Source organism: Arthrobacter sp. SPG23, assembly GCF_000876655.1.
Lineage (GTDB): Bacteria > Actinomycetota > Actinomycetes > Actinomycetales > Micrococcaceae > Arthrobacter.
In genome coordinates, this window is record NZ_JYCN01000009.1 from 1 (window position 1) to 115,069 (window position 115,069).

Sequence of the window (115,069 nt, forward strand, 5' to 3'; positions counted from 1 at the left end):
AGGCAGAGCATGTTGTAACCACCAGATTTCCCGACCCCTAACCAGGGGTTGTGGAGCAAGGGTTACGGCGGTCATAGCGTGGGGGAAACGCCCGGTCCCATTCCGAACCCGGAAGCTAAGACCCACAGCGCCGATGGTACTGCACCCGGGAGGGTGTGGGAGAGTAGGTCACCGCCGGAACACCATTCAGGTCGAGAGCCCCAACCACACGGTTGGGGCTCTCCCACTTTAACCACCCACGCCACACCAGCACCCTCTCCCACCTAAGGCCCCCTTCCCGGGCAGCCCTCTCTCACCCCCGCGGCCCTGGCCCGGGAAACCCGGCCCGGCCACCGCCGTCGAACCCCACCACAACCGAGAGGACGTCCGCGGCCGGAATGAGCCGTTTGGGGCCTCCTCGCGTCCGGGTAAAGTTGGTGAGCATGGATAACCTCTTCAGCCACGCGTCCCCTGCGGACGAAGCACCCGACCCCGGAGATGCCCTGGACGCCGTGGTGCACACCGTGGTGGTGCCCGGACCGGTGTCCAAGGCTTTCATCGGATTCACCGAACACACCCACCTTTGGTGGCCACTTGAGGACCACAGCGTGTTCGGCGCCGGCTCGTACGTGGAGTTCGAAGAGAACTTGGTCCTGGAGACCGCTGATGACGGCCGCAGCGCGGTGTGGGGGACCATCGACGACTGGCAGCCTCCGCTGTCGTTCCATGCCAGCTGGCACCCGGGCACAACAGCGTTGTGGTCCACCGAACTCCGCGTTGCCTTTAGGGCAGTTGACGGCGGAACCGAGCTCCGCGTCGTTCATGACGGCTGGGAGGGCGCCGAAAACCCTGCCGTTACCCGTGCCGAATACGATGCCGACTGGCCCGACGTCCTGGCCCGTTTTGTCCGGTTCATGGGTGGTGCCGTTGGCTAGGGTCCGGCGGATGGCTGAGGGGGAGTGGGCTGCCCTGCGCACCGTGAGGCTTGAGATGCTGGCCGATACTCCAACGGCCTACGTTGAGTCCCTGGCGTCTGCCCAAGCGCAGACGGAGGGCCAATGGCGGAGCCGGGCGGCCGCAATGACCGCTCCGGGCAGCGCGACGTTCGTCGCTGAGCGTGGTTCCACGGCCGACTCCTTTTGCGGCCTGATGCGCGTGGTGGTGAAGCACCCCCAGCAGCCTAACCGGCCACGCCAGGCCATGCTCATCAGCGTTTATGTAGCTAGCCCCTATCGGGGCAGCGGCCTCGCAGACGAGCTGCTTGGTAAGTCGGTTGAGGCTGCAGCGGGTGAGCTGGGCGCCGGTCTGCTGCAACTGGGAGTCCACGAAGACAATGCCCGCGCGCTTGCTTTCTACGAACGCCACGGCTTCCGGGACACGGGGCGCCGGGAAGCCTATGCGCTCGATCCCGGCAAGAAAGAGATCATTATGGAGCGGGAGCTGTCACCGGAAGCGCCGGCCACCTAGAGGGGCAGGCACGGAGACGCTAACGCTGCACGGTGTCTTCCGGTGGCACGGACGTACTGGACCTGACCACAAGGTTGGTTGGGAACTCCGTATCGGTTGCGCCGCCGTCGGCTGCGTCCTCGAGCCCTGCCAGCAGGAGCCGGACCGCCAGTGCACCCTGGCCGCGGGGATCCTGGTCGAAGGTGGTCAGGCCGAAGACTTCTCCAAGTTCATGGCCGTCGATGCCGATGACGGACAGGTCGTAGGGGATCCGCAGGCCGAAGTCCCGTGCAGCGAGAATGGTTCCGATGGCCATCTCGTCGGAAGCCGCGAACACCGCGGTGGGGCGTTCAGAGGCGCCGCCGAGCAGCTGCCTGGCACTCGCGTACGCCCCTTGTATGGTGAAGTCGGCGGAGACCTGCCATTCCGGGCGGACCTGCACCCCGGCAGCTGCCATGGCTTTCTCGAAGCCGCCTTGACGCGTCCCAGGGAGCCGGAAATCCTGCTGGTAGGAGGCGTCGCCGGTCATATGGGCGATCCGGGTGTGTCCCAGCCTGATCAGGTGGTTGGTTGCGGCTTCGGCGATGCCGGGGTCGTCAATCCTGATAGTGGAGGCGCCGGGCAGCGGGCCGCCGATTCCCACGATAGGCCGGTGGATGGCAAGCAGCTGCTGTATTTCGGCTTCACTGAGTTCGAGTGATACCGCGATGACCGCGTCCACGCGTTTCCGCAGAAGAAAGTCGTTCAACACGCTGTGCCGGCGGTCGGGCCCTTCACTGACGTTGTACAGGGTCAGGTCGTACCCGGCATCGAGCAGTGTGGCCGATACCCCTTCCACCACCGAGGAGAAAAACCAGCGGTGGACGGAAGGGACAACCACGCCAACATTATGGTTCCGGCCTGAAGCCAGGCTGGAGGCGTGGTACGACAGGACAAAGCCAAGCTCGGCTGCCGCAGCCTGCGCACGTTCGCGGCTGCGGGCAGACACATTGCCTTTGCCGCTGAGCGCCCGTGACACAGTGGCGATGGAAAGGCCCGCACGCTCAGCTACGTCCTTGATGCCGGGCATATTCAGTTCTCCGTGTTCTTACCTGCGAATTTAACCTGCAGCCCGATCACCCAACAGGAAGGTTCAACCAGACCGTCTCACCTGAGCCTAGCTGATGACCGCCTTCGTGCGTTTCGGCTGACCCGGAGGAGCTGCGGAGCAGCACCTGGCCTGGCGGAAGTTCCAGGGACTCATGCCCCACATTCATGACCACGAGGGTGGTGCCGTTGAGGTACGCCAGGGATGTATCCGTGCACCAGCTCTCCAGCCACGCCAACGAACCCCGGCCAAGGTCCAGTTCCCTGCGCATCGCCAACATCCGGCGGTAGAGGTTCAAGTGCGACGTCGGCTGTCCAGCCTGCGCATCACGCGCCAGTTCGCTGAAGCTCTCCGGCTGGGGCAGCCAGGGATCCGCTCCGGACCCGAAACCGGCGTGCAGCTCGGCGGCTCGCCAGGGAAGGGGCACCCGGCAGCCGTCCCTGCCCAGCCGTTCTCCGCCAGTGCGTGCGAATGTGGGGTCCTGGCGCTGGCTGTCAGGGATATCGATCCCGTCGGGAAGGCCCAGCTCCTCACCCTGGTAGAGGTACGCCCCGCCGGGAAGCCCCAGCATGAACATGGAGGCTGCTGCGGCCCGGGTCCTGCCCAAGGCAAAGTCGGGTTGCCGGTCAAAGGCGCCGATCCCGTCGCCGTCGCGCGGTGCGGGGCCGTCATAGCCAAAGCGGGTGGCGTGGCGGACGACGTCGTGGTTGGAGAGTACCCAGGTGCTTGGCGCACCAACGGCGTCCAGCGCCAGCAGTGAGTCCGTGATCACGCCGCGCAGGCGGTGAACATTCAGGCCCGCGTGGAGGTAGGGGAAATTGAACGCCTGGTGCATTTCGTCCGGGCGCACCCACTCGGCCAGGCGGGGCAACGGATCCACATTCGCTTCGGCGCACAGGATACGGTCCTGACCGTACTCCGCCAGGATGCGTCGCCACGCCCGGTAGATATCGTGCAGCGCGGGCTGGCCGAACATGGGTGCATCGTGGCCCGGGTAGCCGTCGCAGCTGTTGCCGTCGGCCCGGCCACCCCACTCCGGCAGCCCGGGGGCTTTGACCAGGGCGTGGGCCACGTCCACGCGGAAACCGGAGACCCCACGGTCCAGCCAGAAGCGAAGCACCCGCTCGAATTCGTCGTGGACTGCCTGGTTGTCCCAGTTGAAGTCTGGCTGGGAGGTATCAAAAAGGTGGAGATACCACTGCCCGGGCCGGCCGTCCGGCTCCGTGATGCGTGTCCATGCGGGCCCGCCAAAGTGGGACTGCCAGTTGTTGGGAGGCTCTTCGCCGAAGGCTCCGCGCCCGTGCCGGAAGATGAACATGTCACGCTCCGGACTACCGGCGGGGGCTGCGAGGGCAGCCTGGAAGGCGGCATGCTGGTCCGAGCAGTGATTGGGTACAAGGTCCACGATCACCCGCAGGTCCAGGAGCGTCGCTTCCGCCATCATGGCGTCGAAGTCGGCCATGGTGCCGAAGAGCGGGTCCACGTCGCAGTAATCGCTGACGTCGTATCCGGCATCCTTCTGGGGCGAACGGTAGAACGGCGACAGCCAGACGGCATCCACACCCAGCCGGGCCAGCTGGGGAAGCTCTGCGGTTATCCCGGCAAGATCGCCGATTCCGTCCCCGTTCAGGTCCCGGAAGGACCGCGGATAGACCTGATAGATGACGGCGGACCGCCACCACCCGGAAGCTTCATCGGCAGGGTGGACCAGGGTCAGCGGTCCTGCCGCAACGGCGGGGGCTTTGGGCATTGAGTCAACGGACATGCCGGTAATCGTAGAACGGAACACCGCCAAATTGAAAACGCTTCCAATTGTGACGTGCGACTCATTGCTGCCAGTTGGACTTTGACCCCGCCCTTGAATGCAGCCATTTGCAGGCGATGATCTCCGGAGCCGCCCCGTCCTTAGTTTTGCGCCGCAGGCTACCGCCGAGTAGGGTGGCTTTCCAGCATGGGTCATTCCGTGTAGTTTGGAAGCGCTTGCAGCTGTGAGCCACATCACCGACGATGCCACAGGGCCCTAGGGGCCGACGCGTGGATGCAGGATTTTTTATGAAAGGGACACCAATGAAGGTGCAGAACACCCTCACGAGCGGGACCAGCCGCCGCGTCTTTACGGCGGGCGCGCTCTCCGTCGTGGCAGCCCTGGCGCTCAGCGCCTGCGGCGGCGCATCGGCCACCGCACCGGCCACCGCCACCGCCAAGCCGGACCTGAAGTCCGCCGGCGCAGGCACCATCACCATGTGGGTCGACGCCGAACGGTCACCGGCCCTCAAGGACATCACCGCCAAGTTCCAGGCCGATACGGGTATTGAGGTCAAACTTGTCGTCAAGGATTTCGCGGCCGTCCGCGATGACTTCATTACCCAGGTGCCCACAGGCAAGGGCCCGGACCTGATCGTTGGACCGCACGACTGGGTCGGTAAGTTCGTCCAGAACGGCGTCATTGCTCCGATCGAACTCGGCGACAAGTCCTCGGCCTTCCAGGATTCCTCCATCAAGGCCATGACCTTCAACGGCTCCGTCTATGGTGTCCCGTACGCCATCGAAAACATCGCCCTGCTGCGCAACACCGACATTGTGGCCGAGAGCGCGGCAACGCTGGATGAAGTGGTGGCCAACGGCAAGAAGGCAGTTGCGGACGGCAAAGCGAAGTTCCCGTTCCTGGTGGGCATGGATCCTAAGCAGGGCGACCCGTACCACCTCTACCCGCTGCAGGCCTCCATGGGTTCGCAGGTCTTCGGCCAGGCTGCCGACGGCGGCTACGATCCCAAACAGCTCCTCATCGGTGACGCCGCCGGCGTCGAGTTCGCCAAGAAGCTCGTGGCATGGGGCGATGCCGGTGAAAAGATCATCAACTCCAACATCACCGGTGACATTGCCAAGGAGAAGTTCCTGGCCGGCGAATCCCCGTACTTCCTGACGGGCCCCTGGAATGTTCCGGACGTGCAGAAGAAGGGCATCAAGTTTGCCGTGGACGCCCTGCCGACCGCCGGTGACAAGCCTGCCCAGCCGTTTATCGGCGTCAACGGCTTCTTCATCAGCGCCAAGAGCGCCAACGCCCTTGCCACCAACGAGTTCGTGACAAACTACCTCACCTCGGAAGCGGCGCAGGATTCCATGTACAAGGCGGGCGGCCGTCCGCCGGCGCTGAAGGCCTCCTTCGATAAGGCTGCCAGCGACCCGGTGGTGGAGGCGTTCGGCAAGATCGGTGCCACCGGCGTGCCCATGCCCGCCATTCCGGAAATGAGCGCGGTCTGGGCCGACTGGGGAGCCACTGAACTCGCCTTGATCAAGGGCCAGGGCGATCCCGCTGCCGAATGGGCCAAGATGGCTGCCAGCATCAAGGCGAAGATCGCCGGCTGACGCCTTCCGCCGGCTGACGCCTTCCGCCGGCTAGCGCCTTCAGCCGGCTAAGCCTTCCGCCGGTTCCCTCGCGCCGGCACGGGCCGGGCAGCTTCACCGCCGCCCGGCCCGTTGCCGCAGCGCCCCTCCCGCAGCGCCGCTCCTGCAGCGTCCTGCACTTTCCACGGCCCCGCTTCTTCCAAGGACCATAGACAGCCATGCCCAAAACAGACCTTTTCCAGGACGCCCCGCCGCCCCCGTCGTCGGGAGCCGGGCCTACGCCGGGAGCCGCGACATCACCGGGCGGCACTACCTCAGGCCGCAGGCCGGGGGCGCCTCACCGCAGCTCCCGCCAGGATTCCGTCAAGGGGACGGTGGCCAAGATCGTGCTCCTGGGCCTCGTTGACGCCCTGGCCGTCTATGTCCTGATGATGCTCTTCCTGAGCCAGTCCTGGGGTGCCCTGGCTGTCTCGTCCGCCGTCGTACTGGCTATTAACTGGATCTACCTCCGCAAGGGGGGATTGCCCGCAAAATACCTGGCGCCGGGCGTACTGTTCCTGCTCGTGTTCCAGGTCTTCGTGGTGCTCTTCAGCGGCTACATCGCCTTCACCAACTACGGCGACGGGCACAACAGCACCAAGGACGACGCAATCTCGGCCATCCAGTTGACCGCCCAGAAGCGTGTCCCGGACTCACCCGCCTACAAGGCCGCCGTCCTCACCAAGGGCAACGACTTCTACCTGCTGTTCACCGATCCCGACGGCAAGGCCTCGATCGGCAGCACCGGTGCGCCGCTGAAGGAAGTGCCCGACGCCGGCACGGACTCCACCGGTAAGGCCAACTCCGTTGATGGCTACCGGACGCTGAACTTCCAGGAAATCGTCGCCAACCAGCAGTCGATCCTGGCCATCACCGTACCCGTCTCGGACGACCCCGCTGACGGCACCCTGCGCACGGCAGACGGCAGCAGCGCCTACGAGTTCAAGCCGGCGCTGACCTATGACGCGGCGGCCGACACCTTCACCAACACCGACACCGGCGCCGTTTACCGCGACAACGGCAAGGGAGCCTTCGCGGACGGCAACGGCCAGACCCTCACCACGGGCTGGAAGATCGACGTCGGCATGGATAACTTCGCCCGCGCCTTCACCGATCCGAGCCTGCGCGGTCCGCTGCTGGGTGTCATCCTCTGGACCTTCACGTTTGCCGTCGCCTCAGTTGCGCTGACCTTCGCGCTAGGCCTGTTCCTGGCCATTACGTTCAACCGCGAGGACCTGCGCGGCAAGAAGGTGTACCGGATCCTGATGATCCTGCCCTACGCCTTCCCCGCATTCCTGTCGGGCCTCGTCTGGTCCGGAATCCTCAACCCGCAGTTCGGCTGGCTCAACCAGACCCTGCTGGGCGGTGCCACCATCGGCTGGCTCACGGACCCGGTCCTGGCCAAGATCAGCGTGCTGGTGGTCAACCTGTGGCTGGGCTTCCCGTACATGTTCCTGGTCTGCACCGGCGCCCTGCAGTCGCTGCCCACCGAACTCGACGAGGCTGCCCGGATGGACGGCGCCGGCCCATGGCGTGTCTTCCGCTCCATCAAACTTCCCCTGCTGCTGGTCTCGATCGCCCCGCTGCTGATCTCCTCCTTTGCCTTCAACTTCAACAACTTCAACGTGATCTTCATGCTCACCGGCGGCGGCCCGCGCTTTGCGGACACCGACCGGGACATCGGGGCCACGGACATCCTGATCACGCTCGTCTACAAAGTGGCGTTCGGGCAAGGGACGGGGCGTGACTACGGCCTCGCCAGCGCCCTGGCCATCATTATCTTCATCATCGTGGCCACCGTTTCGGCCATCAGCTTCAAGCAGACCAAAGCACTCGAGGACGTGAACTCATGAACGGGTCAACGGCACGCACCGGTACGACGGCGGCCCCCGCCGCAGGTTCACCCGCCACAGGTCCTGCCACCGCAGGCACCGTCACCGCAGCCGGCACCGACGTCCACCAGCTGAAGCAGCTGCGGCGGCGCACGTTCGGCGCCTGGTTCAAGGACAAGGGCTGGCGGCACCTGGTGGGAATAGCAGTGACCGTCTTCGCGATCTTCCCGCTTCTCTATGTGCTGTCCGCGGCGTTCAATTCCACCGGCACCCTCGTGGGCTCGAATGCACTCTTCAGCAAGCTGGACTTCGGCAACTTCACCGCCTTGTTCAACGACCCGTCCCGGCCTTTCGGCCGCTGGTTCGTGAACACCATGGTGGTGGGCGTGGTGACCTCCGCCGCAACAGTGTTCCTGGGTGCCATGGCCGCCTACGCATTTTCCCGCATGCGGTTCAAAGGGCGACGGATCGGGCTGCTGAGCCTTCTGCTGCTCCAGATGTTCCCGCAGCTGCTGGCCGTTGTGGCCATCTTCCTGCTGCTCAGCGGGATCTCCGAGGTCATTCCGGCCCTTGGGCTGGGCAGCCAGCTCGGCCTGATCATGGTGTACCTTGGCGGCGCCCTCGGGGTGAACACCTACCTCATGTACGGCTTCTTCAACACCGTGCCGCAGTCCCTGGACGAGGCGGCCAAAATTGACGGCGCCAGCCACGTGCAGATTTTCTTCGGCATCATCCTGCGCCTGGTCACGCCGATCCTCGCAGTAGTGGGGCTGCTCGCCTTCATCGGCATCTCCAGCGAATTCGTGATCGCCAGCGTGGTGCTGACCGACCCGGACAGCCAGACGCTCGCCGTCGGGCTCTACTCCTTCGTGGCCCAGCAGCGCTCGGAGAACTGGGGCGTCTTCGCGGCCGGTGCCGTGCTCGCTGCCGTCCCTGTGATGGCACTGTTCCTGTTCCTCCAGCGCTACATCGTCAGCGGCCTCACCCAGGGCTCGGTCAAAGGCTGAGCATGGCGGCTTTCCTCCCGCGCTGCCCCCTCCCGCACCACGACGGTTCACCGCTGCATGCGGCCCGGGGCGCCGGACTTGGCGATACTGCCCGCCTCCGCGTGCGGATACCCGCGGCGTGGGGGCGTGCCGCCCGGGTCTGGGTGCGGTCGGTCCAGGACGGTGAACCGCGGTACGACGCCGCCCGCAGCCTGGGGGACCTGGACGGCTGGGCATGGTGGGAGGCGGACATGACCGTCGCCAATCCCGTGGCCCGGTACCGCTTCCTGCTGGAAGTCCCGGACGAACACGACGGCGGCGAACGCGACGGCGGCATGTCCGGCAGTGGAAAAGCCGGGAGCACCCCGGGGTACTGGAGCCTCAACGCCCAGGGGCTGTTCCGCCGCGACGTCTCCGACTACGGGGATTTCCGGCTGACCACGTTCCCTGCCGCGCCGCAGTGGATGCGCAGGGGAACGATGTACCAGGTGTTTCCGGACCGCTTCGCGCGCTCGGCCGGCGCCGATTCGCATCCCGTGCCGGACTGGGCCATCCCGTCCGGCTGGGACCACACGCCCGTCGAGGGGACCGGAGCGGCCACGCCGTTCCAGTTCTACGGCGGCGACCTCACCGGGGTGGCCGAAAAACTGGACCATATCCAGGGCCTCGGCGCGGACGTCATCTACCTGACACCCTTCTTTCCGGCACGTTCCAACCATCGTTACGACGCCTCCACTTTCGACGAAGTGGATCCGCTGCTCGGCGGAAACGACGCGCTCGTGAAGTTAGTGGAAGCGGCCCATGCCCGCGGGATCAAAGTTATGGGCGACCTCACGGCCAACCATTCCGGCGACGCCCACGAGTGGTTCCGGCAGGCGCTGGCCGATCCGGTATCCGCCGAGGCCGGTTACTACTACTTCAACGCGGGGCACACGGAGTATGAAGCCTGGTACGGCGTTGCCTCCCTGCCCAAGTTCAACTGGTCTTCTGACAGGCTGAGGGACAAGTTCGTCCTGGACGATGACTCGCCGGTGGCGCGCTGGCTCAGGCCCCCGTTTAACCTGGACGGCTGGCGGATCGACGTCGGCAACATGACCGGACGGCTGGGCGCCACGGACCTCAACCGGGAGGTGGCCCGCCTGATCGCGGACCGGGTCCGGGGCATCAACCCCGACGCTGCGTTGCTGGCCGAAGCCACCAACGATGCCGCGCCGGACTTTACCGGCGAACACTGGCACGGCGCCATGACCTACGCCAACTTCACCCGCCCGCTGTGGTCCTGGCTGGCAGGGGACGCCGCGCACGTCAATTTCTTCGGCACCCCGCTGGCCGGCCCCAACCGGATGGGCGCAGAGGATTTCCTTGCCACCCACCTGGACCTGGCAGCGGCGTTCAGTTGGGATCTCCGCCTTCAGAACATGAACGCGCTGAACAGCCACGACACGGCCCGTGCAGCCACGGTGATGATCCCCGGGGGGCAGCTGCTCGGGGCAGTCATGATGTTCACCATTCCCGGTGTTCCGGTGGTCTTCGCGGGAGACGAGTTCGGCCTGAAGGGGTACAACGGCGAAGACTCCAGGACGCCGATGCCGTGGAACAACCCCGCCCGGATCGAGGCGGACCTTCGTGCCGGCTATTCGGCGCTGGCGGCCCTGCGGCGGAATCAGCCGGCGCTCACCGGGGGCGGAATCCGCTGGCTGCACGCCGACGGCGACGCGCTCGCCTATATCCGCGAGACAGCGGAGAGCGCGGTCCTTGTGTTCGTGGCCCGCGCAGCCGCCCGGGCCGATCTCGCGGCTGGCGCGCTGTCTCCGGCCCAGTTCGCCGTCCTCGGCGCAGATCCTGCCTTCTGCACCGGCCACGTCCGAACGGATGCGGGTGCCCGGAGCGCCGGCATCCGGATCAGTGCGGATGAAGCCGCGGCCGCGGTCTGGGTGCTTCCCGGGACCCGGACACCGGACTCCTCAGCTGCTCCGGACATAACTGCAGGGACGCAAGGTCCTGCCGTCTAGACTGGAGGCCGGATTCGACGGACCTGGAGGCCGCATGAGCAACATTGTGGACGAGCTCAAAACCATCCTGGAGCCCGGCAAGCTGGCCGTGGACGACATGACCTTGGCGACCTACGCCGTGGACCAGGCCCCGGTGCTCGACTACCAGCTGCCGCTGGCCGTGGTCAGGGCCGAAACCGTAGCGGACGTCCAGGCCGTGGTCAGTGCCTGCGCCAAACACAGTGTGCCCATTGTTGCGCGCGGCGCCGGTACCGGTGTGTCCGGCGGCGCCCACGCCAGCCAGGGGTGCATCGTGCTGAGCCTTGAACGGATGAACCGCATCCTTGACCTGAACCCGGATGACGAGACCGCCGTCGTCGAACCCGGCGTTATCAATGCCGACCTCAACGACGCCGCAGCGGTCCACGGGCTGATGTACGCGCCGGACCCCGCAAGCTTCCGCATATCCACCATCGGCGGCAATGTGGCCACTAACGCCGGCGGCCTGCGCTGCGCCAAGTACGGCGTTACCCGCGATTCGGTCCTGGCTCTCGACGTGGTGCTGGCCGACGGTTCCCTGATCCACACGGGGCACCAGACGTTCAAAGGCGTTGCCGGCTATGACCTGACCGGCCTGTTCGTCGGCTCGGAGGGAACACTTGGAATCGTGGTGGGGGCGACCGTGCGGCTGAAGTACCTGCCCCGCGAAGTGCACACCATCGCCGCCTTCTACCCGGACTTCCGCAGCGCCGCGGCGGGGGTCCTTGCCGTGGGGAAGGCCCGCGTGCAGCCCGCCATCATGGAACTGCTCGACGGCGGTTCGCTGCATCAGCTCGACGAGATCCATGGCTCGGACCTCAGCTCCCGGGGAGCGTCGCTCCTGCTGATCCAGACGGACGGCTTCGGGGCAGCCGCGGAGGCTGAGGTGGTCCGCGAGGTCCTTGCCGCCGGCGGAGCCACGGTGACCACCGAGGACACCGCCGAAGCCGAGCGGCTGGTGGACCTGCGGCGCAACAGCCGCGGCGTTGAAGTGGACGACGAATACCGGGTGGGGGAGGACGTGGCCGTGCCGCGCTCGCGGCTGGTGGACTACGTCGGCGAACTCGAAGCCATGGCTGTGGCCCACGGCGTGCAGCTCAAGGTCGTGGCCCACGCCGGCGACGGCAACCTGCACCCCACCTTCTGGGTGGACCGCGTGGACAACCAGGTGGACGCCGATGCGATGCAACGCCTGGGCGAGGCCCTGGACCGGTCCATCACGGTGGCCCTGGCGATGGGCGGGACCATCACGGGCGAGCACGGGATCGGCCAGTACAAGCTGCGGTGGCTGGGTCTGGAACAGCCTGAGCCTGTCCGGGAGCTGCAGCGCCGGATCAAGCACCTCTTTGATCCGGCCGGCATCCTGAATCCCGGAAAAGCGATTTAGCTAGTCGTCGGAGTCAGGGTACTCGTCGATGTCTTCGTCGCCGTACCGGGACTGCTCGGTTTCCACTTCGAGGATCTTGAGCAGTTCCGTATCGGGGTTGAGCATGATTGCTGCCTCGTCGCGGCGGTGCCGGAGGATGGAATCGATGTAGGACTGCACGGCCTCAGCCAGCGGAATGTGCCGTTCCTGCTTCTCGGACATATACCAGCGGTGTTCCAGCACTTCGTGGACAGCTTCCGCCGGCTCGAGCTTGCCTGAGAGGTCGCGCGGAATCGAACGGACAATAGGCTCGAAGATTTGGCTAACCCACAGGTGGGCGCTGTATTCCTCATCCATCTTCGGGTTGTTGTCCGCCCGGAACGAGTCCATGTCGTTGAGCAGGCGGCGGGCCTGGTTCTCCTGGGCGTCCAGTCCGGTCAGCCGCAGCAGCCGGCGCTGGTGGTGGCCCGCGTCCACCACCTTGGGCTGGAGCTGGATGGTGGAACCGTTCTGGGTGGTCTTGATCGCGTATTCCTCAACGTCAAACCCCAGCTCGTTGAGCTTCCGGATCCGGGCGGCCACACGCCAGCGTTCGCCGATTTCGAAGGATTCCTTCTCGGTGAGCTCGGTCCACAGCCGGCGGTAGCTGCCCATGATGAGTTCACTGGTGGCCACCGGGTCCACCTTTTCTTCGATCAGGCCGCCGTCCAGCAGGTCCATCAGCTCACCGGCGATGTTGACCCGGGCGATCTCGAGATCGTACTCGCGCTGGCCGGTGGAGAGGTCCGGGTACAGCTCGCCGGTCTCGGCGTCCACCAGGTAGGCGGCGAAGGCGCCGGCGTCGCGGCGGAAGAGGGTGTTGGAGAGCGAGACGTCGCCCCAGTAGAAGCCGATGAGGTGCAGCCGCACCATCAGCAGCGCCTGGGCGTCGATCAGGCGGGTGAGGGTGTCCTTGCGCAGCATCTGGGAAAAGAGTGCCCGGTAGGGCATGGAGAACTTCAGGTGCCGGGTTACCAGCACCGGATTCAGCGGCCTGCCGTCCGGGGTGGTGCGGCCGGTGATGACGGCCACCGGCTCGACGCACGGCACGTCCAGGCGCGCCAGCTTGCGGAGCATGTGGTACTCGTGGCGGGCCACGTGTTCGGAGGTTTCCTTGATGGCGATCACGGAGCCGCCCAGGTGGGCGAAGCGCACGATGTGCCGGGAGATACCGCGGGGGAGGGCCGCGAGGTACTCCGCCGGCCAGTCCTCCAGAGCGATGTGCCACGGCAGGTCCAGGAGTTCGGGATCAGCCGACGCCGCGGTGATGCTCAGGTTGCTGGAGACGCTGGAATTCTTGTCGTCGTTGGCGCTGGCCGCTTCAAACCGAGGCAGTTTGCCGATCTGGCCGTAGTCGGTGGGTTCGTCGTGCCATTGGGCGTTGCTTTCCTCGGTCATGTGCCAATTCTTCCGTACGTAGGGGCAGGCCGCCTAAACAAAGTCAGGAAACCGCGCTTAAATCACGACGGCGGCCCGTCCAGTGAGGAGGGGCCGCCGTCGGTCAGTGCTGAGGGCTAGTCGCCGAGGCGCAGGCCCGTCTTGGTGTCGAACAGGTGCACGTGTCCGGACTGCGGGCGAACGTAGATGGACTCACCCTTCATCGGGGGGCGGCGGCCGTCGACGCGTGCCACGATGTCGTGGCTCTTACCGTCCAGTGTGGTGTGGCCGTAGACGTAGGCGTCGGCGCCGAGTTCTTCGACGACGTCAACCTCAACCTGGAGGCCTTCGCCTGCGGCGACCTGCTCCAGGTCCTCCGGGCGGGAACCCAGGGTGACGGTGCGGCCGTGTGCCTCTTCGAGGACGTCGCGGGGAACCGGGTACACCGTTCCGCCGAACTGGACGCCGCCGTCGACAACGGGGAGTTCCAGAAGGTTCATGGCCGGGGAGCCGATGAAGCCGGCGACGAAGACGTTCTTGGGCTTGTCGTAGAGGTTGCGCGGGGTGTCGACCTGCATCAGCAGGCCGTCCTTCAGCACAGCCACGCGGTCACCCATGGTCATGGCCTCGACCTGGTCGTGGGTCACGTAGACGGTGGTGACGCCCAGGCGGCGGGTCAGGGACGCAATCTGCGTACGGGTCTGGACGCGGAGCTTGGCGTCGAGGTTTGAGAGCGGCTCGTCCATGAGGAAGACCTGCGGGTTACGGACGATGGCGCGGCCCATGGCAACACGCTGGCGCTGACCGCCGGAGAGTGCCTTCGGCTTGCGGTCCAGGTACGGCTCGAGGTCAAGAAGCTTGGCTGCTTCGCGGACACGCTCGGCGCGCTCTTCCTTGCTGACGCCGGCGATCTTCAGTGCGAAGCCCATGTTGTCCGCCACGGTCATGTGCGGGTACAGGGCGTAGTTCTGGAAGACCATCGCGATGTCGCGGTCCTTCGGCGGAACATCGGTGACGTCGCGGTCGCCAATGAGGATGCGGCCTGCGTTGACGTCCTCAAGGCCTGCGAGCATGCGCAGGGAGGTGGACTTGCCACAGCCGGAGGGTCCAACGAGGACCAGGAATTCGCCATCGGCGATGTCGATGTTGAGCTTGTCGACGGCGGGCTTATCGGTGCCCGGGTACAGACGTGTTGCGTTATCAAAAGTAACTGTTGCCACAGTTATCAATCCCTTCACCGGCAGGTACGTGCCGGACGATCCGTTGTGAATGGTTCATGTTTATTCAGTTGTCCACGGTTTTCCAGCCGTGTACTCCCCGGCCGAAGCCGAGGAGTATCGCGTGACGCCGCACGGTGTCTGTGCGCCACATCACAAACAGAGTATGTCAGATTTTATGCATTTGGGTGCAAATGTTACGGGCGTCACATGTGAGATTCGTAACCCGGGGCCGGCCGGCCCCCGGATTTACGCGGATTTACGGGGCTTCCCCAACAGCAAGGGTTCGTTCCCGGAGCAGCGTTTCCAGCAGTTCGGCTATGTGTACGGGGGCCTCGACGCGGAACTGAGCCTGGGTGAAGTCCAGCCCCACTTTTACGCCCACGTCGCCCGGATACAGCCGCCCCAGGGCGTCTTCGTCGGTGGTGTCGTCGCCGGCGAACACGACCGCAGTGGCATCGGTCGCCTGGCGGAGGAACGCCATTCCTTCGCCCTTGGACGCGTGGACCACGGAGGTTTCCAGCACCCGGTTGCCGTTTTTCAGGTACACGTCCGGCCGGTCCTGCAGGGCCGCGCGGGCGGCGGCGACGGCGTCCTCGGCCACGTCGTCGGCGGCCAGGCGGGTGTGGAGCACCACGCCTGCCGGCTTGTCTTCCAGCAGGGTGCCCGGCGCCTGCTCCACGATTTCCTCCAGCGTGCGCCGGACGTCTGCCAGCAGGGTCAGCTGGTCGGGGTCAAGCGTCAGTTCCGACGAACCCGGCCCCAACCAGGCTTCGGCCCCGTGGCTGCCGATGAGCAGGGTTTCCGGGGGCGGCGAAGCGACCGCCCGGAGGCTGTCCAGGGCCCGGCCCGAGATGAGTGCCGTCGTCGTCCGCGGGAGGGCGGCCAGGGCGGCGAAGGCCGCGGCGGACCGGGGGAGGGGGCGGGCGTCAGCCGCGTGGTCAACCAGCGGGGAGATTGTGCCGTCAAAATCCATGGCCACCAGGAGATGCTCGGTGGCGGCAACCTTTTTGAGTGCCGCCAGGAGTTCCGGCTGAAGCGTGAGGGGGGCTTTGCCCTGGGCTGCATCAGGTGTCATCGCGGACCACTTTCTCTTTAAGCGCTGCAAGGAAGTCGGCTGACCAGTGGTCGACGTCGTGGTCCAGGATCTGCTTCCGCATGGACCGCATGCGGCGGGCTGCCTCGGCCGGTTGCATGTTGACCGCCCTCATGATGGTGTCCTTGAGGCCGTCGATATCGTGCGGGTTCATCAGCAGCGCCTGCTTGAGCTGGTCTGCCGCGCCGGCGAATTCGCTGAGGACCAGCGCGCCGTCGTTGTTGGTGCGGGCGGTCACGTATTCCTTGGCAACGAGGTTCATGCCGTCCCGCAGTGCGGTGACCAGCATGACGTCGGCGGCCAGATAGAGGGCCACCATTTCGTCGATGGGGTAGCTGTGGTGCAGGTACCGGACGGCGGTGTTCTGCATGGTGTCGTAGGTGCCGTTGATGTGGCCCACGGTGCCTTCCACCTCTTCGCGCAGGAGGCGATACTGCTCCACCCGCTCCCGGCTGGGGCTCGCCACCTGGATCAGTGCTGCGTCCACCACGGTGACCTTGCCGTCCGCCAGGAGCTCCTCGTAGGCCTTGAGCCGGTGCCGGATGCCCTTGGTGTAGTCGAGGCGGTCCACGCCCAGGAGGATGGTCTTGGGGTTGCCAAGGTCCCGCCGGATCTGGTGTGCGCGTTCGATGATTTCGGGCTTGCGGGCCAATTCGCTGATCTGCTTGACGTCGATGGAGATAGGGAACGCCTGCGCGCGGGCAATGTGGGTGGTTTGGCCGTCAGGGCCCTTGACGTGCACCTGCTGCTGCTTGACGCTGGCGCCCAGGAAACGCCGGGCGGAACGCATGAAGTTGCCGGCATCGCTGGGGCGCTGGAAGCCCACAAGGTCGGCGCCGAGGAGGCCGTCGATAATGGCCCGGCGCCACGGAAGTTGGGCGAAGATTTCCGGCGGAGGGAAGGGAATGTGGTTGAAGAAGCCGATTTTGAGGTCCGGCCGTGCTTCGCGGAGCATCTTGGGAACCAGCTGAAGCTGGTAGTCCTGTACCCAGACGGTGGCACCGTGATCGGCGTGGCGCACGACGGCGTCGGCGAACCGCCGGTTGACCTTCCGGTACGAATCCCACCAGGTCCGGTGGAATTCCGGCGGCGCGATGACGTCGTGGTAGAGCGGCCACAGGGTGGCGTTGGAAAAGCCCTCATAGAAAAGTTCGACGTCGTCCGTGCTCAGCTGCACCGGGACCAGGTCCATGCCGCCATGGCTGAAAGGCTTGACGGTTTCATCGGGGGCGCCGTGCCAGCCCACCCATGCGCCGTCGGTTTTGGTCATCATCGGGGCGAGGGCGGTCACCAGTCCGCCGGGCGACCGCCGCCAGCCGTCCTCGCAACCCCTGTCCTCCGGGGCGCAGCGGTCTACTGGAAGGCGGTTGGACACCACCATGAAGTCATACAGCGCGTCAGCCGCGTGGCCGCCGCCGCGCGCGGGCTTCCCTTCGGCGCTTGCTTCGGATTTTTCACGGTGCGTAGTCTGCATTGGTGCCCCTTGGGTAGCTAATGGCTCGAAGTCAACCCTAGTCCGCCGGAATCTTCCGGGCTATTCATCCGTTGGGCAGGCGGACAGAAACTTGAAAGCGCAAGCTCTCAGGTTTCTCCCCTAAACTGACAAAGTTGCCACTGACGTGGTCCGCACCTGGCCGATCGACCCGAGGAACTGATGAGCGCCGCAAACGAACCCCGCAAGTCCAAAGCAGAACGCACTGCCGAGGCCCGCGAGAAAGCCCGTGAGATCCGTGAGGCGCAGCTGAAGAAGGACAAGCGCAACAAGCTCCTTATCGGTTGGGGCATCGTAGTGGCCGTTGTTGCCATCCTCGCGATCGTTGCCCTGGTGGTCAGTTCCAACATCAGGAACAACGCTCCCGTGGCGGACGAAGGCCCCACCCCGGCCAACGGAAACATCCACGGCGGTGTGACGCTGCTGGCCAACTCCGAGGTAGTGAAGTCGGACCCCGCCACCGTCAATGTGAAGGACGTCCCGACCAAGCCGGAAACGGCGCCCGCCGAAGTAAAGGCTCCCGGCGCTGAGGCGGAAGCCGGCAAGCCCGTGAAGGTGGTCGTCTACATCGACTTCATCTGCCCCGTCTGCAAGCGGTTCGAAACGACCTACAACGAGCAGTTGACCAGCCTCCGCAACGAAGGCAAGATCTCGCTGGAGTACCGCCCGCTCGGCTTCCTGGACCAGCAGTCCACCACCAACTACTCCTCCCGCGCGGCCAACGCCGCCGCCTGCGTGGTCAACGAATCCCCGGAAAAGTACTCAGACTTCCTGAATACACTCTTCGACAAGCAGCCGGCGGAAGGCAGTGCGGGCCTGTCGGACAACGACCTGAAGAAGCTGGCCACGGATGTCGGCGCCAAGAGCATCGATTCCTGTGTGGAAGAGAAGAAATACCGGCCCTATGTCAAGGTGGCCACCCAGGAAGCTGCGGCCGTCGGCGTGACCGGCACTCCGACTGCTTTCGTGGACGGCAAGCAGTGGGGCAAGGGCGACTCCGCCAAAACTGACTTGATCCCGTTCATCCAGGCCGCTATCGACGCCAAGGGCTAGCAGCCGCCTGCCGTGTAGCATTCCAGCGGCCCGGTTCCGGAACCCTCCGGAACCGGGCCGCTGCCGTTTTTACCAGCGGGGCGTCCTTGGGCTAACCTTATCTAGCACTGCATCCAGCACCGCTGTTTGCGCCTGATCCGTCAGGCAGAAACAAGCACGCCTCCTTAGCTCAGTTGGCCAGAGCACCGCTCTTGTAAAGCGGGGGTCGTCGGTTCGAATCCGACAGGGGGCTCCACGAAGCACCGCGCCTGCCTGCCGGTGTGCCCGGCTATTCGCCTCCGGACTCCGGGCCGTTTGCCTCTGGGCTGGCGCGTCCGCAGGACGGAACGTTGGCTTATGAGCCAAGAGAAAGCCGGGATCCGGCTGGTCCAGCGTCCCGAACAGCCCACCGCCGTCGTCCGGGAAAAAGTGCCCATGAACGAGCTGCCGGACTTCTTTGGCCGCGCTTACGGCGCCGTTATGGCAGCGGCCCAAAACCAGGGCGTGCAGCTGACCGGGCCGCCTTTTGGCCGGTACCTGGGCATGCCCACGGACACCGTCGACGTCGAGGCGGGCTTTCCGGTGTCGGCGCCCATCACGGCGTCAGCGGGAGTGGAGGCCGGAACCCTGCCCGCGTGCCGGGCCTTCGAAGCCACCCACGTTGGTCCTTACGACTCGCTGGTCACCACGTACAACGACATCCAGGAGCGGATGAAGGAAGAGGGATTCAGCCCGTCCGATTCCATGTGGGAGTACTACTTAAGCGACCCTGCCACGGAGCCCGATCCGGCAACATGGCGGACCGTCGTTGTATGGCCGGTGGCATAGGTCCCGGGGCAGCCTCCCGGTTCCCCGGACTAGTCCTTCTTCCCCGGACTAGTTCTCCGCATCGATCTTTTCGAGCAGGTCCTTGGCGGCCTTGGCGATTTCATCGTGGTTGTGCTGGGCAGCCCGGCTTTCCAGGGACACAACAGCGCAACGGTGGACTTTCTTGAAATCCCCAAAAGGAAAACTCACGCTGCCCTTGGTTCCCTCTGATTCGTCAGGGTCCAGGCCGAGGTGCCACGCGGAGAATTCCGAAAAGCCGTGCTTGTCGATGAAGGCATTTTCCTGGTCCGTCGAAGGTGCGTGCTCGCTCCAGTCGTCCCGGGTGTCACGGACAACCTTCCCGTCCTTCACCAGGCTGCGGGCGTGCTCCAGCGACTTCTTGTTCAGTTTCGTGGCCATGCCATACCTCCGGAGGTCTCGGATGCGGTGTGCATCAAGGCTAAATCCACGGTGTGCAGGCCGCCAGGGGCCGCCGCGTCTAAAAAGCCGCGCCAAAAAAGTAACGCCGTGGAGACTGCGGCGAAACGTGCCCACAACATGGGACGCCTACTTTGGGCCTATGACTACACGCCTGCTCACCACAATAGCCTCATGGTTCGAGGCACGGCCCGCGCCTGCAGCTGCGTCACCCGCGGACCACGGCGCCTGGGAACAGGGCAACGACGCCATCGCCGACGTCACCAGGTGGGGCTGGCTGCCGGCGCTGAGCGGCGTGGCACTTGCCGGTGACCACGCGGCCAAGGCGCACCGGGAAACGGCTGCTGCTGCCAGCGAGGTGTAACCGCCGGGCTGCGGCCCAGGAAGCATGGTTTCCGCCTACGGGCGACGCAATGTGTCGGGTTGAACACACTTTTCTTCAACTACCGGCATAATGACCTAAACTGCTTCACTGAGGTGCCTGAAATGGCGCTGCGCAGCAACGAAAGCGAACCCCCAAATGGCTACCGATTACGACGCCCCACGCAAGACAGAAGAAGAGTCTCCGGCTGAATCCCTGGAGGCCCTTCAGGCGTCCCGCGGCGGCGGAGCCCAGACTGCCGTTATCGACGTTGACGAAAACGACACGGCTGAGGGAATCGACCTTCCCGGTGCGGATCTTTCCGGCGAAGAACTCACGGTCACCGTTGTTCCCGAGCAGTCCGATGAATTCACCTGTTCCTCCTGCTTCCTGGTCCGCCACCGGTCCCAGGTTGCGCGCGAAAAGAACGGCATGAAGTACTGCCGCGACTGCGAAGGCTAGGCAGCCGCCGGCGCACCCCACAAGTTCAGAAGCACGGCATCGCAAGGCGCCGGCGGCCCGCAGGGGCTGCCGGCGCCTCGCTGTGTCACCAGGAACTGAGCCCGGGGCCGCCGTCGTTACCACGCATCACGGAACCACGCGCAACGGGCGTCCAAACGGCCCCGGAACGCTTGGATTTTCGCCGCTGAATAGCCGTCCCGTAACCTCCCGGGCGGCACGCTAACAGTTGGGCGCCGAAGGCATTTCGGCCCTCGTATTCACTTCCCGGCGCTCCTACGCTTGAGATATCTCATCACTTCCAAGGGTGGCTGAAATGAAGAAATTCCAAGTGTGGCTGGCCGCGATCCTGATGGCGGCAGGATTGGGCCTGGTGGCGCCTGCCCCGGCGTCCGCCTCGTACTGCGGACTCGTGTGGGGATCGCTGTCGAAGTCCGAGGCGGCCATGAGCACCGCGAAGGTCATCAACGTGCGGACAGGGCAGCACTACTGCTTCGACCGCCTGGTGGTTGACCTCAACGGTCCGGTGGAAGGCTACACGGTGCGGTACGTCCCCACGGTGGTGCAGGACGGTTCGGGCCTGCCCATTCCCCTGAGGGGACGGGCATTCCTGCAGATCACGGTCAATGCTCCTGCCTATGACGACAGCGGAAACTCCACGTACAAGCCGGCCGACCCGAACGAACTGACCAACGTTGGCGGCTACCAAACCTTCCGCCAAGTGGCCTGGGCCGGGAGTTTCGAAGGATATTCGAGCATGGGCCTTGGCGTCCGCGGGCGCCTTCCGTTCCGGGTATTCAGCCTGGACGGACCCGGGACCGGATCCCGCCTGGTCATTGACGTGGCCCACTACTGGTGACCTGCTGGCGTAACCTGACCGGCCCTTACTCCGGAACCACCAGGGCGGGGGTGTCCTTGCGGATGGTTTCGCCGCGGAAGAACCCGGGGCTCAGCCTGGCCATAAGCAGCATGAATACGGCGCCCAGGGCGAGGATTCCGACGCCGAGGACGAACACCAGCCCCACGCCGAAGATCTCGGATCCGCTGCCGAACTCCGGCGCCAGGCTGTCCGCGGCCGTCTGCAGGAACACCACCAGCAGCCCCAGCCCGCCCAGCAGCGGGCAGAGGAGCCGCAGCACGAAATTGCGGACGCTGCTGAAGACGGTGTTGCGGAAGTACCAGGCGCACGCGAACGCCGTCAGCCCGTAGTAGAAGCAGATCATGAGTCCCAGGGCCAGGATGGTGTCGTTGAGGACGTTTTCGCTGACCACGTGCATCACCGCGTAGAACCCCGCGGAAAGGACACCCGCTGCGACCGTCGCGAAGCCCGGCGTCGCAAACTTCTTGCTCATGTGGCTAAAGGGCTTCGGCAGGGCGCCGTAGTGTGCCATGGCCAAGAGGCTCCGGGACGGCGAGGTAAACGTGGACTGCAGCGAAGCCGCCGAGCTGGACAGAACCGCCAGCGACATCAGGATGGCGAACGGGCCCATGACGGGGGACGCCAGCGCGGTGAAGATGTTTGCGTGGTTCTCTTCGTTGTTCAGCCCGACGCCCTCGGTGCCTACGCCGGCGAACATCATGGTGGCGATGGTGACCAGGAGGTAGATACCCAGGACCACAACTGCGGTCAGGGTGCCGGCAATGCCCGCGGTCTTCTTGCCGTTGGCCGTTTCCTCGTTTACGGTCAGGCAGACATCCCAGCCCCAGTACACAAAGATGGACAGCGAAATTCCGGCGGCGATCTGGCCGAACGTTTCAATCTTCGTGACGTCGAACCATTCCCAGCTGAACGGGATGGAGGTTTCCGAGGAAGACCAGTTGGCGAAGGCCATCGCCACGAACAGTCCGAGCACCAGCAGCTGGAAACCCACCAGGCCGTACTGCACAACCTTGGTGGTGTGCAGGCCGCGGTAGCTGACCCAGACAGCCAGCGCCACAAACACGATGCAGGTGGCGACATTCAGGACCTTGTTGGCGGCCAGGTCCGCCAACTCCGGCACACCCGTGAGCTGGGCGAGGAACAGATAGAAGAAGTCCACCGCCACTGCGGCCAGGTTGGACAGTACGATGATGTTCGCGGCGAGGAGTCCCCAGCCTCCCATCCATCCCACCCACGGGCCGAACGCCTTCGTGACCCAGGTGAAGGTGGTGCCGCTGTCCGGCGAATCGGCGTTGAGCTCCCGGTAGGCCAGTGACACCAGGATCATGGGAATGAAGCCGATGAGGAATATGACGGGCAACTGCAGCCCGGCTTCGTTAACGGTGGGGCCGAGGGCACTGGTGAGCGTATAGGCCGGTGCAATGGTGGAAATGCCGAGGACGACGACGGCGAGGAGGCCCAGCTGCCCGCCCTTCAGTCCTTTTCCGGTAATGCCGTGTTGCGTGCCGGGGGCGTCGGTACCTGTTAATGCCGGGCCGGCTGCGCCGGCCGGCGAGCTGTGGCGGATGGTTTGGGTCATGTCAGGCCCTTTCTGGGTGGTCAGTTCGGTCTAGGAGGCAGCGGGTTGCTGCTGGGTGATGCAGTGGATGCCGCCGCCCCTGGCGAACAGCTCGCGGGCGTCAATGCCCACAACCCGGCGGCCGGGGTAGGCGTCGGCGAGGATGCGGAGGGCCTTTTCGTCGTTGGGATCCCCGAAGGTGCAGGCAATCACGCCGCCGTTGACCACGAGGTGGTTGATGTAGCTGTAGTCCACGAAGCCCTCGCGGTCACTGAGCGCTTCGGGAGCGGGGACCTCGATGATGTTCCACTCGCGGCCGGCTGCGTCCCGGGTAGTGGACAGGAAACTGATGATTTCGCGGCTGACCTCAAAGTCGGGGTGTGCCGTGTCCTGCTGGGAGTGGACCAGCAGTGTGCCCGGGGACGGGATGGCGGCCACAATGTCCACGTGGCCGCGGGTGCCGAACCGCTCTGAATCCCTGGTCAGGCCGCGGGGAAGCCAGATGACATGGGTGGCGCCGAGGGTGCGGGCGAGCTCTGCTTCCACCTCGGCCTTGGACAGCCCGGGGTTGCGTCCCGGATCCAGCTGCACGGTCTCGGTCACCAGCACGGTTCCCTCGCCGTCCACCTGGATGCCGCCGCCTTCATTGACGAGGGCGGAGGCAATGTGCCGGGCGCCGGACCGGCCGGCTACTTCCGCTCCGATCAGCGAGTCCTTGTCCCAGCGGGCCCAGTCCTGCCCGCCCCAGCCGTTGAAGACCCAGTCGACGGCACCGAGGCGCCCGTCGCTGTCGAGGACAAAGGTGGGGCCAATGTCCCGCATCCAGGCGTCATTCAGGTCCGCGGTGAGCACCTCGACGGCGGGACGCAGGTAGCGCGCGGCGGTCTCGACGTCGTCGGGCGTCACCACCACGGTGACCGGCTCGAACTCCACCGCGGCATTGGCGACGGCGGCCCAGACGGTCCGCGCGGCATGCGCCTCTTCGGCGGTGTCGCCGAGGGTGTAGCCGCCGGTGGGGAACGCCATCCAGATGCGTTCCTGCGGCGCCGTCTCTGCGGGCATGCGCCAGTGGCTCACGCGGTCACCTCGTGGTAGATGTGTGCTTCGCCGCCGAGCGGTTGCCCGCGCCGCACGGGTTCGGTGAGCCGGGCGTAAGTGTCCGGACGGCGGGTGGCCAGGAACGGGAACAGCGTGAGCCAGTCCCTGCGCTGGTCCAGGTCCAGGTCGGCGACGAGGACGGCGGATTCGTCGCGGGGCGCCTGGGCCAGGATCCGGCCGTAGGGGTCCGAGATGAAGGAGGAGCCGTAGAAGTTCAGCGTGCCCTCGTTACCCCACCGGTTGGGCGCCACCATGAACAGGCCGTTCGCGATGCCGTTGCCCACGATCACCTGCTGCCAGAGCGGCTGGGTGTCGAAGCCGGGGTGGTCCGGTTCGGAGCCGATGGCAGTGGGGTAGACCAGGATTTCCGCCCCGCCGAGCGAGTACAGCCGCGCGAGTTCAGGGAACCATTCGTCCCAGCAGGTGGGCATCCCCAGCCTGGCGCCGCCGAGTTCGGCGGCGGAGTGGACCTCGTAGGCATCGTCCGAGGCCGGGCCTTGGCGGAAGAACTTGTCCTCGTAGTATCCGGCGGTCACCGGGATGTGGAGCTTATGTGTGCGGGCCAGCAGCTCACCCTCGGGGGACACCAGGATCGCAGTGTTCAACCCCAGGCCGTCGTCCGAACCGTCCGGGTTCTCGGCGCGCTGGTACAGCGATGCATGCACGGCAATGCCGCGCCGCCGTGCGGCCTCGGCGGCGAACCGGAACGTGGGGCCCGTCAGCAGGTCCTCGGCGAGGTCCGAGGGGCGTGGCCGGGCGGCCCAGGAACGGGAAGTGTCGTTTTCGGGAAGCGCATCAGCCGGGTAGCGGGACAGCGTGAGCTCCGGCAGGAAGACGACGGTGGCTCCCAGCCGGGCTGCGCGTGCGATGCCGTCCTCAAGTTCTGCGCGGAGGTCCGCGGGGTCGGCATGCCAGCGGTGCTGGACTACACCGATCCTCAGGGCAGGACGGTCAGAAGGCTGCGTCCGCGCCAGGGAAGCGGGCGGTTCAAGGCAGGTGATTTCAATCATGGTGAATACTCCAGTGAGACGGTCGTCACTAAATGAATGACGTTCATTTAGTATTCACGTGAAGGGGCCCTGTGGCAAGGAAAAAATGAAGAATAATCATTTTGTTAAGCCGCCCGCGAGATTCGGTGGCGCCGTTGTGGCGGCTGGGATAGTTTCGGATTACCCGAGAAACCGCTGACACCAGGAGGATCAATGAAGGCATCACCGACGCTGACGAATAATCTGCAGGCTGTGCTCGCGGACCTGATTGAACTGCACATCCAGGGCAAGCAGGCCCACTGGAACATCGTGGGAACGAACTTCCGCGACCTCCACCTGCAGCTGGATGAAATCATCGATGCCGCCCGGAACTTCGCCGATGACATGGCGGAGCGCATGCGGGCACTCCACGCCCTGCCGGACGGCCGCAGTTCCACCGTCGCGGAGACCACCAGCCTTGCGCAGTTCCCGCAGGGGCTGATCAACACCAAGGATGCAGTCGACCGCATCGTCGCGGCGCTCGAAGCTGCTGTAGGCACCATGCGCAAGGTCCACGATGAAGTTGATGAGGAAGATCCCACGACGGCGGACCTTTTGCATGAGTTCATCTCCAAGCTCGAGCAGTATGCCTGGATGGTGGGCGCGGAGAACATGAAGGCCTCGGCCAGTGTGACCACTCCCGACAGCAAGTAAGCCCGGCAGTACAGCAGGCAGGTATGACGAAAGCCCGGCGCCGGATGATTCCGGTGCCGGGCTTTCTGTTGCACTACGGAGCGCTGGACGCGCTCCCGATATTTGTCGAGCAGGACTGAGGCGGGACGGCTTTACGTGGCTTTGGGCACTCCGCGAAGTACGACGGCGACAAAGGCTGCCGCCCCCGCCATCAGTACCAGCCCGATAAACGCCGTCACGTGGACACCCGACTCAAACGCAACCCGGGCGGCGGACGTCAGGGCGTCCGCCAGCGGTGCCGGGAGCGAGTGTGCCAGTTCCATGGCCCCCGCCAGGGTCTCGCGGGCGTGGGTGATACCGTGCCAGCCGCCGCCGGGGCCCGCAGCTGCGATGCCCTCCGGCAGGACCAGGTTCCGCTGGTAGGACGCCGTCAGGATCGAGCCGAGGACGGCCGTGCCAAGCAGCGAGCCGATCTCGTAGCCGGTCTCAGAGATGGCCGCAGCCGCCCCTGATTTCTCCGGCGGCACCGCCCCCAGGATCAGGTCGTTGGAAATCGTTTCGGCTGCTCCCACCCCGAGGGCCAGGACCAGGAGGGCGCCCAGCAAAAGCGCCGGGCCGCCGGAGTGGTCGCCGAACGCCACCATGAAGTAGCCGGTGGCGCTCAGCGAAAGGCCTCCGGCCACGACGAAGCCGGGCCGTATTTTCCGCACCAGCGGGACCACCAGCAGCCCGGCGGCCACGGTGGCAATCAGGGCAGGGATCATGGCGATTCCGGCCTCCGTGGGCCGCCGGCCCTCCAGGAGCTGGAGGTGCTGGGCCAGGAACAGGATGAAGCCATTAAAGGAAAACAGTGCCAGGACGTTGGCCGTGATGGCCGTGCTGAAAATCCTGTTTCCGAAAAGGCTGATGTCCAGCAGGGGGCTGGGCAGCCTCTTTTGGCGCCGGACGAACATGTAGCCCATCAGGAGTCCGAGGCTGATGGCCGCTGCCGGCAGCGGCCCGAAACCCTCGGTTGCCAATGCCTTGATGCCGTAGACCAGCGGAACCATTGTCAACAGGGAGAGGGCGATGCTGGCACCATCCACTGCTCCGGGCCGGGGGTCCCTGGACTCGGGAATCAGGGCCCGGCCAAGCAGCAGGATGGGCAGCATGATGGGCACGGACACGAGCAGGATTGCGCCCCACCAGTAGTGCTCCACGAGCCAGCCGCCGAAAATCGGCCCCAGCGCTGCGCCGCCCGAGAATCCTGCCGCCCACATCGCGATTGCCAGCCGCCGCCGGTTGGGGTCGGGAAAGATGTTGCGGATCAGGGACAGGGTGGAGGGCATGAGCATCGCGCCGAAAAGTCCAAGTGCTGCGCGGCCGGCGATGAGCCATTCTGCGCTGGGGGCGAAAGCCGTGGCAGCTGAGACCGCGGCAAAGCCGGTGCTGCCGATCAGCAGGAGCCGGCGCCGGCCGATCCTGTCGCCGAGGCTCCCCATGGCAATCAGGAGGCCGGCGAGGACCAGGGGGTAAGCGTCAACGATCCACAGCAGCTGAACGCCGGTGGGCGCAAGGGCAGTGGCGATGGCAGGCAGCGCGAACGTCAGCGCGGTGTTGTCCACGGCGACCAGCAGTACCGGGAACATCAAAAGCGCCAGGGCCAGCCAGTCGCGGCCCGGCTTCGCGGCGGGTGAGCGGGTGCCGGCGGCGGGGGACGTTGCGGCGACGAGGCGCTGCGCGGCCGGCGTCGAAGGTGATGACAAGTTTCCCATGAAAATAACTGTACCGTCTGGACGGTATAGTTAAGAAATGAGCCCGGACCACCGGGCATGATAGGAACCATGGCCAGAAAACCCGTAGCGCGCGAAGCTGTGCTCGATGCTTTTGAATCCCTGCTGATTGAGGTGGGCGAACGCGCCGCCACGCTGGATGCCGTGGCACGGCGTGCGGAGGTGTCCAAAGGCGGGCTCCTATACCACTTTCCGAACAAGGAGGCCATGATTTCGGCCCTGCTGGAACGGATGGATCGGCTGGTTGCGGGGGACTTGGACGCCATGGCTAAAGCTCCCGAAGGAGCCGCCGTCTACTTCATCAAGTCCTCCCTCTGGGCGGACACTCCGCTGGACCGGGCTTTTGTGGCGGCCACCCGGCTCGCCGAAGTTGCGCACAAGGAAACGCTGCACCGTTTTGCGGCCGTCCAGGGGAGCTGGCTTGGACTGTTGGCCGGGGACGTCGGCCCGGCCATGGCCAAGGCCGTGCTGTACATGGGTGACGGCCTCTACTTCAATGCCATGCTGGCCAGCGGCCCCGGCGCCGCCCCGCCCGAAATGAGCGGCGACGTCGATAGCCTGCTGGCCGCCGTCGAGCGGCTCCGCGGCTGACCGTCCCGCGAGGCCGCGGGTCTTTCTGCCGGCTCCGCCGCGACCCGGGCCGTAATGCGGCGCTGGACTGTCTGCGGAGTTTGCAGACTGGACTTCCACGTAGGACAATTAGAGCTGTGACTGTTGTCACCGCTAACTAAATATGCCTTTGATCTGCGGCGGGAGAGTTCTGCAAGTAGGTACAAGCAGGCGCCGTAGGAGCAAACCCTCCCCAGGAATCTCTCAGGCCCACGTACCGCCGCGGCAAGGCAACTCTGGAAAGCAGCAGGCTGTCCGTTCGTGCCCCAACCCGGTTGGAGGCAGCAGACCGGACACGCCATGCTCACCGACGGTGCAAGCGGAGCTGTGCGAAAGCACGGTCCTGCGGAAACTCTCAGGTCCAATACAGAGCGGGGAGGAACCCGGACCACTGCGGCGTACCCTGCGCCGCCATTAGTAATGGAGTTCCTTCGTGACGGTTAGTTCAGCCTCCACCACCTTCGTCGACCGGCATATTGGCGCCCGCCGCCAGGCCGACATCGACACCATGCTCAAGTCCGTCGGCTACGACACCGTCGAGTCGCTGGTAGACACCGCGGTTCCCAAAGACATCCGCCAGGAAGTCGCCCTGACCTTGCAGGACGCCCTGAGCGAGGTCGAAGTACTGGCCGAGCTGCGCAAGCTGGCTGGCAAGAACAAGACGGCCGTGCAGATGATCGGCCAGGGCTACTACGACACAGTGACCCCGGCGGTGATCCGCCGCAACATCCTGGAGTCCCCGGCCTGGTACACCGCCTACACCCCGTACCAGCCGGAAATCTCGCAGGGCCGCCTGGAGGCCCTCCTGAACTTCCAGACCATGGTCCAGGACCTCGTGGGCCTGCCCATCGCCAACGCCTCCCTGCTGGACGAAGCCACTGCCGTGGCCGAAGCGGTCCTCATGATGCGGCGTGCCAACAAGAACAAAGCCGCCCACGACGGCAAGACCGTCCTGGACGCCGATGTCCTGCCCCAGACCATCGCCATCGTCAAGGGCCGTGCCGAGGCCCTCGGCTTCGAAGTCGAGGTGGCGGACCTGTCCCAGGGACTTCCCGACGGCGACATCAACGGCATCGTGCTGCAGCAGCCGGGCGTTTCCGGCCGGGTGTTCGACCACGCCGCCGTCATTGCCGCCGCGAAGGAACGCGGCGCACTGGTCACCGTTGCGGCCGACCTGCTCTCGCTGACCCTGATCACCCCTCCGGGCGAGCAGGGTGCGGACATCGCCGTCGGCTCCACCCAGCGCCTGGGCGTGCCGCTGTTCTTCGGCGGCCCGCACGCCGCCTACATGGCCGTCCAGAAGGGCCTCGAGCGCTCCATGCCCGGCCGCCTGGTGGGTGTGTCCAAGGACAACGCCGGAACCCCGGCCTACCGCCTTGCCCTGCAGACCCGCGAGCAGCACATCCGCCGCGAGAAGGCCACGTCCAACATCTGCACCGCACAGGCCCTGCTGGCCATCGTTTCCTCCATGTACGCCGTCTACCACGGCCCCGACGGACTGAAGGCCATCGCCGAGGCCGTCCACAACAACGCCCGCACCCTGGCCGCGTCCCTGCAGTCCGCGGGGCTCGAGGTCCTGCACGGCAGCTTCTTCGACACCATCACCGTCCGCGTCCCGGGCAAGGCCGCTGACATCGTCGCCGCCGCCGAAGCCAAGGGCATCAACCTGCGCGGCATCGACGCAGACACCGTCGGCATTTCCACTGACGAAACCACGACGCCGGAAACCGTCGCCGCCGTGGCCGGCGTCTTTGGCGCTTCGGTTGTGGACGCCGCCGACGGCGGTTCTGACAGTGGGGCTGCCTTTGCCCTCGAGGCCGCCGTCGAGCGTTCCTCGGAGTACCTGCAGCACCCGGTGTTCAACACGCACCGCTCGGAAACGCAGCTGCTGCGCTACATCCGCAAGCTCTCGGACCGCGACCTCGCGCTGGACCGCACCATGATTCCGCTGGGCTCGTGCACCATGAAGCTGAACGCCACCGCCGAGATGGAAGCCATCTCCTGGCCGGAGTTCGCCTCTATCCACCCGTTTGCCCCGGATTCCCAGACCGAGGGCTGGCGTGAACTGATCGAGGGCCTGGAAGCGGACCTCGCCGAGATCACCGGCTACGACCAGGTCTCCATCCAGCCGAACGCCGGCTCCCAGGGCGAGCTCGCGGGCCTGCTCGCGATCCGCGGCTACCACCTGTCCCGCGGCGATGACCAGCGCAACGTCTGCCTGATCCCGGCGTCGGCGCACGGCACCAACGCCGCCTCGGCCGTCCTGGCCGGCATGAAGGTGGTGGTCGTGGCCACCGCCGCCGACGGCACGATCGACCACACCGACTTCCAGGCGAAGATCGAAGCCCACAAGGACGTCCTGTCCGCGATCATGATCACCTACCCGTCCACGCACGGCGTGTACGACGCCGACGTCCGCGAAATCTGCGACTCGGTGCACGCGGCCGGTGGGCAGGTGTACGTTGACGGCGCCAACCTGAACGCCCTGGTGGGCCTGGCGCAGCCGGGCAAGTTCGGCGGCGACGTGTCCCACCTGAACCTGCATAAAACCTTCTGCATCCCGCACGGCGGCGGCGGACCGGGCGTCGGCCCGGTGGCGGCCAAGGCCCACCTGGCGCCGTTCATGCCGGGGGATGCCAACAAGGCTGCACACGAGGACGGCCACGGCGTGGCGATCTCGGCGTCGCGCTTCGGTTCCGCCGGAGTGCTGCCGATCTCCTGGGCCTACGTGAAGCTGATGGGCGGTGCCGGCCTGACCGAGGCCACCAAGTCCGCCCTGCTGGCCGCGAACTACATCGCTTCCCGCCTGAACGAGTTCTTCCCGGTCCTGTACACCGGCGAAGGCGGACTCGTGGCGCACGAGTGCATCCTGGACCTCCGTGAACTGACGGCCAGGACCGGCGTTACCGCGGAAGACGTGGCCAAGCGCCTCATCGACTTCGGTTTCCACGCACCCACCCTGGCGTTCCCGGTTGCCGGCACGCTCATGGTGGAGCCCACCGAGTCCGAGGACCTCGTGGAGATCGACCGCTTCATTGACGCGATGATCACCATCCGCCAGGAAATCGACCAGGTGGCCAACGGCGACTTCACCGTGGACAACAGCCCGCTGCGCAACGCACCGCACACCGCTGCCGCCGTCGTCTCCTCCGACTGGAAGCGCGAGTACCCGCGTGAGCAGGCCGCCTTCCCGGTCCACCACCTCAAGCAGGACAAGTACTTCCCGCCCGTGGGCCGCATTGACGGCGCAGCCGGTGACCGCAACCTGATCTGCTCCTGCCCGCCCATCGAAGACTTCGAAAACTAAGGATTCCCCCGATGACTGAGAACTACACCGCGCTCTATGAAGAGCACAAGAAGCTCGGCGCGTCCTTCACCGATTTCGGTGGCTGGCAGATGCCCCTGAAGTATTCCTCCGAGCTGGCCGAGCACCACGCCGTCCGCAACGCCGCCGGCCTGTTCGATCTCTCCCACATGGGCGAAGTCTGGGTCACCGGCCCGGACGCCGCAGCATTCCTGGACTACGCCCTGGTGGGAAAGATCTCCGCCATGTCCGTGGGCAAGGCCAAGTACTCGCTGATCTGCCAGGACGACGGCGGCATCATCGACGACCTCATCACGTACCGTCGCCCCGCGGCTGAAGACGGCACGGACAAATTCCTGGTGGTGCCCAACGCCGGCAACGCCGTGGTGGTTGCGGCGGCCCTGGCCGAACGGGCAGCGAACTTCGACGTCGTCGTGGACGACGCTTCCGCCCGGACCTCGCTGATCGCCGTCCAGGGTCCCAAGGCCGAAGGCATCCTCCTTCGCCTGGTTCCGGCGGCCCAGCACGAGCTGGTTACCGGACTGAAGTACTACGCCGCCGTCGAAGTACCCTTCATGGTGGCCGGCAGCAGCAAGGACCTCCTGCTGGCCCGCACCGGGTACACCGGTGAGGACGGCTTCGAGATCTTCGTGGACAACGACGACGCCGCAGCCCTGTGGCAGGCCGTCGCGGCCGTCGCCGAGGAAGGCGAGCTCGTTCCCGCCGGCCTGGCATGCCGCGACTCGCTGCGCCTGGAAGCCGGCATGCCGCTCTACGGCAACGAGCTTTCCCGCGAAGGCAACCCCTTCGCAGCGGGCCTCGGCCCGGTTGTTTCGCTCGCCAAGGAAAGCGACTTCGTGGGCCGCGCGGCCCTCGAGGCACTCAAGGCCGGCGGCGCCGGCTCCACGAGCGGGCGCAAGCTGGTGGGCCTCAAGGGCCTGGGCCGGCGCGCAGGCCGGGGCCACTACCCGGTCCTCAAGGACGGCGCAGTGGTTGGCGAAGTGACCTCCGGCCAGCCGAGCCCCACGCTTGGTTACCCTGTGGCGCTCGCTTATGTCGACGTCGAACACTCCGAGGTGGGGACCGCCCTGGACATCGACCTGCGCGGCAAAGCGGAGCCCTTCGAAGTCGTCGCACTGCCTTTCTACAAGCGCCAAAAGTAACCCATAGGCCGGCTCCGGGGCCGCAGGCCCCGTCGGGGCTGACATCCTCCGCGTGCTCGGTCGCGTAGACGCCCGCTGGGCGGACGTGACGCTCCCTTAGACGCACGCTTCCGGATGCCAGCCCCGAAGGGGGCCGTCAGCTGTCGCATACCCACCCGGCAAGCTCGATCATTGGGGGTTGAGCTTGTCCAAACCCGGCCACACGCGGAGAACTCGGTCACCCCGCCTCCCGCTCGACCACAAGAGATTTTCAAACGTAAAGGAAAAAACACATGGCAAAAGTAGCCGCTGAACTTCAGTACTCCGACGAGCACGAGTGGGTGGCCCGGGAAGCCGGCAACCTGGTCTCGATCGGCATTTCCGCCGTGGCCACGGACGCCCTCGGCGACATCGTGTACGTTGACCTGCCCGAGGTCGGCGCCACTGTGACCGCGGGGGAGACCTGCGGCGAAGTCGAATCCACCAAGTCCGTTTCGGACCTGTACTCCCCGGTTACGGGCGAGGTCACGGAAACCAACTCCGCCGTCGTCGACGACCCCGCACTGATCAACAGCGATCCGTACGGTGCCGGCTGGCTCTTCAAGGTCGCCGCTGAATCCGACGGCCCGCTGCTCTCCGCCGAGGAATACGCTGCCAAGAACGGCGGCGAACTGTGAGCGGCGCAACCGCGGCCGCAGGCACAAGCACCGTCGCGTTTGAGCAGGTTGTCTCCCCGTCCTTGGATGCGGACCTGTCCGCACTGGACCCGGAGATCGCGGCGAAGATCGACGACGAGCTGGCCCGCCAGCGCACCGGCCTGGAAATGATCGCCTCGGAAAACCACACCGCCAAGGCCGTCATGCAGGCGCAGGGCTCGGTGCTGACGAACAAGTACGCCGAGGGCTACCCGGGGAAGCGCTACTACGGCGGCTGTGAGCACGTTGACGTGGTGGAGCAGCTGGCCATCGACCGGGTGAAGGGCCTGTTCGGTGCCGAGTACGCGAATGTCCAGCCGCACTCCGGTGCCCAGGCCAACGCCTCGGTGATGCACGCGCTGATCAAGCCGGGCGACACCATCATGGGCCTGAACCTGGCACATGGCGGGCACCTGACCCACGGCATGCGGATCAACTTCTCCGGCCGCCTGTACAACGTCATCCCGTACCAGGTCCGCGAAGAGGACCACCGGATCGACATGGCCGAGGTGGAGCGCCTGGCCCAGGAGCACAAGCCGCAGCTGATCGTCGCCGGCTGGTCCGCCTACGCTCGGCAGCTGGACTTTGCCGAGTTCCGCCGGATCGCCGACTCCGTGGGCGCTTACCTCATGGTGGACATGGCGCACTTCGCCGGGCTGGTCGCGGCCGGGCTGCACCCGTCACCGGTTCCGCACGCGCACGTCACCACCTCCACCACGCACAAGACCCTCGCCGGTCCGCGCGGCGGCATCATTCTCTCCAACGACGCCGACATCGCCAAGAAGATCAACTCGGCAGTGTTCCCCGGGCAGCAGGGCGGACCGCTGGAGCACGTCATCGCCGGCAAGGCCGTCGCCTTCAAGATCGCGGCGTCCCCGGAGTTCAAGGAACGCCAGGAGCGCGTCCTTGCCGGTGCCCGGATCCTGGCTGACCGCCTGGTCCAGCCGGACGTCACCGCCAAGGGGATTAACGTGATCTCCGGCGGCACCGACGTGCACCTGGTCCTGGTGGACCTGCGCAACTGCGTACTCGACGGCCAGCAGGCTGAGGACCGCCTCGCTGCCATCGACATCACCGTGAACCGCAATGCCGTTCCGTTTGATCCCCGGCCGCCGATGGTCACCTCGGGACTGCGCATCGGCACCCCGGCCCTCGCGACCCGCGGTTTCGGCGAAGCCGCCTTCGCCGAGGTTGCGGATATCATCGCTGAGGCGCTGATTGCCGACGCCGACGCGGACCTCTCCGGTCTGCGTTCACGGGTCGAGGCACTCGCCGCCGCCCACCCGCTCTACCCGTCAGTTGCCAACCTCGGCTAGAGCCCGTATTACAGAAGTACAGATCACGACGCCGGGCGGCCGCCACAAGCTGCCGCCCGGCGTCGTGCATCCGGCAGTGCGACCGCCCACCGGCGGCTGCACTGCCCTCCGGCAGGACCATCTGCCGGACCAGAGTTAGAGCTAGTGAGGAACCGACCATGGCCGTTGGAGTTTTCGATCTTTTTTCCATCGGGATTGGGCCCTCGAGTTCGCACACGGTGGGCCCGATGCGGGCCGCTGCGGTGTTCGCCGAGGAGCTGAGGGCGTCCGGGGACCTGGGCAAGGTGGCCGGGCTGCGGGTGGATTTGTATGGTTCCCTCGCCGCCACCGGGCACGGGCACGGGACCATGACGGCGATCCTGCTGGGTTTGGAGGGTTACCACCCGGAGAAGATCCTTCCCGCGGAGGTGGAGGAGCGGCTCGCGGCGATCGCCGAGACCGGGACCCTGCAGCTTGCCGGTGCCGGTGACGGAGCGGGTGTTCCGCTGCCGTACGGGGTGAAGGACATGGTGCTGCGGCCGTTGACCATCCTGCCGCGGCACACCAACGGGATGACGTTCACCGTCACGGACGCCGGCGGCGAGGTCCTGCATCAGGCGACGTTCTTCTCCGTGGGCGGCGGCTTCATTGTCCGCGAGGGCGAGGAAGAGGCGGCGCTGAAGGAACTGGACGAGTCCAAGAAGGAGCTTCCGCTGCCGTTCCGCACCGCGGCGGAGCTGCTGGGCCGCTGCCAGTCCAAGGGCCTGTCCATCGGCGATATCATGTTCGTCAACGAACGGGCGTCCCGGTCCGAGGCCGAGATCCGCGAGGGCCTGCTGCACATCTATTCGGTGATGGAGGAGTGCGTCGCGGTGTCCCTGAAGCGGGAGGGGCTGCTGCCGGGCGGGCTGAAGGTCCGCCGTCGGGCACCGGACTGGCACGAACGCCTGTTGAAGGAGAACCGCGGCCAGGACCCCGCCTACCGGGATCCGAAGTACTGGCAGGAGTGGGTGAACCTGATCGCGCTGGCGGTCAATGAGGAGAATGCTTCAGGTGGCCGGGTGGTCACTGCGCCGACGAACGGTGCTGCCGGGATCATCCCGGCGGTGCTGTATTACGCGCTGCATTTCGCTCCGGGCATGGACCGGGCCACCCGGCAGGACCGTGACGATGTGGTGGTGAAGTTCCTGCTGGCTGCCGCTGCGGTGGGGGTGCTTTACAAGGAGCAGGCCTCGATCTCGGGGGCGGAGGTGGGTTGCCAGGGCGAGGTGGGCTCGGCGTCGTCGATGGCGGCCGCGGGCCTGGCCGAGGTGATGGGCGGCACGCCTGCGCAGGTGGAGAACGCCGCGGAAATCGCGATGGAGCACAACCTGGGCTTGACGTGTGATCCGATCGGCGGGCTCGTGCAGATCCCTTGTATTGAGCGGAACGCGATCGCGGCGGCGAAGGCCATTAACGCCGCGAAGATGGCGTTGTGGGGGGACGGCACGCACCGGGTGTCCCTGGACGAGGTGATCGTGACCATGCGCGAAACCGGCAAGGACATGTCCTCCAAATACAAGGAAACCGCGATGGGCGGCCTGGCCGTCAACGTCGTGGAATGCTGAGCCCGCAGTTCAATGGCTGAGGGTACAGTGCCCGGGCCTGTCGGGACCTAGTTGTGCAGGGCCGCCCACCAGTTCAGGCTGGTGGCGAAAACCAGCCATGAGATATAGGGCAGCAGCAGGAGGCCGGCGGTTCGGCTGATGGGGCCGAAGTACAGGACGGTCACGGTCACGGCGATGATCAGGGAAATGATGATCGCAAGCCCCAGCCACATCGCAGCCGTGCCCATGACCGGATAGAGGCCGAAGAACACCGGCGTCCACAACAGGTTCAACCCCAGCTGCACCCCGTACGCCCTCAGGGCGGGGCCGGTGCGCTGTCCGCCGCGCCGCCAGACGAGCCATGCGGCCACTGCCATGGCCGTGTAGAGCACTGTCCAGGCCGGACCGAAAACCCAGTTCGGCGGGGACCACGGGGCCTTGTCCGCTGTGGCGTACCAGCCGTCCACACTGCCCAGGGTGGCGAAAGCACCCAGCCAGGCAACCAGCGCGGAGGCTCCCAGGGAAACGGCCAGACCGAGCAGCTGCGCACCCGTACTGCGGCTTCCGGGACGGGCTCCAGACCCGCCGCCAGACCCGCCGCCGTCAGCGGCGCTGGCCATGGACCGTTCGTGCGGAGCCTTCATGCTTCAACCTTTGCCAGTCCGGCACGTCGAGTCAAGCGTCAGCTCGGAGCCACGCCGGCGGTGGCGTGCGCAAGTCATCCCTGGCCAGCCCCGCTGTCTACCACTCTGGCCACCCTGCGGGTGGAGTGCCACTATGGAGCTATGACTGGGGGATATGACCGGGACTTTCTGCGGGCACGCCTTGAGCTGCCCAGTCCGTCGGCAGCAACGGTTCTACTTGATTACATCCACTTTTCCGTCCGGCTGCGCACGGCGCGCAAGCTGGCCGCCGTCGTCGGCGTTAATATTCACGGACGCGAGCTGGTGCCGCTGGCCCGCGAGGGGACCTGGCATTTCGATCCCCGGATCCCGAAGGAGCAACAGGCAGGTCCGGAGGTGTACAAGAACAACGCCTTTGACCGGGGGCACCTTGTGCGGCGCCTGGATCCGGTGTGGGGCGATGAGGCGACGGCCAGGGCAGCCAACCAGGACACCTTCGCGTTCACCAATGCCGCGCCCCAGGTCGACGACTTCAACCAGGGCAAGGAACTGTGGGTGGGGCTGGAGGACCACGTCCTCAGCCATGCGGACCTCTACGACGCCAAGCTCAGCGTGTTCACGGGGCCGGTATTGGAAGACGACGACCTGCCGTATCGCGGCGTGCAGATACCCCGGAAGTTCTGGAAGATCGCGGCCTGGACCATGGACGGAAAACTCGCTGCTGCCGGATTCCTGCTGGACCAGTCCCCGCTGTTGGGGAAGGTGGACCTCAAGAAGGCCATCCGGGAACGGCTCCTGGCCGACGAACCGCCGCCGTTGGGCCCCTACCGCACCTTCCAGGTTCCCGTGGCCCGGATCGCCGAAATGACCGGACTGAGCCTTTCCCGGCTGGAAAATGCGGACCGGCTGGCCAAGAGCCAACGTGCCCTGGGCAAGGAGCCCCTGGCCGTCCGGCTCGAGTCCCTGGAGCAGATCCGGCTCTGAGCCCGGCGGACCGCGGGGAACCATCCGGTCAGCGTCCTCCTAGGGAGGGCCGATAGACTTGTGGATTGCATGCCCGGCATGCAGCCGCAGCACCGACCGCAAAGATTGGACACCGCGCACTTGCGAGAATTTACCGCCCGCTTTGCCTCCCCCGAGGAGGTCGCCAACTGGGACAACCACGTCATTGCGAACCCGAACGGCGGAAACCTGCTTCAGTCCGAGGCCTTCGCCGAGGTCAAACAGCACTTCGGCTGGAAGCCCCTCCACCTGGTCTACGAAACCGCGGACTACACGAGCTACAACCTGGTGCTGCAGAAGTCGTTTCCTGTGCTGGGCAAGCTCTGGTACCTCATCAAGGGACCGGACGTGGCAGCGGTTGAGGACATCCCGGGCATCGCTGCGGCCAACGCCGAGTTCGTGAAGCGTGCAAGGCTTGGCGTCTTTGCCATCAAGATTGAGCCGGACATCGTCCTGTCCGATGATGCGCGGCGGGTCATCGAAGGTGCCGGCCTGCTCAAAACGCCCAACCTCCAGCCCAATGACTCCACCGCGCTGCTGGACATTGCCCCGGAAGAGAACCAGTTGCTCCGCAACCTGCACTCCAGGGGACGCAACGCTGTTCGCCGGGCCATCCGGGAGGGCGTGGAAGTCCACAACGTCGAGCCCACCGAGGAGAACTTCCGGGCCATGTACTCGCTGATGACCACCACGGTGGAAGCGAAGTCGCAGGTCAGGGTTCGCGAATACGAGTATTACCGGCAGTTCTGGACCAACTTCATCAACCGCGGCCAGGGCCGGCTCCTGTTTGTCTACGAGAACGGCGTCCCCTCAGTGGGTGCCTTTGTGATCAACTACGGCCGGAAAGGCACGTACAAGGACGGCGGCTCACTCCAGAAGCGCAGCCAGTACGGCGACTCCCACCTGGTCCAGTGGACGGCCATCAACCAGGTCAAGGAACTCGGCTGCACGGAGTACGACTTCTGCGGCACACCGCCAAGCGACAAACTCAAGGACACGTCCAACCCGTTCCACGGACTCGGCCTGTTCAAGACCAGTTTCAGCAAGACGGTCACCGACTTCGTGGGCTGCTATGACCAGGTCATCAGCCCGGTGAAATACAAAACCTGGACGGCGGCCGGCGAACGCGTCGCCCGCCAGTTGTACACCCGGCGAACAGGCAAGCAGTTCTACTAGACCCTTTGTGAAGCCCTTGAGGAGGCCGCAATGACCAAAGCACCCGACGGTCGCCGCAGGCCGCCCACGACGGCGCTGCCCCCGACCCAGCCGCTCACCGCTTCCCAGGTGCGGCAGAACGCCGCCGCCAAGCGCATGCTGCGCAGGCTGGTGCAGGGCGAAAACCCGCCCACCGCCCCGATGAGCATCGTGGACCGGCTCGCGGGCAGCCCGTATGCCAACCCCATGATCCAGGTCGGGGGAGTGGATACCTCCGCGCGCAAGACGATCGACTTCGCGCTCCATCTCGCTGAGTCCATGTTCCGTTACGGCGCCGGCGCCCTCGAAGTGGAAACCAGCATCATCGCCGTCACTGCAGCCTTGGGCCTGAAACACATCGAAGTGGACATCACCAACCAGTCGGTGGCCATCAACTATGCGCCCAAGGACCAGACCCCCATTTCCTTGCTCAGGGTGGTGCGGTCCTGGACCAACAACTATGCGGGCCTGGCACAGGTGCACCAGCTGGTTACGGACATCGTTGCCGGCGGCGTCGGCCGCGACGAGGCAGTCCGCCGGCTGGAAGAAATCATCCGCAGCTCCAAGCCGTTTCCGCGCTGGATGGTCACCGTGGCCTTCGGCGTATTCGCCGCCGTCTTCGTGGGCGTGCTGGGCGGCGGGCCCGGTGCCTCCGCCGTCGCGTTCGGTTCCAACCTGCTGGTCAGCCTGCTCGCACGGCAACTGGGCCGCTGGCGGGTGCCCGACTTCTTCACCACGGCATCATGTGCCTTCCTGGTGACGCTCATCGCCTTGCTGCTGTGGCGGTTCGGCACTCCCGTCGGGATCCAGATCGCGCCCGAGATTGTGGTGGTGGGCGGAATCCTGCTGCTCCTGCCCACAGGACGCCTCGTGTCGTCCGTGCAGGACGCCATCAACGGCTTCCCCGTCACGGCGGCCGGCCGGTTCCTGTCCACCATGCTGACCTTCGGTGCGCTGGTAACCGGAATCGCCGTGGGTTTCGTGGTCGTGGACAAGACGGGGATGGAGCCGATCAACGTCACCAAAACATTCCCTCCGGCGTATCCCTGGTGGGCTTTGATCATCATGGTTGCTATCGCAGTGGTGGCGATCGGCATCACGGAGCAGACCGCCTGGAAGCTGCTCCTGCCCACCGCGGCCGTGGGTGTGGTGGGCCATCTTGTGCTCCTCGGCACGGACCTGATGGGCATGGGTGCCAGGTTTTCCCCGGCAGTGGCGGCAGTGGTTATCGGCCTCCTGGCCCGCGTCATCGCCCTGAAGATGGGCGCCCCCCAGTTGGTGGTGGCCGTGCCTGCGGCGCTGATCCTCTTGCCGGGCCTGACTATATTCCGCTCCATGTATGTCTTGACCATCGAAGAATCCGAAATCCTGATGGGCGCAGGGGGCATGCTGAACGCCGGCGCGATCGTGCTGGGAGTTGCCGCCGGAATCGTCCTCGGCGACACCCTGGCCCGGCCGCTCACCCGCAGCCTTGCAAGCAACGAACGCCGCCGCGCGCGGCGCCGCTAGCCGGTCCCGATCTGACAGGGCCGGCCCTGACCCGCCGGATCCGGACCTGTCAGATCCGGACCTGTCAGATCTGGCCGACGGGGAGCTTCTTTTCGGCCTGGAAGTCGTCTTCGACCCGCCCCTTGGCCCAGTAGCCGGACAACGACACCTGCGCCCGCTCCAGGCCCCGCTCACGGAACAAGACCTCGCGGAGGGACTTCATGTAGCCCCGCTCGCCATGGGCGAAGACCTGAACCCGGCCGGCAGGCCACTCGGCTTCCCGCACGGCGCTCACCAGGAGATCTCCGCTTCCGGCAGGAGTGCAGTTGCGCGGCAGCCAGTTGATCTGGAGTCCGGCAGGGGCCTTGATGGGCTGCACCTCGGCGTCACTGTCCACTTCCAGGAACGCGATGCCGCGCGCTTCCGGCGACAGCGACTCGACGGCGGCGGCGATGGCCGGCAGGGCGGCCTCATCGCCGGCGAAGAGGTGCCAGTCGGCCGCGGGATCCGGGTTGTAGCCGCCTCCCGGGCCGGTGAACACCAGGCTGTCGCCGGGCCGGGCTTTCGCTGCCCAAGGGCCCGCCAGGCCCTCGTCGCCGTGAATCACGAAATCGATGGCCAGTTCGCGGGCCGCTTCGTCCACCCAGCGGACCGTGTACGTCCGCGTGTACGGCCACTGCTCGCGGGGCATCGATTCGCGGATGGCCCAAAGGTCCAGGGGGAGGGGGTATTCGATGCCCGGCTGCGGGAAAACGATCTTCACGTAGCGGTCGACGTAATCGTTGTTCACATAGCCGGCGAAGCCTTCGCCGCCGGCCACGATGCGCACCATGTGCGGAGAGAGCTCCTCGCGCCGGAGGACGGTGAGGTTCGTCTGGGGGCGCGATTTTCGGCTGGCTGACGTGGCAGCAGGAACGGAAGTCATGGAAGTAAGCCTAGGCCAGGCTGCCGAGCCGACGCCCCTTACCAACCCGGACGGGTTCGCTACATTACTGCAGTTGTTGGTCTAATTGATCAGCGCCGCTTTGCAAACCTGGGGGATACACAGCCATGCCTTTGTCCGGAATACTATTCGCGAAACGCGGCAAGGCCCTTCAGGTCACCGGTTTTTCCGCGGTTGCCGCGTTCCTCGCTGCCGCCGCCATCCTTCACCCCGGTGTCGAGTCCGCTGATGTCGACCTCAACGACGGCGGCGTGTGGGTTACGAACAAGAACCTCTCCATGACCGCCCGTCTGAACTATCCGTCGCAGGCTCTGGACGGGGGCGTCACCCCGCCGGGTACAGGCTTCGACGTGGTCCAGCACGCCGGGGAGGTCTTCATTGATAACGGCGCCACCCTGACGCCGGTGGACCCTGCAGCCATGCGGTTGGAAAGCCCCCTCGAGCTTCCTGCCGGGGTGCGGGCTTCCGCGGGGCAGGGTTCGTACGTCCTCAGCGACACAGGCTCCGGCGAGGCGTGGGTCGCTTCCGCGGGAAGCGTAGCCGGCTTCACCACGGAGTCCGAACCGGTGGTGACCGGAGCCAAAAACCTGGTTGCGATGATCGGCGCGGACGGCGCGGCCTACATCGCTGATTCCGCGGCCAGCCACGTCACACGGATAGTCGTCAACCCGGACGGAAGCCCGGGCAAAACCGAAAAGGTTGCCTTTGCCGACTTCTCGGCCGCCAAGGACCTGCAGTTGACCACCCTTGGATCCCGGCCGGTGCTCCTGGACGGGGACACGGGTACGGTGTATCTGCCCGGCGGCCGGACGGCTGTGGTGCCCGACGGCAAAGGGGCCCTTCTGCAGCATTCCGGCGCAGATAGCGGATTTGTGGCCGTGGCCACGCCCGGCGGCCTGTTCAAGCAGCCATTGAACGGTGACCCGGCCAGTTCCCAGCCGGTAGCGGACGGCGGCCTTCCGGCCAAGCCGGTGCAGCTCGACGGGTGCGTGCATTCCGCGTGGCACAAGGCGGCCTTGTATGTCCGTGACTGCGAGGACGACGCTTACGACAAGCGCTCCGGCATACCCGGGGCAGACAAGAAATCGGAACTCGTCTTCCGGGTGAACCGCAGCCTTGTAGTTCTCAACGACACTAACGGGGGCAACGTCTGGCTTGTCCAGAAGGAAATGCAGCTGGTCAACAACTGGCAAGATCTTCAGACGCCGCCGAACAAGTCGGAAGAAGAGAAGGAAGACGCCGCAGACCAAAATCCGCTGACCCAGCTTCCGGACAGGACCCAGGAAAACCGGCAACCCAACGCGCAGGATGACGAATTCGGTGTACGGCCGGGCAAGACGACGCTGTTGACGCCCCTCGACAATGATTCCGATCCGGACGGCGACATGCTGACGCTGAACGTTCTCGGGGCGGGGCCCGGCAACGGGGCGCTAACGCCGATCTATAACGGCTCGGCAATGCAGATCGCAGTTCCGGCCGGAGCATCCGGAACGTCAACGTTTGGCTATCAGGTCGAGGACGGCCGGGGGAAGAGCGCGCAGGCCAAAGTCACTGTCCGGGTGCGTCAGGCCTCTGAAAACGGACCGCCGACGCAGAAGCGGAAAACGGTCATCCTTCTGGAACAGGGTAAGTCGATCAGCCAGAACGTCCTGGCGGACTGGGCCGATCCGGACGGGGACGATCTCTTCCTGCGGTCCGCAGTTGCCGACAACGGCAGCGATCAGGTCCAGGCCCGTGCCGACGGGCTGCTGCAGTTCCAGGACATCGGCACCACGACGGGGCAGAAGACGGTCACCCTTCGGGTCTCGGACGGCCAGATCGAGGCCGAAGGCAAAATCACGGTGGATGTCCGTCCCCGAGGCACGCTCCCCCCGGTGGCCAACCCGGACCACATCAGCGTGGTCGCAGGCCAGGACGTGGTGGTCTCGCCCCTGGAAAACGACCTCGACCCGGCCGGTGCTTCGCTGCGCCTTGCGCGCGTGGACGGCCCGGCATCGGCAAGAGTGACGCCCCATTTTGACGCGGGAACGTTTGTTTTCAATGCAGCATCGGCCGGAACCTATTACGTCACCTACCAGGTGACCAACGGCCCGGCCAGCCAACTGGGCCTGGTCCGAATCGACGCCACCAATGGAGCGTCCAGCGGCGCCCCGGTCGCTGTCCGCGACGTGGCAAGGCTTCCGCAGGGCGGCCAGACCCTTGTTGACGCACTCGCCAACGACATCGACCCCGCCGGCGGAGTGATGGTGATCCAGTCGGTGACGGTCCCGCCGGGTTCACCGCTGTCTGTGGCCATCCTGGACCACAGTGTCCTGAGGGTAACCGATGCCCACGGTGCCACGTCGCCCACGACCTTTTCATATACGGTGTCCAACGGCCGGGAGACGGCAGTGGGCGAAGTGACTGTCCAGCCCGTCCCGGCGCCTGCAACCTTGCGTCCGCCGCGGGCGCTGCCCGATGAGATCACCGTGCGGGCCAATGATGTCGCCTCCATCCACGTCCTGGCGAACGATGTCCACCCGGACGGCGCGCAGCTGACGCTCAACCCCAAGCTGGCCCAGACCGTCGATGCGGCGGACGGGATGCTGGCGGTCTCGGGCGACGTACTCCGCTTCAAGGCCGGCCCTGCCCCCAAGACCGTGCACGCGATCTATGTGGTGGCGGGTCCCGATGGCCAGGAATCGTCCGCGCAGGTCACCATCCGGATCAAGGGTGGCGGGGAAGACCAGAATTCCCGTCCAGAGCCCCGGAACTTGACGGCCCGCACCATCGCCGGGAGCACCACCCGCATCCAGGTCCCGTTGGACGGCATCGACCCGGACGGAGACTCTGTTGAGCTGATCGGCCTGGACAAAGCCCCCGCCCAGGGAACGGTGGCGGTCGGGGCGACCTACCTGGAATACACGGCAGCTGCCAAGGCATCAGGGCAGGACACCTTCAGCTACGTGGTGCAGGACACTTTCGGGGTCCGGAACACCGCCACTGTCGCGGTGGGGATCGGGCTGGCCTCCGGATCCAACCAGCAGCCAGTAGCGGGTGACGACGCCGTCACGCTCCTGCCTGGCCGGAACGTGGCAGTGAACGTTCTGATGAACGACACGGACCCCGACGGCGATCCGGTCTCCTTGGTGCGGGACGGGATCGAGGCGGATGCTGCCATCGGTGCGCACACCGAGGACGGCAGGGTGCGGTTCACGACGCCGGCAGAAGCAACCGCCGTCGTCCTCCGTTACAAGATTTCAGACGGCCGGGGCGGAACGGCGACGGGCACCCTGAAGGTGAGCGTCCGTCCGGACGCGCCCCGACAGGCTCCCATCGCCCGGGACGACAGGGTGTCCTTTGCCGAGACGCTGGGCAAGACCGCTGTTGACGTTCCGGTTCTCACAAACGATGAGGATCCCGACGGCGTGACCTCCGATCTGCGGATCACGACCGGAACGGAGGAGGCCGGTGTATCGCTGCGCCCCAACGGAAGCGTCAACGTCACGCTGACGCCGAAAGCCAGGATCATTCCCTACACCGTCACCGACCCGGACGGACTCGGGTCGACCGCGTTCATCCGCGTGCCTGGAACGTCGGAGCAACGCCCCGCGCTGAAAGACAGCACGCCGCTGGAGGTGGTGAGCGGCAAGGTGTTGACTGTCGATCTGAACAGCCTCGTGCTGACCAGGAAGGACCGTGCACCCCGCATCACGGTTGATTCGCGTGTATCGGCGGTGGCTGCCAGCGGGAGCCCCCTGGTCCAGGACGCGGACACGCTATTCTTCACCTCGGCGGATGACTATGCCGGCCCGGCGTCCCTGACCTTTGAGGTGGCCGACGGCCCCGTGGACGCTCCGGACACACTGACCGCAGTTCTCACGATCAGCATCAAAGTGCTTCCCGATCCTGACCGCAACCATCCTCCGGTTTTCTCCTCGAGCAAGGCCAACGTGGTCCGGGGCGAAGAATCCGTGGTTGACTTGGCCGAACTCAGCGCTGATCCGGACGAAGCAGATCAAGGCAAGCTGAAGTTCTCCCTGGTTCCTCCCCTTCCCAACGGCGTCACCGCCACCATTGATGGAAGCTCACTCAAAGTCACCGCCGGCGGTGACTCCGCTGCCGAGGGCAGCCGCGTGGCCGTCTCGGTTGCAGACCCCCGCGGGCTCTCTTCCCAAGGGACAGTGGAGCTGCTGCCCACCCCGTCGTTGCGCCCCCTGCCGGTGGCAAACGATGACGTGGTTGCCGAGGCCCGGGCGGGTGAGAACCGGAACATAGATGTCCTCGCCAACGACGTGAACCCGTTCCCGGATAGCGGCCTCAAGCTTCTCCGTGCGGTTGTTGAGACGGGTGACGGCAGCGCCACCGTGGCCGGCGGGACCGTCGACGTCAGACCGTCCGAAACGTTCGTGGGAACCATGGTGGTCAGGTATCGGATCCAGGACAAGACCGGCGACCCCCAGCGGGAGGCCGACGGCCGGATCCGCTTGACGGTAAAGGCCAAGCCGGGGAAGCCCGGCACCCCGGTAGCGACCGAGGTCCGGGACCGGACAGTGGTCCTGAACTGGACGCCGCCACCCGCCAACGGTTCCCCGATCACCGGTTACAGGGTCACGACCACTGCGGGAGTAAACAAAGTGTGCCCGACGAACACTTGCACCATGGACGGCCTGACCAACGACGTCGAGTATGTCTTTTCCGTGGTTGCCGTGAATGGCATCGGCGACTCGCCGGCTTCCGAACCGTCAGCCCCGGCGCGCCCTGACCAGCGCCCTGAGGCTCCGCAGGCTCCGACGCTGGCATTCGGTGACAAGCAGCTCTCCATCAGCTGGTCCGCCGGCACCAGTACAGGGTCTGCAATCAGCGACTATGAACTGCAGCTGTCACCAGCTCCGCCCTCCGGCCAGACGGTCCGTTCAGCCGGCCCCGGCCTCAGCTTCACGTGGAGCGGCCTCGCCAATGGAACGTCGTACCGGGTGCAACTGCGCGCCAAGAACAAGGCTCCCGAGCCCTCGGACTGGAGCCAATTCTCTGCAGCGGAAACACCCGCTGGCGTCCCGGCTGTTCCAGCCAAGCCCACTACGACCCTTGCCACCTCCGGCGCCGCGAGTTCGGTGATCCAAGTCAACTGGTCGGCCCCGGACGGGAACGGCGACGCAGTAACCGAGTACACGGTGGTGTCCGCCCATGCAGGCTCGGCGTCCGCTACCCAGGTGGTACCCGGGAACCAGACGAGCGCCGCTTTCAGCGTGGGGAATTCGGACACCGGCTACACGTTCACCGTGGCCGCGCGGAACAAGGCGGGATACTCGGCCGCAAGCGCACGGTCGGACGCCCGCCGGGCGGTGGGCGCACCGGGCCCGGTGGGCGGGCTCAGGGCGGATCCGTTGGACAACAGTGCCCAGCTGACTTTCAGCAGCCCCGGGACCACCGGCGGAGCCGCGGCCGGGGAAACCGTGTACGAGTATCGTGTCAACGGCGGCCAGGTTGCCGGGGTCCCGGCCAGCAAGGTTATTCCAGGCCTTGCGAACAACGGCACTTACACCATCGGTGTCCGTGCTACGAACATCGTGGACGGCCAGTCATACCCGGGGCCGTTTACCGACGCCAACCCCGTGGCGCCCTTCGGGAAGCCGTTCCAGGCGATCACCGATGGGTTCCACTACGGGACGTCCCAGGTGCGGACCGTTGTGACGCCCCCGGCTGCAAACGGCCGGCCCGTGGCGGGCTTTGAATGGACAAGCCGGTATCCCGACGAGGGGCGTGACGGCCCGTCCGGTACCCTTCCTGCCGGCGGAGGTGAGATCTTTGCCGGTGACAAGCCCGACCAGAACGTCCAGGTCTTCATCACCACCCTTGACAGCGAAGGCCACCGCAGTGATGTCCTGCAGGCAGGCGGCAGGACTTACCAGAACGTGAGTTTTGCGGTCAATGGTGAATTCGGGGGACTCTGCGCCTGGACCAGCCGCGACGGAGGACCGGCCGACAACAGGGTGGACTGCCTTGCGGCGGGCGGAGATTGGATTGTCAACGGCACGCGAGTGTCCATCAACTGCTCCATTGCCGCCGCGGGCTATACGTTCCGTGGCGCTCCGGCCACCCTCTGGGCGGTCGGGAGCACATATTCCGTGGCCAGGAACCTGAGGGTGGCGGGCCAGACGTTCAGTGCCCCGGCCCAGACGTGCCCGTCGTGATGCGCGGGGAACGGGGCCGGATCAAGCTGTTGAGGACAGGCTGAAGGTCACAGCACCGGGAGTTCCCAGTCCACGGGCTCCGATCCTTGGGCCCGGAGGAGTTCGTTGGCCCTGCTGAACGGACGGGATCCAAAGAATCCGCGCGCGGCCGATAACGGGCTGGGATGGGCGCTGGCGAGCACCGGAGTGTCTCCAAGCAGCGGGCGAACGCCCTCGGCATCCTTGCCCCACAACACGGCCACGAGGGGCGCTGCCGTCCCGTCAGCAACTCGGCGCCCGGCGACGGCGGCGATTGCCGCCGTCGTGATCGGTTCCCAGCCTTTGCCCCGGTGCGATCCCGCCGCCCCTGCCCGGACCGTAAGGACACGGTTCAGCAGGAGCACGCCCTGGTCCGCCCAGCGCGTGAGGTCCCCGTGGACGCGGGCCGGAAGGCCGAGGTCCGATTCGAGTTCCTTGTAGATGTTCGCGAGGCTGCGGGGAATGGGCCTGGTGTGCCCTTCCACCGCGAAGGACAACCCGATGGGGTGGCCCGGGGTCGGGTAAGGATCCTGGCCGACGATCAGGACCTTGACCGCGGCCAGCGGCCGTTGAAAGGCACGCAAAACGTTCGACGGCGACGGCAGCACCTGGTGCCCGGCCGCCACTTCCGCGGCGAGGTAGCCCAGGACACTCCGCAATTCCGCTTCCACGGGAGCCAGCGCCGCTGCCCAGTCTGCAGCCATCAGGCGGTCCAGCGGCATCTGCGCCATCTTGGCGAAGTCAGCACCCTCGACGGCAGGCTCCAGCTCGAACAAAGCTTCAGAATCAAACACGGGTCCATTCTCGCAGTGCCGGACTCACAGGAGGCTGGCGGGGGCCGGCACCATCAGAGCCCGCGCCACCCGAGAGCACGTCACACTGCGTAAATGACAGGCGTGTTATTCGCCCGTACCATGGAATGAGACTTTGACCGGATTAAAGTGAGGGATTTTGCCGTGGCCGAACCAGTGCGCGATGACCTGTCACTTGCGGGCACCGGCAGCGAAGCCGTGTCCGGCGCGGACCCTGCAGCCGCTCCGCGTCGCGGCCCCCGGCTGAGCGAGCGGGACCAGCAGATGCTGGCCCTGGAACGGCAGTGGTGGAAGTACGCCGGGGCCAAGGAACAGGCGATTCGTGAGTTATTCGACCTCTCAGCCACCCACTACTACCAGATCCTCAACACACTGATTGACACTGAGGACGCCCTGGCCCACGACCCCATGCTCGTGAAGAGATTGCGTAGACTACGTACGTCACGCCAACGGGCACGCACGGCGCGCCGTTTGGGCTCCGACGCTTAAACGTCAGGGCCGGGCAACCAGCAAGAACCAACAAGGACATCGTTTTACCATGACCAAATACGCTCGGGATGAATTCGACAGGGTCCCTGAGGCCTCCTCGCGACAAGGTGTCCACCGTGTCGCCTCCGAGGCTTCCCGGCGCCGGCTGGGACCGATCCTCGCTGTCGGTGTCGCGGCTCTCGCCATCGGACTGGTCGCTTTCCTCTTCCTTCCCAAGCTCGGATTTGCTCCTGCCGGCAGCCCGCTGATGGCGGCAGGGTCCGCCTTGGGCAGCCCTTCGGCTTCCCCCTCCGTCGAGGTGCCGCAGGGCACCGCATCCCCTGGCGCTGAGCCCGGCGCTGAGGCGAGCGTGGCTCCTGCTGCCAGCGAGACGCCTGCCGCAGATAGCCCTTCCGCCACGGTTCCCTCCGCCGAAGCGCAGGCCATTGACAAGACCCAGGCCGTCGCCGTCTACAACGGGACCACCACCGCGGGGTTGGCCGGCCGCGTGAGCAACACCGTCGCCGGGGACGGCTGGACGCTGGGACCGGTGGGCAACTGGGGCGGAATGCCGCAGCAGTCCTCCGTGATCTACTACAGCGGGCCCGAACAGAAAGCGAACGCGGAGGCTCTGGGCGAGCTCCTGAACATCACGTCGCTGGTGGACTCTGCGGAGTTCCAGTTGCCGGTGGTTGTGGTGCTGGGCCCCGGGTTCCGGTAGGAATTTTCGGTTACGCCTGAATAACTATTAGGGGCTCGCAGGGCCGGGTCCTGCACCCGGCAAACAGCAATGGCTAAAGTGATTCCGGATGCCGCGCTGCAACGCGGACCGTCCCGTCGGCGCACAATGACGTGGGCCGAGCACAAAGCAACCGGAAAGTGTGGGCAACATGGCATTGGGAACCGTTAAATGGTTCAACGCCGAAAAAGGCTATGGCTTCATCACCGTTGACGGCCCCGGAGACGACGTCTTCGTCCACTGGTCGGCCATCGACGGCGAGGGCTACCGGGCCCTCGACGAAGGGCAGCGAGTGCAGTTCGAGATCGGCGAAGGCGAGAAGGGTCCGCAGGCAGAGAACGTCCGGCCGGCCTGATGCTACCCACCGCGGCAATGCATGCCTCAGTCATCCCCGCCCGCCCTGGCCCTGCGCGGCTGAGGTTCACCGCTGCGGTGGTTGTTGCGGCGGGAATGGCGCTCGGGCTGGCCGGCTGCTCCGGCACGTCCGGCAACGCGCGTGTTGATGCCGTCGACGCCGGCGGCGACGGCACGCTGCGGATAGGCCTGATGCTGGACAACACAGGAAAGCAGTCCTTCCTCAACTCGGCCCAGCTTGCCGCGGCCAAACTGGCGGTGCAGGAGATCAATGCCGCCGGGGGCCACAAAGGGCGGCCGGTGGAACTCCTTCCCCAAAAAGTCAGTGAGGACACCACCTCGCTGGCAAAGGAACTCGTGGCGGCCAAGGCTGATGTAGTCATCGGTCCAACTGACTCAAGCCGCGCCCCGGGGGCTATCGACGTCCTGTCGCGGGCCAAAGTGGCCGTCATCTCCCCGGCGAATGCCGCGCACGGCCTCACGCGGTACAAGAGCGGCGGATACTACTTCCGCACGTCGGCAGCAGATGTGGCCCAGGCGCCCGTGCTGGTGAAGCTGGCCAAGGACAACGGGGCCCGGACAATAGCGGTGGTCCACGAGGACGGCATGTACGGCAAGGATGTCTCCGCGGCCGTCGCCGCAGCAGCAAAGGCTGCCGGACTTGGCATTGTGGCGGACGCCGGGTTCGCCGCCGGCCAGGCACACCAGGCCGCGGCAGCCGCCAAGGCCGCAGGGCCGGACTCCGTCATCCTCGTGGCAAGGACCGGCGCGCAGGGCGCCATAGCGGAACTCAACAACGCGGGAGTGGCGGGCAGCAAACTGATCCTCAGCGACGGCGCCGTCAACCAGTACGGATCCGCTCTGGGGTCCAAGGCGCTCGAGGGTGCGCGCGGAATCCTGCCTGGCGTCTTCCCTTCGGCGCACTTCCAAGGCGAACTGGTAGCGGTTGATCCCGGGCTCAAGGACATGACGTTCGCCGCGGAAACATATGACGCCGTGAACCTGGCCGCTATTGCCGCGGCCGCTGCCCAGGACGACGCCGGGCCGTCCATCGCTGCGAAGCTGATCGCGGTCTCCGGGCAGCGCGGCACCGGGGCGGCCGAACCCTGCAGGAACTACCAGGAATGCGCCGATGCCATCAAGGCCGGCAAAGCGGCGGATTACGACGGCGAATCCGGGCCGATCGGCTTTGACTCCAACGGGGACATCACCACCGCCAACTACATGGTGTTCACGTATGCCGCAGATAACAGCGCCCGCATGAGTGGAAGCGAAACTGCAGCCCGGGCCGGCGGCTGATCGCTCCTAGCGTAGTGCGGGCCGCGGAAGGGCCTTTCACCGCAATCTCTGCTTGCACTCTCCCCGGGGGAGTGCTAATTATTGACTTAGCACTCCCACGGACTGACTGCTAAATCAACGCCCGGTTCCGGCCGGCTGCGGAGAGGGGCGGGAAGAACAGGGAGCGAAAGAAATACCTTGCTGGGGTGAGATCCCATCCGCGCGGCATACAGAGGCCGCCGGTGAAGGGTCGTCCGTCGCGGGCACCGCAGTGAAGGTTCATTCTTAACGACTGTCCCGAAAGGACTACTGCCGTTATGGCCAAGATCATTGCATTTGATGAAGAGGCACGCCGCGGTCTTGAGCGGGGCCTGAACATCCTCGCCGACGCCGTCAAGGTCACCCTCGGCCCGCGTGGACGCAACGTCGTCCTCGAAAAGAAGTGGGGCGCCCCCACGATCACCAACGATGGTGTGTCCATCGCCAAGGAGATCGAGCTGGACGATCCCTACGAGAAGATCGGCGCCGAGCTGGTTAAGGAAGTTGCCAAGAAGACGGATGACGTCGCTGGCGACGGCACCACCACGGCGACCGTGCTTGCTCAGGCCCTGGTCAAGGAAGGCCTGCGCAACGTCGCGGCCGGCGCTGATCCGCTGTCCCTGAAGCGCGGCATCGAGAAGGCTGTCGAAGCCGTCACCACCGAGCTGCTTGCCTCCGCCAAGGAAATCGAAACCAAGGAAGAGATCGCCGCCACGGCATCCATCTCCGCCGGTGACGACGAAATCGGCGCACTGATCGCTGAGGCGCTGGACAAGGTCGGCAAGGAAGGTGTCATCACCGTCGAGGAGTCCAACACCTTTGGACTTGAGCTTGAGCTCACCGAAGGCATGCGCTTCGACAAGGGCTACATCTCCGCCTACTTCGTCACCGACGCCGAGCGCCAGGAAACGGTCCTCGAAGACCCGTACATCCTGATCGTCAACTCCAAGATCTCCAACGTCAAGGAACTGGTTGCTGTCCTCGAGAAGGTCATGCAGTCCAACAAGCCGTTGCTGATCATCGCCGAAGACATCGAGGGCGAGGCCCTGGCCACCCTGATCGTCAACAAGATCCGTGGCACCTTCAAGTCCGTCGCCGTCAAGGCTCCGGGCTTCGGCGACCGCCGCAAGGCGCAGCTCGCTGACATCGCCATCCTCACCGGCGGCCAGGTCATCTCCGAGGAAGTCGGCCTCAAGCTTGAGACCGCAGGCCTCGAACTCCTGGGCAGGGCACGCAAGGTTGTTGTCACCAAGGATGAGACCACCATCGTCGAGGGTGCAGGCGACGCCGACCAGATCGCCGGCCGCGTTTCCCAGATCCGTGCCGAGATCGAGAACTCCGATTCCGACTACGACCGCGAGAAGCTGCAGGAACGCCTGGCCAAGCTGGCCGGCGGCGTTGCAGTCATCAAGGCCGGTGCCGCTACCGAAGTTGAGCTCAAGGAACGCAAGCACCGCATCGAGGACGCTGTCCGCAATGCGAAGGCTGCCGTTGAAGAAGGCATCGTTGCCGGTGGTGGCGTGGCCCTGATCCAGGCCGGCGCCAAGGCATTCGCCAACCTGCAGCTCGAAGGCGACGAAGCAACGGGCGCCAACATCGTCCGCGTTGCCATCGACGCACCGCTGAAGCAGATTGCCTTCAACGCCGGCCTCGAGCCCGGCGTTGTTGTGGACAAGGTCCGCGGCCTGCCCGCAGGTCACGGCCTGAACGCCGCAACCGGACAGTACGTTGACCTTCTGGCTGCCGGCATCAACGACCCCGTCAAGGTGACGCGCTCTGCCCTGCAGAACGCTGCCTCCATCGCGGGCCTGTTCCTCACCACCGAGGCCGTAGTGGCCGACAAGCCGGAGAAGAACGCTCCGGCCATGGGTGGCGGCGACGACATGGGCGGCATGGGCGGCATGGGCGGTTTCTAACCTGCCCGCCCGCACTAGCGCACCACAATGAAAGTGCGGCTCCCTCGCTTCGAGGGAGCCGCACTTTTGTTTATGGCAGCTAAGGCTTCGGGAACCTGATGGTGATCATTTGCGCGCCGAGGCAAGCATGTCCTCGACTTCCTTCTTGAACTCCTCCGCGGCTGCGGACGGCGTCTTGCGGTCATAGAGTACTTCGTCGGTATACCGCTTGATGACGTTCTGCACGCTCCCCGAACCGACGGGAGGGACAGGGGGCGCCTCGGCCATGTCCGGCTTGATGTCCTGGAGGAAATTGACCACTGTCGAGTCCGCGGGCTTCAGCTTCGACGTAATGGACGTCAGTACTTCAGAGTTGGCAGGGACGCCGCGGTCGGTCATCAGGATCTCTCCCGCCTCCGGGCTGTTTGCCAGGTAATTGATGAACGTTGCGGCTGCCTCAGGGTTCTTGGACCTCGAAGAGGCCGACCAGAACATTGACGGCTTGTAGTACATGCCGTTGTCCGTCGCTTTCCCGTCCGTGCTCGGTGCGCGGAGCATCTTTATGCCGCTTCCCGTGATGGTCTGCAGGGATCCGAGCTGGTTCGTCCACCACCACGCCATGCCAATCCGGTTGGTCCCAAAGAGGCTCTCCTCCAGGCCGGCACCTGCATCCTCCGTTGCGACGGTCGCCGGCGGGCTCGCCTGGGAATCGCGCTGCTTCTTCAGGCGCTCCCAGAATGACGCAGCAGTGCCGGTGTTGAAGTCCAGCTTGCCGTCCTGCGAATACAGGTTTTCGCCGTGCTGCCGAAGCCAGATGATGAGGTCGGCTTCGTTACTGCCGTAGGCGGCTCCGTAGTTCTTGCCCCCTCCTGCCTCTGTGAGTTTTGTGGCGATTTCGTTGAAGTCATCCCAAGTCCACGTGGCGTCGTCGGGCAGCGGTACATTGGCGGCCTCGAACACCTTGGTGTTTGCCATCACCACGTAGGCGTTCTTGCCGGTGCTGAGTCCGTACTGGGCGTCGTTATACCGGCCGGAGGCGAGCTGTTCCTGATCCATTTTCGAGAGGTCGATGCCGTCTTGCTTGGCCAGGTCAAGGAGTGCTCCGCGGCCCCCGTACTCAGCGATGTATTTTTGATCCATCTGGATCACGTCGGGTGCATCGTTGGCTGCGGTGGTGGTGGCCAATTTGTCCCAGTATCCGCTCCATTCGCCGGGTGCGGCCTTGATCTTGATGTTCGGATGGTCCGCTTCGAACGCGTCAATCACCTTTTGGGTCTGGGCATTGAGGTACTCGTTGCCCCACCAGGCGAAGCGCAACGTGACTTCCTTGTCCGCTCCGGAACCCGCGGATGCCCCGCAACCTGTGACAAGCAGTGCGAGGGCAGCGGCGGTGGCTCCTATCTTCAGTCGAAACCTGTTTCCGGACGAGATCTTCATTGATACACCTTCCTGTGTACAGCCGGTGGAATGATCAGGAACCGGGCTGTCCGCCCCGCGGGGCACGTGAACTGCAAGAGGATCCACACTCGAGAAAACGTTTTCTGAGTAGGGATTTTGATTCTTGCACGCACACTCCGAGCCTGTCAACGACCCGCGGTAAGCGTTTTCCAGTCATGCCCCGGGGATTGCCGGAAGCTGGAATGTCGGGCCGGTCTGGCAGGATAGTGCGGTGACGATTACTGCAGCAGCCGACGGTTCGGCTTTAGGAAATCCCGGTCCGGCCGGATGGGCCTGGTACGTGAACGATGACTGCTGGCGGGCGGGCGGCTGGCCGCACGGCACCAACAACCAGGGCGAGCTGATGGCCGTGCTGGATCTCTTCCGCTGCACCGCGCACCTTCCCGAGGAAGAGCTGCACATTCTTTGCGACAGCCAATATGTCATCAACTCGGTTACCAAGTGGATGCCGGGCTGGAAGCGCAAAGGCTGGCGGAAAGCCGACGGCAAGCCGGTCCTGAACGTGGAGATCCTGCGGGAAATCGACCAGGCACTGATTGGGCGCAGGTACCGCTTTGAGTGGGTCCGCGGCCACGCCGGGCACGATCTGAATGAGGCTGCCGACGACCGCGCGCGGGCTGCTGCCACTGCCTATCAGCAGGGCATCGCGGTGCGGTCCGGGCCGGGCTTTGTCCGAGGCGACGGGTCCTCCGCAGCCGCCGCAGCAGCCAAAGCGCCGGTGGTGCAGGAGTCCGTGCCGACAGGAACCAGCAACCAGCCGGATCTCTTCAGCGAGCCGGACCTTTTCAGCGAGCTGGATGCGGATCCGTTCGCGGCGCCGGCCGGGCGGGAAGCAGCTCCCGAGGCCATTGTTGAAGCATTGGAACGGGAGCTGCTCAGCCCCGATACCCGTGCCGATATCGGGCGGACCGGCGTGCTGCTGCACCCCGAGTTCACGGAAATCGGCAGCTCAGGGCGGCTGTGGACGCGTGATTCAATGATGATGTCGCTCGAGGAGAACCCCGGCGGTGCAGTTGACCTGGAGATGATTGGCGCCGAGCGGATCAGCGCCGAAGCGGTCCTTCTGACCTACCGCAGCAAGGGGCGGGCGGGATCCTCGCTCCGCAGTTCGCTGTGGGTTCTCGACGGGAAACGGTGGCGCCTGCGCTTCCATCAAGGAACGCCGGAGGCTTAGCCCGGTTCAGCTGAACCGCTGCGTATTGCCCTGCTCTGCCTGGGCATACGTGGCGGCCGCGGAGGCGAGGGCCGTATTGATGGAGGCGAGGGCGGCTTCGACTTTGCCCTGGGTGAGGGTCCACTCCGTGATCAGCCCTTGGAAGTTGGTGGCCGCCGACCCACGCCACGTGCCCTGCAGCTCATCGAGGCCCCTTTTCATCGCCTGGACGTCCGCGCTGATGCGGTCAACCGTGGCCTTGACGTTGGCGGATTTGAGCTGGAGCAGTTCGGTATCAACAGAGATGATGCTCATTGTTAGTGCCCTTCGACGCTGTTCGGAAGCTTGTTCAAGCTTGCGGGCGGCCCGGGTGTCCGGGGACCGCTACGTCGAGCCTAGGAAGCGGGCGGAAGGCCGCGCTACAGCTGCTGCCTATATGTGGACAACTTCGCCGCCGTCGCCGCCGTCTCGCCGGCTGTCTGCATAGTGGGCTGCCTCGTCCTGAAAGGGGAGGCTCACCACCATGGTGGCACCGCCGCCGCCGGTCGGGACCACCCGGACGGAGCCTGAATGCGATCCGACAATGGCAGCAACGATGGCGAGGCCGAGCCCGCTGCCCCCGGTTTCGCGGGTCCGCGAGGTGTCCGACCGGTAGAAACGCTCGAAGATCCGGGGTGCTTCCTCCTCAGGGATTCCGGCGCCGTGGTCGCGTACTTCTATGACGGAGGACCGCCCGCCGGCATTGTCCGTCCGCACCCCAACGGCGAGCTCTACGGGCGTCCCGGCCGGGGTGTAGCGGAGGGCGTTGCCCACCAGGTTGCCCACCACCTGGCGCAGTTTTGCCTCATCGCCCAGAACCGGCGCCGGGGACGGCGGGCCGCCGTCGAGGCCGGTCAGGGAAATGGTCCGGTCCCGGTCGCTGGCCTGGGTGTCCACGACGGCGTCGTTGGCGAGAAGCAGCAGATCCACCGGCTTCTGCTGCAGGGGGCGCTGCTCGTCCAGCCTGGCGAGGAGCAGGAGGTCCTCCACCATGGAGCCCATCCGCTTGGCCTCGCTCTCAATGCGGCCCATTGCGGTGGCCACGTCCTCTTCCCTGGTCAGCGCGCCCTGGCGGTAGAGCTCGGAGAATCCGCGGATTGTCACGAGGGGGGTGCGGAGTTCATGCGAAGCGTCAGCGGCAAAGCGGCGCATCCGCTCTTCCGATGCCATCCTGGCCGCGAAAGCGGACTCAATATGGCTCAGCATCGCGTTGAGGGAGCCGCCCAGCCGGCCCACCTCAGTGGCGGGATTCTCCACGTCCACTCGGCGGGAGAGGTCACCCGCGGCGATGGCGGCGGCGGTCCGCTCCACGCGCGCCAAGGGCCGGAAGGATCTGGACACCGTCCAGGTGGCAATGAAGAAGGCCAGCACCAGGGTCAGGAAACCCACTCCGATGACCACCAGCGAGGCGTGCTCCACGACCGAGTCCACGGGAGCCAGGGGCAGGCCGATGATGACGACGGCATTGCGCTGGTTGCCGTCCACAACGGGCAGCGCAACAACGCGCCAGTTCCGCCCGTCGGTACCCCTGACCTGGAAGGGGGCCAGGTCGAGCTTGTTGGCTTCGGCAGGGGAGAGGCTGTCGATGTCCGGGTGCGAGTCCTTGCTGCCGCCGAAGGGGAACGCGTCCTGGTCCTGGCGCAGGAGCATCAGGGAATAATCCGTGGGGATGTTCGGATTCTGCTGCAGCAACTGGCTGAAGGACTGCTGCTGCTTCACGGAATTTACGGCGACCTTGAGCTTGTCGTCAACCTGCCCCTGCAGATAGCTATGCAGGAGTGTCAGTGTGCCGGAACCGGTCACGGCGAGTGCCACCAGCATCAGCGCCATCATGATGGCCACCAGCTGGGAACGCAGTGAGGCCGACTTCCAACGGTGCAGCAAGGTCAGCGCTTCTCAGCTGTCCGCAGTACGTAGCCCACCCCGCGCTTGGTCTGGATCAGGGCCGGGGCGTCGGGGTCGATGTCCACCTTGCGCCGCAGGTACGAGATGTAGGACTCCACGATGGATGCGTCGCCATTGAAGTCGTATTCCCAGACATGGTCCAGGATCTGGGACTTGGACAGCACCCGGTTGGGGTTCAGCATCAGGTAGCGGAGGAGCTTGAACTCGGTGGGCGAGAGCTCAATGACGGTGCCGCCGCGGCGCACCTCGTGGGCGTCGTCGTCGAGCTCGAGGTCGTCCACCCGGATCACCGCGTCGTCGTCAGGCATTGGCTGGGTGCGCCGCAGCACGGCGCGGATCCGGGCCACCACCTCGTCCAGGCTGAACGGCTTGGTGACATAGTCGTCGCCGCCCACGGTGAGCCCGGTGACCTTGTCCTCGGTGTCGTCCTTCGCAGTGAGGAACAGGACAGGGAAGTGTTTGCCGGAGGCACGCAGCCGGCGGGTGACGGTGAACCCGTCCATGTCCGGCAGCATGACGTCCAACACGGCAAGGTCGGGGGCGTGGAGCTCGGCGGCGGCGAGGGCGTCGCGTCCGTTGCCGGCCGAGACGACCTCGAAGCCTGCGAACCTCAATGAGGTGGAGAGCAGCTCGCGGATGTTTGGTTCGTCATCGACGACGAGCAGCTTGGCTTCGGGACCGTTCTTTTTCATACCTCCCATGATGCTCCCAGAATCTGGGAGTTTTCTGAATGAACGTTGAGTGTCCCATGAGTGGATCCCGGCACTCGGGGTGGCGTTACTTTACTATTTTGCCCAAAGGCCTTCTTCGAGGCCGCCCGGGCCACAGAAGGGTATCCATGAACGCGCCGTTGCTCGAAAATATGGATGCCCTGGGCGATGCCGGGCCAGAACCCCACGAGTTGGCAGCATTGGCTGCGTCGGCCCTGGGCGAAGCAGCCGTCGAATTGCTGACCGCCCGTGCAGAGGCGATTGACTTCCCCATGCTCAACATGACCACCGCAGGGCTTTGGCGGATCGACGGAACGGTCCGCGCCAGCAGTTCCCGTGCCGGCAATACTGTTGGCGTCGCCCGCTTCAGCATGGTGGTCAAGGTCATCCAGTCACCACTCCTGTGGCAAGGCATTGAGCAGGTACCGGAAGCTTTCCGTGCAGCGCTCGCCGCCCGGTACCCGTGGCGCACCGAGGCGCAGGTCTATGCGTCGGGGCTCGGCGACGTCATGCCGCAGGGCGGACGCCTTCCCGCGGTCTTCAAGATTGCCGAACTGGATAGCCAGCGGACGGCAATTTGGATGGAAGATGTTGCGGACGCTGCGATGGCCGGCTGGACGGACCGGTGTTTCGCGGATGCGGCCCGGTTCCTGGGCAGGCTGTCGGGCTGCGCCGGTGCGCGGGAATGCCTCGCCGCCATCCCGGATGCAAGCACTCCCGAAGGACTCCGCTTTTTTGTGGAGGGCGTGGGCGCGAACGTCTTCATCCCCGCGATTCAGGGAGAATCCCTCTGGCGGCACCCGGTGGTGGCCGATGCTGCGGACGCGGATCTGATCGCAGGACTGCGTGGCCTTGCGGACAGGGCGTATGCGCTGGTGGAGGAAATCATCGCCCTGCCCCAGCTCCCGGCGCACGGTGACGCCAGTCCGCAAAACCTGCTGGTGGAAGTGCTCCCCGACGGGCCGGCCCCGGCGTCGTTCGCAGTCATTGACTGGGGGAGGTACGGCCTCGCCTGCAGCGGCTTTGACCTCGGCCAGTTACTGTCCGGCTGGGTCAACCAGAGCACGACTCAGCCGCGCTCCGGAGCCTGGTGGCTGCACGTGCGGACATGGCACGCTTTGTCCTGGACCAGCTGGCAGCCACCGACTGACGGGGAAGCGGGAACCCTTTTTGCGGAAAATTCGTTCGTGCCCGAAAGGGTTTCCACTGCTACCAGCCGGTACTAGAGTGAGGCCACTGAGTCCACGAGGATTCGGGACGAATCGTTCATGCGGCACCCAATGAAGGGCATTACCACCATGACGGAAATAAACGCGCCTGAGAGTACCCGTACTGCCGACCGCAGCATCCGCGACTGGGCAGACCTGGCTGAGGAAATGTGGTCCTACCTGACGGGCAAGGGCGCAGCGATCAACTATAACTTCATCGACATGACCGTGGAGGTCCCGCGGGACATCGGCCCCGACGCCCCGCGCGCTACGTGGAAGCTCAACGGCAGCCTCCGGGTGACCACCAGTGACAAAGACGCCCTGGGGTCAGACGAGAACCGGAGCTGAGCCGGACGTGAACGGATTCCGCCTCGACATGGACCTGGACTTCTCATTCACTGATGAGTCCGGAACGGTAACGCGGGGAACGGCGCGGGCCGGCGGCAGCGAGGTACGAATCGCCGTGGACGGCCTGGAATCGTTCAGTTCAAACGGCATGCCGTCGCTGGATGAGATCCGTCCGCTGGCCCAAACGCTCGCGGAACGGGGGCTCACGGTGGTGGTTGACGGTCCGGACGGCCACATCGTGAGCCTCGGCGCGGTGACAAGCCCGGCGTCGCAGCGGCTCATCACCCGCTCACCCCATATCAAGCTCGGAAAACTTGGCGCCCTGGCGCCCCTCATGAAGCGTGGACGGCGCCCGGCGCGGGGATTCTCGCTGCTGCCACCGCAGACACCGCTGCCGTTGATGCCGACCGTCAGGCGGAGCATCGTCCGCCATGTCACCACCACCCACCACACGCGGGGCAGCGGCAGGCCGCGGCTTATTTTCGTGCAGGACTCGGCCACGTGGAACGGCCAGGTGCCGCGCGAATTCACGCTCAGCAGGGAGATCGTGAGGATCGGCAGCGACGAGTCCTCGGACATCCAGCTGGCCGGCCTGGACGGGATCCATGCGGAAATAGTCCATAACGCTGATGACGAGTACGTACTGGTGCCGCACGGGCGGGTCACCGGAAGCGTCGCGCCAACCGGCGAGTCCATTCTCCGAACGGGCGCGCGGATCCAAATGGGGCAGTGGTGCCTGGCCTATTTCCGTGAGGAATTCGCCGACCACGGGCGTCCTTTCGGTGGCCGCAGCGGCGGCGAGCTGGCCTACCAGGCGCCGCAGCTGGATCCGCGGACAGGAACTACGGAAGTGGACGGATCGCGCGGGATCAGCTGACCGCCGGCCGTCCGCAGCAGTGGGAGGGCCGGCCGGACCTGCGGGTGCCGTGGATTATGTGGCCGTGGGATTCCGACCGACGTCTTTGGCGTCCATGATCCGGTACGCGTATCCCTGCTCTGCGAGGAACCGCTGGCGCTTTGCGGCGAAGTCCTGGTCGAGGGTGTCCCGGGCCACCAGCGAGTAGAACCGTGCCGCGCGGCCGTCCTGCTTGGGGCGAAGCAGGCGGCCCAGGCGCTGGGCTTCCTCCTGCCGGGAACCGAACGAGCCGGAGACCTGGATGGCCACCGAAGCCTCCGGAAGGTCAATGGAGAAGTTGGCCACCTTGGACACCACCAGGGTCTGCACCTCGCCCGTCCGGAAGGCCGCGAAGAGCTTCTGGCGTTCCTTCACCGACGTGTCACCCTTGATCACCGGTGCCTGCAGCCGCTCACCCAGCTCGTCCAGCTGGTCAATGTATTGGCCGATGACCAGCAGCTGCTCACCCCGGTGTTGCTCCACGAGTTGTTCCACCACGGCGGTCTTCGTCTCGGACGTGGCACACAGCCGGTATTTGTCCGCGTCCTCGGCCATCGCGTACGCAACGCGTTCGTCGTGTGGAAGGTCCACCCGGACTTCCACGCAGTCCGCGGGCGCGATGTAGCCCTGGGCCTCGATGTCCTTCCACGGGGCGTCGTAGCGCTTCGGGCCGATCAGGCTGAAGACTTCGCCTTCGCGGCCGTCCTCGCGAACCAGCGTTGCCGTCAGCCCCAGCCTCCGCCTCGCCTGCAGGTCCGCCGTCATCCGGAAGATGGGTGCCGGCAGCAGGTGGACCTCGTCGTAGATGATCAGGCCCCAGTCGTGGCCGTCCACCAGTTCAAGGTGGGGGTAGAGCCCGCCGCGTTTGGTGGTCAGGACCTGGTACGTCGCGATCGTGACCGGGCGGACCTCCTTGACCGAACCGGAGTACTCGCCGATCTCCTCCGCCGTCAGCGACGTCCTCTTGACCAGCTCGTCTTTCCACTGCCGGGCGGAGACGGTGTTGGTCACCAGGATCAGCGTCGTGGTGGAGCTGGTTGCCATGGCGGCCGCGCCCACCAGCGTTTTCCCTGCACCGCAGGGGAGCACGACGACGCCGCTGCCGCCGGCCCAGAAGTTCTCCGTGGCCAGTTTCTGGTACGGCCGGAGCTTCCAACCGGATTCGTTGAGCATGATGGGGTGCGGCGTGCCGTCCACGTAGCCGGCCAGGTCTTCGGCGGGCCAGCCGATCTTGAGGAGCAGCTGCTTCAGCTGCCCGCGCTGCGAGGAGTGGACCACCACGGTCTCGCCGTTGATCCGCGGACCGAGCAAGGGCTGGATTTTCTTGGCACGGGAGACTTCCTCGAGCACGGGGTAGTCGCTGGTCCGCATCACGAGGCCGTGCTGCGGGTCCTTTTCCAGCCGCAGCCGGCCGTACCGGGACATGGTTTCTTCGATGTCGATCAGCAGCGAATGCGGCACCGGGAAACGTGAATACTTCAACAGCGTGTCCAGCACGCGTTCCGCGTCCAGCCCTGCCGCACGGGCGTTCCACAGTCCCAGCGGAGTAAGGCGGTAGCTGTGCACATGTTCCGGTGCACGCTCCAGTTCGGCGAAGGCGGCGATGGCGTGCCTGGCTTCGGTCGCCTGCTCATGGTCCACCTCGAGCAGGATGGTTTTGTCGCTCTGGACGATCAGGGGCCCGTCGTTCACGGTGCCCAAGCCGTTATGCGGGAGGTACGTGGGGTGCTGGTCACTGCTGGAATTCCTCTTCCGCCTCAATGTCGATGATCCGGTGGATGGAGAGCACGCGTTCCGTTTCGCGTGCGGGGTCGAAGACCCTGACCCGTCCGCCGTTCACAGAAACCGGAACAACCGTTTCCCGGCTGGAATTCCCTTGGCTGTCCACAACGTTCATCACCACTGCCTGCCGGAGGCGGATGGCTTTTTGCAGGGTCTCGAGGCCGAGCTGCGTTGCTTCCTCCCCGCTTGTTGCCGACGGCGGGCGGTTGCCCCCGTTCCCGCTCGGAGCGTGGGGGGCGCTCTGGCTGCGAAGAATCGCAAGCTGGGCGTCGACGTCGGCCTCCGCCGGCGCCGTGCGCGGCGCGCTATACACGGGACGTCCGCTGCCCGGAACGGCCGTGGTCCGGCGGAGCCGGATCAGCGTTGACTGCGGTTCCTCGACGGCGGGCGACAAACCCAGCGCACGCAGTACCTGCGCGGTTTCCTTGGGGGCCGCATGGGAGATGAGGACCGTAGGGGCGATGCGGACCAGCCCCAGCCCGGCGGCGCTGGATTCCTTGACCAGTTCCAGCAGGGCACCTTCGTCGTCACTTTGGATGAAGCTGGCGGCCACGCCAACGCGCAGCCTCCCGTGCCGCGCCGCGGTGTCCTCCACGAGGTATTCGAGCGGCTGCGGTACAGCGGTGGCCGAGTGCTCGCGCAGGAAACCCAACAGGCTGGCGGCGTCATGGCCGGCGTCGAGGGCGCGGCGGACGGACGCCACGGAAAAGCGGTAGATGGTGGCCGGGCCCTGCCCCTCGGCATCGGCCATCACCAGCAGCTTTTCGCTCAACTCCGGCGCCAGGTAGCCCGGCGCCACGGCGGTGAGGTCAGCCTGCAGCAGGACGTGGTTGAGTGCGGCCGGCAGATGCTCTCCAAGGATGTCCAGTGCCTCATCGGGCCGTTCCGCGGCAATGGCCGAGCCCAGCTGGCTGAGTGCGCCCGATCCAATGAGGCCGAGCATTTCCGCTTCGGCCAGGACACCCCGGATCAGTGAACTGAAGCGCCGGGCCATCCGGGGCTGGGTCCATTCGGCCCGTTGAAGCACCGCCGCGGCGTCCAGTACCGGCGCCTTGCCGTCCGCTTCCTCGGCCTCAAGGGTGAGTTCGTTGAGGATCTCCAGGATGCGCTTCCGGACGACGGGCGCGTCCGGCCGCTGGGCTTCGGCTGAGAGTGCGTTGATGGTGGTGCCGGCAGCTGCCCGGTGCGGGACCTGCCCCGCTCCGGGGCCGGTGACGGGCTGGCCCACCAGCGACGGGGCGCGTTCGCTGGCCAGCCAGGCGTTCACGAGCCAGAGCCACTGCTCCTGGCGGGGCAGCGTCAGCCACTCCAGCTGTTCCGGCTGGACCCAGGCGGAACTGTCAACGTCCAGCCGGAGCAGTCCGGCCAGGGCACAGAGCTCAACCAGCAGGCCGGCCCGGTGCAGATCTATCCGCAGCGAGTCAGCCAGCCGCTTCATCTCACGCACCCCGACGCCGCCGCTCCGCAAGGTAACGAGGGGCTGCTCCCGCACGGCATACAGGAGTTCGCCGGTCAGGCGGAGGGTCTCGGCGATGGCGCCAAGGGCGGCATTGCGGCGCAACGCCGCGGTGGTCTGCCCAAGTTTCGGAGCCGGGGGAGTGAGCGTGAAGTCCTCGATCACGGCGCCGCCGCGGAGGGCGATTCCCACGCTGTGCGGCAATTCCACGTGTGCGGCGTCCAGCGGCACCAGCAGGCCCCTTGCCAGGAGCCAGTCCACAGGCCCGACGTCGGAGCCTTCGTTAAGCACCGACGCCCGCCGCTGCGCCTGCGGTACGGCGCCCATGGCCCAGTTCCCGAAGCGGGCCAGGAGGGCCGTGGTACGGTCCGGGGCTGTGGCGAGTATCTGGTTCAAGGCTTCAGGTGTGGCCGTCCAATGCTGCAGTGACAGGGCTGCTTCCATCGGGGTTGTGGCGGGATGGATCGCGGCTCCGCTGTGGTGCAGTTCGGCGACGAGCTGCACCACACGCTGGGCGAAGGCCGGCTGCAGCCGGACCAGTTCCGTATAGCTCCGGCCCAGTCCCGCCGGATAAATCCCCACAACGTCACGGAGGCTTCCCACCGGGAGGTAGAAGCGCTGGCGGGGACCGGCCGGGACGACGGCGCCGTGCGGGGGTTCTGCACGGTGCACGAGGGCCAGTTCTTCAAGTGACTGCAGGATACGTTCAATGGCGGCCAGCGACGCGCCGTGGATGACTTTCTTCAGTCCCGCGGCCGATGCGCTGTGGGCAGTGTCCGTATTGGTGCAGAGGTGGAGGGTCTCCAGGACCTGCATCTGCGGCCGGTTCAGCCGCTCCAGGGCGCGTTGCACGCTGACCCTCGCGCTGGCCCGGGCCGCGAGGGCCGCAAAGTCGGGAACGTTCGGTGAGACCAGGTCCGGCCGCGCGGAGAACAAGGCCCGCAACGAGTCGTCGCTGCGTGCCTCCAGTTCCTTGCTGAGCGCGCGAATAAGGGACATCAGTCCAACGTTACCGCCCGCCGGACTTTCCTGCCCGGCGGCGGGCGGCGACGCCGTCGATCACCAGGACGATCATGAGGAGGAAAGCCAGCGGCAGGCCGTACAGGGCCAGGGACGTCACCCACACCGGGGCGGCGCTGCCGGCAAACGCAATGGCCATGACGGCGCCCACGGCAGCCAGTGAAAGGACGGCAATAGCCGCCGCAAAGATCATCAGTGGCCGCCGGTAGCGGGAGGGTGTCATGGAAGTAACGCTAACAGCCCGGCCCCTGCCGTGCCGCAAAGCGGGAATCCTGGTCCCGGCAGGATAACCTTGAAGATACAGACCAACATGGTCCAGGCAGTCATACCCTGAACCCGCATATCAGTGCGGATGCGGTGGCCGCCGGCCGTGTCACAGGAAGTCCAGAACGAAGAAGGTTGATTACGTGCCTACCGGCAAGGTCAAGTGGTATGACAAGGAAAAAGGCTTCGGATTCCTCGCAGGTGAGGACGGCCAGGAAGTATTCCTGCCCAAATCCGCGCTGCCCGAGGGCGTAACGGAACTCAAGGCCGGCACCCGCGTGGAGTTCGGCGTTGCTGACGGGCGCAAGGGAGCCCAGGCCCTCGGCCTGCGCGTGCTGGACAAGACACCGTCCATTGCCAAGGCAAAGCGTCCCAGCGCCAAGGACCTGGCACCCCTCGTCCAGGACCTGGTGACCGTGCTGGACAACCTGTCCGGAACGCTGTCCGCCGGAAAGTACCCGGAAGGCAACAAGGCCAAGGCGATCGCCGCTGCCCTCCGTAAGGTTGCCGACGAGCTGGACGCCTAGGCATCCGCATGACTTCCCAACCTGACCAGAGCACCCCCAAACCGGCGTCAAAGCCCCGTGCCGGCGTTCCTGTGTGGCGCACCGGCAAACCGGACGCGGTGCTCGCTGCGGCCGTGGACTTTGCCCGGGCTGCTGTTGAGGGCATCGCCCCGGCCGAGCAGATCGGACAGCATCTGGGAGCCAAGAGCGAGGGGGACCGTGTTGTCACGCATCTCTTCGAATCAAGGCTGGCCGGGTACCAGGGATGGCAGTGGTACGCCGTGATCACGCGCAATTCCCGGTCCAAGGTCATCACGGTGAACGAACTTGGCCTGCTGCCTTCGGAGGACTCGATCCTGGCTCCTGAGTGGGTGCCGTGGGCTGAACGGGTGCGCCCGGAAGACGCCCAGGACGATGAATCCGATGCCGACATGATGGACGCCGGCCCGGCCGTCTCCGACGCCGGCCCGGCCCTTTCCGACGGCGACGAAGATGCCGCTTCCGATGACGACGGCGAGGTTGCCGGTTCGAATGGCGACCCCGGCGACGCCCCGGAGGACGGAACCGACTCGGCCCGCGAGGTCGACTAGCCAGTTGGAACCATGGGGGACTGAGCAACCCGGAGGCCGGCGATGATGTCTACCTTCAAGTCCCTGCACATCCTCAATTACCGCCTGTGGTTTGTGGGCGCCCTGATTTCCAACATCGGTACGTGGATGCAGCGCACGGCCCAGGACTGGCTGGTCTTCGCCCATCTGACAGACCACGACGCAGGGGCCATGGGTATCACCATGGCCCTGCAGCTGGGGCCGCAGCTCTTCCTCGCGCCCGTGGCCGGGCTGGTGGCGGACCGTTTCAACCGCCGCCACCTCCTGGTGATGACGCAGTCGGCCATGGCGCTGCTCAGCACGGGCCTCGGACTCCTGGTGGTCCTGGGCGCCGGGCAACTATGGCACGTCTACGCGTTCGCCCTGCTCCTGGGCCTGGTGTCCGCCCTTGATGCTCCCGTCAGGCAGACGTTCGTCTCGGAACTGGTGCGCGACGACTACCTGCCGAATGCGGTGGCACTCAACAGTGCCTCCTTCAATGTCGCCAGGATGATCGGGCCCGCAGTGGCCGGCGTGCTGACGGTGGCCGTCGGGCCGGGGTGGGTGTTCCTGATCAACACTGTGACGTTCCTGGCCCTCTTGTTCAGCCTGTGGAAGATACCCTCTTCATCCCTGCGCGTCCTTCCCAGGGCGGCGGCCGGCAAGGGACGTATCCGTGAGGGACTGCGCTATGTGCGGTTCCGCCCGGACATCGTAGTGGTGCTCGTGGCGGTCTTTATCGTGGGCACCCTCGGGTTGAACTTCGTCCTGTTCATCGCGGCCATGGTGGGCACGGAATTCGGTCTGGATGCCAGTGCCTTCGGGTTGATGAACTCCATCATGGCCATCGGCTCCGTGGCGGGTGCATTGCTGTCCGCCGGCCGGGCCAAGCCCCGGCTCCGGATCATTTTCGGGGCAGCCGGCGCGTTCGGCGTCACGTCCGGGCTGGCGGCCCTGGCGCCCAGCTACTTCTGGTTCGGCGTCGCTCTGGTGCCGGTGGGCCTCTTTGCCATCACGATGATGACCAGCGCCAACGGCTATGTGCAGACCACCACAGACCCGGTGATGCGCGGCCGGGTGATGGCCCTTTATATGGCCATCTTCATGGGCGGCACACCCGTCGGGGCTCCTCTGGTGGGATGGGTGGCCAACGTTGCCGGCCCCCGGTGGTCCATGTCCGTGGCTGCCGCTTCCGGGCTGCTGGCCGCACTGATCGGCATGGTGTGGATCATCCGGGCTAAGCAGCTGCGGCTCGGATTCAACCGCCGCGCCCGGGGGCTGCGCTATTTCCGGGTGGTGTCCGCGAAGTCCAACAACTCCGGCGAAGCTGAAAGCAGCGTGGGCAAAGAAGAAGGCGCCGTCCGGGACCAAAACCCGGACGACGCCGTCGAACGCTAACGCATCAGCGTTGACTGGTTACTTACTTCCGCAGTTCGCCCACGACGTAGTCGATGCTGGACAGGAGCGCGTTGACGTCGTCCGGATCGATCGCCACGAAGGTGGCGATGCGCAGCTGGTTGCGTCCCAGCTTGCGGTACGGCTCCGTGTCCACAATCCCGTTGGAGCGGAGGACCTTCGCGATGGCCGCCGCGTCGATTGAATCGTCGAAGTCGATGGTGGCAATCACGTTTGAACGGTCTTCGGCCTTGGCCACGAACGGGGTGGCGTATTCGGAGGCTTCTGCCCAGGAGTAGATGCGGCCGGCCGAGTCGGCGGTGCGCGCAGCGGCAAAATCGAGCCCGCCGCTGGCGTTGAGCCACTGCACCTGCGCGTCCAAAGTCACCAAGGTGGCCAGCGCCGGCGTGTTGTACGTCTGGTTGAGACGCGAATTGTCAATGGCGGTCTGCAGGTCCAGGAAGTCGGGGATCCACCGGCCGCTTGCCTTGATGCGCGCCGCGCGCTCCAATGCGGCGGGGGAGAAGAGGCCGAGCCACAGCCCGCCGTCGGACGCGAAGTTCTTCTGCGGCGCAAAGTAGTACACGTCAGCTTCCGACACATCGACGTCCAATCCGCCGGCAGCGGAGGTGGCATCGATCAGGACGAGCGACCCTTCATCTGCCCCGGCAACCCGCTTGACGGGGGCGGCCACACCCGTGGACGTTTCGTTCTGGGGCCAGGCGTATACGTCAATGCCCGACTCTGCCTGCGCCACGGGCCGCGTGCCGGGATCGGCCTTGATGATGGAGGATGCGTCCAGGAACGGAGCCTTGTTGGTGGCAGAGGCGAATTTGGAGCCGAACTCGCCGAAGGAGAGGTGCTGGGCCTTGCTGTCCACCAGTCCGAATGCCGCGACATCCCAGAATGCGGTGGAGCCACCCACGCCGAGGATGACTTCGTAGCCTTCAGGGGCGCGGAAGAACTCGCTGAGTCCGTTGCGGACGGACCCTACGAGGTTCTTGACCGGGGCCTGGCGGTGCGACGTGCCCAGGAGCGTGGCTGATGCGGCGGACAGTGCTTCGATCTGCTCGGGGCGGACCTTTGAAGGCCCGGCGCCGAACCGTCCGTCCTTGGGCAGGAGGTTGGCGGGGATAGTGATGCTGGTGTCGCTCACAGTGGCTCCAATTTTTCGGCGTGGACGTGGAAAAGGCCCGGCAGTGCACGGGTTCCTGCAGTGGGAATCCCCTATATTCTGCCTGACGTGCCCGCGGGGCACGGAACGGCATCCGTCATAGTCCAGTCACTGAGACATTGCAGGGGCACCTGCGTTTCCGTTGCTGTTGCGTTCTGCTTCGCTGCGGCGTCGGTTCTGTTGGGGGGATTATCCGGAGTAATTCAAAATAGGCTAAGCTGTTCCCTGACGTACGGCGGGCCGCGATGCCGGCCGGGCTCATCCCGTGAGGCCGTCCCCGGAGGTTGATCGGTGGATGCAGGCCCACGTCGCCGAGGCCAACAGGAAGGCCTCCGCGCGGTACGGTGGGACTGACGCAAGGACTGTGCTCGAGGAGCTGAGCTGGATGACGGATCTGATCGACACTACTGAGATGTATCTTCGGACAATCTTGGAGCTTGAGGAAGAGAACATCGTTGCTCTCCGCGCCCGGATTGCCGAACGGCTGCGCCACTCCGGCCCCACCGTCTCGCAGACCATCGGGCGGATGGAACGCGACGGACTGGTAGTTGTTTCGGGTGACCGCCACCTTGAGCTCACCGAAACCGGCCGGAAACGGGCCACGGAGGTCATGCGCAAGCACCGCCTCGCGGAACGGCTCCTGGCCGATGTCATCGGCCTCGACTGGGCGTACGTCCACGACGAAGCGTGCCGTTGGGAACACGTCATGAGCGAACGCGTGGAGCGGCGCATCTTCGAACTGCTGGACCACCCCACGGTTTCCCCCTATGGCAATCCCATTCCCGGCCTGGCAGCCCTCGGCGGCCAGCCCGCCCCCGCGTTCACCGACGGCGTGGTGAACCTCCTCGACGCCATGAGCGCATACGGGGCCGACTCCCGCGTCACTGTCAGCCGGCTGGCTGAGCCGATCCAGGTTGAGCCGGAGCTTCTGGTGCAGCTCGACGAAGGCGGGATCCGCCCGGGTGCAACCCTGGCGCTGGAGCGTGTGGGCGAGTACATCTCGGTGCGCGTGCCCGAGATCGAAGGCGCCTTGGAACTGCCGCCCGAAGTTGCGGCCCACGTGTTTGTTACCGTCAGCTAACCGCCCAACTCGTAGGACCACCTACAACCGGGCTGAGATGAAGATAACGGAATTATTACCGTGCTGATTAATCACCTATAGTTGAGGACTAGCGCCGATACTAAAGCGTTACCTGATCCGAAGCCGAGCTCTGCCAGCGGATCAGCGTACGAATCACCTCCTGGCAGAGGCGGGGGAACCACCATCGGCCGTTATCAAACGGTCTTGGGGTGAAGTCCGTCAGCGGCAAGCCACTTCCGACGAAGGATTCCTTAGGGACACCCCTGTGTCGGATGCCTTGCATTGGCGGGCCGGGTCTGTGATCTCTCTGACCCGAATCCGACAGCTAACTTCGCAGGCTATCCAGAGAGGATATTTTTTGACCACGCAGACCGTCAGGGGCCGCCGCAGGGCGACCGGTCCCGCTTCGGAGTACCCCGTGGCCGAAGCCGTTATGACGGTCAGGCCGCGCGATGCACACCGCGATGCCCGGCGACGCCGGAGCCTGTTCAGCCAGGTGACCGAGTTTGCTGCCGCCAGCGGCGTGGGTCAGAAAGCCGGCATTGCGCTGGCGGCCACCGGACTGGTCCTCACCGTGACCGTTCCGTCCACTGGACCGATGACATCCACGGCAGACACGGGAAACCCCGCTGCCGCGGCAGTCGCGGCGCAGCCGGAGGTCTCCGCTGCCGCCAGCGCCAAAATCGACTTCAACCGGACCACCGTAGCCACCAAGGGGGATCCCGACGGCAAGCTCAAGCAACTCCTGAGCGCGCAGTCAGCTGGAACCATCACCCGTGCGGCGTCCACCGGCAGCCTGGGGGCGCCGCTGGAACAGATGGTCACCGCTTCACCTTTCGGTTTCCGGGTCAGCCCCATCACGGGCGGAGCCGGCGAGTTCCACCGCGGCCAGGATTACGCGGCCCAGTGCGGCACCAGCGTCTTCGCTGCTGCCAGTGGAACCGTGACCTTCTCCGGCTGGCACCCCTACGGCGGCGGTAACCGCGTGGTGATCGACCACGGCAACGGCCTGGAAACCACGTACAACCACCTCTCGTCGTCCAGCGTCCAGGTAGGCCAGAAGGTCAGCCGCGGCGACGTCGTGGCGCTCAGCGGGACCACTGGAGCCTCTACCGGCTGCCACCTCCATTTCGAAGTAATGGTCAACGGCGAAGTCGTCGACCCGCTCGGCTGGCTCTGATCCAAACGATGGGTCACTCTCGCATTCCTGTGACATGCCGTGATCTGAATGTGACATTCGTTCGGAATTCCTGTACCGTTTAGAGCACGCCAACTTTTCCGAAGTTGGCGCTCTTGAGTGGATTGCCTAACTCTGCCACCGCTCAAGGTCCGTTCGCATGACATCGTCTGGCAGAGGCGGGGGAACCAATTTTGGTCTTCGCAAGAAGACCTTGGGGTTAAGTCGCAACGCTTCCCAGGAAGCCGAGCGGCCGGGTGACTCCCATCCGAATCCGACAGCTCACCTCGTAGGCATTGGGAGAGGCTACCTTCGTGTCTACACGTCACAATTCTGCGCGCCACCGTGCGCAAACGGTTCGTACGAACCCGTTGAACTCCGTGTCCAGGGCTGTTACTGCCAACGCCGGGACCGTAGGTCGCCAGGCGGCTGTCATCGCAGCTGCTTCCGGATTGATCCTCAGCGTTGGGATGCCGGCAAATGCCGCCGATACCAACCTGGGCGTTTCCGCTTCGACGGAGTCCGGCTCACAGTCAGCACAGCTGGCCGTAACTGCAGAACCCACAGCGACTGTTTCCTTCGAGCGTCCGGCAGTGACCACGATGGCAGCGCCCAAGGTTGAAACCGTTCGGGCACAGTCCACCGGTGCAGATGCCAGCGAGACCTCCACTGAAGCTGACGGAGAAGCCAAGGCAGGCAAGCTTGCCGACGCCGCTTCCTCAGCCGCAGCATCGGGCCTCGCTGCTATCGCTTACACGGGCATTGGCAGTCCGTACGTCTGGGGTGGAACCACTCCCGGCGGCTGGGACTGCTCAGGCTTTACCCAGTGGGTTTACGCGCAGGCCGGCATCAGCATCCCCCGTACCAATGCATGGACCGCCATGAAGCCCACCGCCACTCCGGCGCCGGGCGACTTGGTCATGCAAAACGGTGGCGCACATGTTGGCATCTACGTCGGCAACGGCATGATGATCAGCGCGCTGAACCCCTCGCAGGGCACCCTCCTGCACGCGGTGTCCGCCACGGGCACCTCCGCGTTCTACACGCTTCGCTAAATCACGCCGCGCTTCCCATCGCTGAAGTGCGCGTACTTCGCTAAAAAACCCTGTTCGGGCCGTTCCGGCTTACCCCCAAGATGCCGGAGCGTCCAAAAACCGCGGCCTGCCATGCAGTCTGAGGAAAACGAAAGAGAGAACTAATGACTACACGTGCCATCGCACGGCACCGCGCCGAGGTTACCAAAACCAACTCGCTTGCTGTCATTGCCAAGGCTGTCGGCGACAACGCCGGCGGCATGGGTCGCCAGGCTGCGGTTATCGCTGCTGCCTCCGGCCTGGTCCTGACGAGCGGTATCGCAGCCAACGCTGCCGACACCAACGTTCAGCGCGAAGCAACCTCTGCTTCCACCCTGGAAGTACAGTCTTCCGCTCCGGCCAACATCTCGGCTGCCTCCAGCATCGCCATCTCCTTCGAGAAGCCGGCTGTTTCCACGTCCCCGGCTCCGGTCGTTGAGGCTCCCAAGCCCGTCGTTGAGGTTCAGGAAGCTGCTCCCGCGGCCGCTCCGGTTGCCGTCGCCGAGACCGTATCCGCTCCGGCTGCTCCCGCGGCACCGGCTGCCCCCGCCGTTGCCAGCGGAAACGGCGCTTCGATCGCAGCTGCGGCTTATGCCCAGCTCGGCGTTGCCCAGGACTGCACCGCCCTTGCCACCAACGCACTTGCTGCCGTGGGCATCAACTACCACGGCTGGCCGGCAGGTTACCTGTCCCTGGGCCGCACCGTGAGTGCCGCCGAGGCACAGCCGGGCGACCTTGCTTACTACGAGAACGGCGGCATGGGCATGGCCCACATCGCCGTATACGTCGGCAATGGCCAGGCCGTGCACGGTGGCTGGAACGGTGGAACCACCGCACTTTTCAGCGTCAACGTCGGTTCCGGCCCGGTCTTCATCCGCGTCGGCGGCTAAAGCCCCGGCTAACGTTTGCCAGAAGAACCCCTGCCTCCGGGCAGGGGTTCTTCTGCGTTTCCGGCAGGTGAATTTTTGCCGACACGGACTGTATGGTATTGGCCCCGATTCGGTGATCGGGCACTTGAGTGTTTACTCTTGTGTTGTCGATCCATAGCCCGGACAAGCAGAGGGCAGCCGGCCCTCGAGCCCCTGACGGGTGCGGCCGTGAAGAGGTATGTGCATGCGCACTCTCGTTCTTAATGCTGGATATGAACCGCTGGCGGTTGTGACCTTCCGCCGGGCGCTGGTTCTTGTGCTGACCGGAAAAGCTAGCGTGGTGGCCGAAGGCGACGATCCTGTCGTCGGGCCGCAGGAAATCCTGGGCCGTCCGTCCGTGATTCTCCTGAACCGTTACATCCGGCCGCGGTACAACACCGCCACCGCCGTGAGCCGCCGGGGCGTCCTGCGCCGTGACGGCCACCGGTGCGCCTACTGCGGTAAGGCAGCACACACCATTGACCACGTCCACCCGAAATCGAGAGGCGGCGCGGACTCCTGGGAAAACCTGGTAGCCGCCTGCCTTCGGTGCAACAACGTGAAGGGCGACCACACGCCGGCCGAGATGGGCTGGAAGCTCAGGTTCGTGCCCGCGCCTCCGCACGGCACCATGTGGCAGATCAAAGAGCTGGAAAAGCCCACGCCTGCGTGGGACCCTTTCCTGCTACCCGAATCCGCCGCCTGAAGCGTCGCCTCTGCGCGGGGCCGGCCTCAATGGCTAGGCTGGCCCTGTGGAGTTTGATGCCTTGATTCTGGCCGGCGGGCGGTCGTCCCGCCTCGGTGGCGTGCCCAAATCCCAGTTGGTGTACGACGGCGCCACCCTCCTGTCGCGGTCGCTCGCGGCGGCTGCCGGCGCGGGCGCCGCCGTCGTAGTTGGCCCGGATCCCGGTGAGCTGCCGGCGGGAGTCCTGACCTGCCGGGAGGAGCCAGCCTACGCGGGCCCCGCCGCGGCCATTGCCGCAGGCCTGGAGGCTTTGGACCGTGCGCGCGGTCCGCTGAGGGCGGCGATGACGCTGGTCCTGGCCTGCGACATGCCCAAAGCGGATCAGGCGGTCGGCGCCCTGCGGACCGCCGTCGCGGACGACCGCCCCGGCCGCCCGGGGTCGGAGGGAGTAATGGCCGTCTCCCCAGACGGCCGCAAACAGCCACTCGCAGGCTTTTATGGCACGGCTGCGCTACAACGGTCCGTGGGCGAAATGGAGAAGGGCGGGGGGCTTGTGGGGGCATCAGTCTTCGCCCTCCTTGCTAGGCTTGACGTGCGGACTGTTACCGTCCCCGCCGGTGCCACGGACGACGTGGACACCTGGGACGATGCCACCGCGCTAGGGGTGTCCCGGCAGGGGTCGTGAGCCATCATTGGTGGGACCGTGCAGTGGCACCGCAACTGAATTCTGAGTTTGGAGGCAACAGTGAAAAGCCAGGACGAAACGCTGGAGGACTGGTGCCGGGCGCTGCTGCAGGCCTTCGAGCTGGAGGACGTCGAGGTGGACGTCAATGAAGTACTCGCGCTGGCAGGTGTTGCGGCCCACTCCGTTGTGCGGCCTGCGGCGCCGCTGACCACGTTCATCGCCGGCTTCGCGGCGGGTATGGCGACCGGCTCGGGGCAGGCCCCGGATGCGGTTTCCATGCAGGCCGCCCTGGGCGTGGCGCGGGCGCTTGCAATGGACTATGCAGCAGTGGATACGGCTGTCGGCGCGCCGCACACCGCGGACGTGTCCGACCCCGTCCGGACCGATCCTGCCTCCGGGCTGTCCCCCAACAGCGGGAACTCCGGCGCATGACGGCTGCGCCGCCGGACGGCGGTGACGCCGCCAGCGACGTTCCTGACTACGGGGTAACCTCCCACCGCACCGGAGCCGAGGCGCCCGGAGCTTCCGCAGACGGATCCCACGATGCCGGCCCGGCAGGGGCCGTCGATGCCGGGCACACCCATGTGGCGCACACCTGGCAGGAGGCCAGGCAGCTGTCTTTCGATTGCGCCACGCCCATCCCGCCCGGGCCGGTGCCGCTGAAGAACGCGCTGGGCCGGACCCTTGCTGCGGATATTACGGCGCTTCAGGACATGCCGCACTACGCTTCCTCCGCCATGGACGGCTGGGCGGTCAACGGGACAGGACCATGGATTTTGGCCGAACCCGGCCAGAGGCTGGCGCCGCACCAGGCAAGCCCCATCGTCACGGGCGGGCTCATGCCCCCCGGCGCGAAGGCTGTGCTCCGCAGCGAAAGCGGCGTGATGGCGACGGATGACGAAGGGCTCCCAGTGCTGGCCCTTGGCGGCGCAGCCAGGCCCGGTGAACCGAAGAACGGCCAGCATATCCGGAAAGCAGGCGAGGAAGCAGCTGCCGGTGACGTCCTGGTCAAGAGCGGTGCCGTCCTTAACCCGGCGCACCTGGCCCTCGCCGCGCTGGCGGGCCACGACTCGCTCCAGGTTCAAGGGAAACCGGTGGTCAGGATCCTGCTGACGGGCTCCGAGGTGGTCGCCGCGGGCCTGCCCGCGCCGGGCAAGGTGCGCGACACCTTTGGACCGCAGCTTGGAGCGGTGGTGGGGATGCTGGGAGGCATCTTCGCCGGGCAGGAGAAGATCGGCGACGCCTACGACGAGTGGCTTGCTGCCTTGGAAGACGACGGGCCGGAACCCGGCGGGCCGGAGGAAGGCACCGGACCCGTTCACGGCTCGGTGCTGCCGAAGGAGGCGGGGGAGGCGGCCGCGGAAGAGGCACCTGCCGACGTCGTCATCACCACCGGCGGAACCGGCCAGTCCGGGACCGACCACCTCCGCCGTGCAGTCGCGGATCTGGGCGGGCGGCTGTTGATCGACGGCATCGCAATGCGCCCGGGGCACCCGGCCGTCCTCGCTGAGCTTCCGGACGGCCGCTTCATCCTTGGCCTGCCAGGCAATCCGCTGGCCGCAATGATGGCACTTTGCACGGTGGGCGCGCCGTTGCTGGCTGCCTTGGGCCATGGAAGCCTCCCGCCGGTCAGTGAGGTGCCCTGCGGAGCGATGATCGAGGCTGATCCGGGCCGGACCCGGCTGATGCCCTTCAGGCTGTTGTACGGCATGGCATCCCCTGCGCGGCATACGGGACCCGGTATGATGCGCGGACTGGCGGCTGCCGACGGCGTCCTGGTTGTTCCGCCGCACGGCGTTCAGCTAGGGGAGCCGGTGCCCGCGTTCGCGTTGCCCTGGGGCGCTCCGATCCAGGCACCTGAATCTGCCGCCGCCAAGGCCAAGGGGGCTCCCCGCAAGCCCCCGCGGAAGCCGGCGGCTGCGGACGGGCCGGTGGACTGGAGCGCCCTGCTCGGCTAAAGCGGCCCCGGCTGGTGAAGGTGGTCCCGGCTTGCAATGATGGTCATATCCCGCACTCTAAGGAGCACATCGTGGCCCGCATGACGCAACGCCGCAAAATCCACAGGTTCGTCCTGGACGGCTCGCCCCAGTCGCTCGAATTTCCAGTGCGGCACCGGGAGGATGTCCTGGCTGTGGAGGAACCGCTGGAAATACGGCTGGATTCCCTTCCGTTTACCGTCACCATGCGCACGCCCGGCGACGATTTTGACCTCGTGGCCGGTTTCCTGGTCTCCGAGGGCATCATCTGGAACCCCGAGCAGCTCATCTCCCTGCGGTTCTGCGCGGGCGAGGACGAGAACGGCGTTCAGACCTTCAACGTCGTGGAAGCGCAGCTCAGGCCGGACGTCGTCCGCCCTGACAGGGGGCGCAACATCTTCACGTCAAGCTCGTGCGGCATCTGCGGGACTGATTCAATCGACGCCGTCCGCAAGTCGTCGCATTTCAGCCCCGCGGCGGATCCGCTGACTGTGCCCGTGGAGACCCTGTCCGGGCTCCCGGACAAACTCCGTGCGGCACAGGCCGTCTTTGACGCCACCGGGGGTGTCCATGCGGCGGGTCTCTTTAGGATCACCGACGACGGCGGCGCGGAGCTGCTGTGCCTGCGCGAGGACGTGGGACGCCACAATGCCGTGGACAAGGTGGTTGGCTGGGCGCTGCGCGAACGGAGGCTGCCGCTGGCCGGGACAGTGCTGCAGGTCTCCGGCCGGGCCTCCTTCGAACTCGTCCAGAAGGCGGCGCTCGCCGGTATTCCGGTACTCGCAGCCGTCAGCGCCCCCTCCAGCCTGGCCGTTGAACTTGCTGATGCCAGCGGCATGACGCTGGCCGGCTTCAGCCGGGGTTCCACCCTCAACGTCTATGCCGGGGACCATCGCATCACTGCTCCCGCCCCGGTGCCGGGATAGGGCAAAAGTGCTTGGCTTATTGGACCCGGCACAGTAGATTTTATCCATCGAATGGACGCGCCGATCCGCTCCTTCGGCTGAGTTCAAGGGCTTGCGCATAAGCTGAAGCCAAAGTCCGGACGCATACCGCGAACCAGCTGTCAGCTTCCATACAACAGGCATTAAAGAGGACCACATTGCACGACGACCGCCGCATCACGGAAGTCCGTCTTGACCGCTTCATGCGCGAACGCGTGGACCCCGCGGTGTACGCCCGCAGCGTCCCGCTGAACCTCAGCAGCTGGGACGTTCCGGACGAGCCTGTTTCCGTCCTGGAAGCACTGCGCCACGACTTTGTCCCGCTGGAACACGGATCGGCGTGGGGCCACCCGTGGAGCACCAAATGGCTGAGGCTGCAGGGCGAGGTGCCCGACTCGTGGGGCACCGCTCCGGATACCGCGGTGGAGATCGTGGTGGACCTCGGGTTCACCCGGGAGCTCCCGGGCTTCCAGTGCGAGGGGATCGCGTGGCGGCCGGACGGCACCATCATCAAGGCCATCTCGCCGCGGAACCAGTACATTCCACTGAAGCTCCTCGGAAGCGGGATGGCAGTGGACTTCTACGTGGAGGCAGCCGCGAATCCTGACGTTGCCCAGGGGTGGACGTTCGCGGCCATGCCTTACGGCGACAAGGCAACAGCGGGACGCGATCCGAAGTACCGGCTGGGTGCCATGGCCATCGCCGAACTCAACCAGACCGTGTGGGAACTTCAGCAGGATGTCTGGACCCTCAGCGGACTCATGCACGAGCTTCCGACGGAACTGCCGCGCCGGCACGAGATCCTGCGGGCCCTGGAACGGATGCTTGACGTCATGGATCCGGATGATGTTCCCGGCACCGCGGCGGCAGGCCGTGCAGAGCTGGCTGAAGTTCTCTCCCGTCCGGCGTATGCCTCGGCCCATCAGCTGGTTGCCACGGGTCACGCGCACATCGACTCGGCCTGGTTGTGGCCTGTGCGGGAAACCATCCGCAAGTGCGCCCGCACGTTCTCGAATGTCGTTGCCCTCATGGACGAGTTCCCCGACTTCATCTTCTCCTGCTCGTCCGCGCAGCAGTTCGCCTGGATGAAGGAGTTCTACCCGGAGCTCTTCGGCCGTATCCGCGAGAAGGTCAAGGCCGGGCAATTCGTGCCCGTGGGCGGCATGTGGGTGGAATCCGATACCAACATGCCGGGCGGCGAGGCCATGGCCCGGCAGTTCATCGAAGGCAAGAAGTTCTTCCTCGACGAGTTCGGGGTGGAGTGCCGGGAAGCCTGGCTGCCCGACTCCTTCGGCTACTCCGCCGCGTTGCCACAGATCGTCAAGGCTGCCGGCAGCAAGTGGTTCCTGACCCAGAAGATCTCCTGGAACCAGGTCAACCGGATGCCGCACCACACCTTCAACTGGGAGGGAATCGACGGCACCCGGCTGTTCACCCACTTCCCGCCCGTGGACACCTACAACTCGGAGCTAAGCGGCCGGGAACTGGCGCACGCGGAACGGAACTACCGGGACCACGGCCGCGGGACTGTCTCCCTGGTCCCGTTCGGCTACGGCGACGGCGGCGGCGGACCGACCCGGGAGATGATCGCCGCAGCCCACCGCACTGCCGACCTCGAGGGGTCCCCGAGGGTGCGGATCGGAACGGCAGCGAACTTCTTCACCCAGGCGCAGGCCGAATACACGTCCCTTCCCGTGTGGGTGGGGGAGATGTACCTGGAACTGCACCGCGGGACCTACACCAGCCAGGCGAAGACCAAACGGGGCAACCGGCGCAGCGAGCACCTGCTCCGGGAAGCCGAACTCTGGTGTGCCACGGCATCAGTCCGCACCGCCGGCGGATTCGCGTACCCGGCCGCCGAGCTGAAGCGCCTGTGGCAACTCGTCCTGCTTCAGCAGTTCCACGATATCCTGCCCGGCAGTTCCATTGCCTGGGTCCATCAGGACGCAGAGCGGAACTATGCGGCCATCTCGGATGCCCTGGAAGCCATCATTGCGGGCGCTGCACGCGCCATGCTCGGTGAGGGTAGCCGCGAGTTCCTGCTCAACGCGGCGCCGCACGAACGCAGTGGCGTGCCCGCGCTGGCTGCCGCAGAACCGGTCCGCAGCGACCACCCGGTAGCGGTCACTGAAGCCGGCGGGGGCTACATCCTGGACAACGGCGTCATCAGGGCCGTGCTGGACTCCAATGGACTCCTGACGTCACTGATCGACCACGCAAGCGGGCGCGATGCGATTGCCCCGGGCCGGTTCGGGAACCATCTGGAACTCCACCGCGATACTCCCAACGAGTGGGACGCGTGGGATATTGACGAGTTCTACCGCCGCAACGTGACCTCACTGACCGACGCGCGTTCGGTGACACTCGAGCGGGGAGGCTGGGACGCCGTCGTGGTGGTGGAGCGGCTGGCCGGATCATCCGCGATCACCCAGCGGATTTCACTGGAGGCGGGTTCCGGGTCCCTGGGCATCCTGACCTCCGTGGATTGGCAGGAACGCGAAAAGCTGCTCAAGATCGGCTTCCCCCTGGACGTGCGCGCAGACCGCTCAGCGTCGGAGACGCAGTTCGGGCATGTCTTCCGGCCCACGCACACCAACACGTCCTGGGAAGCGGCCAAGTTCGAAATCTGCGCCCACCGCTGGATCCACGTGGCGGAGCCGGGTTACGGTGTGGCGGTCACCAACGCCTCCAGCTACGGACACGATGTCACCCGCAGCGTGAGGGACGACGGCGGCACCACCACTACGGTCCGCACGTCACTGCTGCGCGCACCCAAGTACCCGGACCCCGACGCCGACCGCGGACGGCACGAGCTATTGGTCAGCATCCGGCCCGGAGCGGCCATCGCCGACGCCGTGGAGGAGGGCTACCGCACCAACCTCGCACCCCGCGTAGTCAAGGGGGCCACAGCTGTCAGCCCGCTGTTCACGGTGTTCAACCAGGGGATCGTGGTGGAGGCGGTGAAGCTGGCGGAAGACGGTTCCGGTGACGTCATTGTGCGTCTCTATGAATCTTTGGGGGAGCGCTCCGAGGGCATCGTGACGGCTAACTTCGACACCAGTGACGTGCGGGTGGTGGACCTGCTGGAACGTCCGGTGGAGGGGCAGGGCGTTGAACCGGGCCGTGATTCCGCGCAGCTGACGCTGCGCCCGTTCCAGCTGGTCACCCTGCGGTTTACCCGCTGAGACCCAGCCGCTGAGGCGCTCCGGTCTATAAATAGGCTGAGTGGGGGCGGTCCCCAACGGCCCGCCACCACTCATCCCCCCAATAGCGTTCAGTAGACGCGCGGCGCCGCACGGATTGTCCCCGTTCGCGAGCCTCGGCATCCACTTTCACACATTCATGATTCTCTCACGTTCTAATGATTTTGTGAAAGCGCTAAGCCTACTTTGCAGTAGATGACCTCCGCGCGGGCGGCTGCGCCCGTACACGGCCTATCCAGATCGTCAACAGGCCCCCCATCAGACTCAGGACGGCCAGATAATTAATGAGGGCCTTCAGCGGGCCCAGCTCGTCAGGCAACAGGGGATAGAGAGTTCCCGCCGGGAGGGCGACAAAGGCTACGGACAGCAAGCCCGCTCCCCAGCGGATTGACGCGGCCAGGTTGGACGAAGCAGCGGCTAAGGTCGCCGGCAGAAGGCTGGCCGCCACATATGCCGGGTACAGGCGGCCAGCAGCCGCATACAGTTCGATGAGTTGTGCATTGCGGGGGCTTCTGGAGGGTAGCGTGGTGAGACCCGCGACACTGCCCTCCGTATCAGCCAGGAGGAAGAGTACCAGGGTAGCCGTGGCAATCACCGCCAAAATACCAAGCCCTATCGGGCCCAGGATCAGCCGGATACTTGCGGGGGCGCCGAAGCCCCTGGCGATCCGGTAGCCGACAAGCAGAATGACGGCGAAGATCACGAAGCGCAAGATGAGGTTGGTGACGTTGGTGCCGCCGAGCAGCCGGTCGATCGCCACGTACGGGCCATCAATGCTGAGGAGGATCGCGAGGGTGGCCAGCACGAAAATGTAGAAGAGCGACCTGTTCTCACCCCTGACGGCACTTGGAATGCGGGCCACCGCGGCGGCGCCACAAATCGCCAGGGTGGACCATTGCAGGATCTCGATCATCCGAGGTTCTCCCAGATTGTCTTGGTTTGTTCGTGGTCTTGTTCCTGGCGCTTGAGGGTTTTTCCCAGTGCCTGGAGCCTTTCGCCCGCTAGCGCGGCGAGCTCGCCGTCAGTTAAAGCGTCCAGGGCCGCCTGCCTCGCTCCGGGAGGCCATCCGGCTTCCGCTTCGGTGATCATCCCGGTGGCTACCAGGCCGCCCGTCAGCCCCACCCCGGCTTCCCGGGACGTGGCGATGGCCAGTTCCGGAGTCAACCGGTTTGCGGTCAGCTGCGCGGAGTAGTTCTGCGGGGCGATCCCGGTTGCTGTGGAAACCCGGTGCCGCAGCTCGCCGTCGTCAATCGCATCCACCCAGTTCTTCACTGAGGTTGCATGCGGTGCCGGGGTCAGTGGCGGGGCGTGCTCCGGTGCATCCGTTCCACCCCTGCCCGCAGCTCCGGCGGAGCGGGCAATGACTGCTTTCAGCAGATCCATCGTGGCGATCTGGCTGACCAGCTCCGCGGCGCTGGGAAGAACGGGGCTTGCGGCCAGCTCGCTGTAGTTCTCGAAAGTGGCCAGTGCCGCTACGGGGTTGATGTTGAAGGCCCGGCTGATGCTGACAACGGTGCTTTCGGCCACTTTTCCGCGGACCAGCTGCTGCGCCAGGGTGGTCCGCTTGACCCCGGAGATTCTGCAGATGTCGGCAGTGCTCGCTTGGGGCGCGATTCCGTGGAGCCAGCGTTGGAACGCCTTGGCGGGGAGTGGCATAGATGGCTTTCTGCAGGATGGGGCGGCCGGATGTCACCGGTCGATTTTACGGCGGGGGGTATATGAACTATGCTAAATGGTCGAACCCGTTGGTCCGTACACCCCCCAAGTCCGGACCAGCGGGTTCTTCCATGCCCGGCGGGCTTCCAGGCCGTTTTGGGCCGCAGTGAGAGGATGGACTAATGACTGCAACCCTTGTTGCCAAAGACCTTTCGGGCGGTCACGACCACCGCACACTCTTCTCAAATCTTTCCCTCACAGTGGCCCCTGGCGACGTTGTGGGCGTCGTCGGCGCTAACGGCGCCGGCAAATCCACCCTGCTCCGCCTGCTCGCCGGAGTGGACCAGCCCCTGGCAGGCTCGGTAAGCCTGGCTCCGTCGGACGCCTTCGTTGGCTGGCTGCCGCAGGAACACGAACGCATCCCGGGCGAAACCGTGGCGGATTACGTGGCGCGCCGGACCGGCTGTGCCCAGGCAACGGCGGACATGGAGTCCACGGCTGAGGCCCTAGGTTCGGGCGCCCCGGGCGCCGACGACGCCTATTCCCTGGCATTCGACCGCTGGATGGCCTCCGGCGCGGCGGACCTTGACGAGCGGGTTGCACCGGTCCTGGCCGACCTGGGGCTGGACGTGGGTCCGGAGGCGCTCATGACGGGCCTGTCCGGCGGGCAGGCCGCGCGCGTGGCACTGGCCGCCCTGCTGCTGAGCCGCTTCGACGTGGTGCTCCTCGACGAGCCCACCAACGACCTGGACCTCAACGGGCTGGCCAAACTCGAGTCATTCGTGCAGGGCCTCCGCGGCGGTGTGGTCTTGGTGTCCCACGACCGTGAATTCCTGGCCCGCTGTGTCACCACCATCGTTGAACTGGACCTTGCACAGAACTCCGTTGCAGTCTATGACGGCGGCTACGAGGCATTCCTGGAGGAACGCGCCGTGGCGCGCCGCCACGCCCGTGAGCGCTACGAAGAGTACGCCTCCACCAAGGCGGACCTGGTCTCCCGGGCCAGGACGCAGCGCGAGTGGAGCTCCCAGGGTGTGCGCAACGCCATGAAGAAGAGCCCGGACAATGACAAGATCCGCCGTGCGGCCTCCACCGAATCATCGGAAAAGCAGGCCCAGAAGGTGCGGCAAATGGAATCCCGGATCGCGCGGCTCGACGAAGTCGAGGAACCCCGCAAGGAGTGGCAGCTGCAGTTCAGCATCGGCCAGGCGCCGCGGTCCAGCGCGGTGGTGGCAACCCTGCGCGATGCCGTCGTACACCAGGGCGACTTCACCCTGGGGCCGGTGAACCTGCAGCTCAACGCCGGAGAGCGGATCGGCATCACGGGCCCCAACGGGGCCGGTAAGTCGACGCTGCTCCGGCTCCTGCTGGGGACCCGGCAGCCTGATTCCGGCAATGCGGCCATGGGCGCCTCAGTGGCCGTGGGCGAGATCGACCAGGCCCGCGGCCTGCTGGCCGGGCATCTCACGCTGGGTGACGCCGTCGAGGCCGTCCTGACCGGGCTGACCCCGGCGGAAGTCCGTACCCTGCTGGCCAAATTCGGCCTCAAGGCGGACCACACCTCGCGCCCTGTCGACTCGCTGTCCCCGGGCGAGCGGACCCGCGCGGCGCTGGCGCTCCTGCAGGCGCGCGGGGTGAACCTGCTGGTCCTGGATGAGCCCACCAACCACCTGGACCTGCCCGCTATCGAGCAGCTCGAGGAAGCACTGGAAAGCTACGACGGCGCGCTGCTCCTGGTCACCCATGACCGGCGACTGCTGGAAAACGTGCGCCTGGACGTCCGCTGGAACGTCGAGGACGGTGTGGTGACCGAACAGCACGCCGGCGCAGCAACGCCGCACGGCGGCACGGACCGAGTCAACGAACGAACCACGAAAGGCCAGTCACGATGAGCATGGACCGGGTAGCGTGGAGCTCCCTTTACAACATCACGCGGGCCTCCAGCGGTTCCAAGCCGTTCTCCAAGGCCACGCTGAAGCGCGTGTTCGGCTTCGCCCGGCCGCACCGGCGCAAGCTGATCGCCTTCGTACTGCTGTCCATCGCCATGGCTGTCCTTGCCGTGGCCACCCCAGTGCTGGCCGGCCAGGTGGTGGACGCCATCATCGCCGGCGTGGGTGCCGACGTGGTGATCCGGCTGGCCGTGCTGATCGCCGTCGTGGCCGTGGCCGAGGCCGGACTGGGCCTCGTGACGCGCTGGCTGTCCTCGACCATCGGTGAGGGCGTGATCGTGGACCTGCGCACCAAGGTGTTCGACCACGTCCAGAAAATGCCGATCGCTTTCTTCACCCGAACCCGGACCGGGGCCCTGGTCAGCCGGCTGAACAACGACGTGATCGGCGCCCAGTCCGCCTTCGCCGGAACACTGTCCGGCGTGGTGAGCAACGTGGTGGCTTTGGCACTGACCCTGGTGGTGATGCTGGGCAAGTCCTGGCTGGTGACCGTGCTGGCCATGGTCCTGCTGCCGATCTTCCTCATCCCGGCCCGCCGGATGGGCTCCAAGCTGGCAGACCTGCGGCGCGAGGCGGCCGAGCACAACGCCGCCATGGGCACGCAGATGACCGAACGTTTCTCTGCCCCCGGGGCCACCCTGGTCAAGCTCTTCGGCCGCCCTGATGAAGAGTCCCGCGAATTCGCCGTCCGTGCCGGCCGCGTGCGGGACATCGGCGTGCGGACCGCCATGCTCCAGTTCACCTTCGTCACGGCGCTGACGCTCGTCTCGGCGCTGGCCCTCGCCCTGGTCTACGGGCTGGGCGGCTTCCTGGCGCTGCAAGGGCAGCTGGCCGCGGGCGACGTCGTGGTGCTGGCACTGCTTCTGACCCGCCTCTATGCGCCGCTCACCGCGCTCTCGAACGCCCGGGTGGAGATCATGAGCGCCCTGGTCAGCTTCGAGCGGGTCTTCGAGATCCTGGACCTCAAGCCCCTGATCCAGCAGAAGCCCGACGCCGTGGAGGTGCCCCCGGGACCCGTCTCGGTGGAGTTCGACGACGTCCGCTTCGCCTACCCCTCAGCGGACAAGGTGTCACTCGCTTCGCTCGAGGACGTGTCCACCCTGGATACCCGCGGCGGCGAGGAAGTGCTGCACGGCATCAGCTTCCGGGTGGAACCCGGCCAGACCGTGGCCCTGGTCGGCTCCTCCGGCGCCGGCAAGTCCACCATCGCCCAGCTGCTTTCACGGCTGTACGACGTCGATTCCGGCGCCGTGCGCCTCGGCGGCAGCCTGCCCGGCACCGGCCTGGACGTCCGTGACACCACGTTCGATTCGATGCGGGCCACGCTGGGCATGGTGACCCAGGACGGCCACCTTTTCCACGAATCCATCGCGTCCAACCTGCGGCTGGCCCGTCCGGACGCCACCGAGGAGGACATGTGGGACGTGCTGCGCAGGGCACGGCTCGAGTACATGATCCGGTCCCTGCCGGACGGCCTCAACACCGTGGTGGGGGAGCGCGGCTACCGGCTCTCCGGCGGTGAACGCCAGCGACTCACGATTGCCAGGCTCCTGATTGCCCAGCCCCGCGTCGTGATCCTGGACGAGGCCACGGCAGCCCTGGACTCCACCAATGAGGCGGCCGTGCAGGCTGCGCTGGGGGCTGCGCTCGAGGGCCGCACGGCCCTCGTCATCGCCCACCGGCTGTCCACCGTGCGCGCCGCGGACATGATCCTGGTGGTGGAGGACGGCACCATCGTGGAGCGCGGTACCCACACCGAACTGCTCGCGGCTGAAGGCCGCTATGCGGAGCTCTACCGCACGCAGTTCGCGGAAGCCAGTGCAGTGGTGGAAGAAGCCGTTCCGGAGTTCTAATCCGGCGATTAGGCGCGGACGCCCGGCGCTATGCCCGGTCCGCTGCGAGGGCGGGCAGGATGTGGTCCGTGAGCAGCGGTGCGAGGTCCGCCGGCAGGTCGCCTGCGAGGTCAAGCCAGCGGATTTCGGCTATCTCCGCGGACGGGTGCGCGCTCCAGGTGCCCGGAGCGGCGAAAACCGTTGCCTCGATGTCCGTGGCTGCCTCGTTGGCGGCGTCGGCAAGCCACACGCCCATGAGCCGGAGGTCTTCCGGCGCCACGGCGATGCCTACCTCTTCGAGGAGTTCACGCGAGGCGGCCTGGGCTGCGGTTTCGCCGGGTTCGGGTTTGCCGCCCGGGTGCATGAACTTGTCCGTGCCGCGCTTGCGGACGGTCAGCAGACGGCCGGCCTGGTCATAGACGCAGACGGCGGACACAACAATGCGGTCTTTCACGGCTCCGACCCTAGCCCATCGGCGGCTGGCCGATCCGTTTCCGGGCCCTTGGTGTGCGGCCCGTCGATGCGCGGCGCATCCGTGCCCGGGCCGAGCCGCCGCAGCACCGATTCCAGGAGCAGGTCCTTCCTGGGCCCCCGGACATCCCAGGAATAGCTGAATTCGTCGGGTCCGCGAAGGGCGTACGTCACCCGGTAGGTGTCCGGATCACACCAGTGGTTGTCCTGCCTGGCTGTTTCCCGGAAGCTCATCCGGTGGAAGGGACGCCCGTCAGGGAACGTCATGTCCATCGCATCGGGGGCATCAGCAGGGTGCAGGAGATAGTCGCGGCTTGCAGGGCCGGTGAAAGTGCCGCCGGCCGGAGCAGGCCAGCGCATGGTGCCGTCTTCGTGGAAGGCAAGGCCGCCGTCGTCGTCCTCCGCGGAAAAGCGGGCGACGCCGGTGAACGTGCCCCGCGCGCCGGAGCTGCGGTCCCACAGGGTGCGGTCCACGGACCAGCTGCCCAGCAGGTAGGACCGCAGATCAAAATCGTGATCCTGCGGCTGGAAGTTCAAGTGCCCTCGATTGGAATCGAACCAACGACACCGGCTTTAGGAGAGCCGTGCTCTATCCACTGAGCTACGAGGGCGGGCGTCCGAAGCGGTTGGCACAGGCCGTCCTGTTCGGGCACGGATACAAGCATACAAGGTGCCGGCCCGTACTACGCTCTTGGCATGACTGCAGCAACACCAGCAACTTCCTACCGGGCCGGATTCCTTCCAGAGATTGCCTCCGCGCGGGAGTATTTCGGGGCGTGGGCCAAGCTGAGCGTGTTGCAGTATTTCGTGGCTGAAGCGGCCGTGATCGCGGCGTGGGCGGGGCCCAGGCCCTATGACCGCCGGACCGGCTACATCAGCGATCTTGGTGCCATCCATTGCGCGGTCTACGAGGGCCGTGACGTGTGCTCGCCCCTGCACGCGGTGATGAATGCCTCGTTCGTGGTGCAAGGCCTGGGCATGCTGGTGGGGGCGCTGCTCCTCAGCTCTGCGCTCCTGTGCGTGGCAGCCAGGCCCGGCGTGAGGCTTGCCGTCGGTCCCGGCCACCGCGTCCCGTGGTTCACTGCCCTCGCGGCCAAGGTCCTTACCTTCACCGCGGGAACCGGGACAATCATCGTGGGTGTGGTGCCCGAAGACGCCGGATGGTTTGCCGTGCACCTGACCGGCGCCGTGATGTTCTTCCTGGGGGGAGCGCTGGCGCTGCTGATGTTGGGGTGGCTGTGGCTGCGGCAATCACCCCTGGCCTGGTTCATTCTCGCCTGCGGAGCTGTTTCCCTCGGGGCGCTGGTGATCGGCGGGCTGACTGGCATGGATGTCCCGGAACCGGGCACGCTGGAACGCTTTATGGGTTACCCCGTCACCATTGGCCTGGCCACTGCCGGGCTGGTCATCGCCCAGCGCGTTCGCCATGAACTGAAGGTGCGAAAGGCTGCGCTGGCAGCCGCCCGGGCTACTGCTTCCGCGGCTTCCGGCCAATAACGACGGCGGCGCCGCCGGCCAGCAGGCTCAGCACGAGCAGGACCCAGCCGGCAACAGTGAGGCCGGATGCGAGGGCAACCTGGCCGGCGTCGGCCGTTGGCGCGGACATCATCGAATCAATGGCGGCGTTGCCCCACAACCGCACGGCGGCGAAAAGGAGCGGGAGTACCCACAGCGCCCAGCGAAGGGGTTTGCGCGCCACGTTGGTCCCGATCAACAGCAGCCAGGTGAAGCTGAAAATCAGCGGAAACAAGGTGCCCGCCGTCTTGTGGAGGTAGTTGAGCTGGCCGCGCGCGTCGTCGTTCATGGCAGCCCTCAGCTGGTCCACGAAGGCCTGGTCAAAGCCGCCGACCAGCGAATCGGGCATGGGAAGGCCGCCGGAGAGCTGGGTGAGCTGGTTCAGCGTCAGCAAATGCAGGTACCAGAACAGGAAGAGGCTGGCCACAACGCCGGCAATGAGGATCAGGCTGCTGTTGTTCTGCGCCTTCTCCGGGCTTCGCCGGGTGGTGGGGTTGATCACCGGCGGAAGATGGTGCTGGGGAACGGACGCCTTGGCGCCGTGCTTCTTGATCCGCTGTGCTGGTGTCTTGGCCATGTGTTCATTATCGCTGGTCCAGTGCACGCTGCTGTCCTTGGATCCTGTCCTTGGCCGAAGGCCACCTATAGGCTGGACGCGTGACGGAACTGGGAAGACACAAACTTGGCAGGCACAGCGCGGCGGAACTCAACGCGGGCCTGGACGACTACCAACTGGCCGAAGCGCTGGTCAGGGAAGCAGGCATGCTGGCCCTGATGATGCGCCAGGGCGGCCTGGAAGGGCAGCAAAAAACGTCCGTTTCCGACGTTGTCACGGCCGCCGACCATGCCGCCGAAGACTATGTGCTGGAACAGCTGCGCCGCTGCCGGCCGGACGACGGCATCCTGGGGGAGGAAGGCGCCTCCGTAAAGGGGAACAGCGGCCGGACCTGGGTGATCGACCCCGTGGACGGCACCTACAACTTCCTGCACGGCTCCACGTACTGGTGCTCCGCGCTCGCCCTCAAGGACACCGCCGGCACGGTCCTGGGCGCCATTTTCCAGCCCGAAGAGGACAAGCTGTGGCTGGGCGGAACCACCCGGCCCGCGACCCTGAATGGTGAACGGCTCACGTCCTTCCAGGACGACGGCGGGGCCAGGACCCGGAAGCCGCTGGCCGAGCAAGGTGCCGCAACCTACATCCACCCGTCCTGGCTCGCGGACCCGCTGTGCGCCATGCCCTGGCATGCCGCGGCCACGGGCGCGGCGGCGCTGCGGATGTTCGGGTCAGGGTCCTGCGACCTGGGCCGGGTGGCCGACGGCGAACTGGACTGCTGGTTCCAGCACAGCTGTCCCGAATGGGACTGGCTGCCCGGCAAGGCAATCGTGATCGCCGCCGGCGGCGCCGCCGAGACCGTCCGGGTCAACGGACTCGAGTGGTTCGTCGCGGGCGGCACGACGGCGGTCCGGCAGCTCCGCGCGGCCCTTGAATCGGGCTCGGTGGAGTAGCCACGGAAGTTAGTGTCGGCCCTACCGCCTAGACTTATAGCACCATGGATATGTTGTTTGACCCGTATGCTGACGGACCGTTCAAGGCTGCCCCGCAAGCGGCAGCGCTCGCCACATCGCGCCCGGGGGCCGGCGAAGATACGGCGCGCCACTGGAACGGCGGGCCGGAATCCGAGGGGGAACGGGCACGTCCGAAGCTGCCCGGCGTGGACGAACTCCTGCGGGGCCTCAACCCCCAGCAGGAAGAAGCGGTCAAGCACACCGGCGGTGCGCTGCTCATCGTTGCCGGAGCCGGATCCGGAAAGACACGCGTGCTCAGCAACCGCATCGCGTACCTCATCGCCACGAGGAGAGCGCATCACGGCGAGATCCTGGCCATCACCTTCACCAACAAGGCCGCCGCGGAAATGCGGGAGCGCATCGAGGCGCTGGTGGGCGGCCGCGCCAAAATCATGTGGATTTCCACCTTCCACTCGTCCTGCGTGCGCATCCTCCGGCAGGAAGCCGCCAACGTCGGGCTGAAGTCCAATTTCTCCATCTATGACTCCGCGGACTCGCTCCGGCTGGTGACGCAGGTGTCCAAGAGCCTCGACCTGGATCCCAAGAAATTTGCACCCAAGGCCATCCAGCACAGGATCTCGGCGCTGAAGAACGAGCTCATCGACGCCGATTCCTACTCCTCCTCCGCCAACCACAACGATCCCTTCGAGTCTGCCGTGGCCGATGTCTTCAAGGGCTACACCCAGCGGCTGCGCCAGGCGAACGCCATGGACTTTGACGACCTCATCGCCGAAACCGTCTACATGTTCCGCGCCTTCCCTGCGCTCGCCGAATCGTACCGCCGCCGCTTCCGGCACGTGCTCGTGGACGAGTACCAGGACACCAACCACGCCCAATACGCGCTGGTCCGTGAAATTGTGGGCGAAGGTCCCGGGGCCTCCGAGCTCACCGTGGTGGGTGACTCGGACCAGTCCATCTACGCGTTCCGCGGTGCAGACATCCGCAACATTGTCGAGTTCGAAAAGGACTACCCGAACGCCCGGACCATCAAGCTGGAACAGAACTACCGTTCCACCCAGAACATCCTGAGTGCCGCCAACTCGGTGATCTCCCGCAACCCCAACCGGCCGGAGAAACGGCTCTGGACCGCCGAGGGCGAAGGCCACAAAATCATCGGCTACGTGGGCGAGAACGAACACGACGAAGCCCAGTTCATCGCCAAGGAAATCGACAGGCTGCAGGACGAGGACAACCTCCGTCCCGGCGACGTCGCCATCTTCTACCGCACCAACGCCCAGTCGCGTTCGATCGAAGACGTGCTGGTGCGCGTGGGACTGCCTTACAAGGTGGTGGGCGGCACGCGGTTCTACGAGCGCAAGGAGATCAAGGACGCCCTTGCCTACCTGCGCGTGCTGGTAAACCCCGACGACGACGTCAACCTCCGCCGGGTGCTCAACGAGCCCAAGCGCGGCATCGGCGACCGCGCCGAGGGCGCCGTGGCAGCCCTGGCCGAACGGGAACGGACCTCGTTCATGGCCGCCGCCCGCCGGGCGGACCAGGCCCCGGGCATGGCAACCCGATCGGTCAACGCAGTGCTGGGCTTCGTGAAGCTCCTGGATGACCTCGCCGAGGTGGCCAGCGGTTCCGGTGCGGCGGCCGCCCTGGAAGCCGTCCTGGAGCAGACCGGCTACCTGGCCGGGCTGCGGTCCAGTACGGATCCCCAGGATGAGTCCCGCGTGGAGAACCTCGCTGAACTGGTCGCCGTCGTGCGTGAATACGAACAGGAGAACCCCGAAGGTTCCCTGGGCGCGTTCCTGGAGCAGGTGTCCCTTGTGGCGGACGCGGACCAGATCCCGGATGCCCCGGGCGCGGACATCGACGCCGCGGTGGCGGAAGCCAAACGGCTGGGGGTCGTCACGCTCATGACCCTCCACACAGCCAAGGGGCTGGAGTTCCCGGTGGTCTTCCTCACCGGGATGGAGCACGGCCTCTTCCCGCACCAGCGTTCGGCCACGGATCCCAAGGAACTCGCCGAGGAGCGCCGGCTGGCCTACGTGGGCCTGACCCGTGCCCGGAAGCGACTTTACGTAACTCGGTCGGAAGTCCGCAGCATGTGGGGCCAGAGCCAGTACAACCCGGCCAGCCAGTTCATCGAGGAAATCCCGGCCGAACTCGTGGAATGGCGTCGTGAAGGCACCAGCCGCCAGGTCAGCGGCTGGGGGAGCGGAGCCTCCATCGGGTCCAGCCGGTACGGCGGTTCGTTCTGGGGCGCCGGCACTGCCCGCGGCCAGGCCGCCAGCCCGTCCGCCGGCTTCAACGCCGACGTGCCCGCCGCCGTCGCGAAGAACCGCGTGCAACCGCAGAAGGAAGTGGTGGCCGTCAGCGTGGGGGACAAGGTCAACCACACGAGCTTCGGCAACGGCACGGTCCTGGCCGTTGAAGGCGCCGGCGACAAGACGGTGGCCAAGGTGAAGTTCAGCGTTGGCGAAAAGCGGCTATTGCTAAGGTACGCGCCGCTGACCAAACTGGACGCATAGCGCCGCAGTTTCGCGGCGCGGAGCCGCTAAAGCCCAGAGCGAGTCCGGGGGAACCATGAAGATCCTGTTCGCCAGCCAGGCCATTGACGGCCATTTCAATCCGATGACCGGCGTTGCCGTGCGGCTAAGGGAGCGCGGCCACGAGGTCGGCTGGTACACAGGTCCTGTCTATGAGGACAAACTGCGGAAGCTCGAGGTTCAGCACTTCCCGTTTCGCCGCGCCATCGAGCACCGGGGCGACAACCTGAACGAGCTGTATCCGGAACGCGCCCGGCTCAAAGGCCCCAGGGCCATCGGATTCGACGGCGAAAAGATCTTTGCCAGCAACATCAGCAACTTCTTCGAGGACATCCGGGAGCTCCACGGCGACTTCCCTTTCGACGTGGCAGTGGTGGACAGCTCCATGTTCATCCAGCGGCTGGTTTCCCGGTTGATGAGCACGCCGGTGGTGACGTTCGTGGCGATTCCCAACATGGAAAGCGACCCCCTGGTGCCGCCGCTCTTCTTCGGTTTCAAGCCGTCCCGCAACCTGGCAGAGAAAGCCGCCCAGGCCGCGGCGGGGCTGCTGTCAGACAAGGTCATCCTCCGGCCGGCCAGCCAGAGCTACCGGCGGCAGCACGCGGCCTATGGCCAGGAGGTCCCCCGACGGGGACGGCTGACCGACGAACCGTACCGCTGCGCGGCGGCCGTCATCCAAACAGGCCCGGAGTCGCTGGACTTCCCGCGCCGGAACGTGAATCCGAAGGTCCACTACGTCGGCGCGCTCCTTCCTTACCGGGCGCCGGAGGCTGTCCATCCCGGGACGGACGGCGCCCGTTCAGCGGAGGCGGTGCCGGGCACAGACGGCGAATGGCCGCGGTCCTACCCGGCCACTCTGGTGGTGACGCAGGGAACCGTGGACAACATAGACCAGAACAAGCTGATCGTCCCTGCGCTCGACGCCGTGAAGGACATGGACGCGCTGGTGATCGTTGCCACCGGCGGCCGCGGCACCGAGGAATTGAAGGCCAGATATCCGCAGCCCAACGTCATCGTGCGCGACTACGTGGACGTCGCCAAAGTCTTCGAGTACACCGATGTGTTCATCAGCAACGGCGGTTTTGGCGGAGTGCAGCTAAGCCTGTCCAAGGGCGTTCCGCTGGTGGTGTCCGGCATCAACGAGGGCAAGAGCGACGTCAATGCCCGGGTGGAATACGCCGGCGTGGGCATCAGCCTGCGGACTGAGGCACCCAGGCCCGGCGACATAGCCCGGGCGGTGGCCGACGTCCTGGGGGATCCCGCCTGGAAGAGACGGGCGGCGCAGATGCGGGAGCAGTTTGACCAGGCGGACCCCGCCGAAGCGGCTGCCGCGGTCGTCGAAGGTGCAAGGCCTGCCGCCGGCTCCTAGCCGCTGCAGGCATAATGGAGCGCATGCGACGGACTGTACCGGGGATCCTGGCCGCCCTCATCCTGCTGGCCTGCACGTCGTGCACCATCACGCAGAAGGACCCGGACTACGTCCCGCCGCCGCCGCTTTCGGCACTGGAACAGCTCAAGCAGGCCCCCGTGGCGGACGCCACTCCGTTCTCGGCGGGCAGCGACGTGCTCAGCTTCGTCACCGCCGATCACAGCGCCGTCTGCTCGCTGACCTCGGCACGCGGCGAGCACATCAACCTGCCCTACGAGCAGAACGCCTACAGCGACGCCGCCAACAACAAGCTGGCCATCGTCCCGGTAGCGCACTGCGAACTTGCCGTTTACCCCAAAGCCGAGGCCGCGGACGTGGCGGATGATTGCGCCGGCACGGGCCTGGGCTACCTCGGCGGCACCGCGTTGCTCACGCCGGAGAAAGCTAGCTACGGCGAATGCCGCTCCGGCGTCACGCAGATGGAGGCAGAATTCGGGCCCAGGGGCAGCAAGAACGGGCCGGTTTCCCAGCTGCCCGTACTCGAAGACGGACAGAACCTCGAACGGAACGGCCTGCGATGCTCGGCCTATAACGGTGGCGTGGCCTGCGGAAACGTCTCGGCCGGTGTTGCCTTCTTCGTTTCGCGGGACCGTTACGAACTAATTTCCGCGGAGGGTGCAGACCCCTCCGCTACGCCGTCAGAGGCGCCAAAAACCCCGTAATCTAGGGGTTTTTCTACGCTCCATAGAATAGTGTCCTTACTCACATAACGGGTACTCTGGAACGGGCCGGTCCGCAGAAAGGACTAGAGTTCCGAGAGGAGCATTGCGCCGTGTGGCTCGTTTCCGAACCAGTCGCAGGGTGCGTTTATTCCGCAGCCCGGTAACCACGATTACGTGGGGTCCGGCTGTACAGAAACTACTTCGACGTAGAAGGACACTAAACCGTGGACCTGTTTGAATATCAGGCGCGCGATATGTTCGAGGCGCACGGTGTACCCGTGCTTGCTGGCATCGTGGCGCACACCCCTGAAGAAGCAAAGGCAGCTGCCGAGAAGATCGGCGGCGTAACTGTCGTCAAGGCACAGGTTAAGGTCGGTGGCCGCGGCAAGGCCGGCGGCGTTAAGGTCGCAAAGACCGCCGATGAGGCGCTGGAGCACTCCACCAACATCCTGGGCATGGACATCAAGGGCCACACGGTCAACAAGGTCATGATCGCCCAGGGCGCGGACATCGCCGAGGAATACTACTTCTCCGTCCTGCTGGACCGGGCCAACCGCAACTACCTGGCCATGTGCTCGGTTGAAGGCGGCATGGAAATCGAACAGCTCGCCGTCGAACGCCCCGACGCCCTCGCCAAGATCGCCATCGATCCCGCAGTGGGCATCGACCAGGCCAAGGCCGACGAAATCGTTGCCGCTGCCGGCTTCGCTGAGGAACTGCGCGGCAAAGTCGCCGCCGTCATCCTGAAGCTCTGGGACGTTTTCAAGAAGGAAGACGCCACCCTGGTGGAGGTCAACCCGCTGGTCAAGACCGGTGCCGGCGACATCGTCGCCCTCGACGGAAAGGTCTCGCTGGACGAGAACGCCGACTTCCGCCACCCCAAGCACGCTCACCTTGAAGACAAGGACGCTGCTGACCCGCTCGAGGCCAAGGCCAAGGCGCAGGACCTGAACTACGTCAAGCTGGACGGCGAAGTGGGCATCATCGGCAACGGCGCCGGCCTGGTCATGTCTACCCTGGACGTCGTTGCCTACGCCGGTGAAAACCACGGCAACGTCAAGCCGGCCAACTTCCTGGACATCGGCGGCGGAGCCTCCGCCGAGGTCATGGCAGCCGGCCTGGACGTCATCCTGGGCGACGAGCAGGTCAAGTCCGTGTTCGTCAACGTCTTCGGCGGAATCACCGCCTGCGACGCCGTGGCCAAGGGCATCGTCGGAGCACTGGCCGAGCTGGGCCACTCCGCGAACAAGCCGCTGGTCGTCCGCCTCGACGGCAACAACGTCGAGGAAGGCCGCCGCATCCTGGCCGAGGCCAACCACCCGCTGGTTACCCTGGCCGCCACCATGGACGAGGGCGCCGACAAGGCCGCCGAGCTCGCCAACGCAGCTAAGTAAAGGGACGCACCATGTCTATCTATCTGAACAAGGACTCCAAGGTCATCGTCCAGGGCATCACCGGCGGCGAAGGCACCAAGCACACCGCCCTGATGCTCAAGGCCGGCACCAACATTGTGGGCGGCGTCAACGCCCGCAAGGCCGGCACCACGGTCCTGCACGGCGATAACGAAATCACCGTTTTCGGCACCGTCAAGGAAGCCATGGCCGAGACCGGCGCCGACGTCTCCATCGTCTTCGTCCCCCCGGCATTCACCAAGGACGCCGTTGTTGAAGCCATCGAGGCCGGCATCGGCCTGGTCGTCGTCATCACCGAAGGCGTGCCGGTCCAGGACTCCGCCGAGTTCTGGGCACTGGCCCAGTCCAAGGTTGACGCGAACGGCAAGCAGGTCACCCGCATCATCGGGCCGAACTGCCCCGGCATCATCACCCCGGGTGAGGCCCTCGTCGGCATCACCCCGGCCAACATCACCGGCAAGGGCCCCATCGGCCTCGTCTCCAAGTCAGGCACCCTGACCTACCAGATGATGTACGAACTGCGCGACCTCGGCTTCTCCACCGCCATCGGCATCGGCGGCGACCCCGTCATCGGCACCACGCACATCGACGCCCTCGAAGCGTTCGAAGCCGACCCCGAGACCAAGGCGATCGTGATGATCGGCGAAATCGGTGGCGACGCTGAAGAGCGTGCTGCGGACTACATCAAGGCGCACGTCACCAAGCCGGTCGTCGGCTACGTGGCAGGCTTCACGGCTCCGGAAGGCAAGACCATGGGCCACGCAGGCGCCATCGTCTCCGGTTCCGCGGGCACCGCCCAGGCCAAGAAGGAAGCCCTCGAGGCTGCCGGCGTGAAGGTCGGCAAGACGCCGTCCGAAACCGCCAAGCTGCTGCGCGAGGTCTACGCAGCCCTCTAGGTCCGCCTCTTTCCAGGCAAAAGTTTCACAAAGTACGACGGCGTCCGGCCGCCTTCCCCAGGAAGGTGACCGGACGCCGTCGTACTTTTCTCTTTTAAGCTGCGGACCCTGAGCCGGGGGACCGGCCGAGCAGCTCGTCCAGTTGGTCATAGCCGGCCGCGATGCCGGTCTCCATGCCGTCAGCAAGGAATCTCGCGCGGGCCTCGACGCTCGGATACACGGACCTGCCGCTGAGTTTGGAGCGGCCGCCCGGCAGATCCTGGAACGTTGCGAATTCCAGCGTGACCACGTCCGGGTACCCCTCGTACTCAAAGGTCTGCAGCACGAAGGCGTTCTCCCGGACAGTGTGGAAGACGCCCCGGAAGGCGTGCTGGCGACCGTCCCGGCCCTCCTGCACGAAGCGGCACGTTCCGCCCGGTCGGCAGTCGAAAACGTCGATCCGAGTGCTCAATTCCCGCGGTCCGATCCACTGCCGGAAGACCTCAGGATCGGAGTGGGCTCGGAAGACAGCTGCCGCCGGGTAATCAAACTCGCGCTCGGAGTGCACGAACGGCACGTTCTCCGGGGCTACGAGCTTCAGGGGGTTGCTCATGCCGTCACCTTTCCGGCCTCCGGCCGGCCCGTGGCGGACATGTCCGTGGCGGCGCCGCTGAGGAGCTCGTCGAGCCGCTCGTAGCCCTCGGTCAACCCGCCTTCCATGCCGGACTGGGCCATGCCGTCGCGGGCCTCAAGGCTCGGATAGACAGAGTGGGCCGTCAGCCGGGTGCGTCCGCCGCCCAGATCCACGAAGGTCAGGAACTCGATGCTGACCACGTCCGGGTAGCCGTCGAATTCGAAGGTCTGGATGGCGAAGTCGTTCTCCCGGACAGTGTGGAAGACGCCGTTGAAGCCATAGCTTTCGCCGTCGGGTGCGATGTGCGTGTAGCGGTAGCTGCCGCCGGTGCGGAAGTCGTAGTGGTCCACGTCCATCTTCAACCGCCGCGGTCCAAGCCACTGGGCGACGAGTTCGGGCTCCTTATGGGCGCGGAAGACATCCGCCACGGGAAAGTCGAACTCCCGCTCGAAGTCGATGAAGGGCAGCCCCTCCGGAACGGAGACTTTCAGGGCGTTGGTCATGATGGGTCCTTTGCCTGTGCGCCGCGTGACGCGGCATTTGATTGGAGCACGGCGTCAAGGCTGCGGAACTGCCTCTCGTGGACCAGCCGGTACTGGTCGATCCAAGCGGTGAGTGCCTCCAGCCGTGCAGGGTTCAGGTGGACGGGCCGGCGCTGGGCGTCACGCGTGCGGGTGACCAGCTGTGCCTGCTCGAGGACCTGGATGTGCTTCGAGACCGCCTGTTTGGTGATCGCGAAGGGTTCCGCCAGTTCGTTTACGGTGGCCGGGCCCCGGCTGAGCCGGGAGATGATGCGGCGGCGGACCGGGTCGGCCAGGGCCAGGAAGGCCGCGTCGAGCTGTTCGTCGTCGCCGGTGTCCATGGCCTGCCAATCATCCGCCTTTAGTCAATCAATGTCTTTATCAACCTTTTGGTTGTTTAAACATACTCCCGGGATGGAGCGGATGGCAAGGGTGTCTTTCACCGGCACCTTGAACTTCGGGAATGTACTTTGTTAGTATGACAGGACAAACTAATTAGGGAGCTAAAATGCCGCTGGTACGAATTGATGTCAATCAGGGGCGCAGCCCCGAGGACCTGGGCCGGCTCAGCCGGGGGATCCACGATGCGATCCTGGCCGAGTACGGGATTCCGGAGCGCGACTATTTCCATGTCCTCACCGAACATCCCCGCGGGCAGATCTTTGCGCAGGATGCGGGACTCGGCTTTGAGCGCACGCCGGATGTGGTGATGATCCAGATCTTCACCCAGGGCGGCCGGAGCCAGGAGGCGAAGCAGTCCCTCTTTGCAGCCATTGCCGCGAGGTTGGCGGAGCTGGGGGTGGCTGGTGAGGACGTGTTCATCGGGTATGTGGAAAACACTGCCGGCGACTGGTCGTTCGGCTTCGGGCGGGCCCAGTATGTTACCGGCGAGCTGGCGGTTCCACGGAAATAGCCCCGGGATGGGCCCGTTGAGCGTGGTTCCGAGGGGGCCAATCGGTCGGGTTATGCCAAGTTGTAAGTATGTCAGTACAAACCTTTGACAGGACAATAATTCTAGGGCAAAGTAGTGGTTGTGGCCCCGCTCACGGGGGTCCGCCAGGCACCGGAGCTCTATCTGTTTAGAGGTACAGAGTTCAAACCAGAAAGGTCTGCGATTACCGTGACCCACGAACTGCTCACGATCGGGCGCATCAGCGTTGATATCTACCCGAACGACATCGGGGTTGATCTGGAGGATGTCACGTCCTTCGGAAAGTACCTCGGTGGATCACCGTCCAATGTGGCCGTCGCAGCCGCCCGGCATGGCCGCCGGACCGGAGTGATCACCCGCACCGGCGACGACGCCTTCGGAAAATACCTGCACCGGGAACTGCGCAAGTTCAACGTGGACGACACGTTCGTCACGCCGGTGAAGGAATGGCCCACGGCAGTCACGTTCTGCGCGATCAAGCCGCCGGAGGACTTCCCGCTCTACTTCTACGGACGCTTCCCTACGGCCCCGGACCTGCAGATCAAGGCCGAAGAACTGGATCTTGACGCCATCCGGGATGCACGGATCTTCTGGTCCACGGTCACCGGACTGTGCCAGGAACCCAGCCGTGACGCCCACATCAAGGCCCACGAGGCCCGCCCGCGTAAAGAGCTCAAGGAAGGCCAGTACACCATTCTTGACCTGGACTACCGCCCCATGTTCTGGGCCTCGGAAGAGGAAGCCCGGGCCCAGGTTGCCAGGATCCTGCCGCACGTCACGGTGGCCATCGGCAACGACAAGGAATGCGCCGTAGCCGTGGGCGAGGGAACCCCGGACGAGCAGGCGGACCGACTCCTGGCCGCCGGCGTCGAAATCGCCGTCGTCAAACTCGGCCCCGAAGGTGTCATGGCCAAGACCCGCACCGAGCGCGTGGTGTCCGCCCCCGTTCCGGTGGAAACCGTCAACGGCCTGGGCGCCGGGGACTCCTTCGGCGGAGCCTTCTGCCACGGACTGCTGTCCGGCTGGAGCCTTGCCGAGGTCCTCGATTACGCGAACGCCGCCGGTGCGATCGTCGCGTCCCGCCTGTCCTGTGCGGATGCCATGCCGACACCTGATGAGGTCACCTCGCTGCTGGCCGAACGCGGCCGGCTTGTTCCCGGCACCCTGATCACTAACGGGCTCGCCACCGAAGGAGCAGCACTGTGACTCTCAACGTTTCCCGTACCAGTCCGGATACCCTCCCGGCCGCTGCGGGCGTGGACGACGATCCCCGCCGTTACGCCCACCTGAGCACCATCCGCCTGGAGGATCCAGACGCTGTTGCCCGGGCCGCGAAGGCACGGCGCCGGCACCCCGGCCTCAAGTACGGCCGGCAGAACTTCATCGTGGCAGCTGACCACCCTGCCCGCGGCGCCCTCGCGGTGGGCAACGATCCTGTGGCCATGGCCGACCGCCGGCAGTTGCTGGACCGGCTGCAGATCGCCCTGGCAAACCCGGACGTGGACGGCATCCTCGCCTCCCCGGACATCATGGATGACCTGCTGCTGCTGGGCGCACTCGACGGCAAACTGGTCTTCGGCTCCATGAACCGCGGCGGGCTCACGGGCCTGGTCAACGAATTCGACGACCGCTTCACCGGCCACACGGCGGCAGCGCTGGAGGCACTGGGTGCCGACGGCGGCAAGATGCTCACGCGCATCTGCCTCGGCGACCCGGATACCGTTTCCCTGCTGGAAGCGACGGCAAAGGCGATCGACTCCCTTGCCGAACGCAAGCTGATTGCCATGGTGGAGCCGTTCCTGTCCGCCTGGCACAACGGCAGGGTCCGCAACGACCTGTCCACCGACGCCGTGATCAAGTCCGTGGCCATCGCCGAGGGCCTTGGCTCCACCAGCGCCTACACCTGGATGAAACTGCCCGTGGTGGCCGAGATGGAACGCGTCATGGCCGCCACCACCATGCCCACCGTGCTGCTGGGCGGAGACCCGGAAGGTACCCAGGACGAAGTGTTCGCCAGCTGGGAAGCCGCCCTCGCCCTCCCCGGCGTGCAGGGCCTGACGGTCGGCCGGACCCTCCTGTACCCGCAGGACGGCGACGTTGCCGGCGCCGTGGCCACCGCCGCCTCCCTTCTCCACCACACCGCATCAGCCCACACCGCAGAAGTATCGGAGTAGCCTCCCATGGGGATGAAAACTGCCACAGCAGGAACCCGCCGCATGACGGTCGCCCGGGCCGTCGTCGCATACCTTTCGAAGCAGTACACCGTTGACTCTGTCGGCGGTCTGGATTACCGCGAACGCCTGATCCCGGGAACGTTCGGCATCTTCGGACACGGCAACGTTGCCGGCATCGGCCAGGCCCTCAAGCAGTACCAGGCTGCCGACCCCACGATCATGCCGTACTACCAGGGCCGCAACGAGCAGGCGCAGGCGCACCAGGCCGTGGGCTACGCACGCCACACCCGGCGCCGCCAGACGTTCGCCATCAGCACCTCGATCGGGCCGGGCTCCTCCAACCTGCTCACCGGCGCGGCGCTGGCCACCACCAACCGGCTCCCGGTCCTGCTGCTCCCCAGCGACACCTTCGCCACGCGGGCTGCGGACCCGGTGCTGCAGCAGCTGGAACAGCCCTACGCCTACGACATCACCGTCAACGACGCCTTCCGGCCGCTGTCCAAGTTCTTCGACCGTGTCTCACGGCCCGAGCAGCTGTTCTCCGCGTTCCACCACGGCCTGCGGGTTCTGACGGATCCGGCCGAAACCGGCGCCGTCACCATCTCCCTCCCGCAGGATGTCCAGGCGGAAGCCTTCGACGTGCCCGAGGAGTTCCTGGCCGAACGCGAGTGGCGGATCCGCCGCCCGGACGCGGACGACGAGGACATCCGCCGCGCCGCCGAAGCGATCCGCGCCGCGAAGCGCCCGCTGATCATCGCCGGCGGCGGCGTCCTCTACGCCTACGCCAACGATGAACTCGCGAAGTTCGTCGAACTCACCGGCATTCCGGTGGGGAACACCCAGGCCGGCGTGGGAGTCCTGCCCTGGGACCACAAGTTCTCCCTCGGCGCGATCGGCTCCACCGGCACGACGGCGGCGAACGCCATCGCAGCGGAAGCGGACCTGATCATCGGGATCGGCACCCGCTATGAGGACTTCACCACCGCCTCCCGGACCGCGTTCCAGAACCCGGACGTGAAGTTCATCAACATCAACGTCGCCGCCATCGATGCGTACAAGCACGGCACCACGCTGCCGATCGTGGCCGATGCCCGCAAGGCCCTAGTCAAGCTGAACCAGGCGCTCGGCGGCTACCGCGTGGGCGCGGACCTGGAGCAGCAGGTCGCGGCCGAGAAGAAGCGCTGGGACGCCACCGTGGACGAAGCGTTCGACACCCGCTTCACCCCGCTGCCGGCACAGAACGAGATCATCGGCGCCACCAGCCGGGCCATGGACGCCCAGGACGTCGTCATCTGCGCCGCCGGGTCGCTGCCCGGTGACCTGCACAAGATGTGGCGCGTCCGGGACCCCTTCGGCTACCACGTGGAATACGCCTACTCCTGCATGGGCTACGAAATCCCCGGCGGGCTCGGCGTCAAGCGCGCGGCACTGGCGGAAGCGGCAAAGGGCGGTGCGCAGCGCGATGTCGTGGTCATGGTGGGGGACGGCTCCTACCTGATGATGCACACCGAACTGGTCACCGCCGTCGCCGAACGCATCAAACTGATCGTGGTCCTGATCCAGAACCACGGCTACGCCTCCATCGGCTCGCTCTCCGAATCCCTCGGTTCGCAGCGCTTCGGTACCCAGTACCGTGCCCTGGACGAGGAGCAGCACAGCTTCGACGAGGGGGACACCCTCCCGGTGGATCTGGCCCTGAACGCCGAGAGCCTCGGCGTGAAGGTGATCCGGATCGAACCGGGGGAGAAGGTCATCGCCGAACTCGAGCAGGCTATCCGGGATGCCAAGGCCGCCCCCGAACGCGGCGGACCCATCCTGATCCACGTCGAATCCGACCCCCTGCTGGACGCGCCGAGCTCCGAATCATGGTGGGACGTCCCCGTCTCCCAGGTCTCCGACCTCGAATCCACGCAGCAGGCCTTCAAGACCTACACCGACCACAAGAACCGCCAGCGCAAGCTGCTCGGCTGAATCCCCCTTCACTTAAAGCCACAGACCAAGGAAGTCCATCACCATGTCAACGACGACCGTCACCACCACCATCAATCACTTCATCAACGGGGCCGAGACCGCCGGCGAAGGCGACCGCACCCAGCCCGTCTACAACCCGGCCACCGGCGCCGTCTCCGCGGAGCTGCGGCTGGCCAACCGGGCGGACCTGGACGCCACCGTTGCCGCCGCCCGCAAAGCCGCCGACAGCTGGGGCGACATCTCCCTGGCCAAGCGCACCGCCGTGCTGTTCAAGTTCCGCGAACTCGTCGCCGCCCACGTGGACGAGCTCGCCGAGCTGATCACCGCCGAGCACGGCAAGGTCCTCTCCGACGCGAAGGGCGAGATCGGCCGCGGCCTGGAGGTCATCGAGTTCGCCTGCGGCATCCCGCAGCTGCTCAAGGGCGACTACTCGGACCAGGTCTCCACCGGCATCGACGTCTTCTCCTTCCGCGAACCGCTGGGCGTCGTCGCCGGCATCACCCCGTTCAACTTCCCGGTCATGGTGCCGCTGTGGATGGCCCCGATGGCGATTGCCACCGGCAACGCCTTCATCCTCAAGCCCTCCGAGCGCGACCCCTCCGCCTCGATGCTGCTGGCCAAGCTCTGGAAGCAGGCAGGCCTGCCCGACGGCGTCTTCCAGGTCCTGCACGGCGACAAGGAAACCGTTGACGGCCTGCTGACCCACCCGGACGTAGATGGCATCTCCTTCGTCGGCTCCACCCCGATCGCCCAGTACGTCCACGAGACCGCCACCAAGCACGGCAAGCGCGTCCAGGCCCTGGGCGGCGCGAAGAACCACGCCATCGTCATGCCCGACGCCGACCTGGACAACGCCGCAGATCACCTCGCGGCAGCCGCTTTCGGTTCCGCCGGCGAACGCTGCATGGCCATCTCGGTTGCCGTCGCCGTCGGCGATGCCGCGGAACTGCTGGTCAAGAAAGTCGAAGAGCGCGCCCTCGCCGTCAAGGTCAACAACGGCACCGCGCCCGACGCCGAAATGGGCCCGGTCATCACGCCCGCCTCCAAGGAACGCATCGTGAAGATCGTCACCGAAGCCGAGGCCGCCGGCGCCGCGATGGTGGTGGACGGCCGCGACCTGGTGGTCCCCGGCCACGAGGAAGGCTTCTGGGTCGGACCCACCGTCCTGGACCACGTCAAGACCGAAATGACCGCCTACACCGAGGAAATCTTCGGACCCGTCCTCGTGGTGGTCCGCGTGGAGGACCTGGACGCAGGCATCGCCCTGATCAACTCCAACCCCTACGGCAACGGCACCGCCATCTTCACCTCTTCCGGCGCCAACGCCCGCAAGTTCCAGCGCTCCGTGACCGTGGGCATGATCGGCATCAACGTGCCGCTGCCCGTCCCGGTGGCCTACCACTCCTTCGGCGGCTGGAAGGCCTCACTGTTCGGTGACAAGCACATCTACGGCCCCGAAGGCGTCTCCTTCTACACCCGTGGCAAAGTAGTTACCTCACGCTGGCCCGAGCCCACCCACGCCTCGGGTGCCTCGTACAACTTCCCGTCCAACTAGTACTTCCGGTCCCAAGAAGAAAGACAACGCTGTCATGACTGAGAACAAACTGATCATCGGCACGGCGCCGGATTCCTGGGGTGTCTGGTTTCCGGATGACCCCAAGCAGACGCCGTGGGAACGGTTCCTCGATGAGGTGGCCGAGTCCGGCTACAAGTGGATCGAACTCGGCCCCTACGGCTACCTGCCCGCCGACCCGGCCCGGCTGGCCGAAGAACTCAAGCAGCGCGACCTGAAAGTCACCGCCGGAACGGTCTTCACCGCCTTCCACCGCGGGCTGGACCAGTGGGAGGCCGCCTGGGAGCCGGCCCGCAAAGTTGCCGAGCTCACGGCAGCAATGGGCGGCGAGCACATCGTGGTCATCCCGGCCATGTGGCGCGACGACGTGACCGGCGAAGCGGTGGAGAGCGGACAGCTGACAGAGAAAGCCTGGAGCGACCTGTTCAGCGGCCACAACCGTCTGGGTAAGACCCTGCTGGAGGACTTCGGCCTGAAGCAGCAGTTCCACTCGCACGCCGATTCCCACGTCGGGGCCCAGGAGGACATCGAAACCCTCCTGTCCGCGACCGACCCGAAGTACCTGAACCTCTGCCTGGACACCGGCCACGCCGAATACTGCGGAGCCTCCAGCCTTGAACTCATCAAGAACTACCCGGACCGCATCGGCTACCTGCACCTGAAGCAGATCAACCCGGACATCCTCAAGAAGGTCAACGAGGAAAACATGACCTGGGCCGCGGCCAACCTGGCCGGCGTCATGACCGAGCCGCCGAACGGGCTGCCGGACCTGCGCGCCGTCATTGAAGCAGTGGAGGCACTGAACCGCCCCATCTTCGGCATCGTGGAGCAGGACATGTACCCGGTGGCCTTCGACGTCCCCATGCCGATCGCCAAGCGCACCCGCAACTACCTGCTGTCCTGCGGCTCCCGCACGGCAGTCAACTAACAGCCGCCCAGGCACCCGAAACGTAAGGAAAGAACAATGACTGAAACCCTTCGCGTCGCCGTCATCGGCGCCGGCCGCATGGGCGCGGACCACATCCAGCGCCTCAGCAAGCGCATCCACGGCGCTGAAGTTGCCGCCGTCGTCGATGTTGACCTTGCCCGTGCACAGGCAGCCATCGAGGGCATCCCGGGCGCAGTGGCCCTGGCCGATGCGGACGAGGCGCTCAACAACGGGGACGTCAACGCCGTCCTGATCGCCACTCCCGGGTTCCTGCACGAGGACATCCTGCTGAAGGCCCTTGCCAGGGACATTCCGATCCTCTGCGAGAAGCCGCTCACCCCGGATGCCGAGTCGGCATGGAAGATCGTCGAGGCCGAGGAAAAGCTGGGTCACAAGCGCATCCAGGTGGGCTTCATGCGCCGCTTCGACGCCGAATATGCAGCCCTGGGCCAGGTCATCCGCGACCACGAACTGGGCGAACTGCTGATGCTGCACCACCAGCACCGCAACCCCACCACCCCGGCGGGCTTCACCAACGAAATGCTGATCAATGATTCGGTGGTGCACGAGTTCGACGCCATCCGGTTCTTCACCGGCGAGGAAATCACCAGCGTCCAGGTCCGCCTGGGCAAGGCCACGAAGAACGCCCCGGCCGGCCAGCACGACCCCCAGCACGTCCTGGTGGAAACCGAGTCCGGCGTCTTGGCGGACGTGGAGATCTACGTCAACGCCAAGTTCGGCTACGAAGTGGCCACGCAGGCCTCATTCGAAGACGGCATCGTCAGCATCGGGGGCGACAAGGGCCCCTACACCCGCAGCGCCGGCCGCTGGGGCGGCAACGTTACGCCCGGCTTCGAAGAGCGCTTCGGCGCGGCGTACGACGTCGAAATCCAGGCCTGGGTGGACGCGGCGCTCCGCGGCGAGATCGGCGGTCCCACCGCCTGGGACGGTTACGCCACCGCAGCATGCTGCGAAGCCGGTGTGGAAGCGCAGAAGAACGGCGAGAAGGTGGCCGTGAAGCTGAACGCCAAGCCCGCCCTCTACAACTAAGCCCGCCCGTTCGACAACTGACTCATCCACCATGGAGTGTTCCCCGTGAAAATCGCACTTGATCCAACGCCGTTCCACCACTCGCACAGCCTGCTCGAATTCCCGCGTGTGGTGGCGGACCTCGGCTACAAGTACATGCAGATGACGCCGCACGCCGACTTCATCCCGTTCTACAACCACCCCAAGGCCGACGACGAACTGGTGGGCAAGCTCAACAAGGCCTGCAAGGACGTGGGGGTCGAGATCGCCTCGGTGCTGCCAGTACTCCGTTGGTCCGGGCCGGACGAGGATGCCCGCGAAGCTGCTGTCCGTTACTGGAAGCGCGTCATCCAGATCACTGTGGACCTGGGCGTCAGCACCATCAACACCGAATTCAGCGGACGCCCGGAGAAGGCCGAGGAATCAGAGCGCGCCTTCTACCGCTCCATGGAGGAGTTGCTGCCCATCATCGAACGCGAAGGCCTGGACCTCCTGATCGATCCGCATCCGGACGACTTCGTGGAGGAAGGCCTGGCCGCCATCCGCGTCATCCGCGGCCTGAACTCCAAGAACGTGGGCCTCGTCTACGTGGCATCGCACAGCTTCCACATGAAGAACGCGCCGCTGGACATCATGCGCGCGGCGGGGGACAAGCTCCGGCTGGTGCACGTCGCAGATACCATGAACCACCACGCCTCGCACGGCCTGCGCTACATCACCAACCCCCCCGGCAACCCGGTCCGCGTGCACCAGCACCTGAAAATCGGCGACGGCGACGTCAACTGGGAGGAATTCTTCGGCGGCCTGCAGGAAATCGGCTTCCTGGACCGTGAAGACACCGTGATGGTGTCCAGCGTCTTCGCCGAAGACGAGAACGCCGCGGAGGTTTCCCGTTACCAGCTGGACACGATGAACAACTACATCGCGAAGGCCCGGTAGCGGCTGCCCTATGAAGCAAACGGAAAATACACTCCCCGGTACATCGGCCCGATCCCGGTCCGGAGGCGACGGCCCGGCCAGTGATGCCGCCAATCCCAAGGGATTCATGCGGCGGGTGGCACTGTTCTCGACATTCGGCGGGCTTCTCTTCGGCTACGACACCGGTGTCATCAACGGTGCCCTGCCGTTCATGCAGCGCGACCTCGGGCTGACGCCGCTGACCGAAGGGCTTGTCACTTCGACGCTGCTGTTCGGCGCGGCCTTCGGCGCCATCACCGCCGGCCGGCTGTCCGACCGTTTCGGCCGTCGCAGGACCATCATGGCGCTGGCGATTATCTTCGCCCTGTCCACCGTCGCCTGTTCCATGGCGCCCACCACCGAGCTGCTGGTGGCAGCCCGTACCGTCCTGGGCCTGGCGGTGGGCGGGGCATCGGTGATCGTGCCCGTGTACCTTGCGGAAATGTCGCCGGCAGCCCAGCGCGGGCGAATCGTCACGCAGAACGAGCTCATGATCGTCACGGGCCAGTTCCTGGCGTTCACGTTCAACGCCGTCCTGGGCAACGCCTTCCCGGAAGCGTCCCACGTGTGGCGCTGGATGCTGGTCATCGCAACGCTGCCCGCGGTCGTACTCTGGTTCGGCATGCTGGTGCTGCCCGAAAGCCCCCGCTGGCTGGCGTCGGCCGGACGCTTCGGCGAGGTCCTCGAGGTGCTACGAAAGACCCGTGCCACGGCCGATGTCTCCACGGAATTCGATGAAGTGCGGCAGGCGGCCCGGGAAGACTACCAATCCAAGCTCGGCACGTTCCGGGACCTCACCGTGCCATGGATCCGCAGGATCTTCGTGGTGGGCCTGGGCATGGCGGTCATCAACCAGATCAGCGGCGTCAACGCGATCATGTACTACGGCACCTCGATCCTCTCCAGCTCCGGCTTCGGGGACCAGGGCGCCCTGCTGGCCAACGTGGTCAACGGCATCACCTCCGTGGTGGCCGTCATTGTCGGCATGTCCCTGATGACGAAGGTGCGCCGGAAGTCGATGCTGATCGTGGGCCTGGCAGGCACGGCATCTTCCCTGCTGGCCATCGGCCTGATTTCCATGCTGGTCCCGGAAGGCATCGCCCGCGGCTACCTGGTGCTGCTGTTCATGGTGACGTTCCTGGCGTCCATGCAGTCCTGCATCGGCACGGTGACGTGGCTGACCATGTCCGAAATCTTCCCGCTGCACGTACGCGGCATCGGCATGGGCATCTGCGTGTTCGTGCTGTGGATGATCAACTTCGTGATCGGATTCTTCTTCCCGCAGATGGTCGCCTGGATCGGCGTTTCAACCACGTTCTTCATCTTCGTGGCCATCCAGCTGGCAGCCATCGTCTGGGTGAAACGGGTGGTCCCTGAGACCAAGGACAAGAGCCTTGAGGACCTGGAGCACTACTTCAAGAACGCCGCAGTCAAGGACGCTGCGGTCAAGGACGCTGCCGGAGTCACGTAGGCGTCCCTTCAGCAAGAAAGCCCCGCGGGCGCGCTTCGGCGCGGCGCGGGGCTTTTGCGTTGTGTGACTACACGTGTGCGTGGAGCTTCGGCAGCGCGTCCACCAGCGGGGCGAGCTCCGGGATCTCCTGCGCTTCGGCCAGGGCCCGTTCCAGCGTGGCGTCGTGGGTGGGTCGCGCCTCCTCCAGCAGCTTGATGCCGCTCTCCGTCAGTTCAGTGTAGATACCGCGGCGGTCGTCCGCGCAGAGGATGCGCGTGAGCAGGCCGCGGTCCTCGAGCCTGTTGACCAGCCTCGTGGTGGCGCTGGCGCTCAGCGCGGTGGCGCGGGCCAGCTGCTGCATGCGCATGTGCCAGCCGTCCTGCCTGCTCAGGGCATCGAGCACTGTGTACTCGACGACGGACAGCTGGGCTTCGGCTTGGAGCGAGCGTTCCAGCTCCGACTCGATCAGGCCGTGCAGGGCCGCCAGGGTGCGCCATCCCTGTGCGCGGACTTCAACGGCGTCGTCCTTGATGCCCATCGTGTACTTCCCTTCGAATCGCGTACCCCATGGAGATGAAACGGGGCACAACAAATAATAGTTGCTTGCGCGTGGTATCTGCTTGTGCAACAATAAATAACGCGTCTGCAACTATTAGCTTACGCGCCCTGCCCCCATTCCGTACAGTTTTGAAGGAGCTCCGCCATGCCTATTGGCCTGTTAGCACTAGCCCTCGGCGGGTTCGGGATCGGACTCACTGAGTTCGTGATCATGGGCCTGCTGCCTGAGGTTGCCGCCGACTTCCGCGTCAGCGAGGCCACGGCCGGCTGGCTGATCTCCGGCTACGCCCTCGCCGTCGTCGTCGGCGCCCTGCTGCTCACCGCGGCCGTGACGCGCTTCGAACGCAAGCCTGTCCTCGCCGTCCTGCTGGTGCTGTTCATCGCCGGCAACCTGGTCTCGGCCACCGCTCCCGACTACTTCATGATGATGATCGGCCGGATTGTGGCCGCTCTGGCCCACGGCGCGTTCTTCGGCATCGGGGCCGTGGTGGCCGCGGACATGGTGGCCCCCACGAAAAAAGCGGGCGCCATCGCCATCATGTTCACCGGCCTCACCGCCGCCAACGTCCTGGGCGTCCCGTTCGGCACCATGCTCGGCCAAGCGGCCGGCTGGCGCTCCACCTTCTGGGCCATCACGGGCATCGGTGTCCTGGCGCTCATCGGCATCCTGACGCTGGTGCCCCGGACCGGGCAGGGCGACACGGCTGCCCAGGCTGCCTCCGGCGGGCTCCGCGGCGAGCTGCGCGCCTTCCGGTCCGGCCAGGTGTGGCTGTCCATCCTGGTCACCGTCCTCGGCTACGGCGGCATGTTCGGCGCTTTCACCTACATCGCCTACACCCTCACCGAGGTCACCGGCTTCGCGGCGTCCACCGTGCCCTGGCTCCTGATCCTCTTCGGCGTCGGGCTGTTCATCGGGAACACCGTGGGCGGGAAGGCCGCAGACCGCAATGTGGACCGCACGCTCCTGGTAGTTCTCGCCGCGCTGGTGGTGATCCTGGTGGCCTTCGCGGTGACCGCCGCTAACCAGCCCCTCACCATTGCCTCCATCGTGCTGATGGGCGGCTTCGGCTTCGCGACTGTCCCGGGGCTGCAGATGCGCGTCATGAAGTACGCCGACAGTGCCCCCACCCTGGCCTCGGGTGCGAACATCGGCGCCTTCAACGTCGGCAACGCCCTTGGCGCCTGGCTGGGCGGCGTCACCATCACAGCGGGCCTCGGCTACACCTCGCCGATCTGGGCCGGGGCAGGGATCACCCTCCTCGGACTCGGTGTGATGGCTTTCGCCGCCGCGAAAGCCAAGCGGCAGGATCATGAACGTACGACGGCGGCCTCCGCGCCCGCTGCTGCCGAGGCGCCCCTCGGCGTCTAGCAGCCGCGGAGACGCGCCCCCGCGGCCCCGCCCGGCGGGGCGTGGGGGCTTTCGCATGGCAGCGCCGGGGATGGTGGCTTGGCCGTCATCCCCGGCGTTTTTCGTGCCCGGAAATGCGATTTCACGTAAAAACATCCTAATGTCAGGACAAACTATTGACATTAGTGAGGCGAATCACCATGATCGAGGTAGACAGTCCTCCGGCGGTTGCAGAGTGGCAGCCCGGAAACTGAGATCAAAGGAGATTAAGGTGGCTAATTTTTCTTGGCGCAAGGCGGCCCTTGTTGCGGCAGTGGTGCCGATGATGGCGCTAAGTGCTTGCTCCAGCACCGGCGGCAAGCCCGCCGAAACCGGTGGCGGCGCAGGCGGAGGGCAGGTCGCCGCGACCGACCGCATGAAGATCGCACTCATCACCCATGCCGCGGCAGGCGATACCTTCTGGGACATCGTCCGCAAGGGTGCAGAGGAAGCCTCCTCGAAGGACAATGTTGAGCTCCTTTACACGTCCGATCCCGAAGCCGGGCGCCAGGCCCAGCTCATCCAGCAGGCTATCGACCAGAAGGTCGACGGCATCGCGGTCACGCTCGCCAAGCCCGAAGCCCTCAAGGACTCACTGAAGAAGGCCGCCGATGCTGGCATCCCGATCGTGAGCCTCAACGCCGGCGAGGGCGTCTCGGCGCAGTTGGGGGCGTTCACCCACTTTGGTTCGAACGAAAAGCTCGCCGGTGAGGCCGTCGGCACGCGGCTCGCGGCGGAGAATTTCAAGCACCCGGTCTGCGTGATTCAGGAGCAGGGGCATGTGGGCCTGGAAGCCCGGTGTGCCGGCGTGAAGGCTAAGGTGCCTGGAACGGAGATCCTTTACGTCGAGGGCAAAGACATGACCTCCGTCCAGTCCACCGCGACAGCCAAGCTGCAGGCGTCCAAGGACGCCGACGTCATTATCGGCCTCGGCGCCCCCATCACCCTGACTCTTCTCAAGTCGGTCACGGACGCCGGGAGCTCGGCCAAAGTGGCCAGCTTCGACCTAAATAAGGAACTGGCGCAGAAGATCTCGGACGGCAGCGTGCTGTTCACAGTCGATCAGCAGCCGTGGCTGCAGGGCTACGGCGCAGTTGATGCGTTGTGGCAGAACAAGCGCGGCGGATTCAAGCTTGGCGGCGGTCAGTCGGTTCTGACCGGTCCGGCAATCATCGACAAGTCGAACGCGGCCGATGTTCTCAAATTCGCCGAGCAGGGTATCCGCTAATAGCCCGCTGGCCGGGCCGGCGCACGCCGGCCCGGCAGCAAGGAGAATTATCATGACCATCACCCAGACACAGACAAAGACGGCGGCGCCCGACGAGCGCGTCGCCAAGCGTAGCCCGTTCCAGAAACTTCTCGGCCGTCCCGAGGTCGGAGCCCTGGTGGGCGCCATAGTACTTTTCATCTTCTTTGCCGTTGTTTCCCCCACCTTCACGCAACCCAATGCCTTCGCCACCGTGCTGTACGGCAGCTCCACCATCGGGATCATGGCGGTCGGGGTGTCGCTGCTCATGATCGGTGGGGAGTTCGACCTTTCCACAGGTGTGGCCGTGATCTCGTCGGCGCTGACGGCGTCAATGTTCAGCTGGTACTTCAGCACGAACGTCTGGGTCGGTGTCGGACTGGCTTTGCTGGTTTCCTTGGGCATCGGCTTCATCAACGGCTGGATCCTGATGAAAACTAAGCTGCCCAGCTTCATCGTCACGCTGGCTACATTCCTGATGCTGACCGGTTTGAACCTGGGCCTGACCCGCCTGATCGGCGGTTCCGTTTCCTCCCCGTCCATCTCCAACATGGACGGCTTCGCTTCGGCGCGGGCGGTCTTCGCCTCCTCGGTGAGCCTCGGCGGAGTCGAGGTCAAGATCACGGTGTTCATCTGGTTCGCGCTGGTCGCGGTGGCCACCTGGGTGCTGATGCGGACCCGGGTGGGGAACTGGATCTTCGCCGTCGGCGGTGATGCGAACGCGGCGCGTGCCGTGGGCGTGCCGGTCAAGGCCACAAAGATCGGCCTGTTCATGGCGGTCGGCTTCTGCGGCTGGATCCTGGGTATGCACAACCTGTTCGCTTTCGACACCGTGCAGTCCGGTGAGGGTGTGGGCAACGAGTTCCTCTACATCATTGCCGCGGTGATCGGCGGCTGCCTGCTGACCGGCGGTTACGGTTCGGCGGTGGGCGGCGCGATCGGCGCGTTCATCTTCGGCATGGCCAACAAGGGCATCGTGTACGCCCAGTGGAACCCTGACTGGTTCAAGTTCTTCCTGGGCCTGATGCTGCTGCTGGCCACCATCGTCAACCTCATCGTCAAGCGCCGCGCGGAACTGAAGTAAGGGGCCCGGAGAAATGAATGCCAAACAGATTGACCAGCAGACCCTGCTCCAGAACGAAACCGATCCGCTGACCCACACTCCGGTGCACCTGCTCTCGCTGGACAAGGTCGGCAAGCACTACGGCAACATCGTCGCCCTGACCGACGTCACCATGGCCGTGGACAACGGCCGCGTCACCTGCGTCCTGGGCGACAACGGCGCCGGCAAGTCTACGCTGATCAAGATCATCGCAGGCCTGCACCAGCACGATGAGGGCGTCCTGAAGGTCATGGGGGAGGACCGAAAGTTCACTTCCCCCCGCGACGCCCTCGACGTCGGCATCGCCACCGTCTACCAGGACCTCGCCGTCGTGCCGCTGATGCCGATCTGGCGGAACTTCTTCCTCGGCTCCGAGTTGACCTCCGGCTTCGGCCCGTTCAAGAGCATGGACGTCGAGAAGATGAAGGACATCACCAAGCACGAACTCGCCGAGATGGGCATCGACCTGCGCGATGTGGAGCAACCCATCGGCCAGCTCTCCGGCGGTGAACGCCAGTGTGTGGCGATCGCCCGTGCCGTGTACTTCGGCGCGAAGGTGCTGATCCTGGACGAGCCGACGGCGGCCCTGGGCGTGAAGCAGTCCGGCGTGGTGCTCCGCTACATCCTGCAGGCCCGTGACCGCGGACTGGGCGTCATTTTCATCACCCACAACCCGCACCACGCCTTCCCGGTAGGGGACCGGTTCCTGCTGCTCAAGCGCGGCAAGTCGATCGGCTACTACGAGAAGAAGGACATCACCCTCGACGAACTCACCGCCCAGATGGCTGGCGGCGCCGAACTGGCCGAACTCGCCCACGAGCTCGAACAGCTCGGCGGACACGGCGACGTGGTCAAGGAAGTCAAGGGCGAGGTGGCCGAGGTGGCACAGACTACCGGCAAGGCCTACAGCTGAACCCTGCCCGGACAAGATGCACGAGCAGGGTCAGCCCGCCGGGACGGCCCTGCTCAGCCATGTCATGACCCGGCACGTGCCGGGTCCAAACATTTCGGACCAATTGAAGGGACCACACCCTTGGCCTACATCACCCAGAACTCCGCCGGAGTTCAGGCCCCGGTGAGGACCGGAGTCATCGGCTCCGGCTGGATGGGAGCGTTTCACGCAGAAAGCATCGCCCGGCGCGCGCTGGCGATGGCGCTGGCCTGCATCGAATCAGTAAAGCAAGGCGCCCCGGCGGCGGTGGCAGCATCAACGGTGGATTATGCAGAGGAGAAATCATGAAGGACGTCATTCTTGGCCTGGTCGGAGTGGGGCGGATCGGCGTCATGCACGCCCACAACATCTCCGCGCTGAACGGGGTCCTCAACCCGGAAGGCATCAACGTCAGGCTTCGGCTCACCGACGTCGCGGAAGAGCACGCGCGGACCGTTGCGGCAGGGCTCGGCGCCGAGTTCGTTCCCTCGGTGAAGGCACTCCTGTCCTCCGGGCTGGACGGCCTGGTCATTGCCACCGGAACGGCTACCCACCCGGAACTGATCAAGGCCGGGGTGGATGCCGGGATCCCGGTGTTCTGCGAGAAACCGGTGGCGCTGAACGTGGCGGACGCGCTGCCTGTACTGGACTACATCCGGGACCGAAAGGGTGTGGTGCAGATCGGGCACCAGCGCCGCTTCGACGCCGGATACCTTGAAGCCCGACGCGCCTACCAGGCCGGTGAGCTGGGCTGGATCCACTCGCTGCGGGCCGTCACGTGCGACATGGCACCCCCGCCGGTGGAGTTCCTGGCCAGCTCCGGCGGCCTCTTCCGGGACTGCTCCGTCCATGACTTCGACATCCTGCGCTGGCTGACCGGCCGGGAAATCGTGGAGGTGTTCGCCAAGGGCTCCAATAACGGCGACCCGGCCATCGGCGGGGTGGGGGACGTGGACACCGCGCTCGCGCTGGTGACGTTCGACGACGGCACGGTCGGGACCGTCTCCGCCACCCGGTATAACGGGGCAGGCCACGACGTCCGGCTCGAAATCCAGGGTTCCCGCCGTTCGCTGATGGTGGGGCTGGATGACAAGACGGCGATGGTATCGGCCGAAGCGGGCATCGACTT

General features: G+C 65.7%; 100 protein-coding genes, 2 tRNA genes, 1 rRNA gene and 3 riboswitches (1 of these 106 cut by a window edge). Of the genes, 71 read left to right on the plus strand and 32 right to left on the minus strand.

The annotated features are described in order from the left end of the window. Positions 1 to 63 precede the first annotated feature (63 nt). From rrf to TV39_RS03365, 3 genes are all read left to right on the plus strand, one after another. Positions 64 to 180: ribosomal RNA gene (gene rrf, locus TV39_RS03355) — 5S ribosomal RNA — on the plus strand. A 242-nt stretch (positions 181 to 422) separates the two neighbouring features. Beyond that, positions 423 to 914 (plus strand): hypothetical protein, encoded by a 492-nt coding sequence (locus TV39_RS03360; protein ID WP_043479038.1) that lies wholly within the window; start codon positions 423 to 425, stop codon positions 912 to 914. 10 nt (positions 915 to 924) lie between these two features. Next, positions 925 to 1,446, plus strand: coding sequence for a GNAT family N-acetyltransferase (locus tag TV39_RS03365; RefSeq protein WP_200890940.1), 522 nt, complete (start codon positions 925 to 927; stop codon positions 1,444 to 1,446). Between the two features lie 19 nt (positions 1,447 to 1,465). Here TV39_RS03365 and TV39_RS03370 read toward each other — a convergent pair whose 3' ends face one another. Further along, a complete protein-coding gene (locus tag TV39_RS03370; protein ID WP_043478382.1) occupies positions 1,466 to 2,494 on the minus strand; it encodes a LacI family DNA-binding transcriptional regulator in 1,029 nt (342 codons plus the stop codon). Between the two features lie 46 nt (positions 2,495 to 2,540). After that, positions 2,541 to 4,277 carry a glycoside hydrolase family 13 protein gene (locus TV39_RS03375; RefSeq protein ID WP_235347261.1) on the minus strand — a complete coding sequence of 579 codons (1,737 nt, stop codon included), beginning with the start codon at positions 4,275 to 4,277 and terminating at the stop codon, positions 2,541 to 2,543. 302 nt (positions 4,278 to 4,579) lie between these two features. Between TV39_RS03375 and TV39_RS03380 the strand changes: the two genes are divergently transcribed. The 5 genes from TV39_RS03380 to TV39_RS03400 all read left to right on the plus strand — a co-directional run bounded on the left by TV39_RS03380 (position 4,580) and on the right by TV39_RS03400 (position 12,131). Further along, positions 4,580 to 5,878, plus strand: coding sequence for a sugar ABC transporter substrate-binding protein (locus tag TV39_RS03380; protein WP_043478384.1), 1,299 nt, complete (start codon positions 4,580 to 4,582; stop codon positions 5,876 to 5,878). A 197-nt stretch (positions 5,879 to 6,075) separates the two neighbouring features. Further along, positions 6,076 to 7,749, plus strand: coding sequence for an ABC transporter permease subunit (locus TV39_RS03385; protein ID WP_043478387.1), 1,674 nt, complete (start codon positions 6,076 to 6,078; stop codon positions 7,747 to 7,749). Then, positions 7,746 to 8,735 (plus strand): sugar ABC transporter permease, encoded by a 990-nt coding sequence (locus TV39_RS03390; protein WP_144406298.1) that lies wholly within the window; start codon positions 7,746 to 7,748, stop codon positions 8,733 to 8,735. The genes TV39_RS03385 and TV39_RS03390 overlap by 4 nt, the downstream gene beginning before the upstream one ends. Before the next feature lie 2 nt (positions 8,736 to 8,737). Then, on the plus strand, positions 8,738 to 10,726 hold the full coding sequence (locus tag TV39_RS03395; RefSeq protein WP_043478390.1) for a glycoside hydrolase family 13 protein: 1,989 nt from the start codon (positions 8,738 to 8,740) through the stop codon (positions 10,724 to 10,726). A 34-nt stretch (positions 10,727 to 10,760) separates the two neighbouring features. Next, entirely contained in the window at positions 10,761 to 12,131 is a 1,371-nt protein-coding gene (locus tag TV39_RS03400) for an FAD-binding oxidoreductase (protein ID WP_043478393.1), read from the plus strand. Here the strand turns inward: TV39_RS03400 and TV39_RS03405 are convergent, their stop codons facing one another. From TV39_RS03405 to TV39_RS03420, 4 genes are all read right to left on the minus strand, one after another. Continuing rightward, the gene (locus TV39_RS03405; protein WP_043478396.1) at positions 12,132 to 13,547 is read right to left on the minus strand and encodes a DUF4032 domain-containing protein; all 1,416 of its coding nucleotides are present in this window, start codon (positions 13,545 to 13,547) and stop codon (positions 12,132 to 12,134) included. A 116-nt stretch (positions 13,548 to 13,663) separates the two neighbouring features. Continuing rightward, positions 13,664 to 14,746 carry an ABC transporter ATP-binding protein gene (locus TV39_RS03410; protein ID WP_043429380.1) on the minus strand — a complete coding sequence of 361 codons (1,083 nt, stop codon included), beginning with the start codon at positions 14,744 to 14,746 and terminating at the stop codon, positions 13,664 to 13,666. 256 nt (positions 14,747 to 15,002) lie between these two features. Further along, positions 15,003 to 15,821, minus strand: coding sequence for a trehalose-phosphatase (otsB, locus tag TV39_RS03415; RefSeq protein WP_043478399.1), 819 nt, complete (start codon positions 15,819 to 15,821; stop codon positions 15,003 to 15,005). Further along, on the minus strand, positions 15,811 to 17,313 hold the full coding sequence (locus TV39_RS03420) for an alpha,alpha-trehalose-phosphate synthase (UDP-forming) (protein ID WP_043478402.1): 1,503 nt from the start codon (positions 17,311 to 17,313) through the stop codon (positions 15,811 to 15,813). Before TV39_RS03420 ends, otsB begins: the two co-directional genes overlap by 11 nt. Positions 17,314 to 17,493: 180 nt before the next feature. Between TV39_RS03420 and TV39_RS03425 the strand changes: the two genes are divergently transcribed. The 3 genes from TV39_RS03425 (at position 17,494) to TV39_RS03435 (ending at position 19,191) form a co-directional block, all read left to right on the plus strand. Continuing rightward, positions 17,494 to 18,384, plus strand: a complete 891-nt coding sequence (locus TV39_RS03425; protein WP_043478405.1) for a DsbA family protein — start codon at positions 17,494 to 17,496, stop codon at positions 18,382 to 18,384. 158 nt (positions 18,385 to 18,542) lie between these two features. Beyond that, positions 18,543 to 18,619, plus strand: a tRNA-Thr gene (locus TV39_RS03430). Between the two features lie 101 nt (positions 18,620 to 18,720). Beyond that, entirely contained in the window at positions 18,721 to 19,191 is a 471-nt protein-coding gene (locus TV39_RS03435; protein WP_043478408.1) for a GyrI-like domain-containing protein, read from the plus strand. A gap of 48 nt (positions 19,192 to 19,239) precedes the next feature. Here TV39_RS03435 and TV39_RS03440 read toward each other — a convergent pair whose 3' ends face one another. Beyond that, entirely contained in the window at positions 19,240 to 19,590 is a 351-nt protein-coding gene (locus TV39_RS03440; RefSeq protein WP_043478411.1) for a hypothetical protein, read from the minus strand. Positions 19,591 to 19,750: 160 nt separating this feature from the next. On the opposite strand from TV39_RS03440, the gene TV39_RS03445 reads away from it, so the two are divergent. From TV39_RS03445 to TV39_RS03455, 3 genes are all read left to right on the plus strand, one after another. Next, on the plus strand, positions 19,751 to 19,972 hold the full coding sequence (locus TV39_RS03445; RefSeq protein WP_043478413.1) for a hypothetical protein: 222 nt from the start codon (positions 19,751 to 19,753) through the stop codon (positions 19,970 to 19,972). A gap of 156 nt (positions 19,973 to 20,128) precedes the next feature. Then, on the plus strand, positions 20,129 to 20,431 hold the full coding sequence (locus TV39_RS03450; protein ID WP_011690622.1) for a DUF4193 domain-containing protein: 303 nt from the start codon (positions 20,129 to 20,131) through the stop codon (positions 20,429 to 20,431). A gap of 313 nt (positions 20,432 to 20,744) precedes the next feature. Next, positions 20,745 to 21,287 carry an AMIN-like domain-containing (lipo)protein gene (locus tag TV39_RS03455; protein WP_043478415.1) on the plus strand — a complete coding sequence of 181 codons (543 nt, stop codon included), beginning with the start codon at positions 20,745 to 20,747 and terminating at the stop codon, positions 21,285 to 21,287. 25 nt (positions 21,288 to 21,312) lie between these two features. On the opposite strand, the gene TV39_RS03460 is transcribed toward TV39_RS03455, so the two are convergent. From TV39_RS03460 to TV39_RS03470, 3 genes are read right to left on the minus strand one after another with little or no spacing between them, the layout of a single operon-like run. Beyond that, on the minus strand, positions 21,313 to 22,887 hold the full coding sequence (locus tag TV39_RS03460) for an APC family permease (protein ID WP_043478417.1): 1,575 nt from the start codon (positions 22,885 to 22,887) through the stop codon (positions 21,313 to 21,315). Between the two features lie 30 nt (positions 22,888 to 22,917). Beyond that, complete coding sequence (locus TV39_RS03465) at positions 22,918 to 23,943, minus strand: agmatine deiminase family protein (protein ID WP_043478419.1); 1,026 nt, start codon at positions 23,941 to 23,943, stop codon at positions 22,918 to 22,920. Further along, complete coding sequence (locus TV39_RS03470; RefSeq protein WP_043478421.1) at positions 23,940 to 24,974, minus strand: nitrilase-related carbon-nitrogen hydrolase; 1,035 nt, start codon at positions 24,972 to 24,974, stop codon at positions 23,940 to 23,942. The genes TV39_RS03465 and TV39_RS03470 overlap by 4 nt, the downstream gene beginning before the upstream one ends. Positions 24,975 to 25,166: 192 nt before the next feature. On the opposite strand from TV39_RS03470, the gene TV39_RS03475 reads away from it, so the two are divergent. Further along, positions 25,167 to 25,646, plus strand: a complete 480-nt coding sequence (locus TV39_RS03475) for a Dps family protein (RefSeq protein ID WP_043478424.1) — start codon at positions 25,167 to 25,169, stop codon at positions 25,644 to 25,646. A gap of 131 nt (positions 25,647 to 25,777) precedes the next feature. Here TV39_RS03475 and TV39_RS03480 read toward each other — a convergent pair whose 3' ends face one another. Beyond that, the gene (locus TV39_RS03480; protein ID WP_144406299.1) at positions 25,778 to 27,379 is read right to left on the minus strand and encodes an MFS transporter; all 1,602 of its coding nucleotides are present in this window, start codon (positions 27,377 to 27,379) and stop codon (positions 25,778 to 25,780) included. Positions 27,380 to 27,448: 69 nt separating this feature from the next. Between TV39_RS03480 and TV39_RS03485 the strand changes: the two genes are divergently transcribed. The 6 genes from TV39_RS03485 (at position 27,449) to TV39_RS03510 (ending at position 36,049) form a co-directional block, all read left to right on the plus strand. Further along, positions 27,449 to 27,988: a TetR/AcrR family transcriptional regulator gene (locus tag TV39_RS03485; RefSeq protein ID WP_043479054.1), complete on the plus strand. Its 540-nt coding sequence runs from the start codon at positions 27,449 to 27,451 to the stop codon at positions 27,986 to 27,988. A gap of 149 nt (positions 27,989 to 28,137) precedes the next feature. After that, a riboswitch (glycine riboswitch) is annotated at positions 28,138 to 28,236 on the plus strand. A 203-nt stretch (positions 28,237 to 28,439) separates the two neighbouring features. Then, complete coding sequence (gene gcvP, locus TV39_RS03490; RefSeq protein WP_043478427.1) at positions 28,440 to 31,313, plus strand: aminomethyl-transferring glycine dehydrogenase; 2,874 nt, start codon at positions 28,440 to 28,442, stop codon at positions 31,311 to 31,313. An 11-nt stretch (positions 31,314 to 31,324) separates the two neighbouring features. Further along, positions 31,325 to 32,473: a glycine cleavage system aminomethyltransferase GcvT gene (gene gcvT, locus TV39_RS03495; RefSeq protein WP_043478430.1), complete on the plus strand. Its 1,149-nt coding sequence runs from the start codon at positions 31,325 to 31,327 to the stop codon at positions 32,471 to 32,473. Between the two features lie 272 nt (positions 32,474 to 32,745). Then, entirely contained in the window at positions 32,746 to 33,129 is a 384-nt protein-coding gene (gene gcvH, locus TV39_RS03500) for a glycine cleavage system protein GcvH (RefSeq protein ID WP_043478433.1), read from the plus strand. Beyond that, positions 33,126 to 34,463, plus strand: coding sequence for a serine hydroxymethyltransferase (gene glyA / locus TV39_RS03505; protein WP_043478436.1), 1,338 nt, complete (start codon positions 33,126 to 33,128; stop codon positions 34,461 to 34,463). Before gcvH ends, glyA begins: the two co-directional genes overlap by 4 nt. Positions 34,464 to 34,621: 158 nt before the next feature. Beyond that, positions 34,622 to 36,049, plus strand: a complete 1,428-nt coding sequence (locus tag TV39_RS03510) for an L-serine ammonia-lyase (RefSeq protein WP_043478439.1) — start codon at positions 34,622 to 34,624, stop codon at positions 36,047 to 36,049. 47 nt (positions 36,050 to 36,096) lie between these two features. Here the strand turns inward: TV39_RS03510 and TV39_RS03515 are convergent, their stop codons facing one another. Then, positions 36,097 to 36,672, minus strand: coding sequence for a TspO/MBR family protein (locus TV39_RS03515; RefSeq protein ID WP_043478441.1), 576 nt, complete (start codon positions 36,670 to 36,672; stop codon positions 36,097 to 36,099). A gap of 141 nt (positions 36,673 to 36,813) precedes the next feature. Here TV39_RS03515 and TV39_RS03520 point away from each other — a divergent pair, with 141 nt between their 5' ends. From TV39_RS03520 to TV39_RS03530, 3 genes are all read left to right on the plus strand, one after another. Then, positions 36,814 to 37,635, plus strand: a complete 822-nt coding sequence (locus tag TV39_RS03520) for a DNA/RNA non-specific endonuclease (RefSeq protein WP_043478444.1) — start codon at positions 36,814 to 36,816, stop codon at positions 37,633 to 37,635. 120 nt (positions 37,636 to 37,755) lie between these two features. After that, complete coding sequence (locus TV39_RS03525) at positions 37,756 to 38,829, plus strand: lipid II:glycine glycyltransferase FemX (protein ID WP_043478447.1); 1,074 nt, start codon at positions 37,756 to 37,758, stop codon at positions 38,827 to 38,829. A gap of 30 nt (positions 38,830 to 38,859) precedes the next feature. Beyond that, on the plus strand, positions 38,860 to 40,356 hold the full coding sequence (locus TV39_RS03530) for a threonine/serine ThrE exporter family protein (RefSeq protein WP_043478450.1): 1,497 nt from the start codon (positions 38,860 to 38,862) through the stop codon (positions 40,354 to 40,356). Positions 40,357 to 40,420: 64 nt separating this feature from the next. Here the strand turns inward: TV39_RS03530 and TV39_RS03535 are convergent, their stop codons facing one another. Continuing rightward, positions 40,421 to 41,260 (minus strand): siderophore-interacting protein, encoded by an 840-nt coding sequence (locus tag TV39_RS03535; protein WP_043478453.1) that lies wholly within the window; start codon positions 41,258 to 41,260, stop codon positions 40,421 to 40,423. Positions 41,261 to 41,385: 125 nt separating this feature from the next. Between TV39_RS03535 and TV39_RS03540 the strand changes: the two genes are divergently transcribed. Continuing rightward, positions 41,386 to 47,451, plus strand: coding sequence for an Ig-like domain-containing protein (locus TV39_RS03540; RefSeq protein ID WP_052500474.1), 6,066 nt, complete (start codon positions 41,386 to 41,388; stop codon positions 47,449 to 47,451). A 47-nt stretch (positions 47,452 to 47,498) separates the two neighbouring features. Here TV39_RS03540 and TV39_RS03545 read toward each other — a convergent pair whose 3' ends face one another. After that, positions 47,499 to 48,263, minus strand: a complete 765-nt coding sequence (locus TV39_RS03545) for a uracil-DNA glycosylase (RefSeq protein WP_043478456.1) — start codon at positions 48,261 to 48,263, stop codon at positions 47,499 to 47,501. A gap of 216 nt (positions 48,264 to 48,479) precedes the next feature. Here TV39_RS03545 and TV39_RS03550 point away from each other — a divergent pair, with 216 nt between their 5' ends. From TV39_RS03550 to groL, 5 genes are all read left to right on the plus strand, one after another. Beyond that, the gene (locus TV39_RS03550) at positions 48,480 to 48,770 is read left to right on the plus strand and encodes a DUF3263 domain-containing protein (protein WP_043479058.1); all 291 of its coding nucleotides are present in this window, start codon (positions 48,480 to 48,482) and stop codon (positions 48,768 to 48,770) included. Positions 48,771 to 48,819: 49 nt separating this feature from the next. Next, complete coding sequence (locus TV39_RS03555; RefSeq protein ID WP_043478459.1) at positions 48,820 to 49,470, plus strand: LytR C-terminal domain-containing protein; 651 nt, start codon at positions 48,820 to 48,822, stop codon at positions 49,468 to 49,470. Positions 49,471 to 49,639: 169 nt separating this feature from the next. Beyond that, positions 49,640 to 49,843, plus strand: coding sequence for a cold-shock protein (locus TV39_RS03560; protein WP_144406301.1), 204 nt, complete (start codon positions 49,640 to 49,642; stop codon positions 49,841 to 49,843). 17 nt (positions 49,844 to 49,860) lie between these two features. After that, positions 49,861 to 51,141, plus strand: coding sequence for an ABC transporter substrate-binding protein (locus tag TV39_RS03565; protein WP_043479060.1), 1,281 nt, complete (start codon positions 49,861 to 49,863; stop codon positions 51,139 to 51,141). A 296-nt stretch (positions 51,142 to 51,437) separates the two neighbouring features. Next, positions 51,438 to 53,075 carry a chaperonin GroEL gene (groL, locus tag TV39_RS03570; RefSeq protein ID WP_043478465.1) on the plus strand — a complete coding sequence of 546 codons (1,638 nt, stop codon included), beginning with the start codon at positions 51,438 to 51,440 and terminating at the stop codon, positions 53,073 to 53,075. A gap of 105 nt (positions 53,076 to 53,180) precedes the next feature. Here groL and TV39_RS03575 read toward each other — a convergent pair whose 3' ends face one another. Then, a complete protein-coding gene (locus TV39_RS03575) occupies positions 53,181 to 54,491 on the minus strand; it encodes an ABC transporter substrate-binding protein (RefSeq protein ID WP_043478468.1) in 1,311 nt (436 codons plus the stop codon). 232 nt (positions 54,492 to 54,723) lie between these two features. Between TV39_RS03575 and TV39_RS03580 the strand changes: the two genes are divergently transcribed. Next, entirely contained in the window at positions 54,724 to 55,686 is a 963-nt protein-coding gene (locus TV39_RS03580) for a ribonuclease HI family protein (protein ID WP_043478471.1), read from the plus strand. A 6-nt stretch (positions 55,687 to 55,692) separates the two neighbouring features. On the opposite strand, the gene TV39_RS03585 is transcribed toward TV39_RS03580, so the two are convergent. The 3 genes from TV39_RS03585 to TV39_RS03595 form a co-directional block, all read right to left on the minus strand. Beyond that, positions 55,693 to 55,980, minus strand: coding sequence for a WXG100 family type VII secretion target (locus TV39_RS03585; protein ID WP_043478474.1), 288 nt, complete (start codon positions 55,978 to 55,980; stop codon positions 55,693 to 55,695). Positions 55,981 to 56,097: 117 nt separating this feature from the next. After that, positions 56,098 to 57,588, minus strand: a complete 1,491-nt coding sequence (locus TV39_RS03590) for a sensor histidine kinase (RefSeq protein WP_043478477.1) — start codon at positions 57,586 to 57,588, stop codon at positions 56,098 to 56,100. A 2-nt stretch (positions 57,589 to 57,590) separates the two neighbouring features. Continuing rightward, a complete protein-coding gene (locus TV39_RS03595; RefSeq protein ID WP_043478479.1) occupies positions 57,591 to 58,301 on the minus strand; it encodes a response regulator transcription factor in 711 nt (236 codons plus the stop codon). Positions 58,302 to 58,447: 146 nt separating this feature from the next. Here TV39_RS03595 and TV39_RS03600 point away from each other — a divergent pair, with 146 nt between their 5' ends. The 3 genes from TV39_RS03600 (at position 58,448) to TV39_RS03610 (ending at position 60,752) form a co-directional block, all read left to right on the plus strand. After that, positions 58,448 to 59,545: a phosphotransferase gene (locus tag TV39_RS03600; RefSeq protein ID WP_052500475.1), complete on the plus strand. Its 1,098-nt coding sequence runs from the start codon at positions 58,448 to 58,450 to the stop codon at positions 59,543 to 59,545. 72 nt (positions 59,546 to 59,617) lie between these two features. After that, positions 59,618 to 59,875: a hypothetical protein gene (locus TV39_RS03605; RefSeq protein ID WP_043479064.1), complete on the plus strand. Its 258-nt coding sequence runs from the start codon at positions 59,618 to 59,620 to the stop codon at positions 59,873 to 59,875. Between the two features lie 7 nt (positions 59,876 to 59,882). Then, the gene (locus tag TV39_RS03610; protein WP_082049468.1) at positions 59,883 to 60,752 is read left to right on the plus strand and encodes an FHA domain-containing protein; all 870 of its coding nucleotides are present in this window, start codon (positions 59,883 to 59,885) and stop codon (positions 60,750 to 60,752) included. 54 nt (positions 60,753 to 60,806) lie between these two features. Here the strand turns inward: TV39_RS03610 and TV39_RS03615 are convergent, their stop codons facing one another. Genes TV39_RS03615 through TV39_RS03625 form a run of 3 tightly spaced genes read right to left on the minus strand, consistent with a single transcriptional unit; the run spans position 60,807 to position 65,251 of the window. Beyond that, entirely contained in the window at positions 60,807 to 62,462 is a 1,656-nt protein-coding gene (locus tag TV39_RS03615) for a DNA repair helicase XPB (RefSeq protein ID WP_043479077.1), read from the minus strand. A 40-nt stretch (positions 62,463 to 62,502) separates the two neighbouring features. Next, entirely contained in the window at positions 62,503 to 65,007 is a 2,505-nt protein-coding gene (locus TV39_RS03620) for a helicase-associated domain-containing protein (protein ID WP_043478481.1), read from the minus strand. A gap of 10 nt (positions 65,008 to 65,017) precedes the next feature. After that, complete coding sequence (locus tag TV39_RS03625; RefSeq protein ID WP_043478483.1) at positions 65,018 to 65,251, minus strand: hypothetical protein; 234 nt, start codon at positions 65,249 to 65,251, stop codon at positions 65,018 to 65,020. 184 nt (positions 65,252 to 65,435) lie between these two features. Here TV39_RS03625 and TV39_RS03630 point away from each other — a divergent pair, with 184 nt between their 5' ends. The 3 genes from TV39_RS03630 to TV39_RS03640 are packed head-to-tail and all read left to right on the plus strand — an operon-like array spanning position 65,436 to position 67,783. Next, the gene (locus TV39_RS03630) at positions 65,436 to 65,819 is read left to right on the plus strand and encodes a cold-shock protein (protein ID WP_011690655.1); all 384 of its coding nucleotides are present in this window, start codon (positions 65,436 to 65,438) and stop codon (positions 65,817 to 65,819) included. A gap of 8 nt (positions 65,820 to 65,827) precedes the next feature. Continuing rightward, positions 65,828 to 66,388: a DUF3027 domain-containing protein gene (locus tag TV39_RS03635; RefSeq protein WP_043478485.1), complete on the plus strand. Its 561-nt coding sequence runs from the start codon at positions 65,828 to 65,830 to the stop codon at positions 66,386 to 66,388. A gap of 45 nt (positions 66,389 to 66,433) precedes the next feature. Further along, entirely contained in the window at positions 66,434 to 67,783 is a 1,350-nt protein-coding gene (locus TV39_RS03640; RefSeq protein ID WP_082049499.1) for an MFS transporter, read from the plus strand. Positions 67,784 to 67,805: 22 nt separating this feature from the next. Here the strand turns inward: TV39_RS03640 and serC are convergent, their stop codons facing one another. Beyond that, on the minus strand, positions 67,806 to 68,936 hold the full coding sequence (gene serC, locus TV39_RS03645; RefSeq protein WP_043478490.1) for a phosphoserine transaminase: 1,131 nt from the start codon (positions 68,934 to 68,936) through the stop codon (positions 67,806 to 67,808). A 403-nt stretch (positions 68,937 to 69,339) separates the two neighbouring features. On the opposite strand from serC, the gene TV39_RS03650 reads away from it, so the two are divergent. The 10 genes from TV39_RS03650 to TV39_RS03695 all read left to right on the plus strand — a co-directional run bounded on the left by TV39_RS03650 (position 69,340) and on the right by TV39_RS03695 (position 80,668). Continuing rightward, positions 69,340 to 70,035, plus strand: coding sequence for a metal-dependent transcriptional regulator (locus TV39_RS03650; protein ID WP_043479080.1), 696 nt, complete (start codon positions 69,340 to 69,342; stop codon positions 70,033 to 70,035). Positions 70,036 to 70,176: 141 nt separating this feature from the next. Then, positions 70,177 to 70,390, plus strand: a riboswitch (cyclic di-AMP (ydaO/yuaA leader). A 3-nt stretch (positions 70,391 to 70,393) separates the two neighbouring features. After that, entirely contained in the window at positions 70,394 to 71,215 is an 822-nt protein-coding gene (locus TV39_RS03655; protein ID WP_043478493.1) for a M23 family metallopeptidase, read from the plus strand. A gap of 148 nt (positions 71,216 to 71,363) precedes the next feature. Beyond that, a riboswitch (cyclic di-AMP (ydaO/yuaA leader) is annotated at positions 71,364 to 71,522 on the plus strand. 160 nt (positions 71,523 to 71,682) lie between these two features. Then, positions 71,683 to 72,267, plus strand: a complete 585-nt coding sequence (locus TV39_RS03660; RefSeq protein WP_235347262.1) for a C40 family peptidase — start codon at positions 71,683 to 71,685, stop codon at positions 72,265 to 72,267. A 143-nt stretch (positions 72,268 to 72,410) separates the two neighbouring features. Continuing rightward, on the plus strand, positions 72,411 to 73,175 hold the full coding sequence (locus TV39_RS03665; RefSeq protein ID WP_043478496.1) for an NlpC/P60 family protein: 765 nt from the start codon (positions 72,411 to 72,413) through the stop codon (positions 73,173 to 73,175). A gap of 223 nt (positions 73,176 to 73,398) precedes the next feature. After that, on the plus strand, positions 73,399 to 73,899 hold the full coding sequence (locus TV39_RS03670) for an HNH endonuclease (protein ID WP_043479086.1): 501 nt from the start codon (positions 73,399 to 73,401) through the stop codon (positions 73,897 to 73,899). A 46-nt stretch (positions 73,900 to 73,945) separates the two neighbouring features. Continuing rightward, positions 73,946 to 74,563: a molybdenum cofactor guanylyltransferase gene (gene mobA, locus TV39_RS21925; protein ID WP_043478499.1), complete on the plus strand. Its 618-nt coding sequence runs from the start codon at positions 73,946 to 73,948 to the stop codon at positions 74,561 to 74,563. Between the two features lie 60 nt (positions 74,564 to 74,623). Continuing rightward, positions 74,624 to 74,995: a DUF6457 domain-containing protein gene (locus TV39_RS21930; RefSeq protein WP_144406302.1), complete on the plus strand. Its 372-nt coding sequence runs from the start codon at positions 74,624 to 74,626 to the stop codon at positions 74,993 to 74,995. Continuing rightward, positions 74,992 to 76,521 (plus strand): molybdopterin molybdotransferase MoeA, encoded by a 1,530-nt coding sequence (locus TV39_RS03685; RefSeq protein WP_043478502.1) that lies wholly within the window; start codon positions 74,992 to 74,994, stop codon positions 76,519 to 76,521. The genes TV39_RS21930 and TV39_RS03685 overlap by 4 nt, the downstream gene beginning before the upstream one ends. A 71-nt stretch (positions 76,522 to 76,592) precedes the next feature. Next, entirely contained in the window at positions 76,593 to 77,465 is an 873-nt protein-coding gene (gene fdhD, locus TV39_RS03690) for a formate dehydrogenase accessory sulfurtransferase FdhD (protein WP_043478505.1), read from the plus strand. 176 nt (positions 77,466 to 77,641) lie between these two features. Further along, positions 77,642 to 80,668, plus strand: coding sequence for an alpha-mannosidase (locus tag TV39_RS03695; RefSeq protein ID WP_043478508.1), 3,027 nt, complete (start codon positions 77,642 to 77,644; stop codon positions 80,666 to 80,668). A gap of 199 nt (positions 80,669 to 80,867) precedes the next feature. Here TV39_RS03695 and TV39_RS03700 read toward each other — a convergent pair whose 3' ends face one another. Both TV39_RS03700 and TV39_RS03705 read right to left on the minus strand, forming a co-directional pair. Then, a complete protein-coding gene (locus TV39_RS03700; RefSeq protein WP_043478511.1) occupies positions 80,868 to 81,599 on the minus strand; it encodes a hypothetical protein in 732 nt (243 codons plus the stop codon). Continuing rightward, positions 81,596 to 82,342 carry a hypothetical protein gene (locus TV39_RS03705; RefSeq protein ID WP_043478514.1) on the minus strand — a complete coding sequence of 249 codons (747 nt, stop codon included), beginning with the start codon at positions 82,340 to 82,342 and terminating at the stop codon, positions 81,596 to 81,598. Before TV39_RS03705 ends, TV39_RS03700 begins: the two co-directional genes overlap by 4 nt. A 182-nt stretch (positions 82,343 to 82,524) precedes the next feature. Here TV39_RS03705 and TV39_RS03710 point away from each other — a divergent pair, with 182 nt between their 5' ends. Both TV39_RS03710 and TV39_RS03715 read left to right on the plus strand, forming a co-directional pair. Further along, the gene (locus TV39_RS03710) at positions 82,525 to 84,234 is read left to right on the plus strand and encodes an ABC-F family ATP-binding cassette domain-containing protein (RefSeq protein WP_043478517.1); all 1,710 of its coding nucleotides are present in this window, start codon (positions 82,525 to 82,527) and stop codon (positions 84,232 to 84,234) included. After that, positions 84,231 to 86,144, plus strand: a complete 1,914-nt coding sequence (locus TV39_RS03715) for an ABC transporter ATP-binding protein (protein ID WP_043478521.1) — start codon at positions 84,231 to 84,233, stop codon at positions 86,142 to 86,144. The genes TV39_RS03710 and TV39_RS03715 overlap by 4 nt, the downstream gene beginning before the upstream one ends. 28 nt (positions 86,145 to 86,172) lie before the next feature. On the opposite strand, the gene TV39_RS03720 is transcribed toward TV39_RS03715, so the two are convergent. The 3 genes from TV39_RS03720 to TV39_RS03730 all read right to left on the minus strand — a co-directional run bounded on the left by TV39_RS03720 (position 86,173) and on the right by TV39_RS03730 (position 87,205). Further along, complete coding sequence (locus tag TV39_RS03720; protein WP_043478524.1) at positions 86,173 to 86,577, minus strand: NUDIX hydrolase; 405 nt, start codon at positions 86,575 to 86,577, stop codon at positions 86,173 to 86,175. Then, a complete protein-coding gene (locus tag TV39_RS03725; protein ID WP_235347263.1) occupies positions 86,574 to 87,131 on the minus strand; it encodes a DUF6314 family protein in 558 nt (185 codons plus the stop codon). The genes TV39_RS03720 and TV39_RS03725 overlap by 4 nt, the downstream gene beginning before the upstream one ends. A 1-nt stretch (position 87,132) precedes the next feature. Continuing rightward, positions 87,133 to 87,205 (minus strand) — tRNA-Arg (locus tag TV39_RS03730). Between the two features lie 85 nt (positions 87,206 to 87,290). On the opposite strand from TV39_RS03730, the gene TV39_RS03735 reads away from it, so the two are divergent. Beyond that, positions 87,291 to 88,091, plus strand: a complete 801-nt coding sequence (locus tag TV39_RS03735; protein WP_043478527.1) for a DUF998 domain-containing protein — start codon at positions 87,291 to 87,293, stop codon at positions 88,089 to 88,091. Here the strand turns inward: TV39_RS03735 and TV39_RS03740 are convergent. Continuing rightward, the gene (locus tag TV39_RS03740; RefSeq protein ID WP_043478530.1) at positions 88,063 to 88,686 is read right to left on the minus strand and encodes a hypothetical protein; all 624 of its coding nucleotides are present in this window, start codon (positions 88,684 to 88,686) and stop codon (positions 88,063 to 88,065) included. The two genes, TV39_RS03735 and TV39_RS03740, sit on opposite strands and share 29 nt — an antisense overlap. 80 nt (positions 88,687 to 88,766) lie before the next feature. Here TV39_RS03740 and TV39_RS03745 point away from each other — a divergent pair, with 80 nt between their 5' ends. The 6 genes from TV39_RS03745 to sucD all read left to right on the plus strand — a co-directional run bounded on the left by TV39_RS03745 (position 88,767) and on the right by sucD (position 96,569). Continuing rightward, on the plus strand, positions 88,767 to 89,615 hold the full coding sequence (locus TV39_RS03745) for an inositol monophosphatase family protein (RefSeq protein ID WP_043478533.1): 849 nt from the start codon (positions 88,767 to 88,769) through the stop codon (positions 89,613 to 89,615). Positions 89,616 to 89,665: 50 nt separating this feature from the next. Further along, a complete protein-coding gene (gene pcrA / locus TV39_RS03750; protein ID WP_442853482.1) occupies positions 89,666 to 92,152 on the plus strand; it encodes a DNA helicase PcrA in 2,487 nt (828 codons plus the stop codon). Positions 92,153 to 92,207: 55 nt separating this feature from the next. Beyond that, positions 92,208 to 93,539 carry a glycosyltransferase gene (locus TV39_RS03755; RefSeq protein ID WP_052500476.1) on the plus strand — a complete coding sequence of 444 codons (1,332 nt, stop codon included), beginning with the start codon at positions 92,208 to 92,210 and terminating at the stop codon, positions 93,537 to 93,539. Between the two features lie 14 nt (positions 93,540 to 93,553). Next, positions 93,554 to 94,261 (plus strand): hypothetical protein, encoded by a 708-nt coding sequence (locus tag TV39_RS03760; protein ID WP_043478537.1) that lies wholly within the window; start codon positions 93,554 to 93,556, stop codon positions 94,259 to 94,261. Positions 94,262 to 94,485: 224 nt separating this feature from the next. Then, a complete protein-coding gene (sucC, locus tag TV39_RS03765) occupies positions 94,486 to 95,655 on the plus strand; it encodes an ADP-forming succinate--CoA ligase subunit beta (RefSeq protein WP_043478540.1) in 1,170 nt (389 codons plus the stop codon). 11 nt (positions 95,656 to 95,666) lie between these two features. Further along, positions 95,667 to 96,569 (plus strand): succinate--CoA ligase subunit alpha, encoded by a 903-nt coding sequence (gene sucD / locus TV39_RS03770; protein WP_043478543.1) that lies wholly within the window; start codon positions 95,667 to 95,669, stop codon positions 96,567 to 96,569. Between the two features lie 94 nt (positions 96,570 to 96,663). Here sucD and TV39_RS03775 read toward each other — a convergent pair whose 3' ends face one another. From TV39_RS03775 to TV39_RS03785, 3 genes are read right to left on the minus strand one after another with little or no spacing between them, the layout of a single operon-like run. Beyond that, positions 96,664 to 97,161, minus strand: a complete 498-nt coding sequence (locus TV39_RS03775) for an SRPBCC family protein (RefSeq protein WP_043478546.1) — start codon at positions 97,159 to 97,161, stop codon at positions 96,664 to 96,666. Beyond that, the gene (locus TV39_RS03780) at positions 97,158 to 97,685 is read right to left on the minus strand and encodes an SRPBCC family protein (RefSeq protein ID WP_043478549.1); all 528 of its coding nucleotides are present in this window, start codon (positions 97,683 to 97,685) and stop codon (positions 97,158 to 97,160) included. Before TV39_RS03780 ends, TV39_RS03775 begins: the two co-directional genes overlap by 4 nt. Beyond that, positions 97,682 to 98,044 (minus strand): ArsR/SmtB family transcription factor, encoded by a 363-nt coding sequence (locus TV39_RS03785; protein ID WP_043478552.1) that lies wholly within the window; start codon positions 98,042 to 98,044, stop codon positions 97,682 to 97,684. The genes TV39_RS03780 and TV39_RS03785 overlap by 4 nt, the downstream gene beginning before the upstream one ends. Positions 98,045 to 98,211: 167 nt before the next feature. Between TV39_RS03785 and TV39_RS03790 the strand changes: the two genes are divergently transcribed. The 9 genes from TV39_RS03790 (at position 98,212) to TV39_RS03830 (ending at position 108,737) form a co-directional block, all read left to right on the plus strand. Next, a complete protein-coding gene (locus tag TV39_RS03790) occupies positions 98,212 to 98,616 on the plus strand; it encodes a tautomerase family protein (RefSeq protein WP_043478555.1) in 405 nt (134 codons plus the stop codon). A 207-nt stretch (positions 98,617 to 98,823) separates the two neighbouring features. Continuing rightward, complete coding sequence (gene iolC / locus TV39_RS03795) at positions 98,824 to 99,840, plus strand: 5-dehydro-2-deoxygluconokinase (protein WP_043478558.1); 1,017 nt, start codon at positions 98,824 to 98,826, stop codon at positions 99,838 to 99,840. Continuing rightward, on the plus strand, positions 99,837 to 100,808 hold the full coding sequence (locus TV39_RS03800; RefSeq protein ID WP_043478561.1) for a Cgl0159 family (beta/alpha)8-fold protein: 972 nt from the start codon (positions 99,837 to 99,839) through the stop codon (positions 100,806 to 100,808). Before iolC ends, TV39_RS03800 begins: the two co-directional genes overlap by 4 nt. Positions 100,809 to 100,850: 42 nt before the next feature. Next, positions 100,851 to 102,779, plus strand: coding sequence for a 3D-(3,5/4)-trihydroxycyclohexane-1,2-dione acylhydrolase (decyclizing) (gene iolD, locus TV39_RS03805; protein WP_043478564.1), 1,929 nt, complete (start codon positions 100,851 to 100,853; stop codon positions 102,777 to 102,779). Between the two features lie 43 nt (positions 102,780 to 102,822). After that, the gene (locus TV39_RS03810) at positions 102,823 to 104,334 is read left to right on the plus strand and encodes a CoA-acylating methylmalonate-semialdehyde dehydrogenase (RefSeq protein ID WP_043478567.1); all 1,512 of its coding nucleotides are present in this window, start codon (positions 102,823 to 102,825) and stop codon (positions 104,332 to 104,334) included. A 34-nt stretch (positions 104,335 to 104,368) separates the two neighbouring features. Beyond that, the gene (locus TV39_RS03815; protein WP_043478570.1) at positions 104,369 to 105,280 is read left to right on the plus strand and encodes a sugar phosphate isomerase/epimerase family protein; all 912 of its coding nucleotides are present in this window, start codon (positions 104,369 to 104,371) and stop codon (positions 105,278 to 105,280) included. Between the two features lie 36 nt (positions 105,281 to 105,316). Continuing rightward, positions 105,317 to 106,330 carry a Gfo/Idh/MocA family protein gene (locus tag TV39_RS03820; RefSeq protein ID WP_043478573.1) on the plus strand — a complete coding sequence of 338 codons (1,014 nt, stop codon included), beginning with the start codon at positions 105,317 to 105,319 and terminating at the stop codon, positions 106,328 to 106,330. Between the two features lie 45 nt (positions 106,331 to 106,375). Further along, entirely contained in the window at positions 106,376 to 107,248 is an 873-nt protein-coding gene (locus TV39_RS03825; protein ID WP_043478576.1) for a sugar phosphate isomerase/epimerase family protein, read from the plus strand. Positions 107,249 to 107,258: 10 nt separating this feature from the next. Then, positions 107,259 to 108,737, plus strand: a complete 1,479-nt coding sequence (locus TV39_RS03830; protein WP_043478579.1) for a sugar porter family MFS transporter — start codon at positions 107,259 to 107,261, stop codon at positions 108,735 to 108,737. A gap of 67 nt (positions 108,738 to 108,804) precedes the next feature. On the opposite strand, the gene TV39_RS03835 is transcribed toward TV39_RS03830, so the two are convergent. Then, positions 108,805 to 109,254 carry a MarR family winged helix-turn-helix transcriptional regulator gene (locus TV39_RS03835; protein ID WP_043478590.1) on the minus strand — a complete coding sequence of 150 codons (450 nt, stop codon included), beginning with the start codon at positions 109,252 to 109,254 and terminating at the stop codon, positions 108,805 to 108,807. A gap of 165 nt (positions 109,255 to 109,419) precedes the next feature. On the opposite strand from TV39_RS03835, the gene TV39_RS03840 reads away from it, so the two are divergent. The 6 genes from TV39_RS03840 to TV39_RS03865 all read left to right on the plus strand — a co-directional run. Next, a complete protein-coding gene (locus TV39_RS03840; RefSeq protein ID WP_043478593.1) occupies positions 109,420 to 110,643 on the plus strand; it encodes an MFS transporter in 1,224 nt (407 codons plus the stop codon). Positions 110,644 to 110,893: 250 nt separating this feature from the next. Continuing rightward, positions 110,894 to 111,889: a substrate-binding domain-containing protein gene (locus TV39_RS03845; protein WP_200890942.1), complete on the plus strand. Its 996-nt coding sequence runs from the start codon at positions 110,894 to 110,896 to the stop codon at positions 111,887 to 111,889. A 52-nt stretch (positions 111,890 to 111,941) separates the two neighbouring features. Next, complete coding sequence (locus TV39_RS03850; RefSeq protein ID WP_043478598.1) at positions 111,942 to 112,991, plus strand: ABC transporter permease; 1,050 nt, start codon at positions 111,942 to 111,944, stop codon at positions 112,989 to 112,991. A gap of 13 nt (positions 112,992 to 113,004) precedes the next feature. Continuing rightward, complete coding sequence (locus tag TV39_RS03855; protein ID WP_043478601.1) at positions 113,005 to 113,922, plus strand: ATP-binding cassette domain-containing protein; 918 nt, start codon at positions 113,005 to 113,007, stop codon at positions 113,920 to 113,922. A gap of 120 nt (positions 113,923 to 114,042) precedes the next feature. After that, positions 114,043 to 114,249, plus strand: coding sequence for a hypothetical protein (locus TV39_RS03860; RefSeq protein WP_043478605.1), 207 nt, complete (start codon positions 114,043 to 114,045; stop codon positions 114,247 to 114,249). Beyond that, on the plus strand, positions 114,246 to 115,069 hold the 5' portion of the coding sequence (locus TV39_RS03865; RefSeq protein ID WP_043478608.1) for a Gfo/Idh/MocA family oxidoreductase. It continues 211 nt past the right edge of the window; only the first 824 of its 1,035 coding nucleotides appear in the window; its start codon is at positions 114,246 to 114,248; the stop codon falls past the right edge of the window. The genes TV39_RS03860 and TV39_RS03865 overlap by 4 nt, the downstream gene beginning before the upstream one ends.

Bases quoted from the DNA above. Each gene is read 5' to 3' on its own strand.
- TV39_RS03360 (WP_043479038.1), top strand. From the start codon at position 423: ATGGATAACCTCTTCAGCCACGCGTCCCCTGCGGACGAAGCACCCGAC.
- TV39_RS03365 (WP_200890940.1), top strand. From the start codon at position 925: ATGGCTGAGGGGGAGTGGGCTGCCCTGCGCACCGTGAGGCTTGAGATG.
- TV39_RS03370 (WP_043478382.1), bottom strand. From the start codon at position 2,494: ATGCCCGGCATCAAGGACGTAGCTGAGCGTGCGGGCCTTTCCATCGCC.
- TV39_RS03375 (WP_235347261.1), bottom strand. From the start codon at position 4,277: ATGTCCGTTGACTCAATGCCCAAAGCCCCCGCCGTTGCGGCAGGACCG.
- TV39_RS03380 (WP_043478384.1), top strand. From the start codon at position 4,580: ATGAAGGTGCAGAACACCCTCACGAGCGGGACCAGCCGCCGCGTCTTT.
- TV39_RS03385 (WP_043478387.1), top strand. From the start codon at position 6,076: ATGCCCAAAACAGACCTTTTCCAGGACGCCCCGCCGCCCCCGTCGTCG.
- TV39_RS03390 (WP_144406298.1), top strand. From the start codon at position 7,746: ATGAACGGGTCAACGGCACGCACCGGTACGACGGCGGCCCCCGCCGCA.
- TV39_RS03395 (WP_043478390.1), top strand. From the start codon at position 8,738: ATGGCGGCTTTCCTCCCGCGCTGCCCCCTCCCGCACCACGACGGTTCA.
- TV39_RS03400 (WP_043478393.1), top strand. From the start codon at position 10,761: ATGAGCAACATTGTGGACGAGCTCAAAACCATCCTGGAGCCCGGCAAG.
- TV39_RS03405 (WP_043478396.1), bottom strand. From the start codon at position 13,547: ATGACCGAGGAAAGCAACGCCCAATGGCACGACGAACCCACCGACTAC.
- otsB (WP_043478399.1), bottom strand. From the start codon at position 15,821: ATGACACCTGATGCAGCCCAGGGCAAAGCCCCCCTCACGCTTCAGCCG.
- TV39_RS03420 (WP_043478402.1), bottom strand. From the start codon at position 17,313: ATGCAGACTACGCACCGTGAAAAATCCGAAGCAAGCGCCGAAGGGAAG.
- TV39_RS03425 (WP_043478405.1), top strand. From the start codon at position 17,494: ATGAGCGCCGCAAACGAACCCCGCAAGTCCAAAGCAGAACGCACTGCC.
- TV39_RS03435 (WP_043478408.1), top strand. From the start codon at position 18,721: ATGAGCCAAGAGAAAGCCGGGATCCGGCTGGTCCAGCGTCCCGAACAG.
- TV39_RS03440 (WP_043478411.1), bottom strand. From the start codon at position 19,590: ATGGCCACGAAACTGAACAAGAAGTCGCTGGAGCACGCCCGCAGCCTG.
- TV39_RS03445 (WP_043478413.1), top strand. From the start codon at position 19,751: ATGACTACACGCCTGCTCACCACAATAGCCTCATGGTTCGAGGCACGG.
- TV39_RS03450 (WP_011690622.1), top strand. From the start codon at position 20,129: ATGGCTACCGATTACGACGCCCCACGCAAGACAGAAGAAGAGTCTCCG.
- TV39_RS03455 (WP_043478415.1), top strand. From the start codon at position 20,745: ATGAAGAAATTCCAAGTGTGGCTGGCCGCGATCCTGATGGCGGCAGGA.
- TV39_RS03460 (WP_043478417.1), bottom strand. From the start codon at position 22,887: ATGACCCAAACCATCCGCCACAGCTCGCCGGCCGGCGCAGCCGGCCCG.
- TV39_RS03470 (WP_043478421.1), bottom strand. From the start codon at position 24,974: ATGATTGAAATCACCTGCCTTGAACCGCCCGCTTCCCTGGCGCGGACG.
- TV39_RS03475 (WP_043478424.1), top strand. From the start codon at position 25,167: ATGAAGGCATCACCGACGCTGACGAATAATCTGCAGGCTGTGCTCGCG.
- TV39_RS03480 (WP_144406299.1), bottom strand. From the start codon at position 27,379: ATGGGAAACTTGTCATCACCTTCGACGCCGGCCGCGCAGCGCCTCGTC.
- TV39_RS03485 (WP_043479054.1), top strand. From the start codon at position 27,449: ATGGCCAGAAAACCCGTAGCGCGCGAAGCTGTGCTCGATGCTTTTGAA.
- gcvT (WP_043478430.1), top strand. From the start codon at position 31,325: ATGACTGAGAACTACACCGCGCTCTATGAAGAGCACAAGAAGCTCGGC.
- gcvH (WP_043478433.1), top strand. From the start codon at position 32,746: ATGGCAAAAGTAGCCGCTGAACTTCAGTACTCCGACGAGCACGAGTGG.
- TV39_RS03510 (WP_043478439.1), top strand. From the start codon at position 34,622: ATGGCCGTTGGAGTTTTCGATCTTTTTTCCATCGGGATTGGGCCCTCG.
- TV39_RS03515 (WP_043478441.1), bottom strand. From the start codon at position 36,672: ATGAAGGCTCCGCACGAACGGTCCATGGCCAGCGCCGCTGACGGCGGC.
- TV39_RS03520 (WP_043478444.1), top strand. From the start codon at position 36,814: ATGACTGGGGGATATGACCGGGACTTTCTGCGGGCACGCCTTGAGCTG.
- TV39_RS03530 (WP_043478450.1), top strand. From the start codon at position 38,860: ATGACCAAAGCACCCGACGGTCGCCGCAGGCCGCCCACGACGGCGCTG.
- TV39_RS03535 (WP_043478453.1), bottom strand. From the start codon at position 41,260: ATGACTTCCGTTCCTGCTGCCACGTCAGCCAGCCGAAAATCGCGCCCC.
- TV39_RS03540 (WP_052500474.1), top strand. From the start codon at position 41,386: ATGCCTTTGTCCGGAATACTATTCGCGAAACGCGGCAAGGCCCTTCAG.
- TV39_RS03555 (WP_043478459.1), top strand. From the start codon at position 48,820: ATGACCAAATACGCTCGGGATGAATTCGACAGGGTCCCTGAGGCCTCC.
- TV39_RS03560 (WP_144406301.1), top strand. From the start codon at position 49,640: ATGGCATTGGGAACCGTTAAATGGTTCAACGCCGAAAAAGGCTATGGC.
- TV39_RS03565 (WP_043479060.1), top strand. From the start codon at position 49,861: ATGCATGCCTCAGTCATCCCCGCCCGCCCTGGCCCTGCGCGGCTGAGG.
- groL (WP_043478465.1), top strand. From the start codon at position 51,438: ATGGCCAAGATCATTGCATTTGATGAAGAGGCACGCCGCGGTCTTGAG.
- TV39_RS03575 (WP_043478468.1), bottom strand. From the start codon at position 54,491: ATGAAGATCTCGTCCGGAAACAGGTTTCGACTGAAGATAGGAGCCACC.
- TV39_RS03585 (WP_043478474.1), bottom strand. From the start codon at position 55,980: ATGAGCATCATCTCTGTTGATACCGAACTGCTCCAGCTCAAATCCGCC.
- TV39_RS03595 (WP_043478479.1), bottom strand. From the start codon at position 58,301: ATGAAAAAGAACGGTCCCGAAGCCAAGCTGCTCGTCGTCGATGACGAA.
- TV39_RS03600 (WP_052500475.1), top strand. From the start codon at position 58,448: ATGAACGCGCCGTTGCTCGAAAATATGGATGCCCTGGGCGATGCCGGG.
- TV39_RS03605 (WP_043479064.1), top strand. From the start codon at position 59,618: ATGACGGAAATAAACGCGCCTGAGAGTACCCGTACTGCCGACCGCAGC.
- TV39_RS03620 (WP_043478481.1), bottom strand. From the start codon at position 65,007: ATGTCCCTTATTCGCGCGCTCAGCAAGGAACTGGAGGCACGCAGCGAC.
- TV39_RS03625 (WP_043478483.1), bottom strand. From the start codon at position 65,251: ATGACACCCTCCCGCTACCGGCGGCCACTGATGATCTTTGCGGCGGCT.
- TV39_RS03635 (WP_043478485.1), top strand. From the start codon at position 65,828: ATGACTTCCCAACCTGACCAGAGCACCCCCAAACCGGCGTCAAAGCCC.
- TV39_RS03640 (WP_082049499.1), top strand. From the start codon at position 66,434: ATGTCTACCTTCAAGTCCCTGCACATCCTCAATTACCGCCTGTGGTTT.
- TV39_RS03650 (WP_043479080.1), top strand. From the start codon at position 69,340: ATGACGGATCTGATCGACACTACTGAGATGTATCTTCGGACAATCTTG.
- TV39_RS03660 (WP_235347262.1), top strand. From the start codon at position 71,683: ATGCCGGCAAATGCCGCCGATACCAACCTGGGCGTTTCCGCTTCGACG.
- TV39_RS03665 (WP_043478496.1), top strand. From the start codon at position 72,411: ATGACTACACGTGCCATCGCACGGCACCGCGCCGAGGTTACCAAAACC.
- TV39_RS03670 (WP_043479086.1), top strand. From the start codon at position 73,399: ATGCGCACTCTCGTTCTTAATGCTGGATATGAACCGCTGGCGGTTGTG.
- TV39_RS03685 (WP_043478502.1), top strand. From the start codon at position 74,992: ATGACGGCTGCGCCGCCGGACGGCGGTGACGCCGCCAGCGACGTTCCT.
- TV39_RS03700 (WP_043478511.1), bottom strand. From the start codon at position 81,599: ATGATCGAGATCCTGCAATGGTCCACCCTGGCGATTTGTGGCGCCGCC.
- TV39_RS03705 (WP_043478514.1), bottom strand. From the start codon at position 82,342: ATGCCACTCCCCGCCAAGGCGTTCCAACGCTGGCTCCACGGAATCGCG.
- TV39_RS03710 (WP_043478517.1), top strand. From the start codon at position 82,525: ATGACTGCAACCCTTGTTGCCAAAGACCTTTCGGGCGGTCACGACCAC.
- TV39_RS03715 (WP_043478521.1), top strand. From the start codon at position 84,231: ATGAGCATGGACCGGGTAGCGTGGAGCTCCCTTTACAACATCACGCGG.
- TV39_RS03735 (WP_043478527.1), top strand. From the start codon at position 87,291: ATGACTGCAGCAACACCAGCAACTTCCTACCGGGCCGGATTCCTTCCA.
- TV39_RS03740 (WP_043478530.1), bottom strand. From the start codon at position 88,686: ATGGCCAAGACACCAGCACAGCGGATCAAGAAGCACGGCGCCAAGGCG.
- pcrA (WP_442853482.1), top strand. From the start codon at position 89,666: ATGTTGTTTGACCCGTATGCTGACGGACCGTTCAAGGCTGCCCCGCAA.
- TV39_RS03755 (WP_052500476.1), top strand. From the start codon at position 92,208: ATGAAGATCCTGTTCGCCAGCCAGGCCATTGACGGCCATTTCAATCCG.
- TV39_RS03760 (WP_043478537.1), top strand. From the start codon at position 93,554: ATGGAGCGCATGCGACGGACTGTACCGGGGATCCTGGCCGCCCTCATC.
- sucD (WP_043478543.1), top strand. From the start codon at position 95,667: ATGTCTATCTATCTGAACAAGGACTCCAAGGTCATCGTCCAGGGCATC.
- TV39_RS03775 (WP_043478546.1), bottom strand. From the start codon at position 97,161: ATGAGCAACCCCCTGAAGCTCGTAGCCCCGGAGAACGTGCCGTTCGTG.
- TV39_RS03780 (WP_043478549.1), bottom strand. From the start codon at position 97,685: ATGACCAACGCCCTGAAAGTCTCCGTTCCGGAGGGGCTGCCCTTCATC.
- TV39_RS03785 (WP_043478552.1), bottom strand. From the start codon at position 98,044: ATGGACACCGGCGACGACGAACAGCTCGACGCGGCCTTCCTGGCCCTG.
- TV39_RS03790 (WP_043478555.1), top strand. From the start codon at position 98,212: ATGCCGCTGGTACGAATTGATGTCAATCAGGGGCGCAGCCCCGAGGAC.
- iolD (WP_043478564.1), top strand. From the start codon at position 100,851: ATGACGGTCGCCCGGGCCGTCGTCGCATACCTTTCGAAGCAGTACACC.
- TV39_RS03810 (WP_043478567.1), top strand. From the start codon at position 102,823: ATGTCAACGACGACCGTCACCACCACCATCAATCACTTCATCAACGGG.
- TV39_RS03815 (WP_043478570.1), top strand. From the start codon at position 104,369: ATGACTGAGAACAAACTGATCATCGGCACGGCGCCGGATTCCTGGGGT.
- TV39_RS03820 (WP_043478573.1), top strand. From the start codon at position 105,317: ATGACTGAAACCCTTCGCGTCGCCGTCATCGGCGCCGGCCGCATGGGC.
- TV39_RS03830 (WP_043478579.1), top strand. From the start codon at position 107,259: ATGAAGCAAACGGAAAATACACTCCCCGGTACATCGGCCCGATCCCGG.
- TV39_RS03835 (WP_043478590.1), bottom strand. From the start codon at position 109,254: ATGGGCATCAAGGACGACGCCGTTGAAGTCCGCGCACAGGGATGGCGC.
- TV39_RS03840 (WP_043478593.1), top strand. From the start codon at position 109,420: ATGCCTATTGGCCTGTTAGCACTAGCCCTCGGCGGGTTCGGGATCGGA.
- TV39_RS03850 (WP_043478598.1), top strand. From the start codon at position 111,942: ATGACCATCACCCAGACACAGACAAAGACGGCGGCGCCCGACGAGCGC.
- TV39_RS03855 (WP_043478601.1), top strand. From the start codon at position 113,005: ATGAATGCCAAACAGATTGACCAGCAGACCCTGCTCCAGAACGAAACC.